The 115,343-nt window shown below is 45.0% G+C and carries 102 protein-coding genes, 2 pseudogenes and 1 other annotated feature (1 of these 105 running past the window's edge); of the genes and pseudogenes, 24 read left to right on the top strand and 80 right to left on the bottom strand.

The window, feature by feature from the left end:
• The 11 genes from IGK14_RS00520 to flgB all read right to left on the bottom strand — a co-directional run.
• Positions 1 to 336, bottom strand: partial view of a flagellar operon protein gene (locus IGK14_RS00520; protein ID WP_010748536.1) — the 5' portion only. Its footprint begins 27 nt before the window's first position; only the first 336 of its 363 coding nucleotides appear in the window; the start codon lies at positions 334 to 336; its stop codon lies beyond the left edge, outside the window.
• A complete protein-coding gene (locus IGK14_RS00515) occupies positions 333 to 764 on the bottom strand; it encodes a flagellar hook capping FlgD N-terminal domain-containing protein (RefSeq protein ID WP_003129052.1) in 432 nt (143 codons plus the stop codon). The genes IGK14_RS00520 and IGK14_RS00515 overlap by 4 nt, the downstream gene beginning before the upstream one ends.
• A 12-nt stretch (positions 765 to 776) precedes the next feature.
• On the bottom strand, positions 777 to 2,150 hold the full coding sequence (locus IGK14_RS00510) for a flagellar hook-length control protein FliK (protein ID WP_010748535.1): 1,374 nt from the start codon (positions 2,148 to 2,150) through the stop codon (positions 777 to 779).
• A 65-nt stretch (positions 2,151 to 2,215) separates the two neighbouring features.
• Positions 2,216 to 2,635: a flagellar export protein FliJ gene (fliJ, locus tag IGK14_RS00505; protein ID WP_010748534.1), complete on the bottom strand. Its 420-nt coding sequence runs from the start codon at positions 2,633 to 2,635 to the stop codon at positions 2,216 to 2,218.
• 22 nt (positions 2,636 to 2,657) lie between these two features.
• Entirely contained in the window at positions 2,658 to 4,010 is a 1,353-nt protein-coding gene (fliI, locus tag IGK14_RS00500) for a flagellar protein export ATPase FliI (protein ID WP_005226590.1), read from the bottom strand.
• Positions 4,007 to 4,765 carry a FliH/SctL family protein gene (locus IGK14_RS00495; RefSeq protein ID WP_010748533.1) on the bottom strand — a complete coding sequence of 253 codons (759 nt, stop codon included), beginning with the start codon at positions 4,763 to 4,765 and terminating at the stop codon, positions 4,007 to 4,009. The genes fliI and IGK14_RS00495 overlap by 4 nt, the downstream gene beginning before the upstream one ends.
• A complete protein-coding gene (gene fliG, locus IGK14_RS00490; RefSeq protein ID WP_005226586.1) occupies positions 4,749 to 5,753 on the bottom strand; it encodes a flagellar motor switch protein FliG in 1,005 nt (334 codons plus the stop codon). Before fliG ends, IGK14_RS00495 begins: the two co-directional genes overlap by 17 nt.
• Positions 5,754 to 5,763: 10 nt before the next feature.
• The gene (gene fliF / locus IGK14_RS00485) at positions 5,764 to 7,386 is read right to left on the bottom strand and encodes a flagellar basal-body MS-ring/collar protein FliF (RefSeq protein ID WP_010748532.1); all 1,623 of its coding nucleotides are present in this window, start codon (positions 7,384 to 7,386) and stop codon (positions 5,764 to 5,766) included.
• Between the two features lie 27 nt (positions 7,387 to 7,413).
• Positions 7,414 to 7,737 carry a flagellar hook-basal body complex protein FliE gene (gene fliE, locus IGK14_RS00480; RefSeq protein ID WP_005226583.1) on the bottom strand — a complete coding sequence of 108 codons (324 nt, stop codon included), beginning with the start codon at positions 7,735 to 7,737 and terminating at the stop codon, positions 7,414 to 7,416.
• Between the two features lie 7 nt (positions 7,738 to 7,744).
• Entirely contained in the window at positions 7,745 to 8,161 is a 417-nt protein-coding gene (gene flgC / locus IGK14_RS00475; RefSeq protein WP_010748531.1) for a flagellar basal body rod protein FlgC, read from the bottom strand.
• A gap of 21 nt (positions 8,162 to 8,182) precedes the next feature.
• The gene (flgB, locus tag IGK14_RS00470; RefSeq protein WP_017144455.1) at positions 8,183 to 8,542 is read right to left on the bottom strand and encodes a flagellar basal body rod protein FlgB; all 360 of its coding nucleotides are present in this window, start codon (positions 8,540 to 8,542) and stop codon (positions 8,183 to 8,185) included.
• Positions 8,543 to 9,162: 620 nt separating this feature from the next.
• Here flgB and motA point away from each other — a divergent pair.
• The gene (gene motA / locus IGK14_RS00465; protein WP_005232810.1) at positions 9,163 to 9,927 is read left to right on the top strand and encodes a flagellar motor stator protein MotA; all 765 of its coding nucleotides are present in this window, start codon (positions 9,163 to 9,165) and stop codon (positions 9,925 to 9,927) included.
• Between the two features lie 13 nt (positions 9,928 to 9,940).
• Entirely contained in the window at positions 9,941 to 10,705 is a 765-nt protein-coding gene (locus IGK14_RS00460; RefSeq protein ID WP_010748530.1) for an OmpA/MotB family protein, read from the top strand.
• Positions 10,706 to 10,851: 146 nt separating this feature from the next.
• Here the strand turns inward: IGK14_RS00460 and IGK14_RS00455 are convergent, their stop codons facing one another.
• Together IGK14_RS00455 and IGK14_RS00450 are read right to left on the bottom strand one after the other, a co-directional pair.
• Positions 10,852 to 12,897, bottom strand: coding sequence for a methyl-accepting chemotaxis protein (locus IGK14_RS00455; RefSeq protein WP_005226571.1), 2,046 nt, complete (start codon positions 12,895 to 12,897; stop codon positions 10,852 to 10,854).
• A 285-nt stretch (positions 12,898 to 13,182) separates the two neighbouring features.
• Positions 13,183 to 13,992 (bottom strand): aldo/keto reductase family protein, encoded by an 810-nt coding sequence (locus tag IGK14_RS00450; RefSeq protein WP_005226570.1) that lies wholly within the window; start codon positions 13,990 to 13,992, stop codon positions 13,183 to 13,185.
• Positions 13,993 to 14,164: 172 nt separating this feature from the next.
• On the opposite strand from IGK14_RS00450, the gene IGK14_RS00445 reads away from it, so the two are divergent.
• Positions 14,165 to 14,557, top strand: coding sequence for a YbaN family protein (locus tag IGK14_RS00445; RefSeq protein ID WP_005226569.1), 393 nt, complete (start codon positions 14,165 to 14,167; stop codon positions 14,555 to 14,557).
• A gap of 81 nt (positions 14,558 to 14,638) precedes the next feature.
• Here the strand turns inward: IGK14_RS00445 and ppdK are convergent, their stop codons facing one another.
• On the bottom strand, positions 14,639 to 17,272 hold the full coding sequence (ppdK, locus tag IGK14_RS00440) for a pyruvate, phosphate dikinase (protein ID WP_010748529.1): 2,634 nt from the start codon (positions 17,270 to 17,272) through the stop codon (positions 14,639 to 14,641).
• A gap of 190 nt (positions 17,273 to 17,462) precedes the next feature.
• On the opposite strand from ppdK, the gene IGK14_RS00435 reads away from it, so the two are divergent.
• From IGK14_RS00435 to IGK14_RS00425, 3 genes are read left to right on the top strand one after another with little or no spacing between them, the layout of a single operon-like run.
• Positions 17,463 to 18,098 (top strand): helix-turn-helix transcriptional regulator, encoded by a 636-nt coding sequence (locus IGK14_RS00435; RefSeq protein ID WP_005232817.1) that lies wholly within the window; start codon positions 17,463 to 17,465, stop codon positions 18,096 to 18,098.
• A 12-nt stretch (positions 18,099 to 18,110) separates the two neighbouring features.
• Positions 18,111 to 18,929, top strand: a complete 819-nt coding sequence (locus IGK14_RS00430) for a pyruvate, water dikinase regulatory protein (protein ID WP_005226564.1) — start codon at positions 18,111 to 18,113, stop codon at positions 18,927 to 18,929.
• Entirely contained in the window at positions 18,919 to 20,790 is a 1,872-nt protein-coding gene (locus tag IGK14_RS00425; protein ID WP_010748528.1) for a fructose-1,6-bisphosphatase, read from the top strand. Before IGK14_RS00430 ends, IGK14_RS00425 begins: the two co-directional genes overlap by 11 nt.
• A 33-nt stretch (positions 20,791 to 20,823) precedes the next feature.
• Here IGK14_RS00425 and IGK14_RS00420 read toward each other — a convergent pair whose 3' ends face one another.
• From IGK14_RS00420 to IGK14_RS00390, 7 genes are all read right to left on the bottom strand, one after another.
• Entirely contained in the window at positions 20,824 to 21,237 is a 414-nt protein-coding gene (locus tag IGK14_RS00420) for a phosphate-starvation-inducible PsiE family protein (RefSeq protein WP_010748527.1), read from the bottom strand.
• Positions 21,238 to 21,527: 290 nt separating this feature from the next.
• Positions 21,528 to 22,094, bottom strand: coding sequence for a hypothetical protein (locus IGK14_RS00415; protein ID WP_010748526.1), 567 nt, complete (start codon positions 22,092 to 22,094; stop codon positions 21,528 to 21,530).
• Positions 22,095 to 22,363: 269 nt separating this feature from the next.
• Positions 22,364 to 22,867, bottom strand: coding sequence for a general stress protein (locus tag IGK14_RS00410; RefSeq protein ID WP_010748525.1), 504 nt, complete (start codon positions 22,865 to 22,867; stop codon positions 22,364 to 22,366).
• Positions 22,868 to 23,108: 241 nt separating this feature from the next.
• The gene (locus tag IGK14_RS00405) at positions 23,109 to 25,211 is read right to left on the bottom strand and encodes an SH3 domain-containing protein (protein ID WP_010748524.1); all 2,103 of its coding nucleotides are present in this window, start codon (positions 25,209 to 25,211) and stop codon (positions 23,109 to 23,111) included.
• Between the two features lie 221 nt (positions 25,212 to 25,432).
• The gene (locus IGK14_RS00400; protein ID WP_010748523.1) at positions 25,433 to 26,662 is read right to left on the bottom strand and encodes an L-lactate MFS transporter; all 1,230 of its coding nucleotides are present in this window, start codon (positions 26,660 to 26,662) and stop codon (positions 25,433 to 25,435) included.
• A gap of 90 nt (positions 26,663 to 26,752) precedes the next feature.
• A complete protein-coding gene (locus tag IGK14_RS00395) occupies positions 26,753 to 29,179 on the bottom strand; it encodes a flavocytochrome c (protein ID WP_010748522.1) in 2,427 nt (808 codons plus the stop codon).
• An 18-nt stretch (positions 29,180 to 29,197) separates the two neighbouring features.
• The gene (locus IGK14_RS00390; protein WP_005226550.1) at positions 29,198 to 29,803 is read right to left on the bottom strand and encodes an NADPH-dependent FMN reductase; all 606 of its coding nucleotides are present in this window, start codon (positions 29,801 to 29,803) and stop codon (positions 29,198 to 29,200) included.
• 263 nt (positions 29,804 to 30,066) lie between these two features.
• On the opposite strand from IGK14_RS00390, the gene IGK14_RS00385 reads away from it, so the two are divergent.
• Positions 30,067 to 30,981: a LysR family transcriptional regulator gene (locus IGK14_RS00385; RefSeq protein ID WP_010748521.1), complete on the top strand. Its 915-nt coding sequence runs from the start codon at positions 30,067 to 30,069 to the stop codon at positions 30,979 to 30,981.
• Positions 30,982 to 31,043: 62 nt separating this feature from the next.
• Here IGK14_RS00385 and IGK14_RS00380 read toward each other — a convergent pair whose 3' ends face one another.
• The 3 genes from IGK14_RS00380 to IGK14_RS00370 form a co-directional block, all read right to left on the bottom strand.
• Positions 31,044 to 31,985, bottom strand: a complete 942-nt coding sequence (locus IGK14_RS00380; RefSeq protein ID WP_010748520.1) for an FAD:protein FMN transferase — start codon at positions 31,983 to 31,985, stop codon at positions 31,044 to 31,046.
• Positions 31,986 to 32,121: 136 nt separating this feature from the next.
• A complete protein-coding gene (locus IGK14_RS00375; protein ID WP_010748519.1) occupies positions 32,122 to 33,330 on the bottom strand; it encodes an NAD(P)/FAD-dependent oxidoreductase in 1,209 nt (402 codons plus the stop codon).
• Positions 33,331 to 33,361: 31 nt separating this feature from the next.
• Positions 33,362 to 34,264 carry a prenyltransferase gene (locus IGK14_RS00370; protein WP_005226546.1) on the bottom strand — a complete coding sequence of 301 codons (903 nt, stop codon included), beginning with the start codon at positions 34,262 to 34,264 and terminating at the stop codon, positions 33,362 to 33,364.
• A gap of 93 nt (positions 34,265 to 34,357) precedes the next feature.
• Between IGK14_RS00370 and IGK14_RS00365 the strand changes: the two genes are divergently transcribed.
• A complete protein-coding gene (locus IGK14_RS00365) occupies positions 34,358 to 35,338 on the top strand; it encodes a polyprenyl synthetase family protein (protein WP_005226544.1) in 981 nt (326 codons plus the stop codon).
• 55 nt (positions 35,339 to 35,393) lie between these two features.
• Here IGK14_RS00365 and cydC read toward each other — a convergent pair whose 3' ends face one another.
• The 5 genes from cydC to IGK14_RS00340 form a co-directional block, all read right to left on the bottom strand.
• A complete protein-coding gene (gene cydC / locus IGK14_RS00360) occupies positions 35,394 to 37,151 on the bottom strand; it encodes a thiol reductant ABC exporter subunit CydC (RefSeq protein ID WP_010748518.1) in 1,758 nt (585 codons plus the stop codon).
• Positions 37,144 to 38,865: a thiol reductant ABC exporter subunit CydD gene (gene cydD, locus IGK14_RS00355; RefSeq protein ID WP_015508716.1), complete on the bottom strand. Its 1,722-nt coding sequence runs from the start codon at positions 38,863 to 38,865 to the stop codon at positions 37,144 to 37,146. The genes cydC and cydD overlap by 8 nt, the downstream gene beginning before the upstream one ends.
• On the bottom strand, positions 38,862 to 39,881 hold the full coding sequence (cydB, locus tag IGK14_RS00350; protein ID WP_005226530.1) for a cytochrome d ubiquinol oxidase subunit II: 1,020 nt from the start codon (positions 39,879 to 39,881) through the stop codon (positions 38,862 to 38,864). Before cydB ends, cydD begins: the two co-directional genes overlap by 4 nt.
• The gene (locus tag IGK14_RS00345) at positions 39,878 to 41,308 is read right to left on the bottom strand and encodes a cytochrome ubiquinol oxidase subunit I (RefSeq protein WP_010748516.1); all 1,431 of its coding nucleotides are present in this window, start codon (positions 41,306 to 41,308) and stop codon (positions 39,878 to 39,880) included. Before IGK14_RS00345 ends, cydB begins: the two co-directional genes overlap by 4 nt.
• 187 nt (positions 41,309 to 41,495) lie before the next feature.
• On the bottom strand, positions 41,496 to 42,455 hold the full coding sequence (locus tag IGK14_RS00340; protein ID WP_438711423.1) for a helix-turn-helix domain-containing protein: 960 nt from the start codon (positions 42,453 to 42,455) through the stop codon (positions 41,496 to 41,498).
• Positions 42,456 to 42,550: 95 nt separating this feature from the next.
• Between IGK14_RS00340 and IGK14_RS00335 the strand changes: the two are divergent.
• The 3 genes and pseudogenes from IGK14_RS00335 (at position 42,551) to IGK14_RS00325 (ending at position 44,658) form a co-directional block, all read left to right on the top strand.
• Positions 42,551 to 43,492: pseudogene (locus tag IGK14_RS00335) on the top strand (ATP-binding cassette domain-containing protein).
• Complete coding sequence (locus IGK14_RS00330; RefSeq protein ID WP_005226521.1) at positions 43,489 to 44,241, top strand: ABC transporter permease; 753 nt, start codon at positions 43,489 to 43,491, stop codon at positions 44,239 to 44,241. Before IGK14_RS00335 ends, IGK14_RS00330 begins: the two are co-directional and overlap by 4 nt.
• Before the next feature lie 60 nt (positions 44,242 to 44,301).
• The gene (locus IGK14_RS00325) at positions 44,302 to 44,658 is read left to right on the top strand and encodes an MmcQ/YjbR family DNA-binding protein (protein WP_010748512.1); all 357 of its coding nucleotides are present in this window, start codon (positions 44,302 to 44,304) and stop codon (positions 44,656 to 44,658) included.
• Positions 44,659 to 44,766: 108 nt separating this feature from the next.
• On the opposite strand, the gene IGK14_RS00320 is transcribed toward IGK14_RS00325, so the two are convergent.
• The 4 genes from IGK14_RS00320 to IGK14_RS00305 form a co-directional block, all read right to left on the bottom strand.
• Complete coding sequence (locus IGK14_RS00320; RefSeq protein WP_005226517.1) at positions 44,767 to 46,209, bottom strand: glycoside hydrolase family 1 protein; 1,443 nt, start codon at positions 46,207 to 46,209, stop codon at positions 44,767 to 44,769.
• Between the two features lie 381 nt (positions 46,210 to 46,590).
• Positions 46,591 to 47,898, bottom strand: coding sequence for a PTS sugar transporter subunit IIC (locus IGK14_RS00315; RefSeq protein ID WP_438711421.1), 1,308 nt, complete (start codon positions 47,896 to 47,898; stop codon positions 46,591 to 46,593).
• 326 nt (positions 47,899 to 48,224) lie between these two features.
• Positions 48,225 to 49,538: a PTS sugar transporter subunit IIC gene (locus tag IGK14_RS00310; RefSeq protein ID WP_010748510.1), complete on the bottom strand. Its 1,314-nt coding sequence runs from the start codon at positions 49,536 to 49,538 to the stop codon at positions 48,225 to 48,227.
• A 7-nt stretch (positions 49,539 to 49,545) separates the two neighbouring features.
• Positions 49,546 to 50,826: an apiosidase-like domain-containing protein gene (locus IGK14_RS00305; RefSeq protein WP_010748509.1), complete on the bottom strand. Its 1,281-nt coding sequence runs from the start codon at positions 50,824 to 50,826 to the stop codon at positions 49,546 to 49,548.
• A gap of 321 nt (positions 50,827 to 51,147) precedes the next feature.
• Between IGK14_RS00305 and IGK14_RS00300 the strand changes: the two genes are divergently transcribed.
• A complete protein-coding gene (locus tag IGK14_RS00300; RefSeq protein WP_010748508.1) occupies positions 51,148 to 52,335 on the top strand; it encodes an IS110 family transposase in 1,188 nt (395 codons plus the stop codon).
• A gap of 157 nt (positions 52,336 to 52,492) precedes the next feature.
• Here the strand turns inward: IGK14_RS00300 and IGK14_RS00295 are convergent, their stop codons facing one another.
• The 9 genes and pseudogenes from IGK14_RS00295 to IGK14_RS00255 form a co-directional block, all read right to left on the bottom strand.
• On the bottom strand, positions 52,493 to 53,350 hold the full coding sequence (locus IGK14_RS00295) for an alpha/beta hydrolase (RefSeq protein WP_010748507.1): 858 nt from the start codon (positions 53,348 to 53,350) through the stop codon (positions 52,493 to 52,495).
• A gap of 12 nt (positions 53,351 to 53,362) precedes the next feature.
• The gene (locus IGK14_RS00290) at positions 53,363 to 54,811 is read right to left on the bottom strand and encodes an FGGY-family carbohydrate kinase (RefSeq protein ID WP_010748506.1); all 1,449 of its coding nucleotides are present in this window, start codon (positions 54,809 to 54,811) and stop codon (positions 53,363 to 53,365) included.
• Between the two features lies 1 nt (position 54,812).
• Positions 54,813 to 55,754, bottom strand: coding sequence for a transketolase family protein (locus IGK14_RS00285; protein ID WP_010748505.1), 942 nt, complete (start codon positions 55,752 to 55,754; stop codon positions 54,813 to 54,815).
• Positions 55,741 to 56,577: pseudogene (locus IGK14_RS00280) on the bottom strand (transketolase). Before IGK14_RS00280 ends, IGK14_RS00285 begins: the two are co-directional and overlap by 14 nt.
• Positions 56,568 to 57,986, bottom strand: a complete 1,419-nt coding sequence (locus tag IGK14_RS00275; RefSeq protein ID WP_010748503.1) for an L-fucose/L-arabinose isomerase family protein — start codon at positions 57,984 to 57,986, stop codon at positions 56,568 to 56,570. The pseudogene IGK14_RS00280 and the gene IGK14_RS00275 overlap by 10 nt, the downstream one beginning before the upstream one ends.
• Before the next feature lie 31 nt (positions 57,987 to 58,017).
• The gene (locus IGK14_RS00270) at positions 58,018 to 58,305 is read right to left on the bottom strand and encodes a hypothetical protein (protein ID WP_010748502.1); all 288 of its coding nucleotides are present in this window, start codon (positions 58,303 to 58,305) and stop codon (positions 58,018 to 58,020) included.
• A 170-nt stretch (positions 58,306 to 58,475) separates the two neighbouring features.
• A complete protein-coding gene (locus IGK14_RS00265) occupies positions 58,476 to 59,483 on the bottom strand; it encodes a LacI family DNA-binding transcriptional regulator (RefSeq protein ID WP_010748501.1) in 1,008 nt (335 codons plus the stop codon).
• A 117-nt stretch (positions 59,484 to 59,600) separates the two neighbouring features.
• The gene (pulA, locus tag IGK14_RS00260) at positions 59,601 to 61,622 is read right to left on the bottom strand and encodes a type I pullulanase (protein ID WP_010748500.1); all 2,022 of its coding nucleotides are present in this window, start codon (positions 61,620 to 61,622) and stop codon (positions 59,601 to 59,603) included.
• Between the two features lie 345 nt (positions 61,623 to 61,967).
• Positions 61,968 to 62,582 (bottom strand): TetR/AcrR family transcriptional regulator, encoded by a 615-nt coding sequence (locus IGK14_RS00255; RefSeq protein ID WP_010748499.1) that lies wholly within the window; start codon positions 62,580 to 62,582, stop codon positions 61,968 to 61,970.
• Positions 62,583 to 62,901: 319 nt separating this feature from the next.
• Here IGK14_RS00255 and IGK14_RS00250 point away from each other — a divergent pair, with 319 nt between their 5' ends.
• From IGK14_RS00250 to IGK14_RS00240, 3 genes are read left to right on the top strand one after another with little or no spacing between them, the layout of a single operon-like run.
• Positions 62,902 to 63,228, top strand: coding sequence for a PadR family transcriptional regulator (locus IGK14_RS00250; RefSeq protein WP_005226473.1), 327 nt, complete (start codon positions 62,902 to 62,904; stop codon positions 63,226 to 63,228).
• Complete coding sequence (locus IGK14_RS00245) at positions 63,215 to 63,805, top strand: DUF1700 domain-containing protein (protein WP_010748498.1); 591 nt, start codon at positions 63,215 to 63,217, stop codon at positions 63,803 to 63,805. Before IGK14_RS00250 ends, IGK14_RS00245 begins: the two co-directional genes overlap by 14 nt.
• Positions 63,802 to 63,966 carry a hypothetical protein gene (locus IGK14_RS00240; RefSeq protein ID WP_005226470.1) on the top strand — a complete coding sequence of 55 codons (165 nt, stop codon included), beginning with the start codon at positions 63,802 to 63,804 and terminating at the stop codon, positions 63,964 to 63,966. Before IGK14_RS00245 ends, IGK14_RS00240 begins: the two co-directional genes overlap by 4 nt.
• A gap of 292 nt (positions 63,967 to 64,258) precedes the next feature.
• Here IGK14_RS00240 and IGK14_RS00235 read toward each other — a convergent pair whose 3' ends face one another.
• Complete coding sequence (locus tag IGK14_RS00235) at positions 64,259 to 64,744, bottom strand: hypothetical protein (RefSeq protein ID WP_005226468.1); 486 nt, start codon at positions 64,742 to 64,744, stop codon at positions 64,259 to 64,261.
• A 258-nt stretch (positions 64,745 to 65,002) separates the two neighbouring features.
• Between IGK14_RS00235 and IGK14_RS00230 the strand changes: the two genes are divergently transcribed.
• Positions 65,003 to 66,376: an MFS transporter gene (locus IGK14_RS00230; RefSeq protein WP_438711414.1), complete on the top strand. Its 1,374-nt coding sequence runs from the start codon at positions 65,003 to 65,005 to the stop codon at positions 66,374 to 66,376.
• A gap of 121 nt (positions 66,377 to 66,497) precedes the next feature.
• Here the strand turns inward: IGK14_RS00230 and treP are convergent, their stop codons facing one another.
• Complete coding sequence (gene treP / locus IGK14_RS00225) at positions 66,498 to 68,477, bottom strand: PTS system trehalose-specific EIIBC component (protein ID WP_010748496.1); 1,980 nt, start codon at positions 68,475 to 68,477, stop codon at positions 66,498 to 66,500.
• A 336-nt stretch (positions 68,478 to 68,813) separates the two neighbouring features.
• Here treP and IGK14_RS00220 point away from each other — a divergent pair, with 336 nt between their 5' ends.
• From IGK14_RS00220 to treR, 3 genes are read left to right on the top strand one after another with little or no spacing between them, the layout of a single operon-like run.
• Positions 68,814 to 71,441: a glycoside hydrolase family 65 protein gene (locus tag IGK14_RS00220; RefSeq protein ID WP_438711412.1), complete on the top strand. Its 2,628-nt coding sequence runs from the start codon at positions 68,814 to 68,816 to the stop codon at positions 71,439 to 71,441.
• 14 nt (positions 71,442 to 71,455) lie between these two features.
• The gene (pgmB, locus tag IGK14_RS00215) at positions 71,456 to 72,106 is read left to right on the top strand and encodes a beta-phosphoglucomutase (RefSeq protein WP_010748494.1); all 651 of its coding nucleotides are present in this window, start codon (positions 71,456 to 71,458) and stop codon (positions 72,104 to 72,106) included.
• Between the two features lie 54 nt (positions 72,107 to 72,160).
• Positions 72,161 to 72,877, top strand: coding sequence for a trehalose operon repressor (gene treR / locus IGK14_RS00210; protein ID WP_005226457.1), 717 nt, complete (start codon positions 72,161 to 72,163; stop codon positions 72,875 to 72,877).
• Between the two features lie 298 nt (positions 72,878 to 73,175).
• Here treR and rny read toward each other — a convergent pair whose 3' ends face one another.
• The 7 genes from rny to yfmF form a co-directional block, all read right to left on the bottom strand.
• The gene (rny, locus tag IGK14_RS00205; RefSeq protein WP_005232891.1) at positions 73,176 to 74,750 is read right to left on the bottom strand and encodes a ribonuclease Y; all 1,575 of its coding nucleotides are present in this window, start codon (positions 74,748 to 74,750) and stop codon (positions 73,176 to 73,178) included.
• 243 nt (positions 74,751 to 74,993) lie between these two features.
• Entirely contained in the window at positions 74,994 to 76,037 is a 1,044-nt protein-coding gene (gene recA, locus IGK14_RS00200) for a recombinase RecA (RefSeq protein WP_005226448.1), read from the bottom strand.
• Positions 76,038 to 76,139: 102 nt separating this feature from the next.
• Positions 76,140 to 77,378 (bottom strand): competence/damage-inducible protein A, encoded by a 1,239-nt coding sequence (locus IGK14_RS00195; RefSeq protein ID WP_010748493.1) that lies wholly within the window; start codon positions 77,376 to 77,378, stop codon positions 76,140 to 76,142.
• A gap of 127 nt (positions 77,379 to 77,505) precedes the next feature.
• Entirely contained in the window at positions 77,506 to 78,087 is a 582-nt protein-coding gene (pgsA, locus tag IGK14_RS00190) for a CDP-diacylglycerol--glycerol-3-phosphate 3-phosphatidyltransferase (RefSeq protein ID WP_005226440.1), read from the bottom strand.
• Between the two features lie 132 nt (positions 78,088 to 78,219).
• Positions 78,220 to 79,122 carry a helix-turn-helix domain-containing protein gene (locus IGK14_RS00185; protein WP_159161176.1) on the bottom strand — a complete coding sequence of 301 codons (903 nt, stop codon included), beginning with the start codon at positions 79,120 to 79,122 and terminating at the stop codon, positions 78,220 to 78,222.
• A gap of 464 nt (positions 79,123 to 79,586) precedes the next feature.
• On the bottom strand, positions 79,587 to 80,885 hold the full coding sequence (gene yfmH, locus IGK14_RS00180; RefSeq protein ID WP_438711409.1) for an EF-P 5-aminopentanol modification-associated protein YfmH: 1,299 nt from the start codon (positions 80,883 to 80,885) through the stop codon (positions 79,587 to 79,589).
• Positions 80,878 to 82,146 (bottom strand): EF-P 5-aminopentanol modification-associated protein YfmF, encoded by a 1,269-nt coding sequence (gene yfmF, locus IGK14_RS00175; RefSeq protein WP_010748490.1) that lies wholly within the window; start codon positions 82,144 to 82,146, stop codon positions 80,878 to 80,880. Before yfmF ends, yfmH begins: the two co-directional genes overlap by 8 nt.
• Before the next feature lie 161 nt (positions 82,147 to 82,307).
• Between yfmF and mscL the strand changes: the two genes are divergently transcribed.
• A complete protein-coding gene (mscL, locus tag IGK14_RS00170; RefSeq protein ID WP_005226421.1) occupies positions 82,308 to 82,754 on the top strand; it encodes a large conductance mechanosensitive channel protein MscL in 447 nt (148 codons plus the stop codon).
• Positions 82,755 to 82,849: 95 nt separating this feature from the next.
• Here the strand turns inward: mscL and IGK14_RS00165 are convergent, their stop codons facing one another.
• The 13 genes from IGK14_RS00165 to IGK14_RS00105 all read right to left on the bottom strand — a co-directional run bounded on the left by IGK14_RS00165 (position 82,850) and on the right by IGK14_RS00105 (position 93,156).
• Complete coding sequence (locus tag IGK14_RS00165) at positions 82,850 to 83,302, bottom strand: GNAT family N-acetyltransferase (protein WP_010748489.1); 453 nt, start codon at positions 83,300 to 83,302, stop codon at positions 82,850 to 82,852.
• A gap of 61 nt (positions 83,303 to 83,363) precedes the next feature.
• A complete protein-coding gene (locus IGK14_RS00160) occupies positions 83,364 to 83,609 on the bottom strand; it encodes a Veg family protein (RefSeq protein WP_005226417.1) in 246 nt (81 codons plus the stop codon).
• 87 nt (positions 83,610 to 83,696) lie between these two features.
• On the bottom strand, positions 83,697 to 84,260 hold the full coding sequence (locus tag IGK14_RS00155) for a sigma-70 family RNA polymerase sigma factor (protein ID WP_010748487.1): 564 nt from the start codon (positions 84,258 to 84,260) through the stop codon (positions 83,697 to 83,699).
• Positions 84,261 to 84,355: 95 nt separating this feature from the next.
• Positions 84,356 to 84,874 (bottom strand): NYN domain-containing protein, encoded by a 519-nt coding sequence (locus IGK14_RS00150; RefSeq protein ID WP_010748486.1) that lies wholly within the window; start codon positions 84,872 to 84,874, stop codon positions 84,356 to 84,358.
• Positions 84,871 to 85,710, bottom strand: coding sequence for a 23S rRNA (guanosine(2251)-2'-O)-methyltransferase RlmB (rlmB, locus tag IGK14_RS00145; protein WP_010748485.1), 840 nt, complete (start codon positions 85,708 to 85,710; stop codon positions 84,871 to 84,873). The genes IGK14_RS00150 and rlmB overlap by 4 nt, the downstream gene beginning before the upstream one ends.
• Positions 85,676 to 86,098 (bottom strand): Mini-ribonuclease 3, encoded by a 423-nt coding sequence (locus tag IGK14_RS00140; RefSeq protein ID WP_010748484.1) that lies wholly within the window; start codon positions 86,096 to 86,098, stop codon positions 85,676 to 85,678. Before IGK14_RS00140 ends, rlmB begins: the two co-directional genes overlap by 35 nt.
• Positions 86,095 to 87,507, bottom strand: a complete 1,413-nt coding sequence (cysS, locus tag IGK14_RS00135) for a cysteine--tRNA ligase (RefSeq protein ID WP_010748483.1) — start codon at positions 87,505 to 87,507, stop codon at positions 86,095 to 86,097. Before cysS ends, IGK14_RS00140 begins: the two co-directional genes overlap by 4 nt.
• Positions 87,500 to 88,036: a serine O-acetyltransferase EpsC gene (epsC, locus tag IGK14_RS00130; protein WP_034695645.1), complete on the bottom strand. Its 537-nt coding sequence runs from the start codon at positions 88,034 to 88,036 to the stop codon at positions 87,500 to 87,502. The genes cysS and epsC overlap by 8 nt, the downstream gene beginning before the upstream one ends.
• A 65-nt stretch (positions 88,037 to 88,101) precedes the next feature.
• Positions 88,102 to 88,300 (bottom strand) — a binding site (T-box leader).
• A complete protein-coding gene (gltX, locus tag IGK14_RS00125) occupies positions 88,297 to 89,754 on the bottom strand; it encodes a glutamate--tRNA ligase (RefSeq protein ID WP_010748481.1) in 1,458 nt (485 codons plus the stop codon). Its footprint overlaps the feature before it by 4 nt.
• 169 nt (positions 89,755 to 89,923) lie before the next feature.
• On the bottom strand, positions 89,924 to 91,063 hold the full coding sequence (locus IGK14_RS00120; RefSeq protein WP_005226396.1) for a PIN/TRAM domain-containing protein: 1,140 nt from the start codon (positions 91,061 to 91,063) through the stop codon (positions 89,924 to 89,926).
• Between the two features lie 35 nt (positions 91,064 to 91,098).
• Entirely contained in the window at positions 91,099 to 91,230 is a 132-nt protein-coding gene (locus IGK14_RS00115) for a hypothetical protein (protein ID WP_254907872.1), read from the bottom strand.
• Position 91,231: 1 nt separating this feature from the next.
• Positions 91,232 to 92,602, bottom strand: coding sequence for a DNA repair protein RadA (gene radA / locus IGK14_RS00110; protein WP_005226394.1), 1,371 nt, complete (start codon positions 92,600 to 92,602; stop codon positions 91,232 to 91,234).
• A gap of 44 nt (positions 92,603 to 92,646) precedes the next feature.
• Positions 92,647 to 93,156, bottom strand: a complete 510-nt coding sequence (locus IGK14_RS00105; protein WP_010748479.1) for a hypothetical protein — start codon at positions 93,154 to 93,156, stop codon at positions 92,647 to 92,649.
• Between the two features lie 189 nt (positions 93,157 to 93,345).
• On the opposite strand from IGK14_RS00105, the gene proB reads away from it, so the two are divergent.
• Both proB and IGK14_RS00095 read left to right on the top strand, forming a co-directional pair.
• Entirely contained in the window at positions 93,346 to 94,161 is an 816-nt protein-coding gene (gene proB / locus IGK14_RS00100; RefSeq protein WP_005226390.1) for a glutamate 5-kinase, read from the top strand.
• Positions 94,158 to 95,402 (top strand): glutamate-5-semialdehyde dehydrogenase, encoded by a 1,245-nt coding sequence (locus tag IGK14_RS00095; RefSeq protein ID WP_010748478.1) that lies wholly within the window; start codon positions 94,158 to 94,160, stop codon positions 95,400 to 95,402. Before proB ends, IGK14_RS00095 begins: the two co-directional genes overlap by 4 nt.
• 103 nt (positions 95,403 to 95,505) lie before the next feature.
• Here the strand turns inward: IGK14_RS00095 and IGK14_RS00090 are convergent, their stop codons facing one another.
• The gene (locus IGK14_RS00090) at positions 95,506 to 95,907 is read right to left on the bottom strand and encodes a DUF4809 family protein (protein ID WP_010748477.1); all 402 of its coding nucleotides are present in this window, start codon (positions 95,905 to 95,907) and stop codon (positions 95,506 to 95,508) included.
• A 150-nt stretch (positions 95,908 to 96,057) separates the two neighbouring features.
• Here IGK14_RS00090 and IGK14_RS00085 point away from each other — a divergent pair, with 150 nt between their 5' ends.
• Positions 96,058 to 96,261, top strand: coding sequence for a hypothetical protein (locus IGK14_RS00085; protein WP_010748476.1), 204 nt, complete (start codon positions 96,058 to 96,060; stop codon positions 96,259 to 96,261).
• A gap of 55 nt (positions 96,262 to 96,316) precedes the next feature.
• On the opposite strand, the gene IGK14_RS00080 is transcribed toward IGK14_RS00085, so the two are convergent.
• Positions 96,317 to 97,135, bottom strand: a complete 819-nt coding sequence (locus IGK14_RS00080) for a ZIP family metal transporter (RefSeq protein ID WP_438711402.1) — start codon at positions 97,133 to 97,135, stop codon at positions 96,317 to 96,319.
• Positions 97,136 to 97,343: 208 nt separating this feature from the next.
• On the opposite strand from IGK14_RS00080, the gene IGK14_RS00075 reads away from it, so the two are divergent.
• Positions 97,344 to 98,966 carry an ABC-F family ATP-binding cassette domain-containing protein gene (locus IGK14_RS00075; RefSeq protein ID WP_005226380.1) on the top strand — a complete coding sequence of 541 codons (1,623 nt, stop codon included), beginning with the start codon at positions 97,344 to 97,346 and terminating at the stop codon, positions 98,964 to 98,966.
• A gap of 101 nt (positions 98,967 to 99,067) precedes the next feature.
• On the opposite strand, the gene IGK14_RS00070 is transcribed toward IGK14_RS00075, so the two are convergent.
• The 14 genes from IGK14_RS00070 to dnaA form a co-directional block, all read right to left on the bottom strand.
• On the bottom strand, positions 99,068 to 99,943 hold the full coding sequence (locus tag IGK14_RS00070) for a DegV family protein (RefSeq protein ID WP_010748474.1): 876 nt from the start codon (positions 99,941 to 99,943) through the stop codon (positions 99,068 to 99,070).
• 140 nt (positions 99,944 to 100,083) lie between these two features.
• Entirely contained in the window at positions 100,084 to 101,376 is a 1,293-nt protein-coding gene (locus IGK14_RS00065) for an adenylosuccinate synthase (protein WP_005232916.1), read from the bottom strand.
• Between the two features lie 247 nt (positions 101,377 to 101,623).
• A complete protein-coding gene (dnaB, locus tag IGK14_RS00060; RefSeq protein WP_005226374.1) occupies positions 101,624 to 102,994 on the bottom strand; it encodes a replicative DNA helicase in 1,371 nt (456 codons plus the stop codon).
• A gap of 108 nt (positions 102,995 to 103,102) precedes the next feature.
• Complete coding sequence (rplI, locus tag IGK14_RS00055; RefSeq protein WP_005226371.1) at positions 103,103 to 103,555, bottom strand: 50S ribosomal protein L9; 453 nt, start codon at positions 103,553 to 103,555, stop codon at positions 103,103 to 103,105.
• Between the two features lie 15 nt (positions 103,556 to 103,570).
• Entirely contained in the window at positions 103,571 to 105,019 is a 1,449-nt protein-coding gene (locus IGK14_RS00050) for a DHH family phosphoesterase (protein ID WP_010748473.1), read from the bottom strand.
• A 240-nt stretch (positions 105,020 to 105,259) separates the two neighbouring features.
• Positions 105,260 to 105,496: a 30S ribosomal protein S18 gene (gene rpsR, locus IGK14_RS00045; protein ID WP_005226367.1), complete on the bottom strand. Its 237-nt coding sequence runs from the start codon at positions 105,494 to 105,496 to the stop codon at positions 105,260 to 105,262.
• Between the two features lie 23 nt (positions 105,497 to 105,519).
• Positions 105,520 to 106,044: a single-stranded DNA-binding protein gene (gene ssb, locus IGK14_RS00040; protein ID WP_005226365.1), complete on the bottom strand. Its 525-nt coding sequence runs from the start codon at positions 106,042 to 106,044 to the stop codon at positions 105,520 to 105,522.
• A 43-nt stretch (positions 106,045 to 106,087) separates the two neighbouring features.
• Entirely contained in the window at positions 106,088 to 106,387 is a 300-nt protein-coding gene (rpsF, locus tag IGK14_RS00035; RefSeq protein ID WP_005226363.1) for a 30S ribosomal protein S6, read from the bottom strand.
• 263 nt (positions 106,388 to 106,650) lie between these two features.
• The gene (gyrA, locus tag IGK14_RS00030) at positions 106,651 to 109,176 is read right to left on the bottom strand and encodes a DNA gyrase subunit A (RefSeq protein WP_010748472.1); all 2,526 of its coding nucleotides are present in this window, start codon (positions 109,174 to 109,176) and stop codon (positions 106,651 to 106,653) included.
• A gap of 23 nt (positions 109,177 to 109,199) precedes the next feature.
• Positions 109,200 to 111,149, bottom strand: a complete 1,950-nt coding sequence (gene gyrB, locus IGK14_RS00025) for a DNA topoisomerase (ATP-hydrolyzing) subunit B (protein WP_005226359.1) — start codon at positions 111,147 to 111,149, stop codon at positions 109,200 to 109,202.
• Positions 111,150 to 111,154: 5 nt separating this feature from the next.
• Entirely contained in the window at positions 111,155 to 112,267 is a 1,113-nt protein-coding gene (recF, locus tag IGK14_RS00020) for a DNA replication/repair protein RecF (RefSeq protein ID WP_010748471.1), read from the bottom strand.
• The gene (gene yaaA, locus IGK14_RS00015) at positions 112,254 to 112,493 is read right to left on the bottom strand and encodes a S4 domain-containing protein YaaA (protein WP_008376781.1); all 240 of its coding nucleotides are present in this window, start codon (positions 112,491 to 112,493) and stop codon (positions 112,254 to 112,256) included. Before yaaA ends, recF begins: the two co-directional genes overlap by 14 nt.
• A 222-nt stretch (positions 112,494 to 112,715) precedes the next feature.
• Positions 112,716 to 113,846: a DNA polymerase III subunit beta gene (gene dnaN / locus IGK14_RS00010; RefSeq protein ID WP_005226354.1), complete on the bottom strand. Its 1,131-nt coding sequence runs from the start codon at positions 113,844 to 113,846 to the stop codon at positions 112,716 to 112,718.
• Positions 113,847 to 114,005: 159 nt separating this feature from the next.
• Positions 114,006 to 115,343 (bottom strand): chromosomal replication initiator protein DnaA, encoded by a 1,338-nt coding sequence (gene dnaA / locus IGK14_RS00005; RefSeq protein ID WP_010748470.1) that lies wholly within the window; start codon positions 115,341 to 115,343, stop codon positions 114,006 to 114,008.

The following is a 115,343-nucleotide window of genomic DNA, read 5'->3' as shown; positions in this document are numbered from 1 at the left end:
ATTGGTGACGGTGTGAAGCTCATTCATCCCCATCGCCGTAATGATGGTTCGTGAATGGACATCGGCGATCAAGCCCATATCTTTGTACACGAGCAGTGATTCTTTGCTGCCTTTTTCCGCGAGCTCACTAAGCGCCGTTGAAAGGGATTGATAATCATCGTCTTGTAAGGTCAATTCTCTTGCGGTCAAACGCTTTTGCGCATGATGGGAGACTTTGATGTCGCTTTGTTTTTGTTCAAGCATTGCAGAAAAGGCTTGTTTGTCCACGCCTTTGCAGGGATGTTGATAAGGCTCCCCGGCAACTTTTTGCAGCCCCTGTTGAATCGTCAAACTCATTTTGCTTCGCCACCAATCTCTTGGATCGCACTCATACTGTATTCTTTGCCATTTACGACGATCGTGGCGTAGCCATTGGCAAAGCGGACCTTTTCGATGGTTCCTGACAATGTTTCTGTGCCGTCCATCAGAGTGACTTGTTTATTGATCAAGCTAAAGGCTTGCTGCTGTTGCTGTAAAATCACCGAGGTCGTCAACGTTTCGCTCAATTCATTCAAGCTCTCTAAGGTCGTAAATTGAACCAGTTGCGAGATATAGTCGGTGCTACCACCACCAGAAGAATCGCTGCCTCCCATCGATGGGTTGCTCATAGATGCGGCTAAGATCTTCAAAAAATCATCCATGGAGATATCTGAAGATTTTTTTGTTTGCGTTAATGCCGATGTATTGGCAATACCGGCCGCAGCTGCTGTAATTTCATCTGCCATAGGTCTCCTCCTTTACACTAAAATACTGATCGCATGATCGATCGGTGCTAATTGCGGCTCTTCCTCAGCCGTATTGCTTTGATGAAATGGCTTTTTGTTTTGTCCTTTTTGAGCCTGTAAAAACCGCTGTTGGCTTAACTGACTGTCACTTGCCATCATACTGCCGGCAAAGGATTGATTTGCCAGCGGACTAGCCTGCTGGACAGAAGCTAACGTAGGTTCTTTGATCGCTAGGATCGGCTGCTCTTGCTTTTGCAAAACTTGCTCTAGCTCATGCTTGATGGACAGCAATAATTCTTTGGCTTGTGGCTGCTGAACGGTCAGTTCTAAGCGGCTGCCTTGGGCATTCGTTTCTAGGGAAAGCTGGATCGTGCCTAATTTTTCGGGAACGAATTGCAGCGTGATTTTTTTCTCGCTTGCCGTGCTGCTCGTTTGGACAAGTTGGGCAGTCGCTTTTGCTAAGGGCAGGACCGCTTGTTCCATATTCGCTTTTGTTGGCGTTGGTCCTTGCTTGGTCAAAAGGGGAGAAACATCAAGCAGCTGCAGTGCTGGTGCCGCCATTTCATTGTCAGTTACTGCTGAAGAAGCAATGGCTTGTGCAGAAACAGCTTCCGCTTTTTTGGCGACTGTTTCATTCGTGCGTTGCAAGGTGCTAGTCGTATCCGTCGCTTGGTTGGTCACTGGCGACACTTGATTTAATGGTCCCGTTTGGCCCAATTGCGCGGTCCCTTCGGTGGACTGTTTCAGCTGTGCTTCTGTCGTTTGCGCAATCGCGGCTTGTGTTACTGAATCGACTTCCTTGATTTCCTTGAAAGGAGCGATTCCTTTTGCCGTGGTCTGCTCCTCGCCTACTAAGTCTTCTGGCAAAGGTGTTTCAAGCGTTGTTGCTGCGGCTTCACTTCTGTCATTTGTCATCAAAGCTAGACCTTCAAGCGCAGGCTCGGAGGGGTTGATGACTGTGGTGGCTACGTCTATTGGTGCTGGAAAAGCTGCTGAAACACTGTCGAGAGAAGCTGCTGTGGTGCTCGTTTGGTTCTGCTCCGTCGTTGCCATTGATGCCTGTGGCGCTTCTTGAACCAAGCCTGCAAAAGGTGCCTGGCTGATCTGGCTCATTCCTGGCGCTTGTGTCGTTGCAGGTTGTTCGACTGCTGGAGTGATTTCTGGCTCCTGCGGCAGATGTTCCATACTGCTGGCAATCCCCATTTCTGGTGCGGTGGCGGTTTGCTCCGTCATACCTGATGGTTCGAAGGATGCTGCCAGATTGCTTGCTGTCTGTTCTGTCAGCTGTTGCATCAGCAAACTGAAGACTTCTGGTGACGCCTCCGTCTTTTTTGATTTGCTACCGATAGGTACAGCGGTTGCGGCACTTGTTGTGATCTCTTTCATTGTTCACCTCCTCTCAGCTGATGCTTTGAAACCAAGGTCGTCTCATCACTAAAACCATTAGTGCTTTAAGAAAATAAGGCGCGATTGCCGAACTCATCCAATTGTTTTTGCTCTTCCAATTGCTGTTCATAGGTGTATTCAGCAAATTGTTTTTCTCGCAGCTTTTCCACGACCTTGCGTTCCTGCTGCGCTTCTACCACCACCGATAAAGACTCTGCCAATTCTTGCTTCACGTGAAACATTTTGTTCTGAACCTCATCGATGGTGGCATTCAACGCAATCAAATAGCGTTGCTGCACTTGCATCCGCCCAATGGTCATCTCATTGACATCAAAAAGCTGGGCTTTTTCCTGTGTCAGCGTATTCAGGTGCTGTTCTTGCTGAATCAACAATTGTTGTTTTTGGGCGTAAGCGCGTTTGGCTTCTTGCTCAATGGTTTTTCGGTGATCCAATACTTTTTCTAAGGAAAAGTGAAATGCTTGCATAGCTGCTCCTTTATGATCTGTTTTACATGGTCGAACGCTGGCGCTCGATCAGCGCTTCTTCACTGAACAAATGCGCCAGTTCAAAAATCGTTTGTTCAAATGGGATCCGCTCATCCACTTTTTGCTGTAAAAACCGCAGGATGGGGTGATGCAGCGCGATCGCTTGGTCGGTCAACGCATTACTGCCGCTTTTGTAAGCACCGATATCGATCAAATCCTTGGCCTCTGCATAAACGGCCATGTTTTCTTTTAGTTCCCCCGCATGTTTATGCTGTTCCTCAGAAACAAGGGTCTTCATCAAGCGGCTGAGGCTGTTTTGAATATCGATGGCAGGATAATGATTTTGAGCGGCGATTTTTCGGGACAACAGAATATGTCCATCAAGAATTCCCCGCACCGCATCAGCGATCGGTTCATTCATGTCATCCCCTTCTACCAAGACAGTATAAAAGGCCGTGATCGAGCCTTTGTCCGACATCCCACTGCGTTCTAACAACTTCGGTAAAGCTGTAAACACAGAAGGGGTATAGCCTTTGGTCGTCGGCGGCTCGCCTGTCGATAGACCGATCTCCCGCTGTGCCATCGCAAAACGGGTCACCGAATCCATCATCAATACGACTTTCTTCCCTTGATCGCGGTAATACTCAGCGATCGCTGTTGCCACATGAGCCCCTTTTAATCGTACGAGAGGCGGCATATCGGAGGTGGCACAGACAACGACCGACTTGCGGTAACCTTCTGGGCCTAGATCATTTTCAATAAATTCTTTGACTTCTCGTCCCCGCTCGCCGATCAAGCCGATCACGATGACATCGGCTTCGCAATAACGAGCCAACATCCCCAATAAAGTACTCTTACCGACCCCGCTGCCGGCAAAAATGCCGATCCGTTGGCCAAGGCCGACGGTCAAAAGACCATCGATCGCCCGGACACCTGTCGGCATGATCTCAGCGATTTTTTGACGGCGAAAGGGGTCAGGAGAATCTTGACTAACTGGATATTCTGGCGCACTTTCCAGCTCCAGCGCCATATCTAACGGTCGCCCTAGTCCATCTAAGGTGTGCCCTAGCAGTGTATCATCGATTTTTACCGTCAACGATTTGCCAGTTGGCCGCACCAAACAGCCCGGTCCGATGCCTTCTAGCTGATCAAGGGGCATCAGGAGCACGGTTTTTTTTACAAAGCCTACGACTTCAGCTAAGGCTGTATGTGTCTTGTTTTGCAATGCGACTTCACAGATTTCCCCTATGAAAACCGCCAGCCCTTCGACTTTGATCAGCAGACCTACGACTTCGCTGACTTTGCCGTAGGTGGTAAAAAACGGCTGTGCTTGCGCCGTTTTGCGCAGCGCTGTGATTGGTAATTCAAACGTCATTCCTTCACACTGCTTTCTAGAAATTGGCTCAAAAAGCGAGCGATTTCTTTCCTCAGTTCAAAAACCACCAAGGTATTTTCAGATTCGATACAAAAATCGTGTTCCGCCAAGGTGTCATCTGCCATGAGTAAATAGCGAAACCCGCTGATCGTCTGCTTTTTGGTTTCCAACAATTCTCGCACCCCTGCAAGATGCTGCTCTTGGCTGCGAACAGTCACAAATTGATCGGGTTGTTCAAATTGCCATAGCACAGACTCCACAAAAGGCAGGAAGCCTGCTTGCTCATCTGTAAAACGTTGATTAATCAAGGCTTCAGCGATTGCCGTGCCGTAAGCGATCATTTCTTGCTTTTTCTCTGAGCGAAAGGTGTTGATCTCAGAAACGGCTTCAGCGACATTGGCTTGGGCTTGGGCCATCAATGCTTGCGCGGCTTCTTTGCTGGCATTGAGTCCTTCTTGATAGCCTTGTTGAAAGCCGTCTGCTTGTCCTGCTTGAAAGCCTTCCGTTCTCGCTTCTGCTAGAATTTGCGCCGCTTGTTCTTGTGCATCGGTCAAAATCTGCTGCTTCAAGGCTTCCATTTGCTGCAGATGCCGTTCCTGCTCCAACTGGCGTGCACGTCTAGCCGCTTGCAGTTCTGGGTCTAAGCTTGGTTTCTCAATCGGCGCTTTGATGGTCGTATCCGTCAAAATACTGCGCGCAGCTTCGGTCGTTTTGACCGCCTGCTGCTTCAATAAACTGCTATTTGACCACTGCATCTTGGTCGCCCCTTCCGATGTAGATCTCACCGGTTTCATCTAGCCGTCGAATCACAGCCACCACACTTTGTTGGGCTTCTTCTACAGCAGACAAGCGGGTAGGACCCATAAATTGAATTTCTTCTTGCAGATTTTCCACCGCCCGTGATGAGAGGTTGGAGAAAATAAAGTTCTTGATGTCATCGGTCGTGCCTTTAAGCGCTAAGACTAAGACATCGTTTTGAACATCTCGCAAGACTTTTTGAACATCCAAGCGATCGAGGGTCACGATATCCTCGAAAGTAAACAAGCTGGATTTCACTTCGTTGGATAGTTCCGGTTGCCGCTTTTCTAAGTCGTTCAAAATGTTCTTTTCGGTGCTGCGGCTGACTGAGTTCAAGATTTCTACCAGTGTATGCACACCACCGACATTTTCCGTATCGTTCTCAATGTAATTCGAGAATTTGTTCTCGATCACTTTTTCGATCCGTTCGATCACCAAAGGCGACGTACTGGAGATCGTCCCGATCCGTTCAGCGATCTCCACTTGCAAATGATCGGGAAACTGTGACAAGACGCTGGCCGCTTTGTCCGGCTGCATGTAGCACAAAATCAACGCTACCGTTTGTGGATGTTCGCCGATCAACAGATTGGTCAACTGTTGAACATCGGCTTTGCGAGCGATATTAAAGGGCCGTTCCCGCAGCTGGATCTGAGTCAATACGTCAATGACTTCTTTGGCTTTTTGAGGGCCTAATGCTTGGTTCAGCAAATTTTTGGCATAATCGATCCCGCCGTCTAAGACATATTTGCGAGCCGTTGCGGTATGAGAAAATTCCTCCAACACTTGATCCCGCTCTTCGGGACTGACAAAGTCGATGTTGGCGATCTCATAGCTCACCTTTTGTATAAATGATTCTGGCAGCAGCTTCATGATCTTTGCAGAGGTATCTGATCCTAGAGAGATCAGAAGAATCGCTGCTTTTTTTACCCCGTCTATTGTATCCATGGCTGCCCCCTTATTTTTCTTTCATCCAAGCTTTGATCAATTCCGCCGCTACTTCAGGATTGCTTTCGGCATAATTTCTAGCCGTTTGATCCAATGTTGGTTCTCCTGAATGTTCTGCTGCGGCTTCTTGTGTGGATGCTTCTGGCACCGCTGGTTTCGTTTCAGCAGACCGATTGCCGACACCGCCAAAAACGACTTCTTGTGCAACTGACGGACTTGTACCAGTGCTAACTGCTGACGGTTGTGCAAAAGTGACCATTTCCTCCGTCACATCGACTTCCAGCTCGTCTTCTTTACGACGACGTCGGATCACGCCAACGATCATTAAAATCACTAAGAACAAGGTCAACACGATGCCGCCGATGATGGCATACTTGAGATAACCTTTGGCAGCTGCAATCGGTTCATTCCCTTGCGGATCAACGGCTGGATCAACCTCTGCTTGGGCAAAGTCAAATCCTTGGATCGCGATTTGATCACCACGGTCATTGTCATAGCCGACGGCACTAGCAATCAACTGCTGCAATTCTGCTTGATCCGCTTGCGAAAGGTTCGCATTGATCACGATCGAGCTGGTCATTCGTTCGATCATGCCAGGGGCCGTAATGGTCGTGGTGGTCTCGGTATCCAATTCGTTTTCCACCGAACGGCTATAGGAATTGTTTCCCTCTCCATCCGTACCCGTCACATTGGAGACATTGTCATCCACCGTCCCTGTTTGGGCTTCTTGGACGGTGCCTTGCGAACCAGCAGCCTGCACTGTCTCACTCTTGATCTCTGGGTCATCATAAGTGACTTTCTTCCGCTCGATCGAGTCAAAATTCAAGTCTAAATTGATCGACACTTGGAATTTGTCTGCACCATAGATCGGTGTCAGCAGCTTCGCTACTTTTTCTTCTAGCGTTTTTTCGTAGGAATCTTTGATGGCAATGTATTTATTGTTCAGGCCACTTAATTGACTGGCTTCATCTTCGGTTCTCGTCAAGGTATTGCCCGCACTATCAACGACTTTTACATTTTCTGGCTTCAGCTTTTCCACTGCCCCTGAAGTCAAGGTAACGATCCCTTGCACGGACTCGTCTGAGATCTGCTGATTTTTCAAGGTCAACACGATAGAAGCAGTTGGCGCACTTTCCTCAGAAGAAAAGACACTTTCTTCTGGCATCACGAGTAAAACTTTGGCGGATTTGACCGCATCGATCGACTCGATCGCCCGTTGCAGTTCGCCCGTTACTGCCCGCTGATACATGATCTTGCGGTCTTCGTCGGTTGTCATCATGTTGGCATCATCAAATAATTCAAAGCCTGTACTGGTATTTGGTAATTTATTGTCCACGGCAAGATTGATGCGGTATTCATCGACTTGGTCTTTATCGATCAAAATCGTCGTCCCATTGTCGGCTAATTTGTAGGTGATCTGCTGTTCCTCCAAATCCTTGCTGATCGTTCCCGCATCGGCATCGCTTAGATCCGTAAACAAGATACCGTATTCAATTCGCGTATTTAAATAATACACAGCTGCTGTGATTCCGAGAACGCTGATAACGGAAAGAACAACGATCATTTTCTTTAAAGAGCTTTGCATTTGCCAACGGTCTTTGAGTTGTTCTGTCCATTCTTTCACTTTATCCATCATTTATCCTTATTCCCTCACCCACTGCTAAAACTGCATATTTTTCACGTCATTGTAAGCTTCTAAACACTTGTTTCGTACTTGAACGGCTGTTTGTAGCGCCAATTGCGCCTCCGTCATGCGAATCATCACATTCCCTAGATCGCTTTCATCGCCGGTGATCAAATTTACAGTATCTTGATCCATGACCGCCGTTTTTTGATTCAACTGATCGACCGCATTGGTCAAGTAAGAAGAAAACTGATTTTCCTTGGCGCCTGCAGCACTGGTCTCGTTTGAAGCAGCCCCCGTGCCTAGTGTCCGCAAAACGTTTTGGTAGTCCGTTAATCCTGTCGTTAAAAGTCCATCCATTTTCTCGTTACCCCTTTGATATTTCTAATGCTTTTTTCAAGATCGTTTTATTCATTTCTGAAGCAGAAACATTGGCTTCGTACGTTCGAACCGCTTGCAACATTGCCACCATTTCATCGGCAATATCCACATTTGATTGACCGACATATCCCTCATCGTTGGCAGCGGGATTGGTAGGATCATAGGTCAGTTTTTCCGTTTCATCGGCAGCGATCCCCGTCACTTTGACACCGTATGTAGCCGGTATTCCTTCGCGACTATTTTTTAAATTTTCTGAAAAAAGAATACTCTTTTTTTGATAAGCCGCGGTTGTTTGTGTTTGATTCGTATTTACATTTGCGATATTGCTGGAGATCGTATCGAGTTTTAACCGTTCCAATGCTAGACCGCTCGCGTTGATCGTTAGTCCATTAAACATACCCATTTGTTTTTCCTGCGCTTTCTATCAATTACTCAATACAAGGTTCATCATTTGCAAGCGACCGTTGACTTGTGCGGTCAATGCACTGTAATATAACCCATTGGCTGCTTGATCCAACATCTCCACTTCAAGATCCACGTTATTGCCGTTGTCTTTGATGCTGGTAGTTGCATTTTCAGTGATTTTCGGTTTTACTTGAGAAACTGACGCTTCGGTTGCAGCGTCGGTCCCTGATGAAGCGAGTGCCTGCTTTAATTCGCTTTCAAACACGATGCGTTTTGCTTTGTACCCATCCGTGTTGACATTGGCGATATTAGACGAAATCAATTCTGCGCGTTGGGCAGAAACATTCATGGCTGTTTTTAATAAATCATAGGTATCCAACAATAATTGCTCCTTCCACCTTCTGTACCAAACGTTTTTTTCAGCGATGGAACAGAAACAAATATATTTATTTATTTTTTTGTTATAGATTAAAAAAACAAGAAGACGTGATGTCATTATAGTAGAATTATTTTTATTTTACAATTTGATTTTTACAACTTTACGGATATGACATTTAAGTTACAACCATGTTATGTTATTTGTTAAACACTGTTTCATCGCAATTTCGTCCCCAGTTATAAAAAGTAAACGATCGATATAAAGCGTTTTACAAGCATATCTATGCTTTTTGATCAAAAGATGATTTTTGATAAAAAAACAAGCATTATTCGAAAAATTGATTAAAACATTTTCATTTGTGCTGAATGACATGACAAACCCTGAGAAACGCTTCACGAAAAAAAACGGTACCATCTATAAATATTCACAAAAATTGCAAGCTGTACCATTTCAAAAATTTGCCGCCACTTGCCCAAAAAACAACAAAAAAAGAAGAAGCTGAAAATTTATTTTAGTTATTTTTAGGATTATTTTTTTTTGCTATTAAGAATGATTTTAATTCACCGATAAAATAAATGAGGGTTTAAAACCTGGAAATAGAATTTAGGAGGACGCAACAAATGGATTTTTTCTTGCTGATCGGTATTATTTTAGGATTGATATCTGTGGTGGTTGGGATGATTGTAAAAGGTGCCAATGTGGCCGTTTTGATCAATCCGGCAGCCGCGATCATCATTTTCGTTGGTGTGATCGCAGCCGTTATCAATTCATTTCCCAGCAGTGATATCAAAAAAATCCCGAAGATCTTCGGCGTTCTGCTGAAAAATAAAGAATACGACTTAAAAACAACCATCAATACCATCGTTGAATTAGCCAACCAAGCCCGGCGCGATGGTTTGTTATCTCTTGAAGGTGCCATCCAAAACTTAGAAGATCCTTTTTTAAAAAAGGGCTTGGAAATGGTGGTTGATGGCATCGCTGCCGAACAGATCCAAGAAATCATGGAGAATGAGATCTATGGGATCGAAGAACGGCATCGCATCGGCTCGGCTATTTTTAAAACCGCCGGCACGAGTTCCCCGACCTTAGGGGTGTTAGGAGCCGTGATCGGGCTGATTGGGGCGCTAGGTAATTTAGAGGATGTAGAGGCACTGGGGCACATGATCTCGGCGGCCTTCGTGGCGACCCTTTATGGTATTTTCTTCGGCTATGTCCTGTTCATTCCCTTTAGCTCACGCCTGACCTTGAAATCGGAGCAAGAGGTCCAAATGATGTCGATCATCGTGGAAGGGGTCTTAGCGATCCAAGCCGGACAATCGCCGAAAAGCATTGAGAAAAAATTATACAGCTTGATCGATCCGAAAAAACGGCAAGAACAATTATAAAGGGTGAAGCGACATGAAGCGAAAAAAGAAACATGAAGAACATGTAGACGAAGCGTGGCTTTTGCCTTACTCGGATATGTTGACCTTGCTGCTGGCTTTGTTCATCGTCATGTTTGCCATGGCGAAAGTTGATGATGAGAAGTTCCAAGAAATCAAAAGCGAATTTGGCACCATCCTTTCCAGCCACCACAGCAATTCATCTGTGATTGGGTCGGTGATCGATATGGGCGAGACCACGCCGCGAAAAAAAGCCGCCACTTCTGCCGAAGCACAAGCGCAAGAAGCAGCGGTTCGGACCCAACTGGAAAATCAGCAACTAGAAAAAATCAGCGACCAGCTGGCACAAGAGCTGGCAGCTTCTGGCTTAAAAGAGCAGACAGAAGTCCGCTTGGAATCCGATGGCTTGCATATCACGCTTGCCAGCAGCATCTTGTTTGCCTCTGGCAGCGCCGAGATCACGGACACCACTCGTCAGTCACTGGATCTGCTATCGGACTCACTGAAAAAATTAAAAACCAACAAAATCGTGATCGCTGGGCATACCGATAACGTACCTGAAAAAGGCAATGGCCGCTACCAATCTAACTGGGATCTTAGTTCCGCTCGGGCCATTACCGTTATGGAGTACTTCATCAGCAAAGGCGCCGTTTTAGAAAAAAATGCTGCCATCCAAGCCTTTGCCGATACCGAACCGAAGGCCGATAACAACACCCCCCAAGGCCGCTCGGAAAACCGCCGCGTGGAGATGATCATTCAGCGGACTGAAACGGCACAATAGCCCATAATACGGTTTTATAAATATCATTATGAAAAGCCAAGACGACCAATATCCGTCTTGGCTTTATTGCAGTCTCCTATTCACTAAACAAAAATCACCCACGAGCCATTCTTGCGAATAGCTGATGAGTGATTTTTTTGCTTGGTTTATTTTTCCACTTCAAACCGATTGGTCAATCGCTTCAACTCTTCTGCAATGTCTCTGAGATCGGCCACATGGTTGGTAAATTCATCCATGGTTGCCAAGACTTCTTCTGCATTTGCGGAAACTTCTTGTGTACCAGCGGCATTTTCTTCCGTTGATGCGGAAATGTTTTCTAAGTTTTCCAGTACACTGTTTTGAATGTTTTCGATACGGGCACTGGCTGCTTCAATATGATGGATGCCTTCAATCATATAGCTACTGCGTTGGAAGACTTCTTTTGAAGATGAGATCGCTTCTTTTATCAAGTTGGTCTGGCGAACGCCGCCTTTGACAGACGCCGACGTTTGTTTGACCATTTGACTAGACTGCTCACGAATTTCTTCAATGATCGCTTCGATCTCTTTGGTAGAGGCTTTGCTTTGTTCCGCCAATTTACGGATCTCAGCAGCCACGACGGCAAAGCCTTTGCCCGACTCACCTGCACTTGCGGCCTCGATCGATGCATTCAAGGCTAGCAAGTTGGTTTGGTAAGAAATATCATTGATGACCCCAATGATCGAGTTGATGTTTTGGATACTATCATTCATTCCCGTCATGTTCGACATCAAGCGCTCCATCTGTGCCAACTCTTGTCGCCAGCTGTCATCGACTTGATCCATGATCGTTAAGTTTTCTTGATTTATCTTCGTAGATTCTTGCGACTTGCTGCTCATGCCGCCAACATTTTCTCGTAATTCTTTCACGACCTGCGACAGATTTTGCATTTGGGACACGCTGTATTCTGTTTCTTGGGCTTGCGCACCGGTCACTTCAGCTATCCCTGTAATGGTTTGAGAGACTTCTTCTGTCGCAATATTGGTTTGTTTTGACAATTCTAATAAAGAATCCGACATTCCTGCGACACTGTTGCTTTCTTTTTGTACTTTTTGGATCAATGCACCCGTGCCTTCGATCATCACATTGTAATTGTCCGCCATTTGCTGGATCTCATTGCCTGCTTTGTCTGGATATACAACTCGGCGTGCCAATTGATCCCATGTCCATTTTTCGCCTTTGGCTCTTTTGGTTTTGCTCATCTTCTCTAGTTTGCCTTCACCGACTTTTCTAAAGTAACGATTGAAGCAATCGATGATTGCTGCGACTACTTTGATCGCGGCATAAGAAACCAGTCCTACAAAGAGCAGCATCAAGATCGTAACGATAATGGTGGTACGGACTAACGCCCCTAACTCTTTGTCTAGATCACTAGCTTTGACTTCGGAGTACGCCCAAACATTGGAATCAGCAGACTTGTCATACAACACATCGTTGACTTTATTCGAGTCGCCTAAACCAACCATGCCTGTCGGGTTTTTAGCTTCTTTGATTTTTTGGAATACTTCTTCTTCTTTGATATTCTTACCGATTTGTTTGGTGTTTTTTGAGGTCACGATGACCCCAGATTCTGAAACTAAGGTGACATTCCCAGTCCGCCCTACGGTAAAAGAAGACAAGATGTTTTGAATGCTTTCATAGGAAACATCGACGCTTAAAACCCCCACTTGATTATGGGAATTTTTGACCCTGATCGAAGCCGACGTCACAAATTGATTCGACACTGTATCTAAATAAGGTGCTGTCCAATACACTTCTCCTTCGGCTTTTACGGCCCCTTTGTACCATGGCCGAATCGTAGGCTTATAATCATCTGGTAAGGGATTGAAGGTTACATATTCATCATCTTCTGTTCCAAAAGTCACCGCTAAGAAGCTGTTGCTTCCAGCAATCGCTAAAGAAAGATCTGAACGGATGCGTCCCATGCTGAATTCTGTTTTCATCGCTGGCAGTTCAGCCATTGATTTCAATTTGCTTTCCGTCGATCGGCGCAAACTCTTTTCTTCCGCCAAGATCAAATTGACGGCACTTTCTTTGTTCAAATCATTTCGTTCAATCAATAAGTTCTTGGTGGTTAAATAGGAACTTGTCAGCATGACAATGATCGGGATCCCCGCAACCAGCATCAAGGTGATCATCACATAAATTCCTATCGTCTTTTTTCTTTTTTTCACAACTGTGCCACTCCTTCATTTCCAATTTCACACGATCCAATGAAGACTCGTCCGTAGACGACCCTTAGTAAGGATAATCGGTTATTTCTTTGAATGATTAAGAGGGTTCATTGGCAGAAACGGCTGCAAGCGCATTTTCTTTTTTGCTAAGGCTTACGGTTGCTGATCTAACGAATAGAAAAGCTCCTCAGTCATGAAGGAGCGTTGCGACTGCATAAAAATAGCCAGCACGGAAGTTTCCGCACTGGCTGTAGGGGCCCCTTTAATGGGACTGCTTTTTATTGCCTATAATTCTTTGATGACGGCTTTTTCTTCCGCAGTCAAAGCGAAATCAAAGAGCGCTAAATTTTCGGCTTGATGTTTTTCTGAATGGGATTTCGGAATCACGATCACCCCACGCTCGATTTGGTAGCGCAAGACCACTTGGCTCCAGGTTTTTTGATACGCTTCACCGATTTGGGTCAAGGTTTCCCGAGCCGCTTCTGAAATCCGTGAAAGTGGCCCCCAGGCTTCTGGAACTACCTGATTGGCTAAGGAATAGGCGATGATCGCATCGTTCCACTTGCCTGGATGCGATTCGATTTGATTGACCGCTGGTTTGATCCGACTGTTTGCCAATAAATAGCTAAGTTCTTCTTCTTGGAAATTGGACACCCCGATCGCTTTTAAGACTCCTTTATCGACATAAGCCTCAAGAACCGCCCAGACAGCGGCGATCTCTGCCAAGTTGTCCCACGGATGATGGATCAAATAAAGATCGATCGATTCCGTCTGCAAGGCTGCTAAACTCGCTTCGACAGACGCTTTCACGGCAGCTGCATCTTGCGTATGCTCTGGTTTGCCAGGAATCTTAGAAGTCAGGAAAAATTCGCTGCGGTCGATCCCGCTTTCTTTGATGGCTTTGCCTACTACGGCTTCGTTGCGGTAAGAAATCGCCGTATCAAAATGCCGATACCCAAGCTTGATGGCAGTCAACAGCTCTGTCGTATCATCATTGATCGCACCTTGGTATTCTCGGTTTTCTTTCCCAAATGTATTCGTCCCACTGCCGATCACTGGAATCTGAATGCCGGTATTCAATTCAATCGTTTCCATGCTGCTTCCCCCTTTGTGTTGTTTCTAGTCTATCAAAAAAGCAGGAGTATGGGGAAGAAAAACTCTTATTGCCGCTAAAAAACGGGGAAAAACACAAAACGCATGTTCAAGCTGCCCCTCCTCCGTTATACTGAGGGTAAGACACGAAACACCCAAATAAGGAGGGTTACTTTTGAAAAAAACACTATTTTTTCTTTGTGGATCACTGACATTCGGTCTAGGTACTTTAGGAATCTTCTTGCCTTTCTTACCCACAACGGTCTTTTACTTGCTGACGGCTTATTTCTGGCTGCGGAGTTCCGATACCTATTATCAACGCTTGGTTCAATCAGAAAATTATCAAAAATACATTGAAAAACCACTCGTACAAAAACAGCTGAGTACCAAGGGAATGGTTCGGATGTTTGCCATGATGCTGGTAGTCTTTGCAATTCCTGCACTATTGATCCCTAATCTGCTGGTACGTTTCGTCCTCGCTGCCATCTACCTCGCCCATGTTATTGGGATCACTTGGTATTTAAAAGGACGCAAACCCGCGATTCAAAAAACGGATCAGCCCCTGTAAGGTGAAGCTGCACGAACACACCGTAATCCACCAAGCAGGCGAGCCTTGCTAGTGGACTGCGGTGTATTTTTTTCTCCTATTTTAGCGGGAGCCCACTGACGCCTCTTCGATGATGGGGGCTGATTGGGCGATCGCTAACCAGGCAGCAGGGATTCGGTATGGGGAGCAAGAAACATAGTCGATGCCGATCTCTCGCAAAAATGCAATGGAATAGGGATCGCTGCCGACTTCGCCACAAACACCGATCGAGTGCTCTGGCTGACGATCTCTTACGCCAGTGATCGCTTGGCGCATCAACGTGCCAACACCCGCCTGATCTAAGTGCTGGTAAGGATCTTCTTGTAAGATCCCCGACTGCAAATAGGCTTGAATAAAGCTGCCTGCATCATCCCGCGAAAAGCCAAACGTCATTTGGGTCAAGTCATTGGTACCAAAACTAAAGAACGCAGCATCTTCAGCACACTCCCCAGCGATCAAGCACGCTCTAGGTGTCTCGATCATCATGCCGATCTCGATGTGCAATGGTTGCTGCAGGGTTGCTTCTGCTTGAGCGATCACCTGTGTCAACGTCTCTTTCAACACCTGCAGCTCTGCGGGCAAACTGATCAGGGGCAATAAGATCGCCGCCTCTACCTCGACTCCTTGCTGCCGCAATTCCACAGCCGCTTCACAAATCGCCGCTGTTTGCATTTCATAAATTTCTGGATAGCTCAGTCCTAAACGGCTGCCGCGATGCCCCATCATGGGATTGACCTCTTGCAGCTCGTCAATTCGCCGCTCGATCACTGCCAATGATTTTTGACTACGGCGAGCCATTTCAAGGCGTTCATGCTCATGGGGCAAAAATTCATGAAGTGGTGGATCTAATAAACGAATCGTGCACTTCTTTCCTTGCGCGGCCTGCAGCATTTCTTGGAAATCGGCTTTTTGATAAGCCTTGATCTCAGCCAACGCCTTCAATCGTTCCGCCTTCGTTTCCGCCAAAATGACTTCCCGCATTTTCCACAAACGCTCTTCCCCAAAAAACATATGCTCCGTCCGTGCCAGACCGATGCCCGCTGCCCCAAAGGCCAGCGCAGCCTCAATGTCATTTTTCGTTTCCGCATTTGCGTAAACCTTTAGATCTGCCTGGGCTTGTGCCCACGTCAAAAGCTGATCCAGCAAGACACGCTCCTGGACACTGGTCATAGGCAGCTGCCCTTGATACAGTTTGCCAGTGCTGCCGTCTACCGAAAGCACGTCACCTTCTTCAATCAGCAGCTCGCCGCAGCGAGCCTGCTTCAAAAATACATCGACACTTAATGCCTCGCACCCTACCACACAGCAGACCCCCAGACCACGGGCGACCACCGCCGCATGCGAAGTCATCCCCCCACGAGCGGTAATGATCGCTTCACTCACCACCATGCCTTCAATATCTTCAGGTGAGGTTTCCTGCCGCAGCAGCAGGACTTTTTCTCCTGCGCGGCTGGCTTTTTCCGCCGCCTCTGCAGTGAAATAGACATGTCCTGAAGCTGCTCCTGGACTAGCCGGCAAGCCCTGCGCAAAGGCTTTGGCTTGCTGTAAGGCTTCGGGGGCAAATAACGGGTGCAGCAATTGATCGATCATTTCTGGTGTGATGCGATCTAGTGCTTGCCTGATAGTGATCCGACCTTCTGCGACCATATCCGTTGCGATTTGCGCTGCGGCAGCGGCGGTTCGTTTGCCGTTTCTTGTTTGCAAGACAAACAGCTGGCCGTCATCGATGGTAAACTCAATGTCTTGCATGTCTTGATAGTGATCCTCCAAACGCTCAGCCAGTTGCTTTAATTCCTGATAGATCATGGGATGCTGCTGTGCCAACGCTTGGATCGGTTGCGGTGTACGAATCCCTGCAACCACATCTTCCCCTTGGGCACACACTAAAAATTCGCCGAAAAGTCCCGGTTCCCCAGTTGCTGGATTGCGGGTGAAGGCGACACCCGTCCCGCTATTTATCCCGCTGTTACCAAAAACCATTTCTTGAATCGTTACGGCAGTCCCTAGATCGTCAGGGATGCGATGGAGAGATCGGTAGGTCTTTGCCCGTGGGTTGTTCCATGAGCGAAAAACCGCCGTGATGGCTGCCAACAATTGCTGAAACGGGTCTTGCGGAAACGCTTCTTGAGTATGTTCCATATAAATACTTTGAAACACGCGGCAGATCATTTGCCAATCATTGCCGGTCATCATTTGGTCTGACGCATAATTCTGCTGTTTCTTATAATCTGTCAAGTAGGCTTCAAAGTGCTCTTTTGCTACACCTTTCACCACATCCCCATACATCTGGATCAAGCGGCGGTAACAATCATAAGCAAAAACGGGGTCCCCCGTCTGCTGAGCCAAGCCTTGGACGGTTTCATCATTCAACCCAAGGTTTAAGATCGTATCCATCATCCCTGGCATGGAAAACTTAGCCCCACTGCGGACAGAAACCAACAACGGCGACTGCAGTCCGCCAAATGTTTTGTTCCTGCGGACTGCCAATTCTTCGATGGCAGCTTTGACTTGCTTGATGATCGCCTCAGGAAGAACCTGTTCTTCTAAATAGGTCAGGCAAATAGTCGCAGGGACGATAAATCCCTGGGGAACAGGCAAACCCAAATTGGTCATCTCCGCAAGATTTGCCCCTTTCCCGCCTAATAGTGCTTTTTGCTCTTTTGTGCCTTCTGAAAACCATACGACTGCTTTTTCCATCATGTTCCTCCTTTTAAATGTTATATACTATTTCGATTAATTAGCAGTATATAGTATGACACATTTAATCGTCAAGCTGAAAAAAGAAAACTTTTAAGGGATTTATCCTTTTTAAAAGAGAAGGATTGCCTTTTTATTCGGAAAATCATATAATCAATAGCATAGCACATAAAAGAAAGAAGGTGACACATTGGAATTAAGCCAAAGACAAATGAAAATCATTGAGATCGTCAAAGAGCATCAGCCGATCAGTGGGGAGACCATTGCGAAGCAGTTGGGCTTGAGCCGCGCAACCTTGCGGAATGACTTATCGATTTTGACCATGACCGGTTTATTAGACGCCCGACCGAAAGTCGGCTATTTCTATACAGGACAAACCGTTGAGCCTTTGCTTTTCGAAAAACTCTATCATACCAAAGTTGCAGAAGTCATGATCCCGCCGTTGCTGATCTCACAAACGGTCTCCGTTTATGAAGCGGTCACGACTTTGTTTATGTACGATGTCGGTTCCCTCTATGTCAAAAATGACCAAGACGAGCTGATTGGGGTCCTCTCCCGCAAAGACCTACTGCGCTTTGCTATCAGCAATGCCGCACCAGAAAAAACACCTGTAGCGATGATCATGACTCGCATGCCAAACATCGTGACCATCACACCCGAAGAAACGATTTTGACGGCTGGTACGTTGTTAGGGCGACATGAAGTCGATACCTTGCCTGTGGTCGATCCGCAGGAACCAAAAAAAGTCATCGGCAAAATCACGAAGACACGGCTGATGAATTACTTTATTCAAGCAGGCAATGACAGTGACAACACACACTTTTAGGGGGCAAAAACAATGAAGAACGTTCGAATATATTTGATTTCAGATTCCGTAGGCGAAACGGCACAAAAGCTGATCGCAGCCGTTTCCGCGCAGTTTCCCACGATCGACCTTTCAGACATCCAGCTCTTTCCCTTTACTAATGATGAAGAGAGCTTAGGCGAGATCCTCAAAGATGCCTTGCTAGACAAATCGATCGTCGTTACCACCTTAGTCAATAAAGAGTTAGTCGCCTTTGTTGATGCCTTTGCCAAGCGGACTGGTTTGCAGTATGTCGACTTTATGTCGCCCTTGACCACGATGCTGGAAAAAACATTCGGTGTAGAAGCCGTCCAAGAGCCTGGTGCCTTGCATCGCTTGAACCAAGCATATTTCAGCCGGGTGGCAGCGATGGAATTTGCGGTGAAATACGACGACGGCAAAGACCCACGGGGATTTCTCGATGCTGACTTTGTCCTCTTAGGGGTTTCGCGAACCTCGAAAACACCATTGAGTTTATACATGGCAAACCGCGGCTACAAAGTGGCAAATCTGCCTTTGATTCCTGAAGTTGCTTTGCCAGCCGAAGTGCACCAAGTCGACCCGCGAAAAATGGTCGGTTTGACCACGAATCCAGAATCTCTGACCGAGATTCGGCGATCCCGAATGCATTCATTGGGCTTAAAAGAAGAGACCCATTACACCAATTGTGAACGAATCGAAGCAGAATTAGCTTACGCGAATGAATGGTTCAAAAAGCTGAACATTCCGGTGATCGATGTCAGCAAACGTTCCATTGAAGAAAGCGCGATGCTGATTGAAGAACAAGCCAAAGAACAGGCCCATGTTCAATAAAGACACCTTGGCAAACCTGACCGAGATCATCAACTTGGAAGCCATCCAGCAGCTGCCGAAAGCCACCGAGCATTTTGTCAGCGATCTGCATGGCGAATACGATGCCTTTGACCATATTTTGCGGAATGGTTCTGGCAGTATCCGAGAAAAAGTCGAGATTTTGTTTACTGGCGTCTTGACGAAAGAAGAACAGACCGAACTTTGTTTTGTCATTTATTATCCAGAGGAGCTATTACAAGAACAGGCATGGACCCCTGCCGATTGGCGCTTAAAGATGGCACAGCTAGTGAAAGTTGCCCGCTTTACTTCCAGTAAATACACACGCTCCAAGGTACGCAAAGCACTGCCGTCTTCTTTTGCTTATATCTTAGAAGAACTGTTGTACCAATATGATGCTGACTTCAATAAAGAAGCTTACTATCGGGCGATTTTTGATAAGATCATTGAATTAGAGGCAGCCCCGCTTTTTTGCCAAGAACTGGCGTACTTGATTCAGCGCTTCGTAGTGGATCATCTCCACGTCTTAGGCGATATTTATGATCGCGGACCAGCGCCAGACAAAATCGTCGATCGTTTGATGACTTTGCCCTCACTGGATATTCAGCTAGGCAACCATGATATTTTGTGGATCGGCAGCTTTTGCGGCTCGCTGCCCTGTTTGGCCAATACGATCCGCATCGCTGCTCGCTACGGCAATCTGGCATTATTACAAGATGGTTATGGGATCGATCTATCAAAAGCACTGGCTTTTAGCCAAAAATATTACACAGAAAATGAAGGCTTTTATCCGCAAAAAACAGTGGACCCTTTATCAAGCCAGCAAAAAAAAGCAGCCATGCTTTTGCAACAGGCGTTTGCCATCATCCAATTCAAAGTCGAAGCAGCCGTGATCCAGCGGCGACCAGCATTTGCGATGGCAGAGCGCTGCTTGTTGCATCGCTTGTCTCAAGATCGGCAACAAATCCAGCTAGACCAGACCTATCCTTTGATCAACGGCTGTTTTCAACTAGTAGATCCCGATGATCCTTACCGTTTGACAGCAGAAGAACATGAGGTACTGCAAGATTTGCTGAGCCAATTTCAACGCTCGCCCCGCTTAGCTGCGCATATGCGCTTTTTAGTTGAGCATGGCACATTGTACCAGCGCTTCAACGACAACCTGCTGTATCACGGCTGCCTGCCTTGTCAGGAAAACGGCGATTTCCTGGCCTTTACTTTCCAGCAGCAGCCCTTAGCAGGCAAAGCGTTGATGGACTTTTTTCAGCAATGTTTGCAGGAAAGCTTTGCCCAACCAGAAAAGCAAACAGACCTTGCCACCGATATGATCTGGTATCTTTGGTGCGGCGAAGGCTCTTCCCTCTTCGGCAAAAAAGCCATGAAAACCTTTGAGCGCTACTTTATAGCAGATCGCAACACCCATACGGAACAAAAAAATGCCTATTATTCTTTAAGGGAAAACGAAGACTTCTGCTGCCGTGTCCTAGCTGCCTTCGGTCTGCCGCCGACAGGCCACATCATCAATGGCCACACCCCTGTCAAAGTGCGTAAAGGTGAGACGCCCATCAAGGCAAATGGTCGTTTATTGGTAATCGATGGGGGACTCTCTCGCTCCTATCAATCCGTCACAGGCATTGCTGGTTACACGCTGTTGTCAAATTCCTTCGGCATGACCTTAGCAGCCCATCAACCCTTTACAGATCGCCAGCAAGCCATCCAGCAGCGACGTGACATCGTCACTCAGAAAAAAATCGTCGTGCGGCAAACGGAAAGAACAACGGTAGGGCAAACAGATATCGGCAAGCGGCTGCAGCAAGAAAGCCGAGTGCTTTTTGAAGAATTAAAAAATCATCAGATCCCTTGACGAGTCATTCGTCAACCAATCGGATGATTTTTTTTACAGTCCTTTAGAACTATGAAAGGCTTTGAGTTTTTCCAACGCCTGCAGCACAATGATCAAGACCAAGATCGCTAAGGCCAAAAAGAGCGTTTCTAACCCTTTTCCTTGTGCCAAAAGCAGCTCTCTTAAAATTGCTGTAATACTGATCAAAATCAAGTAACGCACCGGAATATGGTGACCTTCTTTTACGTAACGCAATAACATCAAAATAATTTCCAGTAAAATAAACAATGTCGCGATCTCTTCGATCAATAAGGAAAGATCACTGACTTCATGCAGCGGGATCACATGGACAACGATTTTGTAGATCGCTTCCGCCATCACCACCAAAACCAACAGAACCAACAGTCCTAACATAATATCAACAATCACACTAATCATTTTTTCGAAGTGCTTAAAATACTTTCCCATAACACCCCTCCTCGCACTTATTATAGCGAAACTGTTCAAAATCACTTTACGATATGCTTGCAAGTGCAGCTTTTTTTAGGAAGGAAGGAAATAAACACGCAGGACTGAGGGTAGTCGCTTTTTTCACTAGTCAAAAGGGATAGCTGCTTTATGGGGACGCAGCCACGAAAAAGCCTGTTTATGGCAATGGCCGGGCGTGACTCCTTCACACAAGCAAATAAAAAAGCTAGGCATAAAGCCTAGCTGAAATGGTGCCTTTGGATTGGACTGGTTTTCCTTATAAACTGGGATCAGTTGACCCCTTCGACTGTTAGATCAACGTTTTCACTCGTATCTTCCGCAGCTTCGTCATCGCTATTGGAGGTTTCCGAAGACGGTTCAGTCGTTTCACTGCTGGAGCTGCTTGTTGTAGTACTGGTCGAACTCGTAGACGAAGAGCTTGAAGAACTGCTGCTAGCGCTACTGCTGGAGGTATCGTTGGTGGTCGTTGAGCCGCCACTCGGCGCGGTACTCGAACTGCTTTCGCTACTTGCAGAAGTACTGACGCTAGGCTCTGTCTCTACTTCGCTTACAGAAACAGACGTGCCTTCATTTGTCGACGCTTCGATCGAGCGACTAGTCGTTGAAGACGGTGTATACGAACTAACACTGGCTTCATAAAAAATCTGACTGGAATCAGAGGTTTCTTCGATACTGCTGCTTGCGGTCTGGTAAGGTGGCTCGGAGGAACTACTGGAAGAATCTCGAACAAAGGGCGCGGCAACAAAGGCATTGGCATCTTGATTGATCGCCACACTCAAAAAAACCGCAACAAAACAACTGACTAATGCCGACTGCATATTGAACTTGAATTTCATCGCACTCCCCATCCTTTCCCAAAAATATGGTTGGACCTTCCGTCAATGATCTATCTCACTCTTATATTATACAAAAAAAAGCAATCGTCAACAAATTAAGTTTTATTTTCAAAGATGACAAAGACATGAATGCCCGTTGCGCAACAAAAAAAGCCCGAGGGCGACGGTCGATCACCTGCGGGCCCATCCCCTTCACTAAGGGTTGGCAGGTGCGACGGATGCTCGTTCCTCTGGCTTTAATAGTTCCTTTACTTAAGAAATTCTTTTACTTATAAGTTTCGCAGATGATTCGGGTCATGGATCGGTGCTTCAATATCACTGTCTCCCATGCGCGGTGTTGGATGAACGGACTCATCGGGCATCGCTGTTTCACCTGGTAACGGTTGATCGATGATTGGCTCAGTATCTGCAGCACGATCCGTTATTTTGTCCATCGGCTGATAATCGTAGACGCCGACAACGAGTTTGTCTCGTTCGATGTCATCTCGGTAGCCGTATAATGGATCATGTTCATCGTCTCTGTGATCTGAATCGCCAAAAGAAAACGCATCTTTGATTTTTTCCCAAAGCGAACGATCTTCGTCTTCACTAGCAGCATGCTCCACTTCCACATCATCGATGGATTCTAACCCAAATTGATCGATGACTGTTTGATTCGCATACAGCACGATATCGTCTTTGCCATAGCCTTCGTTTGTCAATTGCTCAATAACCGGTAATACTTCTGTTCGAGTGTCGTAACTGCCAATAATCGTTAGGTTTCTGTTGTGCATGTGAAATCCTCCTTATTTTGTGTACGCTTCGATTGTTCTGGTTCTGAAGCAATTCTTTTAAAACTAGCAATTTCTATTGCTTCTTTCATTCTAACGCAGGGTTCCCTGATTGACCAAATAGTTTGATTGCGCTTACGAAAAACAAGTAGTTTCTTGATAAACCGCTAGCAGCTTAGTGAACGCTTGATCCAGCATAAAAAACCGCGTGAGCCAATGGCATACACGCGGTTGCTTTTGCTTATTATTTAGAAACGATCAACTTTTGCCCGACATAGATCGTATAGCTGCTGTTGATCTTGTTCCATGATGCGATTTGGCTGATGCTGGTGTTGTATTTTTGTGCCAGTGACCATAGGCTGTCACCTGATTTCACCGTGTGCGTCTTCGTTGAACTACTGCTGGTATTCGTATTAGAAGACCCACTGCTAGCAGCTGTCAAGTAGGCACCGCTGACCCAGCCTTTGCCAGAAACATAATACCATTTGTTCGTGCCATTGACGGTCGTCCCGGTTTTTGTTGCGGTAACCGTGACGGTTGCCCCTTTACTTAAAGAACCAGTAATACTGCTGCTGGTAGAAGCATCGGAACGAACATTTAAAATCTCGGTGGTTTTCATTTTCTGATTTGTCGTCGTTGAACCGCTGTTATTGGAAGAGCTGCTGGTTGTTGTCAAGTAGGCACCACTGACCCAACCTTTGCCAGAAACGTAGTACCACGTTTTATTGCCTTCCACTGAAGTGCCGTTCTTTTTCGCTGTCACGGTAACGGTCACCCCTTGACCAAGCGTCGTCACGACACGGCTGCTGGTAGAAGCATCCGAGCGGACATTCAATGCGGCCGTCGTCTTCATTTTTTGATTGATGCTTGAACTGTTGTCTTCTTTTTCTGCTTCAGAAGCATTATTGTTGGTCACTTCAGTAAGGTAGGCACCGCTGACCCAACCTTTGCCAGAGACATAGTACCAATTTTTGTTGCCGTTGACTGATGTGCCGGTTTTCATAGAAGTGGCTGTAAAGGTCGTGCCTTTGCTAAGTGATCCTACCACTGATCCGCTAGTAGAAGCGCTGGAACGAATATTCATCGCTTCCGTCGTCTTCATTTTTTTGTTGATCGTCGTGCCAGAATTGCTATTGTCAGAACCGGTGTTGCCTGATCCGCTATTGTTATTTGAAGAATCGGTCGAAACCTTCGTCAAATATGCACCGCTGACCCAGCCTTTGCCAGAAATTTTATACCACGTGGTGTTGCCGTTGACGCTGGTGCCCGTTTTGGTCGCCGTTGCCGTAAACGTCGTATTGGCTGCTAACGAACCAGTAATAGAGGCACTGGTGGAGGCATCCGAACGAATATTCATGGACGACGTGGTTTTCATTTGCTGATTGATCGCTGTTTCATCACTGACGATCGTTTCATTGCTATTGCCGCCGCCTGCATTTGAGCTGCCAGTGTCATATTGCGTTAAATTATACGTACTGATCAAATTGTTTAATTTGCTGGCATAAGAAGTATCGGTTGCATACCGCCCTTGCAGCCAAGCGGTCGCTTGCGTGTAAGAGGTCGTATTGCTTTTCCACGCACCGCTGTAATAGTAGTTGCCGCTAGAAAAACTCGTGTTGCGCAACACATACGCATTGTCTTCAAAAGACTCTTTTAATGATGGGTATTTCCGAAACTTGGCGCTGATCAAATAATAATTGCCTGAACCATCATCTTCATACGTATCCATTGTCACGTATTGGCCATTATAGCTACCTTTGATCCCAAACATATTGTTTGCCGTGGTCGTCAAAGTTGATGCGCCCCAGCCAGATTCCAAAATCGCTTGTGCCATCATAACAGAGGCATACAGATCGTTTGCTGCCGCTACTTCCGTTGCATAGCCGCAAATCTGACTGATAAAGGCAGCCGGATCGATCGTTGCCCGTGAAAATAATGCCCGACTGGTCAAATCCGAAAGGGCTGATGGTACTTCATCTGCTTCTAAGACTTCATCACTAGCGACTGTTGTGCTTTCTGTCGTGGCTGTTTCTGATCCCTCAGTGACTGCTTTAGTCCCTGACTCCTCCGTCGTTTCCGAAGTTTCTTCGGTCATAACAGGTACTGTCGTCGATGCTGTCGTTTCCTCAACCGGTGTGCTGTCGGTTTCTGGTGTAGTGTTTGTTGTTTGTTCAACGACCTTGAGGTCATTGCTAGTTTCTGTCGTTGCCGTTTCAGCCGCATGCCCTAAGGTCGGGATAAACGTTGATCCCGCTACTAAAGTAGTAGCCATCGTAATACTTTTTTGGGTATATTGTGTGCGCTTCAAGCGCTTTTCTAAGCGGCGTCGTTCTTTACGAATTGTCATTTAATCCCTCCGTCGTATTAGCCTTTTTTTATTGTAACACGATTTATTAAAAAATGGGGGGTTAAGATGAAAAAACAGTGAAATCAACGAGATAATTTCTTGCTATGAAACAGTTTTCTCTTTTGCTTCATCCGCCAATCCTCTGTTTTAAAAAAAGAAAAAAGAGTGGTTTTGGCACCAAAAAAGCAGCCTTTATCAAAAAGACTGCTTTGGTTGAATTGTTATTTAATAACAGGTGCGGGCTTCTTGGCTTTTTTCAGCATCGCATAGCCAATATTGAGAACGAGCCCAAAAACCGCCAAGAAAATTGCCGTATAAAAGGCTTTTGTATAATTTCCTTGGTTACTTTCAGCGATTGCTGCTGCCACTCTAGGCCCAAAGAATGCCGCCGTAGAATAACCAATAAAGACGATTCCATAGTTGACTCCTTGATTGATCGGTCCGTAATTTTCCATAACGATCGATGGGAAAACCCCCATCACTCCCCCGAAGCACAGTCCTAAACCGATGATCCCGACAGTGAAGATCACGGTTGTTTGACCAAGCGTTAATAAGAATAAGGACAATGCCACCACGCCATAGATGATCATCAACGTATTCGTCCGACCAATTTTATCAGAAACGGTGCCCCAAAGGACACGACCAAAACAGTTGCTCAATGAGTACAAGCTGACATAAAAAGCAGCGGCGGCTGCCGTCAAACCGAACATACTTTGCCCGATCACTGATGCGTTAGAAGCAATCATCAAACCTGAGAAAGCCCCTGCCCCTAACATAACGATAATCAAGTAGAAGGTTGGTGTCTTTAGCATGTCCAACCAATTCAGATTGATTTGTGGGCCATTTTTCCCTTGCGCCGCTGGTTGCCAACCTGCTGGGCGATAATCTTCTGGTGCCTTGCGAATAAACAGACTAGCCACTAAGACGATCACGATATAGGCGATCCCTAAAATCCGAAACGCTGCTAGTACATCTTGTGATTCGATCAAACGATTTGCAATCGGTGCGGCAATAATCGCTGCCCCACCCATACCTGCTGTGATCAAGCCAGAAGCCAGTCCCCGTTTATCTGGGAATAGCCGAATCGTATTGCTTAAACAAGCCGAATAGGCAAAGCCTTGCCCTAAACCAGCAAAGACTCCATAAGTCAGGTAAAGCATGGCGGGTGAGTTGACCAATCCCGTCAGGAAGAAGCCCGCTCCGAACAACACGCCTCCACCAGCGATGACCCATCTAGCGGCTCCTCGGTCTGTCAGCAAACCACCCAAAATCATGGTAATCGGGCCAACTGCGGCATTGATGGTAAAGGCTAACATGATCTCTTCCATGGACCAGCCTTTTAATTGACTAAGAGGTCCTGCAAAAACACTAAAGGCGTAAACGGCGCCCGTACACAGCAATACCGCGGTCGAAGCGATCAGAATCAGCCAGCGATTGATTTTTGTTTCCATTTTTTCTCTCCTTTGCTTTAAGCATGTTACTTTATTCACATGTTTTTTCAAAAGCTAGCGCGCGTGTCGAGACACAACGCGCAAGGCTTTTTATTCGAGATGTTCTGCGACTGCTGTTTTTCCAGCAATTCGGCCAAAAGTAAAGATGTCTGTCAACGAGTTGCCGCCTAAGCGATTGCCAGCATGGATCCCCCCAGCAACTTCCCCTGCTGCATACAGCCCTTCAATGATTTGATCTTCCTTCGTCAACACATGGGTTTGCGGATCGATCTTCAATCCCCCCATCGTGTGGTGAACCGCTGGTTTTCTTGGTGTGGCATAGAAAGGCGCTTTTTCCACTTTCAAGTCGAAGACATCTTTGCCAAACTCTGGGTCCTTCCCAGCATCCACATAGCTGTTGTATTTCGCAACGGTCGCCTCTAAGACGGCTGGATCAACATTGATCTGCTCTGCCAGGCCAGCCAAGGTCTCACTGCGGAACAGCGTACCAGCAGCTACTTGCTTATCGATTTTTTCTTGGCTCGTGTTATAAGCGGTTTTCTTGATCTCTTCATCCGCGATCAAATAGAACAATCCGCCATTATCGATCGCCGCTTGGGTCAATACATCGCGACTTTCGTATTCATTGACAAAGCGTTCACCCTTTTGATTGACCATCACAAAGTTAGCAGGTGGCACTTGCAGGCCACTGAACAAAGCCCCTGTGTTTGGATCAGATACGGGCATCATTTGCGAAAAGCCCATGCCAACAAGGTCCGCGCCAGCACTTTCCCCTAGTTTGATCCCGTCACCAGTGATCGCTGGTGAATTTGACGTTTTGATATCGTCTTCGATCTCTGTCCAATAGGTATTGTATTGTTTCAACATTTTCGTATTCGCTCCGAACCCACCAGAAGCTAAAATCACTGCTTTGGCATGGATCGTGACTTTTTGACCGTTACGGCCTTCCCCGATGATTCCAGTAACCTTGCCATCTTCGATCAATAATTCTTTGACAGGCGTATCGGTTAAGATCGTTCCCCCATGTTCTTTCACGAATTGATGCAAAGCAGAGACAAAGGCATACCCTTCGTTTTTGACTGGTTTATGTCCTCGGCGCCATTTCGCTCCTACTGGCATATCGACATTGTTCATATCAAATTCAACGCCGATTTCTTCTAGCCATTTCACTGAGTCCAATGCTTGATCCGTCAAGATCTTCACTAGCTCGTATTTCCCATAGATCGGTTGACCATTCAAATCTTTGCGTTTTCCGCCTAAATAGGTTTGAATTCGATGCCACAAAGCAGAATCAAACAAGTATTCTTTTTCTGGCGTCGTTTCTGAAAGATATGCAGTGATTTGTGCCTTCAAAGCTTTGAAGTCTGGCAAGTATTCTGCATCGATCTCTTGCTCATCGATCGTCAGCACTTCTTCTAAAGCACTGCGTTCGCCAGGCAATGCGGAAAAGCCGTTTTGCCATTTTGGATCCGCGGCATTCATCGGTCCGCCAGTACGTACGGTATTGCCGCCGATCGCTGGGAATTTTTCTACTAAGATCACATCTTTATTGGCTTGCAGCACACTGGCAGCCGCACTCAGACCCGCGCCGCCGCCACCTACGACAACGACATCGGTGGTATACGTTTCATCTTCTGTTTGCAAAGCACTGGCGGCTTTTGGACGTTTGCGCAAGACATCTGGGTTCGCACCAGCCATTTTCACGGCTTTTGCTACGCCATCAACGACACCGTTACTAGTAACCGAAGCACCAGAGATCGCATCGACATTTAAGGTTTGCCCTTCAATGATCTCTTGAGGAATCCGTACGAAAACGACATCAGCGATCCCTTCGGATTCACCAGAAGTATCGATATCGATGGCTTCGATCCGTTCTTCGCTCAATTTGACGACCATTGGTAGATCCCCGTTATGTCCTGGTGCTGTGACGGTGTATTCGCCAGGCTCATAAACGACTTCTTCTGGTACGTTCAACAAATTAGCGACTTCCGTAAACCGAACGAACTTGCGGAAACAGCTATCCAAAAAATCGACCGTTCGTTGATCTTTTAAATTGCCTTGTTCATCAAAAGCTTGATGTGCACGTCCCAACAAGAACTCATTTCCTGGCATGACTGTCGCATTGACACCCGGTGCATCAAGGATTTGGCGCAAATGAAGCTGTGCTCGCGAAGAGCCTTGTACATCGTAGGATGCACCGACGATCATCACTGGTTTGCCATCAAAGGGATGGAGATTGAAGGAGAGCCATTCCAAGACGCTTTTCAATGCGGAAGGAATCGAATGGTTATGCTCTGGTGTCGCAATGATCACCCCATCGGCTGCTAAAATCTTGCTATTTAACCGTTGGATCACTTCACTATTGGTTTGATCTTGTGTTTCATTGAACATTGGGACATCCTTGATTTCCAGTAGTTCAATTTCTGCTAGGGCAGCAAATTCTCGCTGCATAAACGCCACTAATTGGCGATTGGTGGATTTTTTGGCGTTCGTTCCGATTAGGCCAACAAATTTCATGACTGGTTCCTCTCTTTCTTATGCTTGTTCCCACGAAAATTTCTTTGCTCGTTCTTTAGCCGTTGAATATTCACTGACCAGACGGTTCGTGATTTCGACAAACAAGACAAATTCATTGAAACAATCTTCTAGTTCGGCAACTTTTTCGCTATCGATCAAGTTTCCTTGTTCATCGAAGGCTTGCATGGAGTGCCCTAATAAAAATTCCGCACTCGGCATGATTCGAGCTTTTACTTCTGGTGCATCTAAGATCTGACGCAAGTGGGCTTGGGCTCTCGATGAACCTAATGCACCAAGAGAAGCACCCGTGATCATCACTGGTTTATCGATCAAAGGCCGCGTCGTATAAGAAAGCCATTCAATCATGCTTTTTAGCACCGCTGGGATCGAGTGATCGTATTCTGGTGTACTGATGATCACCCCATCGGCTGCTTCGATCTTCTCTGACAAGGCTTGAACTGCCGCTGGTGCCGTCCGATCTTCTGGTTCATTAAATGCTGGCAGATCACTGATTTCGCAAAGTTCGATCTCCGCTTGGTCACTAAAATGGCTTTGAATAAATTGCAGTAAGCGACGGTTGGTCGAACGCGTCGAGTTGGTTCCTACGATTCCAATCAATTTCATTATCATCTCTCCTAATTGTGAATAATTTAACATTTAACAATAAATAAAAAGTTTTTGACCATTGGCTTTGATTTCTTTTTTCAATCGTTTCTCAAGTTGGTTTTTAAGACCTACTGAGATGAAAGGCTTCTTCCTAAACAAAAAAATCTTCCCCAAGTACCCATTTAGTGTACGACTGAATTCTTTATTTGTGAAATATTTATTTAACTATCTATCGATAACAAATTTGTTATAATGAAAAAAATGACTAGGAGGACCACGCAATGGCACTTAAAGATTCCCATCTGATGCTGCAATACCTCGATACCTTGTTAAAGCATAGCAACTATACCAAAGCCGCCAAAGACCTCTACATCTCACAGCCTTACTTGACACAAACCGTGAAACGTGCCGAACAAGAGCTAGGGACCCCCATCATCAATCGGCAGCCGGGTCATTTTCAACTGACGGAAGCTGGTAAAATCTATTATCAATATCTGGAAACCTTGGAAACAGAGTCTGCCAAATTGAAAAGTCGACTGTCTTGGTATACCGCGACCGAGAAGCGTTCTTTGCGCTTAGGCATCTTGCCCAGCCTTGGTTCCTATCTGCTGCCACTCTTTTTGCCTGCATATTATGAACACTATCCCAACGTGCACTTTTTCTTACGGGAAGACCTGCCGAAGCACAATGAAAAACGACTGTTGAATGGGCAGCTGGACTTTTTTATCGGACAAAATCCTGAGACGATCGCACCGAATCTAACAGTCCACAGTACCAATCAAGAACGGTATCTAGCGATCATTCCGCCTTGTTCTCCCCTGTATCAACCAGAGAAGCGGTATTTAGCACCTGATTCATTGGCCGTCAAAGACTTGCTGCAAAGTCCGTTGATTTTGACCGCTAGCGGCTCGGCGATTCGGCGTCAAATCGATCAATTGCTACAAAAATACAAAGTAGAGGCGACCGTTCTCATAGAAAGCAGCAATATTTATACAGCAGCAGCATTGGCAGAAAACAACCTCGGGATTGCGATCGTACCCGAAAGCGTGCTGCAAGCAGCGACTGCGACCCCTTTTAATCTTTATCCGATGCCAGAGGAACTCTTGTCCCTCACCTATTTTATTGCCCATCAAGCCGAACGGGCATTGTCAAACAGCGAAGCCGACTTGATCGAGACCTTTTTGCAACACGTCTAGCTTTCTTTTTACAAAAAAATAAGCAGCCACCACCTATATTCCTAGGTGATCGCTGCTTGTTTTCATTCTGCTGTTGGCGTTTCGATCAAACGGGCTAATTCTTGTGGATAGATCAACTCTCCATGTTTGGTAATGACTAACCCAGTGATTCCTTCTAACGGCGCCAGCTCCTGCAAGATGGCTTGTGGCTCTTTGCCGAACAAGCGGGTCGTCCAAATCTCTCCATCAACCGATTGGTCGGAGAGAATCGTGACACTGGCAATGGCTGACTCTAACGGATAGCCCGTATCTCGATCAAAAATATGATGATAGGTCTTGCCCGCTACCTGATAGGTTCGTTCATAGATCCCTGATGTAACGACTGATTGATTACGAACCTTCAACGCTGCGACAAAATTCCCTCTTGGTAAGAAAGGGTTTTGGATCCCGATCCGCCAATAGCCATCTTGATGGCTTGGGGCATCGCCGTAAGTCACCACATTGCCTCCAAGATCGATCAAAGCGGCTGTGACACCAACCTGTTTGAAATAGGTCATCAACAAATCAGCAAAATATCCTTTTGCCACAGCCCCTAGATCAAGCTTCATGCCAGCAGCTAACCCGACGGTCTGCAGCGTTTCATCCAAAATGATCTTGGCAGGATCAGTCTTTGGCAGCAGCTCCGCGATTTTCTCAGGCGTTGGTAGATGAGCATCTTGGAACCCGATCCGCCATTCCTGCACCAAAGGACCGATGGCAATATTTAAGTAGCTATCTTTGGGTACGCTATGGGCTTTCCCTAGTGCGATCAATTCAAACAATTCCTGTGTGGCAGCGATCGCTCCTTGTCCTGCCTGCTGATTGATCTGCATCAACTCAGACGTCGGGTCATTGGCACTAAAACGCTGTTCAAAGGCCGCAGCTCTTTTGGCTGCTTCCTCTAAGATCACTTCTGGGGTTTCATGCTGCACCCAAATCGTGATCACCGTTCCCATTCCCTGTAACACTCGTTGGCCTTCTGGCATTGTCCTTGCTCCTTTGTTCTGTTCTTTTGGCTATCATAGCAGTTTCTGGGAGAAAAAAGTAGTCTGCGGGATACCCTTGCTGCTTTTTTTGAAAAAAAACTGCGAGGTCACCCTCGCAGTCTGCTGTTTCTATTGCTCAATGATAAAAGTCGAAGCGGCCTTTCGCCAATACTTCTTTGACCCCACCGGTTTGGTACAAGGAACGGTCCATAATGGCTTTTTTCACCACGGAAGCGGGATAGCCTTTGATGCCCATTTTCCCTACTAAGCCAAAGGCATGGGTATTGCCGATCGATGCCACTGAACCTAATGATTCAAAGTGGAAATCTGCTGGTTTTTCCCCGTTCATTTGACGTAAGATGTTTTTACCCGCATGCTGCCCCATCTTCAAAGCGATTTGAGCCGTTGTTGGATACGGGCGATTGGTCGCTGGGTCCATGACTGCTGAAACATCACCGACAACATAGACGTTACTATGATCAGGGTCTGTTAGGTCTTGATTGACCATCACGCGACCACGACGAGCAGAAAAGTCTGATTCAGCCATCACATGGCTGCCGCTGACGCCTGTGGTCCAAACGATGGTTTTGGCTGATAATTCTGCTGTTGCTCCTGTATCGGCATCATTTTGATAGACAACGACACCTGGTTTGATTGCTTTGATGGGTTTACCAGTCAGGAAGTTTACGCCCCATTTAACGAGATTTTTGATCCCGTAATCCGATAGTTTTTCATCAAACATCGGTAATAAACGAGTCACTGCTTCGACACAGTACAGTTTGATCTCTTCTGGTTTGACGCCTGCTGCTTTCGCAAAGGTTTTACGGTTTTCCACCAATGAACCTAGCAATTCGATTCCCGTGAAACCAGCACCGCAGACAACGATTTTTAGGTAGTCAGGATTTTGTGTTTCTTTGTATGCCTTCATTTGTTTCAACAAATGATGATAGATGTTTTCTGCGGAGTCGACATCCGCCATTTCCAACGCATGCTCCTCGACACCAGGGATCCCAAATGATTCTGATTCAAAGCCTAATGCCACGATCAAATAATCATACGTGCACGTGGATTGATCTTTAAAAACGATCACTTGCTGGTTACGATCGATCGACGCCACTTCCTTTTGAACAAAGCTCGTCTTTTGGGGACGAACGACATCATTGATGGGATAGCAAATGCGGTCTCTTGGTTGCGTACCGGCCGCAACTTCATGAAGATCGGTTGCCTCATAATGATAATCGTTTTTGTCGATCAATGTGATGTGAAACGCTTCTTTTGCTCCTTGCAATACGTGCAATGCTCGCAATCCAGCATACCCTGCTCCTAAAATGACAACTTCCTTCATGTTTCCTTACTTCCTTTCTTTGCTGTAAAAATTATAAAATCAAACCAATCGCAAAACTCAGCACTTGTACGCATGCTCCGACCGCAAGGATCCGAACGGCACAAATGAAGGTCTCTCTTTTGATTTGTTTTTGCATAAATCGTTTTGTCTGTTGCCAGACAAAGGGCGCCGCGAAAAAGGTCAGAACCAGTGACCAAGGCGCAATGTTGAGGGCAACTGAGGCAATGATCGCAACAAACGCCAAGACGTTCATCGTGATAAATAATTTCAACGCACGGGCTTTACCAAGGTAATGCACCAGCGTATAGCGCTCATTTTTTTCATCCTCTTCCAGATCACAAATGTTGTTTGCCAGCATCAAGTTGGCGATCCATAATGTGTTGGGTAATGAGATCAAGAAAATACTGCCAATCGTGGCAATGTTCCATTCAAAGGTTTGATAGGCATTAAGGTAGACACAGATCAATGAGATCATAAAGCCCATCGTAAAGCCAGAAAAGAACTCGCCTAAAGGCAAACTAGAAAGCGGCCGTGGACCAGAGGAATAAAAGATCCCGACTAGGTAACAATACAGTCCCATCCAAAAGAGCGGCCAACCAACCACCATTGCCAAGGCGATTCCCATGGCGGCGGAAACGATGATCATGGAGACCATCAACCAAAAAACCAATTTGACAGACAACTGTTCCCGACCAATGATATTGGTCTTTTCTTTGTAATCATGCCCTTCTGTGGCATGATGGTAATCGTTGTAGTTATCTAAAATATCCACCGCCATATTGAAGATCAGCATGGCAATGAAATACAATAGGACATAGCCAAGATGAATCGTTTGATAATTGTACCAGCTGTAGCAGACACCAATGAAAAATGGCAAAATACTGGCGGTTTTTGCTTTAAATTCGACAAGTTCTAAAAATACAGGTAGCGTCACAACTTCACCTCCTTTAGTGAGTGCATTAAACTAGTCAATCACGCCCCTTTACGCTAGAATAAGGGCTGAATGACTGTTAGAAAGGGTTATACTATGTTTGACTTTTGGATCGATTATCCGACGATCGAACAACGATTGAAAACCGTATGTTCCATCATTGAAGAACACGTTACTGTTCGTAACAAAGAGATACAAGATGTTTTGATCGACTTTACTTATTCAGGTGGAAAAATGCTGCGGCCAGCGCTCTTTTTTTTGTTTGCTGACTTAGGCGATCCCCATTATAAAAAAACCGACCAATTAACAAAAATTGCTGCTTCTCTAGAAATTTTACACATGGCCACTTTGATCCACGACGACATCATTGACGATTCGCCGCTGCGGCGCAGTCAAGTCACTGTTCAAGCCAAATACGGCAAGGATATCGCGGTCTACACGGGTGATCTTTTGTTCACCCAATTTTTTGAGCTTTTGATCGAAAGTATGAATGGCTCCCCGTTTTTAAAAACCAACGCACAAGCCATGAAACGACTCCTTTTAGGTGAACTTGATCAAATGCACACTCGCTACAACATCCATGAATCGATTGACGACTATCTGCAAAGCATCAACGGCAAAACCGCTGAACTGTTTTGGCTCGCTTGTCTCGAAGGCGCTCATTTTGGCGGCCTCGACACAGAAAACCAAGAGCGGGCGGGTGAGATCGGTCGCAACATCGGGATCGCCTTTCAAGTATTCGACGATATTCTCGACTACACCTCTGATAGCGGCACTTTGAAAAAACCGATTCTAGAAGATTTGGCACAAGGAGTCTATACCTTACCGCTGCTATTTGCCAAAGAACAGGCACCTGCAGCATTCGCTCCTTATTTGAATAAAAAAGCAGCACTCTCCTTGGCAGAAGCCCAAGAAGTTGCGGATCTTGTCGTCCGTTACGGCGGTGTTGAAAAAGCGCGCGCTTTCGCGGTCACCTACACGCAAAAAGCCTTAGACGACATCGATCTGCTGCCCGAAGCACCTAGCAAAGCCAAAATTCGTTCATTAACTGAACTGCTCTTGCAGCGCAATTACTGAGCCATAGAGCAATGAGAAGAAAAGCGTCCATCACTGATTGATGGACGCTCTTTTTTTATCGTCGTCCTTGGTCAATGGCCAATAAGTGTTGAAAATGTTTGTTTTCTGCTGCCAATTCGGCAGGTGTTCCGCTCATGGTCAACTGACCATCTTCAATAAAGAGCACACGGTCCATCATCGAAATTCCTTGCAAGTGGTGGGTGATCCAAATGATCGTTTTGTTCTCCAGCACTTGGAAAAAGGTTTCGAGCACGCCTTGCTCCGTGATCGGGTCTAAGCCGACGGTTGGCTCATCCAATAAGATGATCGGAGTATCTTTTAGCAAGATCCGCGCCAAGGCCAAACGATGGCGTTCTCCACCAGAAAAACGCAAGCCGGCTTCATCCACCATCGTCGCCAAGCCGTTAGGCAAAGCTGCCACCATTTCTTTCAACCCGACTTGCTCCAGTACGCGCCAGACTTCTTCTTCCGAAGCCGACTCATTGCCTAGCCGAATATTATTCAAGACGGTCGTATGGAAAAGATAGGGACTTTGATTGATGACACCGATCAAGTCACTGATCGACTCACTCAATGCCGTCACAGGCACGTCGTTTAAGGTGATCGACCCTTGCGTCGGTTGCAGATCGCCTCGCAACAAGGAGGCAAATGTACTTTTCCCAGAACCGCTGCGACCAAGGATCGCTAGTTTTTGATGCGCAGGAATCGTTAGATCCAACCCATGAAGCACTTCTTTGCCTTCAGGATACTGAAAATGCAAGTCCTTGACTGTGATCGACACGAGGCCCGTCACTTCAGGTACTGACGGTTGCTCCATGGAGACTTGGCGATTTTCTTCTGGCAATGCATTGAAGCGATCGATGGAGTCTTTGTAGCGATTGGTTTCTTGAGCAGCAGACGGTAATGGCGCAAATGCATCAACTAAAGGAAAGACACACAGGACAAAGGCAGCGATCCAGTTGGCTGCTCCTCCGTGGTTACCTGGAAAGCGAATGCTGGTCCAAAGCAGCAATGCGACAGCGATCACTCCAAAGATGCTTTGTAAAAGAAAATCACGCCGGCGATCAAAGGACAGCATCTGTTCATCCACCGCCCGCAACTGTGTTTCCAGTTCCTTATGGGCAGCCACGTACTCGCTGCCTCTTTGAGAGAAGACCCAATCAGAAACCCCTAATACATTATCCGTCAGTGTCGTATACAAGTTGTTTTTCATGTGTTTTTGCTTTTCTTGCCGCGCGCCGTTGATGATCACCGACCAAAGCGGCAAGACAAAGACAATGATTCCTAATAGCAGCAGCATCACCAAAGCAAACCACCAAGAAAAATAGCCGAGTCCAATGATCAAGAACGCATACAAGATCCAAGCGATCACGGTAGGAAAGATCGTCCGCAAATACAGGTTTTGAATATGGTTGATATCTTCTGCCAATAAGCCCAAGATATCCCCCGTGCGATGCGCTTGCTTAAAGAAGATCGCATCTTTTTCTACTACGTTGTACAATTTCAATCGCAAATTAGAGGTCATGCGCAAGACCCAGCTATGACTGGTCAACCGTTCCAAATAGCGAAAGACTGGACGGCCGATCCCAAACGCTCGGGTCAGTACGATGGGGATGTAAACCAATAGAATGTTTTCTGGGATCGATGCCGAGCGGCTGATCAGGTACCCAGAATTAAACATCAGTGCCCCACCACAGAAAAAGGTCAAGAAGCCTAGGAATAAGGCCAGCGCCAAAACGTTTTTGTATTTTGACAAGAAAGGCTTGACCCACGTATCAGTTTTCAATGAGCGCAATAAGCCGATTTTATTCAAGCTGTTCCCTCCTCATTCCATTGACTAGTTCTGTAAAAGCACCTTGCTTTTGCTGCAGTTGTGCCAAGGTTCCTTGTTCCACGATTCTTCCTTGATCCATCACGATGATTTCATCCATTTCTTCCATCCAGTGCAAGCGATGGGTTGCAAAAAAGACTAAACGGTTTTCCATCAGCGGTAGCATCCGTTCCTTTAAAGCAACTTCGGTTTCAATATCCAAATGAGCCGTTGGTTCATCAAACAAAAGAATCTTTCGTTGCTGGTCTAAAAAGGCACGGGCTAGAGCGATCCGTTGGGCTTGTCCGCCACTTAGATGCCGTTCCCCTTCTCCTAACATCGTGTCCAACCCTTGCGGCAGCTCTGCTAAAAGCTCAGTCAAGCCTGCCACTTCAATGGCTTTCAGTACGGCTTCTTTGGTAGCTGTCGGCTGATAAAACGCGACATTTTCCTGCAAGGTCAACCGATAGATATAAGGATTTTGCGGAATATAGATCAGCTGTTCTTGCCAGCTTGCTTGGCGAAAGGCCGTGGTCTTGGCCCCTCCGAGACTGATCTCGCCACTGTCTGGCACGAGAAAGCCACTCAAAGTATTGATCAAGGTAGACTTGCCAGAACCGCTCAAACCGATGATCCCGATCTTTTTGAAGCCAGTCACGTTCAAGTTGATATCCGTCAAAGCCGCTTTTTCCTCGTAGGAAAACGCCAGCTGATCGATCGTTAACTGGGCGTCTTCCTGCCAACGAGGCACCGTTACTGCCGGTACTTGGGCTTCGGGCTGATGCAAGATCTCCGTCACCGCAGTCATCGCATTTTTTCCGTCTAAGGTTGCATGGTAATCACTGGAAAAGTCGCGGATCGGCAAGAAGTATTCTGGTGCTAAAATCAAGATGGTTAACGCTGGAAACAGCAAGATTCCTTCATTGATCAGCCGCAAGCCTAGCAAGACTGCCACGACGGCAATCGATAAGGTCGTGAAAAAGTCTAAGGCGAAGGTCGATAAAATACCGACTTTTAATGAAGCCATCGTCGCTTTCCGAAACCGTTCGCTGGAAGCAAAGATACTCTTGCCATATTTTTTACTGACCCCAAACAATTTCAGCGTGTCGATCCCTCGAAGGGAGTCGATGAAATGATTGGACAGTAATTGAAACGTTCGGTATTGTTTTTCCGCTTTGCTTTGCGCGGCATAGCCCAAGATGATCATAAAAATGATGATCAAGGGGAACACCAACAGCAAGACCAAGCCCGACTCCCAATCCAGATAAAAAACGAGTGCCAAAATGACCCAAGGAATGATCGACATATTCATGATTTTGGCAAGAATCAATTTCAAGTAGTTTTCGACTTGGTTGATCCCTTCCAAGACCATCGTTGTTACATTCCCCGTCCCTTGCTGTTGTGCGATCTGAGGACCGACCCGAAACAATTTCTCCAACAACTGATCCCGCAGATCGGCGGCTTGCTGGTAACTGTAATCATCAAGTCTTTTGGAACGGAAATAGATAACGGCTTGTCGGGCGATAAACGAACAAAAGAACAGCAGAATCCAGCCCCACTGTTCCTCTAATGGTCGTCCTTCCCATAAGCCAGTGATGGCACGTGCCAATCCATACGCCTGCCCAATAATGAAGAGCGCCTGCAGGAACGAAAGTCCCGCAAGCAGCCCTAAAAGTTGTTTCATTCCTGGGAGCTTCATGATTTGTTTATCAATCATTTATACCCCTCCAACGCCTCCGTATGACTGATCCGTTTACGGAAGATATAGTAACTCCAAGCCGTATAGGCCAAGACGAAAGGCAAGATCGTCAGTGAAAGATAACTCATGATCTTCAATGTGTAGCGGCTTGAAGACGCATCAGCGATCAACAGGTCATAGCTTGAATCGATCGAACTAATCAAGACTCTTGGGAATAACCCTGTGAAGATCAATGCCACCAAAGCGATCAACGTCAAGCCGCTCGCAATGAAAGCCATCATTTCCTTGCCTTTAAAGACGCCGATATTTGCAATCAGTGTCAGTACAACGATCACGAGCAACAAACCAAGCGTTGTCGCAAAATGATTCTCGAAGAAATCCGTTTGGAAGTAAAGCATCACAGCAAAGACGACTAAGCCTGCATATAAGATGCCATAAAAAATACTTGCATAGTTGCGTGCCCGTGCCCGAATCGGACCTTCCGTTTTCAAAGCGATATAGTTTAATCCGTGCAAGTAGCACAACAAGGTCAACGCGATCCCGCCAACGATTGAAAAGGGATTGACGTAATCCGTAAAGGTTGCCGTCATGTTGCCATCTTCACCCAAAGGCATTCCTTGGATCATGCTGACAAACATCAGACCGAAGAAAAACGGTACGATCGTACTGCCGATCGTCAACGTCCAGTTCCAAATGTTTTTGTGTTCTTTCGGGAAGTTTGCTCGAAACTCAAAGGAAACACCGCGAATGATCAACCCGACTAAGATCAATAACAAAATCAAATAAAAACCGCTGAACAAAGAAGCATACCAGTATGGAAACGAGGCGAACATTGCTCCGCCAGCGGTCAATAGCCACACTTCATTGCCATCCCAGACAGGCCCGATCGTTTTAACGATCTGGTCTTTTTCCTCTTCATTGTGGGCCAATGTCTGCACAGACATCCCCACACCAAAGTCAAACCCTTCTAAGAAGAAGAAGCCAGAAAATAAAAGCCCAATCAACGTGAACCATAGTAATTGCAGACCGGTCATCCTTCAAACGCCTCCTTATCAAATGGGTCTTCGTACCCTTCTTGGTTGTCTCCTTGGCTGATTTCGCCGAAGGCTTCTTTTTCAGGTCCATGATCCATTTCCCGTTTCACCAGATAGACCATCGTTCCGCCTAAGCCAGAGAACAAGAGGAAGTAAACGATGTTTGAGATCAAGAGTGAGGTCACGGAAACGTTTGGTGACACACTATCTTCGATCGTAAACAAGCCGTAAACCGTCCATGGGTAACGTCCTAACTCCGTGATCAGCCAACCAGCTGTATTGGCAATAAATGGGGTGAACAAAGTGATCGCCACTACCCAAAGCAGCCAGCGTTTTTCAAAGAGCCACGGTTTCTTCTTACGCGTAAAATACAACCCCAGACCAGAAACCAACAACATCAACGCACCAAAACCAGCCATGATCCGGAAGCTCCAAAAGAGTGTGTTGACCGGCGGGTAGTAATTACGGTCGCCGTAGGTTTCAATCAATTGCTGATTGACCGTATCCATCCCATCGATGGAGCCGAAGGGTTCATTGAAGGCTAAGATACTCAACATATATGGAATCGAAATACCGAAGACTTGGTGATGTTCCGCTTCATTCGCCCAAGCAACGACAGTCCAAGCCGCAGGACTCCCGGTATCTTCATAAGTTCCTTCCATTGCGGCAAATTTCATTGGTTGTTCTTCAACCAAGTATTTCATTTGTTCATCCCCAGCTAGCAAGACGGTGAATGAACCGAACAATGCCACCGCAAAACCGATCCGCATTGATTTTTTGAAGAAATCACGTTCAATGTCTTTGTCTTTCTTCAATAGACGAAAGGCAGATAAACCAGCAACAATGATCCCACCCATCGTGATGGCAGCGGTGATCACGTGTAAAAACTCATACCACACCTGTGGATTTGCCAATAATGCACCGAAGTCAGTCATTTCTGCCCGGCCATTGTTCAAGGTATACCCCACTGGATGCTGCATAAAACTATTGGCAGCTAAGATCCAAAACGCCGATAGCATCGAACCCAGCGTCACCAACCAGAAAAAGGTGGCGTGCAGCTTGGGACTGACCCGATCCCATGTAAAGATCCACAGTCCTAAGAACGTCGATTCTAAGAAGAACGCCAACAAAGCTTCTAAAGCCAAGGGCGCACCAAAAATATCCCCGACAAAACGAGAATAGTCTGACCAGTTCATCCCAAATTGAAATTCTTGAATGATCCCTGTCACGACCCCGACAGCAAAACTCAATAGAAAAATATTTCCCCAAAACTTCGTCATCCGGCGATATTTTTCATCTTTTTTGATCACATAAAGTGTCTCCATAATTGCAACGACGACACCAGTTCCGATCGAAAACGGTACAAAGAAAAAGTGAAAAATCGTCGTCATCGCAAACTGGATTCGCGCTAGTGTCACAATATCCATCCTACATCCTCCTATTTCATAAAAAGTACATTAAAATAATTCTAAATAAAGAAAAATTCCAACTTCGAATATACTCCTCTAATCAGTAAAAAAGAAGCAAATTGCTTGCATTTACTGATTTTTAATCACTTCCTCTCCGATTCTTAAACATAAGGCGCTTTCATCGGCGGAATACAGCTTATTCTAGCTAGTCCCAGCCAAAACGGGTTCCTTCAGAAAGCAATGGATCACTCAATAAAATCCCTGGAAACTCTTCTTTCAATACAGATGTGCTTAATAATTGATACATAGCAAACGTGTTCTTCATCCCTAATCTTTCCAGCTGATCTAACGTTTGCTGCATCAAGTCCGCTGCTTGTGCCTTATTTTGTTTTAATAGATGCGTCCAGCCTTCAAAAAACGGCATAAAGATCGCTTGTTCAATGTGCTCTTTTTCATAAACATGATCTCGCCATAAATGAAAGGTCTTTTCCGCATAATTCGCCTCGTCGAAAACAGCAAAGACAGAAAATACCGTCTCAAACGTGTTGTACAAAATATCTTCATTGCCAGGAATTTTTGCAAAGCGCTGACTCTTTTTGATGGCGATCGTCAAGCAGCGCCAAAGCAAAGCCGGCTCCATCGAAATTGCTACGCGGGCAAACAGCCGCAGCTCATAAACACCCCATGTATCGGTATTCAGCAAGTAATGCTTGGCAGAGTCCAAACAGTAATTGTGTTTCAGGTAAGCCTCCTCGATGGGCACCCCTTTAAAAAGCTCCTCTTTCATCAAGTAGTCAAAACGGATCAGTTGTAAGAAGTGGTCCAGCTCCAAGGAGTAATGCTGTTGAAAGTACGTGGTCAGCTTTTGATATTTCTTTTTTAATTTAGGTACTTCATCAATGGATTCGATCCCCATCAAACGGACATAGTCGACCATTAGCTTTTGAGCCTCCGAATGATGCTCCCCCGTATGCAGCAGCTGAAATTCGGCAAAACTCACTTCCAATTTATCTAGCAAGCGATAAAATCGTTCGCAGGAAATCGTCGTTTTGCCATTTTCAAATTGCGATAACAAAGACATCGACAATTGTTCATCCACTAATTCCTTCAACAGCAAGCCTTTACTTTTGCGAAGCTCTTTCACTGTCGCACCATAATTGTTCATTTTTTCACCTTCTTTTTCAATATATTGAAATAAGCAGTTGTTTTTCCCGAAGAGCCTTTATAGTTGAATTATCTTATAGAAACGAGGGAAAAGCTATGGATACCCATATAAAAAAGAAAATGCTTCACGTGAAACATTTACAAAAAAGCTTCAAAGACAAAACCGTTTTGAAAGAGGTCACTTTTGACGTCACTCCTGGCGAAGTATTTGTCTTACTAGGATCAAACGGCGCTGGAAAAACCACTTTAGTCAAAATTTTGTCCACTATCCTACCTTTTGACCAAGGAACCGCGCGGATCGATGGGATCGACTTGACCAAAGATCCAGCAGCGATTCGCGAAAAAATCAGTCTGACAGGGCAATTTTCCGCCGTCGATCAAGAACTGACCGGACGAGAAAACTTGCTGATGATTGCTGCCTTGCGCCATGTCAAAAACAAACAGTTTATCGTCCAACATTTGTTAGAGCGTTTTGATTTGGTGGATGCCAGCAACCGACTAGTCAAAAATTATTCTGGTGGCATGCGACGACGCTTAGACATCGCCATGAGTTTTATCGGCGAACCTGACCTGCTCTTTTTGGATGAACCAACGACCGGGTTAGACCCGCAAAACCGCTTAGCCACATGGCACATGATCAAAGAGATCGCCGCTCAAGGACGAACGATTTTCCTGACGACCCAATACCTCGAATAAGCTGAATTTTTAGCAGATCAAGTCGCCATCTTGCATGAAGGGAAAATCATCTTGCAAGGAACACCAACGGAAGTCAAAGCACTGCATCCTTCACAAACGATGGAAATCAGCGTATTGACGAAAGAACACTTGCAGACCGTGCGACAGCATCTGTCTGACTTTCCGCTGCAAGTCAATGAGTCCAGTCTCTCTCTGGCATTTCCCGTCAGTCAAGACTTCCAGCATTCCTTCACGCTGTTACAGGAACTCAATCAACTACCGATCACTATCACCAGTTTTAATCAAAAGAATGCTTCGTTAGAAGATATTTTTCTAACACTTGTCCAAGGAGGAAACCAATGAAAGCAATTATAGAAACCAACACCTTATTCAAACGCAACCTCTTGCTATCGATTCGCAGTATGGAGACTTTGCTAAGTGGGATTTTGACCCCAGCGATTTTAATGATCCTCTTCGTCTATGTTTTTGGGGGAGCCATGAACGTCGGCGATACCTCTTATGTCGATTTTGTCGTTCCTGGTGTTCTCGTCCAATGTATCGCCCAAAGCGCCTCCTCCGTTGGGGTAACGGTGACGGAAGATTTGAAATCCGGCATGGTGGAACGGCTGATGACCTTGAACATCTCTAACTCAGCCTTTTTAAACGGGCATGTCTTTGCCGCGACCCTTCGGAGCTTGATCAGCACCTTGGTCGTGTTGATCGTCGCCATGGTCATCGGTTTTCGCCCTCAAGCCACAGTTGCTGGCTGGGGACTCGCCTTCCTATTGATCTTTTGCTTCACCTTCGCTTTTACTTGGGTCTCCGTTCTGGTTGGTCTCATCGCCAAAAGCCCCGAGACAGCGACCTTGTTTACTGTCTTGATCACCCTTTTGCCCTACTTAAGCTCTGGTTTCGTCCCTACGGAAACCATGCCGCGTCCGTTAGCCGTTTTTGCTGAATACCAACCAATGTCGCCGATCATCCATTCTTTGCGCGGGCTTTTGTTAAACTTAAAAGATACCACCTTGATCAGTGCCTTTAGCTGGTGCGGCGGTATCGTAGTGGTGAGCTGGTTCTTGGCACGAATGCTTTATCAGAAACGGTTACGCTAGGTAAAAGGAATCAGTGGTATAATATAAGTAGTTTTCTATTATAAAAAGGCAGGGATACCCATGGATCTTAAAAACCGGCTGATCGCCTTCGCTCAGACCTTCAATGATGTTCAGATCGACCATCCATTTGCAAAGTTTCCCGAGTACCAAGTCTTGCGGCATCGTAAAAGCGGCAAATGGTTTGGCTTGCTGATGACTGTAGAAAAGCAAAAATTAGGCTTGGAAGGAACGGAAATGATCGAAATTTTAGATGTCAAAGCAGCGCCCGAAATGGTTTCGATCATCAATCAAAGCCGCGGCTATTTACCCGCTTATCACATGAATAAAAACCATTGGCTCACCGCATTATTAGATGGCTCTGTATCAGAAAAACAACTCCAATCTTTGTTACGAGACAGCTATGAACGTACCCGTTAAAACCAAATATCAAAAAAAAACCGATCAACGATGCGCCTGTATAGGAGCACCGTTGATCGGTTTTCTTTTATAACGGATCCTGTGTCATCCGTGAGTCTAACGAAACACTTAGGCCAACTCTTCTCCGTTTGTTGCAATGACTTGTTTGTACCAATCGAAGGATTTTTTCTTGGAACGATCCATCGTGCCGTTGCCTTCGTCATCAAAGTCAACATAAATAAAGCCATAGCGTTTGCTCATTTCGCCTGTTGAAGCACTGACAAGGTCGATACAGCCCCATGGCGTGTAACCGATCAAGTCTACGCCATCAGCGATCGCTTCCCCCATTGCTTCAATGTGGCGGCGCAAGTAATCGATACGATAGTCATCTTCGATCTTACCTTCTTCGTTAAAGGTATCAATGGCTCCTAAGCCGTTTTCCACGATAAACAATGGTTTTTGATAACGATCATACAATTCATTCAACGCGATGCGCAGCCCTTCTGGATCGATTTGCCAGCCCCATTCACTTGCTTCTAAGAATGGATTGCGGACGCCGCCTAACAAGTTTCCTTGCACTTCATCGGCTTCTTCTGTGGTGATATCCACGGCAGAAGACATGTAGTAGCTGAAGCCAACATAGTCAACAGTATGTTCAGCAATCAAGGCTAAGTCTTCTTCGGTAATCTCAAGATCCTCTTTATTGACGCCGTGTTCTTTGTACAAACGATCCGTAAAGGATGGGTATTTTCCACGTACCTGCACGTCGGCACAGTAGTAGTTGAAGGCTTGATTATGGATCATCGTCGCCACTTGGTTGACTGGGTTCGCATCAATGCTGTAAGTCGTTGCATAAATGATCATACAACCGATCTGTAACTCTGGGTTTAATTCATGGCCGATTTTGACTGCTTTACTGCTGGCAACAAATTGGTTGTGCCACGCTTGGATCACGTTTGTAAAGTCGCTGGCACCCGTGCTGTTGACCATTCCTTGACTCAATGCGGAGAAATGGAAAGCAGAGTTGATCTCATTGAAGGTCATCCAGTATTTGACTTTGCTGTGGAACCGTTCCAAGACAACTTTTGCAAAACGTTCATAGAAATCGATCAATGCTCGGTTTTTCCAGCCACCGTATTCTTTGGCTAAATGCAAAGGCATTTCATAGTGAGAGATCGTAACCACTGGCTCGATCCCGTATTTCAAACATTCATCGATCAGCGCATCGTAAAATGCTAGCCCAGCTTCGTTTGGTGTCGTTTCATCGCCTTTTGGAAAAATACGTGTCCATGCGATGGAAAAACGATAGCTCTTGAAGCCCATTTCTGCAAACAACGCAATGTCTTCTTTGAAACGGTCATAATGGTCGATCCCGCGATGATTTGGGTAGGTGTATTTGTCCTCATCGATCGTCCAATCAAACGTATCACTGCCTAAAATCGCTAAACGCTGTTTGCCGCCAGGCATTGCATCCGCCACTGACAAGCCTTTGCCATCGCGATCGAACGCCCCTTCTAATTGATTCGCTGCGGTCGCGCCGCCCCATAAGAAATTTTCTGGAAATTTTGCCATTTGCTCGTTCTCCTTTTGTTTTCTTTTGATAAACCTACCTAGCTGATTACTGAAAAATCCCCGATAAAAAACAAAAGACCTAAATAAGAGCCGCTGCTAAAACGAGAAGAGCGCTTTCTTATTTAGGTCTTGCCTGATCGAGTCAGTAACAATCCACGTGGGTTTTCTTTCTTTAACTATAGCACTAACTCGTTGGCTTGTCATCATAAAATCGGTTTCTTTTAACCAGCGATCTTTTGAAAAAAGGGGAAATTTAACCAGTAAACCCTGTCAAATTAGCTTCTTTTAAAGAGTTTTTTATGAGTAGCCATTAAACAATTTCCTAACAATTACTGTTGACCCTTTCTATACGTTTAAGCAACTCCCTTTGATCTTCAACCATCAAGAAATCACTCGATCCATGCTTTGTTCTGCTGCTTTTTCTTGCGTTTCTTGCGCCAATTCTTGTTCGGCATTTTTCTTATCCAAAATGCGGACAAATGGGTAATAGATCAAGGCACACAAAGGAATCATCAGTAATTGAGCCGCCGCAAGTTTCCAACTTCCTTGTAAAACTCCCGAAAGAACAACTGGAGCTCCAAAAGGCACTTGCATCCCGATAGGAATTGGTAAAATATTCGTGATGGTTAAGATATAGCCTAAAATAACACACACAACTGGGCTTAAAATGTAGGGGATCGCCAGAATCGGGTTCATCACGATAGGCAATCCGAAAATTAGTGGCTCATGAATCCCAAAAACTGCCCCTGGCGCTCCCAATTTACCAATCGTTTTAAATTGTTTGCTTTTTGATAAAAACAACAGGACAACAATTAAACCAAGCATCGCTGAAAAGTTGGCATAGATGCTCCAAAATGCACCAGTTACTATATTGGGCATAGGCTCTCCCGCTTCATAAGCAGCTAAATTTTCTAGACTAAGTACCGTCATTATTGGCTGAATAATACCAAAAACGACTGCTGCGCCATGAATGCCAAACACCCAAAGTAGTTGCATCAGCAATAATGCAATACAAAGAGACCAGATCGAACCTCCGAGACTTTGCAGTGGAATTTGTAGAATCGTGTATACAAATTGATGGAAACTACCGAATTCCGTCATCTTCCACAAACCGGCTGTTATCGTAAATAAGACTGCTACTAACACTGCTGGAACCAGTCCCGAAAATGTTTTGGCAATTGTTGGTGGTACACCCTCCGGCATCGTGATAACCAAGTTTTTATCGACAAAAAACACATACAAACGGGCAGTTAAGACACCCACGATCATCGCCGCAAACAACCCTCTAGCCCCCAGCCAGTCAAAGGTCAAGGCATTGATTACAAGCTCTCCATCTTCAAAAACACTGATTGGTGTTAAGACTAAAAAGGAGAACAAGGAAACAAAACCAGGGATCAAGCCTTCTTTTCCATACAAGCCTGCCAATTTGTAAGCGATGGAAAAAGCGGCATAAATAGCCAATGCATTTGTCGTAAATTGAGCCGGTAAGGCGATAATATCGCGAAACGGGGCAATCATTGATTGATAAACCCCGATTTGCATAGAAGACAACAGTGTACTGAATGCGCCGATGATCATGATTGGCAGTAGGGTCATCAATCCAATTGAGATTGCTTGCATATACTTATTTTGCTGAATCTTACTTTCGTAGTACTGGCCTTTTTCGGTGAACTTCTCTGCGAAAGTCATATAATACACTCCTTTTTGATCTGTGTCCGAGAAACAAAACGTCTTGATAGCAATTGTGGGGGAGCAGCTGGTATCTTTTTTAAAAAGACCCACACTGAGTAAAATCAAAAATCAGAAAATCTATTTGTGTCACATTTGCATTAGGATCATCGGCGTTTCCCCGAACCATTCGATTACTAAGTAGATCAATCAGAGCCTATCTGCTTTCGGGAATGGCCGATCATTGACTGGATTCACCGTCTTAAGAAATCAAGTGTGCAAAAATTCACCTTGTCCCTTGTTGAAGAAGAACAAGGTCCTGCCTTTTACGCATTGTTCCCCTGAAGTCAGACGGTTTCTCCAGCTGGATCGATACTTTCAGTTTGAACCTCTGCTTGCGCTGCTTCTGCTTCTGTTTTTAATTTTCCTTTATCTAATATTTTGACAAAAGGAATGTACAGCAAGCAGCCTGCCAAAACGCAAACGACTTGTAGAACTGCGACCTGCCAGCCTCCAGCTAGAAACCCATTTAGAAAAATCGGTGTGTCAAAGGGAACTTGTACGCCACTAAGTCGTGGGACGATCCCACTCCAGATCGCTAGGTACGCCACAAGCACTTGAACCAATGGTGTTAATATGAACGGAATCGCCATGATTGGATTCAAAATCAGCGGTAAGCCAAAAATCACCGGCTCATTAATGGTGAACAATCCAGGAACGGCACTCAGGTTAGCGACTGTCCGTGATTGTTTTGATTTCGCCAACAGCAAAATAACGATAATCAATGACAATGTTCCCCCAGCCCCACCAATACCAGCAAACAAATCATAAAACGACTTACTCAAAATATTCGGCAACTCGGAACGAGCAACGCCGCTAGCCAAAGCATCCATATTTTCCACATCCATTGGTAAGTACAAAGCGGTGACAAAGCTACCCACCACCAACGAACCATGGATACCGAAGAACCATAGCACCATTTGGATCAGTACAATAAATAACAACGAACCTACACTAGAAGACAAGCTTTGCAGCGGCATTGCCAAGATTTGATAGATGAAATCTGAGAATGAGCCATAAGAAGTAAAACTGAATGCCCAGCTAATGACGATCGCGGTAAACCCAGAAATAATTGCTGGAATCAAACCGGCGAAGGTATCCGTCACAAATTGCGGCACGCCTGCTGGCATTTTGATGGCGATATTTTTTTCTAAAATAAAGCAGTACAAACGAGCAAAGACTAAGCCACAGATCATAGCGGTAAACAAGCCTTGAGCACCGAGTTTGCTCATGTCGAGGGTCGTTGTTTCCTCTAAGGTAACCATTGGCGTCATCATCAAAAAGGCAAACAGTGAAACGATGCCGGCAGGAACCGCCGATTGCTTAAATTCTGTCGCTAAACGGTGACCGACCAGAAAGGAAGCGTACACTGAGATAACCCCGACGGTCATACTGTAACCGACGGAAAAATAGCCGCCAATATTGATCGAATTGATAAAGTCTGTCCATCCTTGAATCGGCAAAACTGCTAACAATAAGGCGATCGAACCAATAATGTTGATCGGCAGCGTCGCCATCAACCCGTTTGAAATTGCCTTTAAATACCGATTGTTGGAGATTTTATCTGCAAATACTAACACCTTATCCATATACTTATCCATTTTCTTTTCACTCCTTTATTTGGATGACAAACAATACATCTTCATGACAATTGTGGGGATGGAAAACAGTGATACCATCGGTAACTGTCAGTTTTGGTTTCAAGAAACGATTGGTATTCAAATCGATCAATGTGACGGTCGCTGTAGAAAGATCTCCTTGCAGACGAACTGTTGTATTGCTTGGCAAGTAAAGCAACGCATCCTTCGATCCTGCGATGGCTGCCATACGAATCTGTTCATCTGCATCGATCAAGCGCTCTTGGCAAGGCACAAGCTCCTGAATATTTAATAATTCGAATAATTGCTTGATAAAGCCATAGTCATCTGCCCCAGGAAAAGATAAAGCTTCTGGCCAAATCATCGGACGATCAAACGCTTCCCCGATTTCTTCCGCAAAAGTCGCCGTCGGGGTTTGCCAACTCCAGATGCCGTGGGCACCGTACGTGATCCCAGCCGCGCCGCCGGCTAACAGTGATTGCCATGCCGCTTTGCGGACATCCTTTTGACCAAATCGGCCGTATACGTGACGGGCATAGCCCATTTGTTCATAGCAAGGTTCTGAGTTGATGATCGGCAGCTGCGGTTGTCTTTGATAAAAACGCTCTGCCAAATAATAAGGCATATTCAAAAAGGCGCTGTTATGACCTGATTGGTATAAAAATAAGTCCAAATGTTCGACGATCGTTGCGGGAATCTCTTCAAAACGTCCCTTTATATGAATCGTTTTCAGAGTATTGGGCGAATGCTTTTCAAAGAAAGCAAAGGCTTCTAGATACGTATCGATGGTTGGCTGTGTTGGGAAATCCGTATCGCCACCAATAAAGTAGATCGGATGGAAGGCATCAAAAGTCGCAATCACTTTTTGATAGTAGGCCTGGCGGCAATCCTCCGGCAACACGTTGCGTTCTTTGTCCAACTGGCTAGCCCACGTTCCTGCGACATAGTTTGACCACAAGACGACCAACGCTAAAGTAAAGCCTTTCTCGTCGGCAATTTTACAAAGACGCTGAGCCCGTTCGAAATAGGCATCCTCCCAAACAGTAAAATCAAAGACGCCCGCATCAAGAGGAAACGGCAAGCAGTCAAATTGACCACGGCTGCGATCCCATTGCGGTAACACATTGATTTGAAGGGTATTGAAGCCCTGCTCTTTGCGTTTGTCTAAGTAAGTGATCCAGTCATTTTCTTGAATACTAGTAAAGGCACTCCAACAAGTGTCAGCTAAATAAAAGAAATGCTGTCCGTCTCGCAATAAGGTGCGTTTGTTTTGGCTTACGGTGATTTTCACAGTGGTGCTCTCCTTGTATATTAGAGTTAGGGTTTTAACCTTCCGGTTTTGATTGGATAACCCTATGAACCATCGTTATTTTAATTTGGTATTAACTCATTCATTTTGAGATAATATATTTATTGGATTGAGAGGCTATGCCGTTGCCTCCTTGAGTTTTGAAGCTCGTAATCGAAAGACTGGCACCTCTCTCTGATAAGTGGATTACGTATGAGTTAGATGTTGAAAGTTTTTGCTTTACTCCGTATCTCGTACAAGGTAGTGACGCTTTTCAGTTGAGCGGGTTTCAATCCAAAATATTTTTTTAGAAAGGTCAAATGTATGTACTTCTTAGGAATTGATATCGGCAAGCGAACTCACGTGGCTTCTTTAATGAGTGAAGAAGGTAAAGTGATCCTAAAAGGTTTTTCTTTCCCTAACACTACTGAAGGAGCTGATTCCCTGATTGAGCGGCTTTCAAAATATTCAGAGACTCCCGCTGACTTTATTGTCGGAATGGAAGCTACGGGTCATTATTGGCTCTCCATCTTTTCATACCTCCACGAATCAGACTTTTTGATTCACGTTGTGAATCCTCTTCAAACCGATGGCTGGCGCAAAGGAACAGAAATCAGAAAACGAAAAAATGATATTATTGATTCTGTTTTGATTGCTGACTTGATGCGTTATGGTTCCTTTGTAGAAACAGTATTGTCTGATGAAAATGTTTTTTCGTTAAAACAACTTTCACGTTACCGAACCTATTTAGTAGGTACCGCAAGCGACTTCAAACGAAAAATCATAGCTGTACTAGATCAAGTGTTTCCTGAATATGCATCAATTTTTTCTAAACAAGGTATTTTCGGAAAAGCGTCTAAAGAGTTATTGCTTGAGTTTAGTTCTCCTATAGAGCTAGAAGAAATTTCGGCAGAAACGTTGGCTCAATACTTAGCTGAGTTAAGCAGGAACCGAATAAAGCCAGAGAAAGCAGATCAATTGAAGCAAGCAGCTTCTAACTCCTTTGGAGTGAAATTTGCTCAAGAAGCTTTTACATTTCAATTACGCTCCATGATTGAACAATTGAAATTCATCGAAAGCCAAGTAAAAGAAACTGAAAAAGAAATTAAGCGCATAATGAGTAATTTAGACTCTGTTATTCTCACAATCCCTGGAATCGGCCCTATAAATGGCGCGACAATTCTTGGTGAAATTGGAGACATTCGCAAATTTTCTAATCCGAAAAAACTGGTTGCTTATGCTGGCATAGACGCGTCTGTGTCCCAATCTGGGCAATACGAAGCAACACATAATGTTATGAGCAAGCGTGGATCTCCATACTTACGAAAAGCCTTGTTTTCAGCTGCTCTAGTTGCTTCTCAATGTGATCCTGTTTTTCGCGCGTTTTATCAGAAAAAAATTTCTGAGGGAAAGCATCATCTGACGGCCTTAGGTGCTGTTTCTCGTAAGCTTTGTTATGTGATTCATGCTATTTTAACTAAAAATGAACCTTATAAGATTGTTTCCGATTAGCTATTGAACAATCAAAAAAATCTAATAGTGAAAGGTCTATTTGTTGTACTCATTTTTTGGACTTAACTGTTATAAAATATTTTTTTGATTTAGCTAATTTTCACTTGACTCTATATAGTTAGTCTTTCATCGGCACAAGTTGTGCACCGACGGTTTTTTAATCAATATAACTACTGAGCCAGCCTTCGCACAGCTCAAACCATTTAGCGACATGGGCATTGTGGTGACTTGGCTTGCGTGCCGTTGTTCGATCCGCTAATGCCAGTCCGTGTTCGCCTTTTTCAAAAATATGCAGTTCGAATGGAATCTCGGCTTCTCTTAATTTGACCGCCAGCTTCAACGAGTGCGCCACATCGACTAAGACGTCTTCCGTCGTATGCCAGAGAAACATCGGAGGTGTCCACTGATCGACATGATGCAAAATGTTCATGGATTGAATGGCTTCTTCCGTCGGTTGTTTACTCCCAAAAAAGCGTTCGTTGGCAGTTAAAGGTTTTTCGATCAGACTAGCAGCAAAGCCTAGCTCATCGATTGGGAAGGCATGCTCTTGATAAACCAATGGGTAGCCGGCGATCGCCAAATTCACTTTCAGTAAGTCACTGCTAACGCCCAACGCTTCTGCCAGCTCAGCATCGTGCCAGCGCGTCGCTAACTGCAACGCTAGATGTCCGCCTGCTGAAAAACCGCAAACGATGATTTGCTCCTCATCCACCAACCATTCTTGAGCATGCGCACGAATGGTTTTGACGGTTTGGGCGGCTTCCATCAAGGCATTGTGGGGAACGTTTTTCACTTGGTCACCGGTGGTGTACCATAAAACAACACTATTTAGCCCGATACTATTGAATTTCAAGGCAATGACTTCCGCTTCTCGATCACTGGTAAATGCGTAGCCGCCGCCTGGACAGACGATCACTAGCGGTCGTTTCTTGCCGACATTGTACTCTTTGGATTGGTGCAATAAATAGGTATCCACGTAAGCCGTTTGATTCAATTGGATTCGTTGGGTCTCCATATAGTTCCTCCTTTATCCTTCACTGAAAGCAGCTGATTTCTCAATGAACCGTTTCCATTTTTCATATTTCAAACGGATCACGGCCTGTTCGGCTTGCGGAACGATCGTGGTTTGCTGAATAGCTGGTTCATTCATGATTGGATTGGCAACAAGCATCGTGCCGATGGCTGAAAATTCTTCGACTTCGCTGACGATGACGGGTTTATTGATCAAAGTCGCTAATAAGCTCATCAAGGCGCGGTTTTTCGAAACACCGCCATCGATCATTACCTGATTGATCAGTCGTTCAGCGACTTCTTCCATCAAATCGATCACTGCTTTGATTTGAAAAATGATGCTTTCTAAAACGGCTTTCAACAGCTCATGAGTCGTCGTCGTGCGTTTCATGCCGACAAAGCTGGCAGTCATCGTATTATCCCAAAAAGGGGCACCCATTCCTTGCAATGCTGGGATAAAATAGATGTCTTCTTGACTGTCATTGGTCAGCACTTCTTGACAGATCTCAGCTACATCTGGCAGCGGAGCCACTTGCTCACTGAACCAGTTGATGGCGTCACCACAGGAACGGATGATGCCTTCTAGCGCAAACGCTGTTTCCTGGCTAGTTTGCCAGCCGACCGTCGTCAAAATGTGGCGATCTCGCAACGTCTGCTCCTGCTGCACTTGCATCATGATCGAACAACCGGTACCCATCGTGATTTTTACATCCCCAAGGCTTTGACAACCTTCCCCGAATAATGCCGCTTGTGAATCGGCTAAGATTCCTTTGATAGGGATTCCGTGATAGTTACCGAAAACCGTATCAGCAGGTTTGATCGCTGGCAAGTCTGCTAGATGGATGCCAAAAAGTTTGACGAGTTCTGCATCCCAACGGCCCTCTTCAATATTGTAAAACAATGTTCGGCAAGCGTTGCTGGCTTCTGTCGCAAATACCTTCCCTTGCGTTAAATTCCACAACAGCCAGCTGTCCATCGTACCGATCGCCAACTCGCCAGTTCCCGACTTTTCCTTGATAGCCGATAATTCTTGTGCCAGCCATTTCACTTTGGTGCCAGAAAAATACGGGTCTAAGCGTAAACCGGTCTTTTGATTGATCGTCCTTTCCCAGCCTTGTGCCGTCAATTCTTCACAAATCGCGGCGCTGCGGTTGCATTGCCACACGATCGCATTGTACAGGGGATTACCAGTCAATCGGTCCCAAGCAACGATCGTTTCTCGCTGATTGGTCAATGACAAGGAAACGATTTGATCTGCAGTGATCGCTTGTTCTTGAAACACTTGTGCCAGCAATTCTTGGACATTTTGCCAAATCTCAAGGGGATCATGTTCGACCCACCCGACTTTTGGATAAATTTGGCGGTGTTTTTTATCGTAACGCTGCAGGATTTTCCCTTCTTGAAACAGTAAGAGCTTGGTACCGGATGTACTCTGATCTAAAACCAGCTGATAGGTCTTGTCCATCTTAAGCTCCTAGAAACGCAACCGCTGTTTTCGCTATGGAGGCACCGTCTAAGCCATAATGGGCAAACAGTTCTGACGAAGAACCAGTAATCAAGGCTTCATCCGGAAAAGCAATGATTTTTTGTCGAATGTCCGTTTCTTCTGTCAGTGTTTCCGCCACGGCAGCTCCTAAGCCGTTGTATTGGCTGTGTTCTTCCACAGTGATCACGGTGCCTGTTTCTTTCGCCACTCGTTTGACCGTTTCTGAATCAAAGGGCTTCAAGGAATGAACATTTAAAACGGTAGCAGTGATACCTTGTTTTTCCAATAGCTCAGCAGCATCCAACGCTTGGCGCACGGTTTCGCCGGTGGCGATCAATGCGACATCTTGGCCGCTTCTCAGCTTAATGGCTTTGCCGATCTCAAAAGGATAATCTGCAGAATCATAACAATCTTCAACAGGATTGCGACCGAGACGGATATAGGCTGGTTCATTTGATGCCGCTAAGGCTTTAAACATTTGGATCGTTTCAAAGCGATCTGCTGGCAACAGCACTTGCAAATTAGGGATCGCTCGTGCCACTGCGATGTCTTGCAAGGAATGATGACTCATGCCTAATGCCCCATAACTGACACCGCCGCTGATACCTACGAGTTTGACATTCTTATTCGAATACGCGACATCGACTTTGATCTGCTCGATACTGCGCATGCTGAGAAAACAAGCTGGAGAGGCAACGAAAGGGCGTTTGCCCATATGGGCTAAGCCAGCCGCAATACTGACGATGTTTTGCTCTGCGATCCCTACTTCCACCAATTGTGTCGGTAATTCCTTGGCAAAAGGTGCTAACGAAGCGGAACCACGAGAATCACTGGTCAACACCGTGATCGCAGGATTCTTTTTTCCTTCTTCAATCAATACGTCGCACATCGCTTGGCGATTGGCAATATTATTTTTTCCCATGAGTCAAAACCTCCATTTGCTGATCAAGTTCGGCAATGGCTTGTGCAAGCTCTTCTGCCGTGGGCACTTTATGATGCCATTGCGCTTAATTTTCGGCTGCAGAATAGCCTTTGCCTTTGATGGTTTTAGCAATGATCAGCTTCGGTTGATTGGGCTGATGCGGTTTTTCTAATGCAGCCACCAAGGCAGCCATATCATTGCCATCAACGATATGCACATCCCAACCAAAGGCACGCCATTTTTCATCTAGCGGCTCCACTGCCATCACATCTTCCGAGGAGCCCGTGATCTGCAAGCCGTTGCGATCAATGATGGCGGTCAAATTGTCCAGCTGGTAGTTGGCAGCCGCCATGGCTCCTTCCCATACCGATCCTTCTGCTAATTCGCCATCTCCCAACAACGTATAGGTTTGATACGTGCGGTGATCCAGTTTGCCTGCCAAGGCGATCCCTACTGCGACAGGTAAGCCGTGGCCTAGCGAACCAGTATTCATCTCAACACCAGCTACTTTATTGTTTGGATGACCGATCAGTCGTGAACCAAATTGCGAAAAGGTGGCTAATTCTTCTTTCGGCAAAAAACCTTTGTCCGCTAAAACGGCCCATAGTACTTCTGCCGCATGTCCTTTACTTTGGATATACTGGTCACGATCTTGCTTTTGGGGCTCTTTCGCATCGACATTCATTATCCGATAATACAAGGCCACTAAAATATCGGTACAAGAAAGATCCGAACCAGTATGACCCGTTTTTGCTTGATAGATCAGCTCTAACACGGATTTTCGAATCGTTAAAGCCTTCATCTCCAGCTCGTTTATTTCCATGATTGATCCCCTCTCAAGTATGCTTTGACGTCTTCTTCGATTGGATCATAAAAATCTGGCTGCACGCCGATGTATTTGCACGCTTCATACAAGATCGGCACCACATTTTTTCTGACCGCCGCAACATGATGAATATAAGGGCCTTCAACGAGTTTGAATTCCAAGCGATTCAAATTTGCAAATTCCAGATAGAGATAGGTCCCTTGATTGTATGGGCCATCGATCCCTTTACCAGTACCCATCAGCAGTGAGTACTCGCCGTTGTCCCCATCAAAGCGACACAGCGTATACTCGTCTTTGATTGCCCGAAAAGCGACTGATCCTGGATAGTCAAAAACAAAATGTCGTTGCGGCAAGATCGGTTTGGTCTCTGCGGTGGAATAAGCAAAAACTCCTAAGTGCTGCAGCAATTCGCCATTCTCATTTTCTGGATGGCGGCAGTTGACATCCGCAAAGATTGCTCGGTGTTCCCCCAACGAAGCGGCTTCGACCAACAGTTCCGAGATCGCCCCATGGACATCCGTCTCACAGACAAAAGGCAAACCTTCTTCTTGTAACAGCGACAAGGAGGCATACGGTAAAATACCGATTTCGTCTTGTAAGGCCGTCCAACACTGGATGACTCCTGCATTGCAGCCGTAGCTTTCACATAAGTTTTGCAAAGCCACTTTAAGGGCTGCCACCATCTCCAAATCTTTCGCCGAAATTTGGACTTCCGTATTGGTTTCGAAATAATCAATGACTGCTTGCACTTTATCTGGCTGCTGTTCTTTGACTTTCTTGATTTCTTGCACCACTTCTTGGATCGGTACTGGTGATAGCGAAATATTGAAACGCTCCAATAGTTCGCCTTCGTTGCAGATCACAGTCCAAAAATCAAAGGGGCGTGGGCCAACTTGCAAGATTCGTGTTTGTTTGAAGGTCTTGACGACATTGCAGACTTTGATAAAGTCTTGCAAGCCGCGGGCAAATTCTGGTGAATCAATATCAGAATTTTTGACATAGGTGAAAGGTACCTTGAAACGGCGCAAGACTTTCCCAATAGCGAAAAGACCGCATTGCGTATCCCGCAAACGTGAACCGTCGGCGGCTGGCGTCTCATCTTTAGGTCCCCACAGTAAGACGGGGACATCTAGTTTTTTGGCTAGACGAGCACAGGCATATTCCGTACCAAAGTTTTCATTGGCTAGAAAAAGACCGTCGATCTTCGCTGCTTTGAATTTTTCGGCGATTTTTTCAACCCCTTCATCATCGTATAGTAAGCCGTCTTCGTTGATATCTAAAATATCTACATAATCAATGGCAAGTTCGTCCATTTTTTGTCGTGTCAGATTGGCGTACTCAATGGCTGCTTCTGCACTAAACAAATTTCTTCTAGTCGGGGCGAACCCGATGGTTACTTTATCCATAAAACCACCCTTTGCGTTTTAGTATATTTAGCTAAATTTTTATTTCTTCGACGATTCGTGCTACATTTTTGCTCAGAAATTCCTCATCCGTCAGTAAAACGATTTTTTTATCAGGAAAGGCTGCGGCGACTTTCGCTTGATTGAAGCGGGTTTGAGGAGCTAAAATCAAAAAATCATAGTCATTCCCCACCATAAATATTTCTGAAAAAGGCGCGGAATTGACTTGGTAATGCTGTTCATCCGCTAGTTGCTCTTTGAGCGCTTTGACGAGCAGTGCACTGGAGAGCCCAGTGGCACAAAAGAGACCGATCTGTGTCATCTATTCACTTCCTCAAAATGTAATCCCTTACTTTTTACACCTTAAATATAACACAAGCTAAATATTTTGCAATAGTTTTAGATAAATATTTTTGTTTAATAACTAAAAAAGGACAAAACGCTTGCTAAACGTTTTGTCCTTCTTCTTATTTTTCATATTATTTTTTATTCTTAATTGATGCTTTCGCGTTCGACGATCGTCGTGGCGACCAGCATTTTCAGATGGTTTTCATCTTCACTCGTGATTTTCTCGATCAAGCGTCGCACGGCTTGGCGACCAAGGTACACTTTATCTACTTTGACGGTGGTCAGTGGTGGGTTGCAAAATTCCGCCAAAGGAATATCATCGAACCCAACAATGGTCAACGGATGATCGGGAAACACTTCGCGAATGGCTTTCATGGCACCGATGGCGATATTGTCATTGACCGCAAAAAAAGCGCTTGGCAACGGTCGCTGATCGGCACGCAAGGATTCCAAATAGACCTTCATGTCTTGATAGGAGCCTTCCAAGGTGGGTTCTACTAAGGCTTCCGTCTCTTCATAATGGATCAGATCATGCTCTTGGATCGCTTGGATGAACCCTTGCTTGCGTTCCCGAAAGTTGTTGATTTGAAAGGTTGAATTGATGATGCCGATGTCACGGTGGCCTTTTTCGATCATCTTTTCAACGATCTCATAGGCACTGTCACGATTATTGATGGCGACAAAATCAAAGTCCTGCGAATTAAACACCGTATCTAAAATCACTAACGGTACTTCCAAATGGCGAAAGACTGCTAAATCTTGTTTTTCCAATTCCGTTCCTAACAATAGCAAACCATCTGCTAATTCTGGACGGATCTTTTCAATCGGGTCTTCTTCTGGTGCCAGTGTGATATGGGAAATGACCAGTTCATAGCCTAACGCACTGCACTCCATTTCGATTCCTCGGATCAATTCAGAAAAGAAAGGCGTATCCCCTACGACATTTCCTTGTTTGTTCATTACGACAAATTTGATTTTTTGGCTTTCCGTTTTTTTAATTTCTCGCTGATCAAAATACCCCATATCACGAGCGATCTTCAAGATCGCTTGCCGTTTTTGTTCACTGATCCCCTTACGATTGTTGATCGCATTAGAGACTGTTCCGCTGGAAACGCCAGCTTTTCGGGCAATATCAGAGATCACAACTTTCATTTGCTCACCGCTTTCTGCTTCTCATTCTGTTAAAAGTATAGCAAAAGAATTGTTTTTTTACTACCAAAAAAGCTAAAACAAACTAAAATTTTTAGTTTGTTTTAGCTTCTACTTTGATTAGTTACTTTGTTCCGCCAAAATGCAGAAGGACAATGGGTCGATGGTTATCCTTGGCGCTGCTACGCCGCGAGAAGCGATCCCAGCTCCTTTGGGGTCAGCAACGAGGTGCCAAGAAGTATTTTCTGTTGTCGTCGGTAAGTCAAAGGACCAGCTTTCTTCCGTGCTGTTGAGTAAAACGAACAAGGAACGCCATGGATGCTGTTTGTCACGATTGGGTACTTGATACGCCAAGCGATTTTCATCCTTTGTCTCATAAAAGACCATGCTTTCAGTCGTTTGGGTCGTGGCATCTCTCAATGGTGCATAGGACTGCCGCAATGCCCACAAGCCCCGATACAGCTCGCGCAATTCTTTGAAGGTTTTGGCACGTGCCCAATCCAGCTGATTGACTACCAGTGGCGAACGGAAGGAGTTTTCATCGCCTTCTTTGGTACGGCCAAATTCTTCCCCAGCTTGGGTCAGCACGGCTCCTTGGCTAGTAAACAAAATGGCTGCTGCTAGTTTGTTACGGGCTAAAAGCTCACGATCAAAATCATAATTTCTTTCCTTCGCTGAAGCTTGCATGGTTGCCACCAGTTTGTCCCATAAGGTCAAATTATCATGGACTGACGCATAGGCGATCACTTGGCGGGGCGATTTTGCCCAACGCTCGGCGCCTTCTTGCCCAGCAACTTTCGTATTTCCTTGAATCGCCGTTGCCAAATTTGCTGCATAAAAGGTTTGCTTGACTTGCGGTTGACCATTCATTCCTTGAATAAACGCGCCGTCTGTTTCTTCAAAGACATCGCCTTTGATACTGTCTCTTAAATCATTGCTAAAAACCGCAACGCCTTCTGACAGTGCCCAAACATTGCTTTTGTTCGCTGGGATATTCGGCTGAATAATTTGATTGCTGCCGGCATCCCATGGCTCGCCGTATAAAATCACATGGCTGAAGCCGGCATCATCTAGGCGTTGCCGCAACTGGTTCATGGTTTCCACATCGATCAAGCCCATCAAATCAAAACGAAAGCCGTCGATTTTGTATTCTTGCGCCCAATATAAAACTGAATCAATGATAAATTTGCGCATCATTTTCCGTTCAGAAGCCACTTCATTGCCGCAAGCAGAACCGTCCGCAAAATTCCCCGCATCATCTTGGCGGTAGTAATAATCAGGCACCGTCAAATTAAACCATGATTCTTCTGTGATCGCAGTGTGATTGAAGACCACATCCATTACAACGCCGATGGCTTCTTCATGCAGCGATTGGATCATTTGCTTGCATTCACGAATCCGCGCCTTGGGATCACTAGGATCAGAAGCGTATCGTCCTTCAGGGACATTGTAATTTTTCGGATCATAGCCCCAGTTGTAGGCAGACGAAGTTTCATCATTGTCAAAATCGAAGATCGGCAGCAGATGAACATAATTGATCCCCAGCTCTTTTAAATAAGCCATGCCAGTTGGTTGACTTTCATCCCCCACCAGATGGGTCTTTTTTTCAGTAAAGGCTAAATATTTCCCGCGATTTTCTGGTGAAATCCCGCTGTTTTCGGCGCCACTGAAATCTTCGACATGCAATTCCCAAATATAGGCATCTGTGATCGATTGCTGACCGACGCCGTGAGTCTCCTGCCAGCCTTCAGGATCTGTTTCCTTTAAATCAATGATGGCCCCACGGTTCCCGTTGATCCCTACTGCCTTGGCATAAAGATCCACCGCTTCGACTTTTTGACCGTCTCGTTGAAATTCAAACGTATAAAACAGCTCTTTGACGGTTTCTTCCGTCGTGACTTGCCAACAGTTGTCTTCTTGGACCATTGGCAGTGTCAGCAGGCGATCGTCAGTCCCAGCGACACCGCTTTGATAAATCAATACTGAAACAGCCTCTGCCTCTGGTGACCAGCATTTGAACGTGGTTTGCTGTCCTTGAAAAGTCACACCAAGATCATTCCCGTGATACGTATGTTCTTCTAAAAAACCGATCCTGCGATCGATCGCAATCTTTTTTTCTCCATACTGCGTGTTTTGTCCCATCAAAATTCCTCCATTCAACGTTGCTAACTATAAAACCCAGTTACTTTTCTGCTATTTCTACCTTCTCATATTTCTTGAAAATTGCCAACAATAAGCCGCCTTTTCTTTGACCTAAAAATAAGCCTTAACACTACAGACAAGCCCTTTTCTTATTTTGCTAAACGACTCCGCACCTCTTTTTATCAAAAGAAAAACCCCCACTCGTTGAACGGCTCTTAAAGAATAGCTATTGCTTCTAATCTTTAAGATCACTGCTCCGATGGGGATTGTTGAAAAAGAAGAAATCAATAATGGCAATGATAGCTGTCACAATATTCTGAAATCTCTTCCTCTCTTTCTCGCTATCTATTGATCACTTACAGCTAGACCTGATTCGAGTAAGGTTTTAGGTAAATCACCTTGATAAAAATCGACTGGTTCATGAAGGACTCGCTGCCAATAATTTTGTGTCTCTTTCAAAAAATTAGCATTATCTTGCGTATTTCCTTCACGAATAAACAGCAATACCAACCCACTAAAAAAGATCAAGGCTTTTTCATGATATTTTCTCAGATCGCTTTTATGCGCACATTGAAAAACAGCTGATTCAGCAATTGCTTCTTGAAAATAAGCAAAAGAACGCTCTTTTATGTAAGGACCACAGCCAATATCATTTAAAAAAAGTGCGAAAAAGAGGTTACGATTGCGGCTGGCAAATACGTAATAGTCCTGCCAAAAGCTGTATAAGGAATCGAGTGTCTCTTCTGACTCTTTTTTTGTTTCGTGAATGTCGCGAAATACATCATCAACCATCGCCTGTTTATAATTTTGCATGTTTGAAAAATTTAAATAGATCGGTTGGGTCGATGTTCGTGCATATTTAGCAATGTCGCGGACAGTGATTGGTCGATAAAGATATTCCACCAGATATTTTTTTAAGCAATTGATCAAATATTTTTTCGTAATCGTTGCTTTTCTCATAATACCCCTTCCTTTCTGGACGTCACCAATTCTTGCTGATGTTCGTCTCATTCACTTTGACTACTTGCAGCTTTTAGAAGCACAACCAACGCCCATTTTCTTACTGAAAGTAATCTTTATACTTCTACTTTAACAAAAAAGAGCACGTTAACCTATACTTTCCGCTGATTTTCTTAATTTTATTTTTTATTTTTGACCATTTTATTAAAGAAACTCTTGTTGTCTTATGGTGCTCAGACTTAAGGCTGATTTTGACTGGTGCTGCTTGTGGAATGATACTATGTAATGTATAGTATGAGTATGAACAGGAGGAGAGCCTTTGGATGCCCAATTAAAAAAAGGATTATTGGAAATTTGTGTTTTGGCTTATTTGCAGCATGGTGACTCTTATGGCTATGAATTAGTCAAAAACATATCTCCTTTACTGCCAATCTCAGAATCAACGCTCTATCCTATCTTGAAGCGCTTAGAAGCCAGCCGAGCGGTTGAGACTTATAATAAAAGCCATCAAGGACGGACCCGAAAATATTACCGCTTGACCAAAATCGGAAAACAGCGGATCGACGATTTTTTAACCAACGACTGGCCCCAATTGACATTGATCCAGCGATTTATTAAAGGAGGAACATTAGATGAACAGAGTTGATTTTATCAAGGCATTGGCTGCGGAATTATCTGAAAAAGTCAGACCTAGCGAGATTCATCAGCTGATCAACTATTATGACGAGATGATCGAAGATTTGATGGAAGAAGGATACACCGAAGAAGAAGCCGTGGCACGCCTTGGCTCCCCAAAAGAACTGATCCAAGCAGTTACCGAAACGGAAGAGGTCGTAGTAGAGATTCCCCGCCGCTTTCATCCCTTTTTGCTCTTGATTTTAGTACTGGGCTTCCCATTGTGGGGCAGCCTCTTGTTAAGTGCCGCTTTGCTGATCCTAAGCTTTTTAATAATCATCTGGTGTGTGCCTTTCACCACTGGCATGATTGGTGTCACTACGTTTATCGGTGGGATCGCCAGCGTTGTCTTAAGTCCCATGCTGATGGCGGATGGTTTCTATCTCTTTTTAAGTCAATTAGGCATGGGGATTTTCTTATTTGGTTTAGGGCTGCTTTGCCTGATCGCCACTTATAGTATGAGCCGACCTTTTTCCCGTCTTACCCACTCCCTTGTCGTTTGGCCGAAATCATTTGTTCAAAACTATCGAAAGAAGGCAGTCCTATGATCAAAATCAATAAGCGCTTTTTCGTTTTTCTCAGTCTGTTGTTTATTATTCTCGGACTGGTCATCACCTTTATCGGTTTTTCAATGTCAGGCTACTCACCTGATGCCTACCATATTGAGCATCGTCGCTGGTATCAACTCGTTGGTTTCTATACGGAATAACAGACGGAAAATAATTATAAGTTGATTTTTTCGTCAGAAAAACTAGCAATTTTCATTAATTTCATGTATCGGTGAAAAAATTGAACTTCTCTTTTTGACGGAACCATATTACTATATAGGTACATCCTGTATCCTATTTCATAGGGTAACCAGAAAAACCCATACCATCCTATGGGTTTTTTTGCTGTCTATAAAAGCAAAAAAACGTGCCGCAAGTCCAGGTATCGCCAAGCCAGCTGTTTTAGCTAACCTTGGCAGAACCTGTCTGCAGTACGTTTTTTCTAATGATCGATTATTCCCCTAGTACTGGCTGTTCTTGCACAGTGCCAATAGGAAACAAGGCGCGAAACACCCGGCGAACGATTGGACCTGCAATGAACAATTGCAACGGCAATGCGACGATCACATTTTTCCCAATGTTGCTTAGCCAATTGACGAACACCGAGTGATCAGGGTTTGGGTGCATCAACGCACCAAAGAGTGACATACAGATCACCATGCCGGCGATCATCAATGAAGAAATCAAACCGATTTTTTTCCAAGTAGCTGATTGATGGTCCAAAAATCGAAACGCCAAACCTTTTGCCGGACCAGAAACAATGAACCAATCCAAAATAAAGGCGACACAAAGGGCTAATGGCAATTCATTCCACGCCAATTGGAATGCCAATGCCGAAACACCGACTTGAAACATGAGGTTATAAACACTCATAAAATACACCATGAAAATACACATAAGTGTCGTATAGATCAAACTTTCTTTTTTATTGATGGGCATGTAACAACTTCCTTTCTCTTTTTCGTACTCGACTATTCTAGCAGAAGAAAATTTTTCGTGTAAGTAAAAGTTTGAAAAATTTCAAAAAAGTTTTTTGCTATTTTTTTATCCACTTCTCTTGACACTTTCTTATGAAGTCAGTAGAATAGCGATAGATTAAATCGTACAGATAACAAGCGGGTTCGCTTGTCGAGAGAGAGGCGGTTTCTATGAGAATAGAAACGGTCTCTTTTTTTGCGAATTTTTAGAGGTGAGAATATGGAAAACAACAAAAAACTCGTGGGGGCGATCCTCGCAACCGGATTGATGTCATTTGCAGGTGTGCTGATTGAAACAGCCATGAATGTAACGTTTCCGACATTGATCGATCAATTTACGCTTTCAACATCCGATGTTCAATGGGTGACGACCATCTACTTACTGGTCATCTCCATCATTGTCCCAATATCGACCTACCTTTTGAAACGCTTCTCATTGAGAACCTTGTTTCTAGCTGCCAACGCCTTTTTCCTTGTTGGCTTGGTGATCGACTTTTTATCGCCGACGTTTGCCATTTTGCTGATTGGCCGCTTTTTCCAAGGTGCCAGCACAGGGATCGCACTGCCTTTGATGTTCCACATCATTTTGACTTACTCCCCCTTTGAAAAACGGGGAGCGGCAATCGGCTTAGGGAATTTGACCACTTCCATCGCTCCAGCGATCGGACCGACATATGGGGGCTTATTGACCGCCCATTGGTCTTGGAATGCGATCTTTCTTTTCTTGATCCCAGTCTTGCTGATCTCCCTAGTACTCGGCCTTTACTCGATCCCTAAAACGGCTGGGGCAAAAGACACTTCCCTGGATTTACTGAGTGTATTAGGAATCGCCTTGATGTTCAGCGGCTTCTTATTGTTCTTGAATCAAGTAGGCACCTTAGCGAGTCTACTGCCGCTGCTTTTCGGTTTCATTGGTGCTGGCTTGTTTTATCAACGCTCAAAAGGCCCGAACCCTTTGATTCGTTTGGCTGTTTTGAAAAACCGTAGCTTCAGTTTGTTTCTGTTTGGCTTTCTTGTTTGTCAGTTCCTTTTACTGGGCATTTCCTTTGTCTTGCCGAACTTTGTCCAACTCGTCTTGGGAAAAGATGCCTTTACTGCAGGATTAGTTATGCTTCCTGGGGCGGCGATCGGGGCGATCCTTGCGCCGATCTCTGGTCGGTTGCTGGATAAAGTTGGACCGAAAAAACCGATCCTGTCTGGTTTGACGTTGATTGCCATCGGTTGGCTCGCCTTAGCCCTCGTTTTGCGTTCGCCTTTCATTTGGAGCCTAGTTGCTGGACATGTCTTTTACATGATCGGGATCGGCTTAGCCTACAGCAATATGATGACCACCGGCTTAAACAAGCTGACTCCTGCGTTGTACGCGGACGGTAATGCGATCTTTAATACGCTGCAGCAATTTTCTGGTGCAGTGGCGACGGCTGTGGTGGCGACCATTATCAATTTGGCACAAAATGCGGCGACCGATTACACCCAAGGGACGGTCATCGGCTCTCAAATCGCCTTATTCTTTTTGTGGGCCTTAGTCTTACTGACTTTCCTATTAACGATCAACTACTTCCGCAAAAGCACCGACAAAAAAGCCGTCAGCTAACTGCGGCTTTACCCATTGAAAACCAAGAAAAAAGCCGCTCTCCCTTGAGGGCGGCCATAAAAAAATCCGCTTCCGATCCCCCTTCTTAGTCAAAGGGCGCTCTCGGAAACGGATTATTTTTTTAGTTTAATTCAGCGGAACCAACCGCTGTTTTGGCTGTCACTGTGCCTGTGGTCGTCAATGAAAGCTGACGCACTTTTTCGGCATTCGTGATGACTGTTAAAACATCTGTCTGTTTGCCAGCTGCGGTCACTGCATCTAGATCCATCACTGCAATCTTCGTTTCTGGTGTGACCGTGTCACCTTCAGAAACAAGGACCTCAAATGGCGCACCTTTTAATTCCACAGTATCTAAGCCCATATGAACAAGAACTTCCGCGCCACCAGGCGTTAAAATCCCAATTGCATGCTTTGTTTCAAAAATGCTAGAGATCGTACCTGCAACAGGAGCATAAATCGTTCCATTCGTTGGCTGAACAGCAAAGCCGTCACCCATCATTTTTTGAGAAAAGACAGGATCAGAAACTTCAGTGATGGCAACTACTTTCCCATCAGCTGGAGCATAAAGGGTTTCTTCTGAAACTTGTGCTGCTTCTGGGGCTGCAGTTGTCGGTGCAGCCGTCGTTGGTGCAACAACCGCTGCTGCAGCTGTATCAGCAGCCAATTGCGGTTCTAATTTATTTAAGAAGGTAACTTTTCTAAAGATGATGGTGCAAACAAACGTGATGGCAATCGTCACCGCCATTGAGATGAAGACCATTGGATAGTTTTCAATTTTAAATGATAAGAAGCCAGGCAGTCCCCCTACACCAATACCTAATGCACGGGTATTCGTTGCAGTGATCAGCATTCCACCAAAGGCAGAACCTACCATTGCTGCGACAAATGGGTAAACATATTTCAAATTGATCCCGAACATCGCTGGTTCAGTAACCCCCATGTAAGCAGAAATCGTTGCTGGAACAGAGACTTGTTCTTCTTTTTTATTGCCACGGTGAAGGAACCAAATCGCCAATACTGCCGTACCTTGCGCAATATTTGACAGCATGATCATTGGCCAAAGGTTGGTTGTCCCAAAATCCGCTACTAATTGAGAGTCGATCGCTAGCGTTGTATGATGCAATCCGGTAATAACCAAAGGCGCATACAAGCCACCGAAAATGAAACCAAATAACCAGTTTAATGGTGAGGTCAAGCCAGCATTTACGACCCAAGAAATGCCTGATCCGATTTGCCAACCGATTGGACCTAACACCATGTGGGCTGCTAAAATAGTTGGCAGCAATGAGAACAATGGAACGAAGATCATTGAAACCGCTTCTGGAATCCATTTCCGGAAGAATCTTTCAAGATAAACCAATAAGAAACCTGCCAGCATTGCTGGGATCACTTGTGCTTGATACCCAATTTTATCAATAGTGAAGAACCCGAAGTCCCACGTATAATTTTGAGCAATTTCTGCAGCAGAAGTTGAACTTACTGAATAAGCATTTAATAATTGCGGTGAAACCAATGTAATCCCTAAAACAATCCCTAATATTTGCGTGGTTCCCATCTTACGTGTAATACTCCAAGTAATCCCTACTGGTAGAAAGTGAAAGATGGCTTCACAGGGCAGCCATAAAAAGCCGTTGACACCGTTCCAAAAAGTAGAAGCTTGTGTAATGGTTTGTCCACCTAGAGCTTCTAGCGGTACACCTTCTAAGAAATTTCTCAGCCCTAGCATCAAACCACCGACAATAATCGCTGGTAATAACGGGGTAAAGATCTCAGCTAACGTAGCGATCGCTCGTTGCACGATATTTTGATTGTTTTTTGCAATCGCTTTACTTTGTTCTTTAGAAACACCTTCTATTCCTGATACATCGGTAAAATCATTGTAAAACGTTGAGACATCATTGCCGATAATGACTTGGAATTGTCCCGCATTGGTAAACATTCCTTTGACACTTGGAATTTCTTCAATTGCCTTTTCGTTTGCTTTTGACTGATCGTTCAAAACAAAACGCATCCGTGTCGCGCAATGTGTTACTGCGGCGATATTTTCTTTGCCGCCAACATATTCCAGCAGCTTCTCAGCATCATCACGATACTTTCCCATAATTAATAAACCCCTTTCATCTCCACTTGTATATATATGTTTTGATTACGCACTAATCATAACTTGATAATTTTGATATTGCAAGCGTTTCAAACCAATTTTTTTTACTTTTTCTATAAACAATACAAGCAAATAGCAAAGGTACCATATAAAAACCTTGATAAATAAACGTTTTTTAAAATGTTTCATTAATATAAAATAATATTGCCAACAACTTTATTTACTGTTTATTTGACAAAAAAGAATAAAAAAACAGGCTAGATAAATTGAAATAGCTTACAATTTACGTTATAATCATTTTGCATGTATAGACAAGTTTAAAGGAGGACAACTACTGTGAATACGATTATATTATCTAAGGAACAATGGCTGTTAACGGATCAAACTGGTACGACCTATCCGTTTTCTGGGACTGACAGTGAACGCGTTGCCGCACTGACCGCGCAGCTGCAGCAAATGGAAGGTGGCGGGATCGTCTCTGAATCGCTGGTGTTTACAAATGAAGAAGGGACTTTTTCACTGGACCAATGGTTGACAGAAAAATTGAATCGTCCCTTTGTTTGCACTACGAAAGAACAGTATGAAGAAAAAACTGCTGAAATTCCTTGGCGCCTCGAATACTATGGCTACACCCCTGGTAAAGATGAATACTCGGTGGAGTCACTTTTAACCGTCGGTAACGGCTATTTAGGGCTGCGAGGCACAACGCCTGAGATGACCATTTGTGAAGCGAACTATCCAGGACTGTATTTAGCAAGTCTTTACAATACGGTGGAATCGGATGTTTCTGGTCATACCATCAGCAATGAAGACTTCATCAATGCACCGAATCTGCAAAAAATGTACGTAAAGATCGATGATGAAGTGATCGATATCGCCAACAATCAGCTCCTTTCCTTTAAACGGACATTGGATCTGAAGACCGGCTTGTTCCAATCAGTGGCAGAAATTGAAACCAAAAAACAAAAGCGTCTGCGAATCGAAACGAAGAAGATCGCCAATATGCAAGACGTTCACCAATACAGCTTGGTCTATCAGTTTACCCCGCTGAACTTTTCTGGCACCGTTACCTTCGTCAGTGAAGCCGACGGATCGGTCTATAACTATAACGTCGCTCGTTACCGTAGTTTAACCAACCAGCATTTGACCGTGAAAGAGGCAGCAGCTGAACAAAGCAAAGCGCATTTAGTGGTCACCACTAACCAATCACAGATTACCGTTGTCCAATCCTCTGAACTGTTTTCACAGGACCTGCCATTGGCTGAGCTGCAAGCTGAAACAAATGACCAGCTCATCCGTCAGCAAGTAACCCTTGAGGTGACGGAAGGACAAACTTATCGGGTCGAAAAATCAGTCACTGTTGCCGCTTATCGCCAAGAAGAGCCGCAACCGGCATTTACGTTTTCTTCCTTAGCATTACCTGATTTTGCGACGATGTATACCGCCTCAAAACAAGCCTGGGCTGAATTATGGGCAAAAGCGGCCATCGAAGTCACTGGTGACTTGATGTCGCAAAAAATGCTGAATCTGCATACGTATCATCTGCTGGTCTCCGCAGCACCGAATGCTTATCAGGAGTCCTTAGATGCCAGTATCACTGCCCGTGGCCTACATGGTGAAGCCTATCGCGGTCATATTTTCTGGGATGAACTGTTTATCTTACCGTTTTACATTCTACATTTTCCTGACACCGCCAAAGAAATTCTGCTGTATCGCTACCGCCGCTTAGCTGCTGCCAAAAAAGATGCCCAAAAAGCTGGCTACCAAGGCGCCATGTTCCCATGGCAATCAGGATTGGATGGCAGTGAGCAATCCCAAGAACTGCATTTGAACCCTATCAGCGGCGAATGGAAAGAAGATCACAGTCGCTTGCAACGCCATGTCTCCTTAGCGATCGCTTATAACATTTGGCAATACTGGCACAACACGCAAGATCGAGTCTTCATGGAACAATATGGGTTAGAATTGATGTTAGAAGTCGCTCATTTCTGGCAAAGTGCTGCCACCTGGGATGATGCTGCTCAACGTTACTTTATCGATAAAGTCATGGGACCAGATGAATTTCATGAAAGCTACCCAAATAGTGAACAAGGCGGCTTGAAAAACAACGCCTATACCAATATGATGGTAGTATGGTTGTTTGAAGAGATCGAGAACCTTCAACAACAACTTTCAGCAGAGAGCTTCCAAGCGGTATTAGAGAAAACGGCTTTAACCCCTGCAGATATTGCTGCTATGGCAGATATTCGTACCAAGCTGGGCTTAGAGATCGATCCAGAAGGCATCATTGCACAATTTGAAGGGTACTTCCAGCTGGAAGATCTGGATTGGGCTCACTACAAAGAGAAATATGGCAACATCTATCGGATGGACCGCATCTTGAACGCTGAAGGCAAGAGTGCTGACAGCTACAAAGTCGCGAAACAAGCGGATAGTTTGATGATTTTCTACAATTTCTCAAAAGAGCAAGTCAATCAGATTTTGGCAGATCTTTCTTACCAGCTGCCAACAGACTATATTGAAAAAAATCTCCATTATTACTTGGCTCGTACCTCCCACGGCTCGACGTTGTCACGCATCGTTCATGCCCAGTTGGCGGCAATGGTAGATGATCAGGAGTTGGCTTGGTCATTATACCAAGAAGCCCTCTCTTCTGATTACCGTGATATCCAAGGCGGGACTACAGCAGAAGGCATTCACGCCGGTGTCATGGCTGCTACGTTGTTTATTCCATTAACCACTTTTGCTGGGATCGATATTCGAGAGGAGCAGCTGCAGATCACGCCAAACTTGCCGAAAGCTTGGGACAGCTTAGCCTTTCAGCTAGAAGTTCGCGGCACCCGCTTTGCGATGAATGTTACACATGAAACATTGACGATTACCGCTGATCAGCCAGTCATGATCTTAGTGAATGGGCAACAAGTTTCTCTAGAAGCAAAGAAAGAAGCAACGATTACTTACTAAAAGGAGTGTTACACATGAAAAAAGGATTTATTTTTGATTTAGACGGCGTTATCACGGATACGGCCAAATACCACTACATTGCATGGAAAGAATTAGCTGCGGAGATCGGGATCGAGATCGATTTGAAGTTCAACGAGCAGTTAAAAGGCATCAGCCGCATGGACTCTTTAGAGCGAATCTTAACCCTAGGCAACAAAAATGATGCCTACACAGAAGTCGAAAAAGAAGCGTTAGCGACGAAGAAAAATACCCACTATGTACAATTGTTACAAAGCTTGACTCCTGATGATCTATTGCCAGGGGTGAAGACATTCCTTGATGAAGCCAAAGCAAAAAACATTCCTTGTGCGATCGCTTCGGCATCCAAAAATGCGCCGTTTATTTTGGACAAACTTGGGGTCATGCAAGACTTTGATACGATCGTTGACCCAGCAACCTTGAAAAAAGGCAAACCAGATCCAGAGATCTTTATCCAAGCAGCGCTGGCACTAGGCATTGAACCGGCAGAAGCAGTTGGCTTTGAAGATGCTCAAGCTGGGATCGACGGCATCAAAGCTGCTGGTATGTATGCGGTAGGCGTTTATTCAGGAGAAGAATTACACGGTGCAGATGTGATCGTTGAAAAATTAACGGACCTAAACATTGACGAACTTTTGGCGAAATAGTCGATTGCATTTCCAAATTGGCCTCGCTATAATAGCCAAAGAGGGGGCAATCCGATGAACAAGTTCAAAGAAATATTTTTAGATTTAGAACAAAAAATTCTAGCAAACGAATACCCTCCGCATTCTTTGCTGCCTAGCGAAAACCAATTGATCAAAACTTATGGTGTCTCCCGCGAGACTGTCCGTAAGGCATTGAATTTATTGCGGGATGCTGGTTATATCCAAAAGAAACAAGGGAAAGGTTCGATCGTTTTAGACTTGAATCGCTTTGATTTCCCGATTTCTGGCTTGACGAGTTTTCGAGAGCTGCAAGATACCCAACGCATTCCTAGTGAAACAAAGGTTGTCGAGATCCGCAAGATCGCCGTTTCGCCAAAGCTGCACGAGACCACTGGTTGGCCTGTTGCTTCTGAGGCATGGAAACTGATCCGTCAGCGGAGAATTGATGGAGAAGTGGTGATTTTGGATAAAGATTACCTTGATGCTTCTATCATCGAAGAGTTGCCAGAAAACCGAGCGAAAGTATCGATTTTTGATTACTTTGAAAATGATCTTGGCCTTGAGATCGCTTATGCACAAAAAGAAATCACTGTTGACCCCGTCAACAAAGAATTGCGGGATCTAATGGATCTGCGTCCTGAAGATCAGCATGTCGTTACGGTTCGCAGCCTCGTGTATCTAGAAGACACGCGCTGTTTTGAATACACCGAATCGATCCACCGACTGGATAAATTCCGCTTTGTGGACTTTGCCCGCCGACGCAAGATTTGATGGACGTATAGACGTGAAACACATGAAACAGACCTGGACTTCCCCGAGAAGTCTGGGTCTGTTTTGTTTTTCAATAGCCCCCGACTCGATAATACTGGATCGATCCTCCCATTTTTCGCCTCTGTCGCTATCGAGCCATCCTTTTGCTTGTTCGTTGTTCTGTTGCCGACGAATAAAAAAGGCACGATCATTTATGGGACTGATGAAATAGAGTCGATTTTGCACAACTCAGCCGTCCTTATTGACAATCAGCTACACAAAAAAGCAGTATCCTCTCAGAGGATACTGCTTTTGCTTGCTATTTGGCGTAATCCGTTGCGCGGGTCTCGCGAATAACGGTTACTTTGATATGACCTGGGTAATCCAAATCGTCTTCGATCTTCTTGCGGATGTCGCGAACCAATCGTACAGCATCCAAATCAGAAATCTCTTCTGGTTTGACCATTACACGGACTTCACGTCCGGCTTGGACTGCAAAACTGGAATCGACCCCTTTGAAGCCGTTGGCGATATTTTCTAGGTTTTGCAAGCGGCGAATATAATTTTCCAATGATTCGCTGCGGGCACCTGGACGGGCTGCTGACAAGGCATCTGCGGCTGCAACTAAAACAGAGATAACCGATGTTGCTTCAACATCTCCATGGTGAGAAGCAATCGCATTGATCACCACACCATTTTCTTTGTATTTGGCAGCTAACTCAGCCCCGATCTCAACGTGAGAGCCTTCAATTTCATGGTCAAGGGCTTTCCCGATATCATGCAAGAGTCCGGCACGTTTGGCTAACTGGATATCTTCGCCTAATTCTGCGGCAAGAACACCGGTTAGTTTTGCGACTTCGATCGAGTGGTTCAAGACGTTTTGTCCGTAGCTGGTACGGAAACGCAAACGACCTAAAATCTTGATCAAGTCTGGATGAAGGGTGTGGGCGCCGACTTCAAAGGCTGCTTGTTCCCCATATTCACGAATATGCTCATCCATTTCTTTCCGAGATTTTTCGACCATTTCTTCAATTCGAGCTGGATGGATCCGGCCGTCTTGAATCAGTTTTTCAAGGGTCATACGAGCAATTTCACGGCGAATCGGATCAAATCCTGATAAGACGACTGCTTCTGGCGTGTCATCAATGATCAAATCGATCCCTGTCAATGTTTCAAGGGTGCGAATGTTCCGACCTTCTCTTCCGATGATTCGACCTTTCATCTCATCGTTTGGTAATGATACGACCGATACCGTGGTTTCAGACACTTGGTCTGCGGCACAACGTTGGATTGCTAAGGACAAGAGATTTTTTGCTTTTCGATCTGCTTCTTCCTTCGCACGCTGTTCAGATTCTTTGACCATGATCGTTAATTCATGGTTCAATTCCTCTTCCGTTGATTTCATGATCAACTCTTTTGCTTCATCTCTAGACAGCGCAGCGATGCGCTCTAATTCTTTCTGTTGTCCATCGATTAAGTTTTCTACTTCTTTTTCTCGCTCGTCAATTAATTGTTGTTTCTCACTAAGTCTGCCTTCTTTATCTTCAAGTGAGCGTTCTCGTTTTTCCAAAGAATCGTCCTTACGATCAAGAACTTGTTCTCTTTGGAGTAAACGATTTTCTTGTGATTTTAAATCAAGTTTGCTTTCTTTCAACTCACTTTCAATCTCTGACCGATACTTCTGATTTTCTTCCTTAGCTTCTAACAATGCTTCTTTTTTAAGAGTTTCTGCTTCTTTCTTAGCGCTTTCGATAATTCCAGCTGCAGAATTTTGGGCGCCGTTGATTTCTTTCTCATGACGAGATTTCGTCACATAAACTCCTAATCCAAGACCGACAATTAAACCGATGATAGCGAGGAGAATGTAAAGTAGTTCCAATGAATCCACCTCCATACTATCTTTTTAAATATTTTGTAATTTTGATTAACAAAGGATAACAAAATTATCAATTCGCTACTTCTTATGTGGAAATCCACATACGTTTATTCTAATGTTTGAACCCAAGAGTGTCAACTTTAAATAATAAAGTAAACTTTCGCAACCCTTCCTTTTTACGGATGTTTTTTCAACAATGGACGAATCTAGCAAAAAGCCACAAAAAAGCCAAACAACGAGGTTGTTTGGCTTTTTCAAGACTTAGTCGTCTAATGGTAATTCTTCTTGCGCTTCCTCAAGGGTTACGGTCTCTCCTGTTCCAATCCCGTAAGCATCGCGGACGCGAGCAGAAACTTCTAACATCATTTCTTGGTGTTCACGCATGTAGTTTTTGGCGTTTTCACGACCTTGACCGATACGATCCCCTTTATAGGCATACCACGCACCGCTTTTATCGACGATGTCTTGTTCCACAGCCATATCCAGCAATTCGCCTTCTTGGGAAATCCCTTGACCATACATCATGTCGACTTCTGCTACTTTAAATGGTGGCGCTACTTTGTTTTTGACTACTTTGATCTTCGTGCGGTTCCCGATGATATCTGTACCGGATTTCAATTGCTCAGCACGACGTACTTCCAAACGGATGGTTGAATAGAATTTCAACGCACGGCCACCAGGCGTCGTTTCTGGATTCCCGAACATGATCCCAACTTTTTCCCGAATTTGGTTGATAAAGATCGCGATCGTTTTCGTTTTGTTGATGGAACCAGAAAGTTTCCGTAATGCTTGTGACATCAAACGTGCTTGCAAACCAACGTGGGTATCACCCATTTCACCGTCGATCTCCGCCCGTGGGACTAAAGCTGCTACCGAGTCAATGACCACGATATCAACCGCACCACTTGAAACTAAGGCGTCAGCGATCTCTAATCCTTGTTCCCCTGTATCTGGTTGTGATAACAAAAGATCATCGATATTTACACCTAATTTTTGCGCATATTGAGGATCTAACGCATGTTCGGCATCGATAAATGCTGCTGTTCCGCCATTTTTTTGGACTTCCGCAATGGCATGTAAAGCAACTGTCGTTTTACCAGAACTTTCTGGGCCGTAAACTTCTACGATCCGTCCTCGTGGGTAACCACCTACACCTAATGCAACATCCAAGGCCAATGAACCACTTGGGATCGTTGAAATTTGTTGATCAACTTTTTCGCCAAGCTTCATGATGGCACCTTTACCATAGTTCTTTTCAATCTTCTTTAGTGCAGCATCTAAGGCTGCTTTACGATCATCTGCCAAACGGATAATCCTCCTTATATTCATCACTTTCGTGTGTCGTTCATAAGATAATAATAGTCCTTCTGACGGGAAATTGCAAGAAAAAACGAACAAACATTCGCATTAATTTAATAATTCCTTACGTATTTGATTTAAGCCCGCCATGACAGCACTATGCCGAATATAGGCGCGGTCGCGGTTGAAGTGATACAGCTGGCTCGAGACGCCTTTGTCAGAAGCTAAGGCGATCCAAACGGTACCTTTAGGCTGACCTTCTAACTCGTCTGGACCAGCAACACCCGTAAACGCCACCGCATAATCGGTCTCGGCTTGTTTGCGGGCATAGACGGCCATTGCTTCCGCACACTCCTGACTAACAGTCCCATAGCTTTCCAAAAGCCCTGGATCGATGCCTAAGAGCTTGCTTTTTGTTGCAGCAGAATATGTCACGAACCCACCGGGAAACACCTCAGAGACGCCAGGAATCCCTCCTAGGGTCGCTTGGAACAAACCAGCGGTCAAACTTTCCGCTGCGGTGACGGTTTTCTTTTTCTCGATCAGTCGCTCGACGACTGTTTCTGCCAGCGAATTTTGTTCCCCATACCCATAGAAATACGCACCGACCCGTGCTTGGACGGTTTCTTCTAACGCATCCAATTGTTTGATCCCTTGCGCCTCGTCTGCGGTTTTGACCGTCAGACGCAGCGTGACCTCATTGGGTTTGGCATAAGGAGCGATGGTGGGATTGACTTGATTCTCGATCAAATCGGCCAATTCTGTGACCAACGCCGATTCCCCGATCCCGTAATAGCGCAAAACGCGAGAAAGCAAGACTTCTTCTTGGGGAAACTGCTCTAATAGAAGTGGTTTTGCGTGGGTAAGAAACATCGCCTGCAGTTCACTTGGTGGTCCCGGCAGCAGCAAATAACTGGTAGCGGTTGTCTGATAAAAGATCCCGATCGCTAGTCCATTGGGATTTGGCAAAGACACACAGTCTTTAAAAACGAGGGTCTGCCGCAAATTGTTTTCCGTCATTCTCCGTTGACTGTTTTCAAAGAAGGCTTTCAATTGGTGATAACCTGGTTCATCTCTGACTAACTCTTGTCCCACATGACGGGCAGTGACTTGTTTCGTCAAGTCATCGTCGGTGGGCCCTAAACCGCCACATAATACGATCAAGTCGCTGCGTTTGTCGGCGATCGTCAGCAATTCCTCTAAGCGATTGGGGTTGTCCCCGACAACACTATGATAAAAAACATCGATCCCAAGACTTGCCAGTTCTTCTGACAAGAAGGTCGCGTTCGTATTCACCACCTGTCCTAAAAGTAATTCGGTCCCGACTGCAATAATTTCTGCTTTCATTCGTTTACTCCTTCATTTATCAGATACGTAAAAGTCTTTCATATTGACAAAAAAAGTCCAGAAAACTTCTGAACTTTCGTGACTTGTATCCTTGTTTTTATCGCTTCTTTATCTAGATCTAGAAATTTTACATAGAATCTTTAAAAACATTCGTATTTTTTATGAAATAATCGACCCCGGAATAGATCGTGAAGATCAAACATAGATACAACATGATTTGATCGATAGGCAAACCGATCATTGAAAAGGGAATGTTGTTCAAGAACAAGAAAATGATCGCAACCATTTGTGTCGCGGTTTTGATTTTCCCTGGCCACGCAGCAGCCATGACTTCCCCGCTTTGTTCCACTAACAACAAGCGTAAACCCGTCACTGCCAACTCGCGGCAAACGATGATCGAAACTACCCAGCCTGGGGCTTTGTCTAATTCAACCAGCATGATAAAAGCCGTCATGACGAGCATTTTATCTGCTAACGGGTCAGCAAACTTCCCGAAGTTGGTAACAAGGCCTCTGGAACGAGCGATCTTGCCATCTAGCCAGTCTGTAATGCTGGCTGCCGCAAAAAGGATCGCTGCAATAAGGTGCGTGTTTTCTAATTGTGTCGTACCAACGGTCAGCGTGCCAAGATCGATTGGCAAAACCAAGACCAAAATAAAGATGGGGATCATAATGATCCGTAATACAGTTAATTGATTGGGTAAATTCACGAAATAGACTCCTCTCTGCCGACTATTGTACGAAATAACGGCAAATCATGCCACTACTTCTGCTTTTCAATGGTCGGATGCAACAGATAACTTTTTAGCTAATGATACCTCAATAAGGCGCATTTGTCAGATTTATGCCGCATCGTCTTGGTATTCAATCACGAGGCGGACTGTCTTTTGTAACAATTCAAATTGCGGGTCAGAAAAGTCCACTTCCTGACCATTGGCAGTGATGGAGATATTTTGACTTGCGCCCAGGGTCAAGGTCGCATTCGTGGCGCCTTCTGGCAGCGTCATCGATTGCGTTTCTCCCGCTTGAACAGTGTATTGGTACACATAAGCGTTGTCGACTTGTACACCGACCCAACAAGAAGCATCTAGCCCAGTAAATGCTAATTCAATAGGATTTTCCGCATCTTTCATCGTGATCGTGATCGACGATTGCGTCGAATCACTGGCAGTCATCGTCATTTTCGCTTCGCTGGATTCCGTCGTACTTGAAGACTCCGTCACTTCACTCGAAGTACTGGTTTCTTCCGTACTTGACGTGGTGGAAGCGGTAGACGCTGAATTTTCTACCACAAGAGAAGAGCTTCCTTGGATCATCGGCGTTGTATTCCGGTCTTGCCAAGCCATGTAGCCCACGATACTCACGATCGTAATGGCCACCAAGCCTAATAGAATCATCGGCAAATAGCGGACGACAAATGAGCCGCTTTTTTCTTCTACGTGCTGTGCTTTTCGTGAGCCGCTGACGGTTTCAGGCTGCGGTCTTTTTGGTAAGGGGGCGTCTAACGTATCTTTGCCATCAAAAACGGCTACCAATTTGTCGCCGTCTTCTCCAACCGCTGCTGCATATTGGCGAATAAACGCACGGACATAAAAAGTGCCTGGCAATTGATCAAAACGCTCTGCTTCAATTGCTTCTAAATAGCGTTTTTGGATCTTTGTCATTTGTTGTAATTCAATCAATGAAATGTTTTTATCTAAACGGGCTTGCCGTAATTTTGCTCCAATCGTTGTTTCGTTGGCCACTCGATCATCTACTCCAGTCTTTTATTCATCTTTAAAAAAAGCCCTAAAATCGCTTCGCTGCTTGTCGTAAGGTCAGCAAAGCTGCTCTATCATTTTAAAACAGGGGTTCCCTGTATACGTCAATAAAAAAAACTCCGTCACGCAGATTGCCATCTGGGCGCGCCGTCTACTAAATATAACATTTTTTCCGTGATTTTTTGTAAAAAAACAAAAAAAGATTTTGCTTCAATAATTAAAGAATACCATAAAAGAAAAAGTCTGAGGATAGCCTAACCACAACTCGCAAACAAATTTTAATACTTTTCGCCAAATTGGCATCAAATTGCAAGAAAAAACCACCTTTTGACGCAAAAAGAAAACACTGAATGACTCAGGAGTTGGCCAGCCCTTGTTCTGTTGGGCGTTCCTCCTTGAATCAGTCAGTGTCGCTTAGATGACAGCTGTTTGACAAAACCAGCCTTCGCTTAGGCTTTTTCTGTTGGATACATGTAAAAACGACTAAACGCTTTGGAGTCGATAAAGGAACGAGCCGCTTGCTGGACATCTTCCAAAGTGATCGATTGGATCACTTCTGGCAGATCAAAGAGCGTCGTTTCACCAAATAAACTTTGGGTAAACTGGTTTGCGATAAACTCCAGTGAGTTCAGTGATTGGAAATATTTCCCTAGCATTTTCTTCTTCAATAACGTCAAGTTTTCTTCATTGATCTCTGGATCTTGCGGGAAATTCATTACGATCGCTTCGATCTCTGCCAACATTTTTTCTGGCTCTTCAGAATCCCCCGAGAAGTCGGCAAAGTAAAAGCCGCGATCCAAGTTCACTTCAAACCCAAATGTGTCGTCGATGATGCCTTGATCATACAAACGCAAATAATTGGCGGAAGTATTGCCTAACACCAATTGGCAGAAAAGATTCAACGCATTTTTGAAGCGCAAGAGCTCTCTTCCTGATTTCGGCAGTTTGTTCAAGTCTCCTTTGATCCCTAATACACCTTTGGCACGTGTCACTGGCATGGTAAGACTTGATTCTGCTTGAATATCGGCAAAGGTTTCTTCAGGAAACTGGCGAATGATCGCCTGCGTTTCTGGAAAGGTCTTGGCCGCTTGATTGGTCCGAATCCACGCCATCGTTTCTTCAGGATCGATATTGCCTACCACAAAAAGCGTCATGTTGCTTGGGTGATAGAAGGTATTGTAGCAAAGATACAAGTCTTCTGCGGTGATCTGCGCAATGCTTTCCACCGTACCAGCGATATCGATATGCAAGGGGTGCTTCGGATACAGATTTTTGATGATGCCGAAAAACTGCTGCCAGTTTGGATCGTCATCATACATTTGGATTTCTTGACCAATGATCCCTTTTTCTTTTTCGACGGTTTCTTCTGTGAAATACGGGGCTTGAACGAAATCGATCAACGTTTCAAGGTTCAGCTTGATTTGATCGGTTGCCGAAAAAAGGTAGCTGGTTTTCGTGAAACTGGTAAAGGCATTGGCAGAAGCCCCCTGCTGACCAAAGGTATGAAAGACATCGCCGTCTTCTTTTTCAAACAGTTTGTGCTCTAGAAAATGGGCAATGCCATCAGGGACTCGATGCAATGCTTCGGGTGAAAACCCGAAATGATTGTCGACAGAGCCATAGTTCGTACTGAAAAGTCCGTAAGTTTTATGGAAATCGGCTTTTGGCAGCAAATAAACTTTCAAACCGTTTGGCAATACTTCTTCATAAAGGGTCTCATTGATTTGCTGATAGACTTTTTTATTCATGGGTCGTCTCCTTATCCAGGAAGAATACAGCTTGCAAGGACACGTTTTGAGCCAATGCTTGGACATCTGCCACGGTCACTTGTGCCAATTTCTGCATAAATTCATCTTCCGTCATTTTCGTATTCGGTACCCACTGATTCAGATAGGCTGTTTCGATCAGTGCTTGTGGGTTATCCAATGAAAGCAAGTACTGGTTTTTCAACATCGCTTTTGTTTGCGCCAGTTCTTCCGCGGTGACTTCGCCACGCTGCAAGCTTTGCAGCTGCTGTTCGATCAATTTGAAGACCTTATCGCGGTTTTTGCCATCGATCCCCGTTTGGACCGACAAATACCCACGAAACGTATCGATACTGCTAGAAGCATAATACGCCAAACTTTCTTTCTCTCGGACATTCATAAACAGTTTTGAATGAGGGAATCCGCCAAACAACCCGTTGAAGACCATAAAGGCGATCCGCTCGGTTTGGTCATAATACACGCCAGTATGATAGCCTAAGTTCAATTTGGCTTGGATGATTGGTTCTCGCAAGATTTTCTCGCGAATGATGTTTTCCGCCGCTTGCTGATAAAAGACCGGCATTGCTTGGTCTGGCCGATCGGTAAAGGCCATGTTTTGGAAGAGCGCCGCAACTTCTGCTTCAACCACATCGCCGATCACGAAAATATCGATTTGATCATTGTCCATCATTGAGCGATAGGTTTGGTAAAGCTCTTTTGCGGTCACAGCTTCTAAGTCTTGGGGACGGCCAAAGCTCGGATACTTCTGATTCTGATCGTTTTCGAAATACAACTCTTGCAGCCCTAAAGAAGCCAATGCTTGCTTATCTTCTGCCACGCTGTTCATATAGGCGATCAAGTTGTGCTTTTCGATGGTGAAGTTCTTTTCTTCAAACTGTTCCTCGTGGGCATTCGGATGGAACAAAACTTCTGCTAAAAAAGCGGCTGCTTGCGGCAATACTGCTTCATCTGACACGTACTTCCCGTTGACAAAGGACATCGCTGCATTGATTTGATGCAGATTGCCCCGTTTGTTAACATTCATACCAAAGCTGGCACCGTAAAGCTCTGCCAGCTGACTGCTAAATGCGGTCTGTGTCGGATAAGCCAAACTAGTCGTTTCTAATAAACTGGTCAATAAGGTCCGTTTGGCGGTCATTTCAGCCTGCAATGGTGCAGTAAACCGAACGAAAAAACGGATCGTTTTATACTTTTTGGTCGGTAGCACCGTTAACCGAACACCTTTTTTTAATTCAATAGACATGTGACACCCCTTCTAGAAGCAAAATTATCTCTTCAATTATAGCATAGCTGACAAACTTTCTCCTCGGCTCACTGATCAAACCTGTTGCAGCGAGCGTTTTTTTTTATAAATCCCGCGTTTTTCGCTATACTGTCAGTAAGATTTAGAAGGGAGGATACAGGATGATTAAAGAATTTAAAGAATTTATTTTACGAGGAAACGTCATTGACTTGGCGATCGGGGTCGTGATCGGGAGTGCCTTCACCGCAATCGTCACTAGTTTAGTTGAAGGATTGCTGACACCATTGGTTTCATGGATCTTATCACTCTTTGGTAACGCAGATGCCTTTTCTGGCTTGGTCTTTGAACCAGCCAAAAATGTGGTCTTTGATTTCGGCCGCGTAATTACTGCCATTATTACGTTCTTGATTACCGCATTTGTCTTGTTCTTGATTGTCAAAGCAGTCAACAAACTACGCAATCTGAAACAACAACCTGAGGAAGAAGAAGTACCAGAAGTCACTGCAGAGGATTATTTAGAAGAGATTCGTGACCTTCTAAAAGCGCAAACGCCTCCTGCCAACACTGTGGATCCACGTCCAACATCATTGGATGATACGATCCGATAAAAAAACGGCTCTTAGTCAATAAGGTCGAAAGAAGCGATTCGGATTCATCCGATCCATCAATCATAGCGCTAAAAGAAGCAAGCACGCGAACCTCGCTAGAGAGTCGCTGTGCTTGCTTCTTTTTTCATCCCGACATGCAGGATCCCGTCTTCATAAAAAGGCGGTGTAATGGTTTTAAAGCCATACTGGCCGTAGAATTTTTCTAAGTGGGCTTGTGCTTCGATCTCAATAGGCAAAGCTGGATAACACTGCTCAATGCGATGCAAAACTTCTTTGATCAGACGATGGCCTTCTTTTTGCCCCCGGTATGCTGGTGCCACAATGACCCGACCAAAATGCACCGTTTGTTCCTGCTGGAAAATACGGGCGTACGAAACGATCTGCCCTTCCTCATCAAGGGCCCATAAATGTTTGGCTTGTGCATCGATCGCATCGATCTCTTGATACGCACACGCTTGTTCCACCACAAAAACCGCTGTACGCAAACGGGCAAGCTGATAAAACTCCACCCCAGTCATTTCCCCTAACTCTTTTAGAAAAAACGCCATCCCATCACTCCTTATCTTATTGAACCAAAAAAGAGTCAACAAAGTGTCAACTCTTCTTGTTTCAAACAGCTTCTGATAAAAATTCAATCTCAACAGTTCTAGTTAAAATATCTGAATAACTATAAGAAACCCGCTCGAATGAATTCTCATTTGGATCCAAATCTACAACAAAAACTGAAGGATAAGTTTCTGTCAAAACGCCGCGACGTTCAGTTTGACGCTTACGTCCAGTCTGAGCAACTAGCATAATCTCACTACCGATACGGCCTTCTAAATCTTTCTTGATCGTAGCTAAAGTTGTTGGCATCGCATTCACCTCGAGCATCATCATACCACGAAAAGCAGAAAATTTCAAGTTTACCATAAAATAATTCTACTTTCAATAAGATTTTTGTTAAACACCCTTGATAAGCGCTATCAACTTTGTCCGACCGCGAATGAAAGCGTTTTTTATTTTTTCATAAGGCAGCTTTTCTTGAGCGGCAATCTGATCAAGTTCTAATCCTTTTAAATAATTCATTATAACCATTCGTTCTAAAGACGATAAACTTTTCGGATACTCTGCCAACGATTCATTAACGAACAAGTAGGTCTCTGCAGTTTCCGCACAGCGATTATGATCGGTCAAAAACCGATTGCCTTCTTGTAAAAGCTTTTCTTCCAGCGAGCAGGCATCGACTTGGGCTTTGCGTTTTTGGGCATGTTGCGCCCGCAACAGGCTGCAGATACGGTTCTCAAAGGAACGCTTAAACAAGATACCGATGGTCGTTCCTTTGTCCTTATCGTAAGTCTTTAGACACTTATTAAAAACGATCCTGCCTTCTTGCAGCCAATCGTCTAAGTCATAATCCCGCAGATAATATTTTTTATGCAAAATCTCAACGATCGGTCGATATTTTCTGAACAACTCTTCAAATCTATCTGAACGGTGCGATACTTGTCTTTCCTTTGTGCGCATCGAGATCACTCCTTTTGTTTTTGTTTCATTTGCTACAAAAGGAGCGTATCATAAATGGCTGGGACATCTTCTAATTTACCAGACCAACTTTGTCCCTAACTAAGGTCTTGCAATTTCTTTTCAAGTTCGGCTAATTGTTCAGGTGACCAAGGGGAATTGCGTCGAAAATTTTCAAATCGCAAGTCGGTTTGATGCTCGTGGATGTCTTTTTCCGTTTTTTCCACGCTTTTGTACAATTCCCGTGCCGAAGTTCGCAAAGCACCTTGAGAGAAGATCACCCACTGTTCGGCTAAATCGCTGGTAGCGACGGTGACTTGCGTCAATCGATTGTTTAATTCACCAGCGATTCGTTCGATGTAGCTGTCGGCGGTCTCTCCTTCTTCGGTAAAAATAACTTCCAGCTGATATTTGGTGTAACTTTGGGTCACACCAGGCACCAGTTGGGCATCAAAAACAACGATGATTTTCAACCCTTCATATTTTGCATAATTCGACAGCCGATTCAGTAAGGCTTCTCGGGCATCTTCTAAACGGTCCTGATTTTTCAAAAGAACCAGCTCCGGCCAAGCGCCAATCATATTGTAGCCATCCACGATCAGCAAAGGGGTTTTCATTGGGACGCCCCATTTCGGCTAGTAAAGGCCTGATACATCAACAAGCCTGCCGCCACACTGGCATTTAAGCTCTGCACGTGCCCAGTCATTGGGATCGTCAGCATTTGATCCACTTCTTTTTTCAAACCTTCCCCCATGCCGCGTCCTTCGTTGCCGATGATCAAACCGACCGCCCCTTGGGCATTCCATGTGCGGTAATCACTGCCACTCATATCCGTACCGAAGATCCAAAAACCAGCTTTTTTCAGCTGCTGGACTGCTTGGGTCAAGTTGGTCACGCGGGCCACAGGGATATGTTCCACTGCGCCGGTCGACGTTTTCACCACGATTGGCGTGATCCCCACCGCACGGTGTTTTGGAATGATGATCCCGTCTACGCCGCTGGCATCAGCGGTTCGCATGATGGAGCCGAAATTATGGGGATCTTCTAGATTATCTAAAATCAGATACAGCGGCTGTTCTTTCGTTTGGGCCAACAATTCATCCAAGGTCAAATACTGATAAGGGGTGATCGCCAAGATCATGCCTTGATGGACCCCTTGGTCACTCATCGTATCCAGCTTTTGTTTTGGCACCCATTTGACTGGAACTGCCTGTTCCCGCGCCATTTCTTTCAAACGATCGATTTTTTCTCCCCGTGCTTCTTCGGAAAGAAACAGCTTGTTGCCTCGCCCTTCTTTCAAGGCTTCAGCAACCGCATGATAGCCGAAGACAAAATTATCTTCGATGGCTTCTCCAGCGGCTTCTTTGCGGCGATCCGGTCTATTTTCTTGTCTGGCTTCTGATCGGCCAGCTGTTTTTTTATTTGGACGCTTTCTTTGCGGTTTTTCTCGCATCTTCTTCTCCTACTTTCTTTATACACCAGTCTATTAGCTCGTCTAAGCGTTCTTTTTGCTGCGTGAGGTGCAAATACCCGATCAGCGATTCAAAGCCAGTAGCGATACGATACGTCGTGACATCGGCATTTTTGGCACCCGTATGGCTTTTACTATTACGGCCGCGGCGGTAAAAATCATATTCTTCTTCGGTCAGGATCTCTTCATCCAACATCTTTTGGATCAATGCCGCTTGGGCTTTGGCCGACACATAGTGGGTCGCCATATGGTGCAGTTGGTTCGGGCGGGTTTGGCCTTGGGCGACTAAATAATCGCGAATATAGACTTCATAGACCGCATCCCCCACATAGGCCAATGCCAAACCATTCAATTGTTTATAATCTCTCATGCTTCTCGTCTCCATCGGGTTCCTTGCGGGGTATCTTCTAAGATGATCCCTTGTTCTTTCAACTCATCACGGATTTGGTCGCTGCGGGCAAAATCTTTGGCTTTGCGTGCGGCGATCCGTTCATTGATCAGCTGTTCGATTTCTTCATCCAGCAATTCTTCGGATACAAAATAAATCCCGAAAATCGTCAGCCATTCGCTGAATTTGGCTAATCCAGCGGCTAATAAAGCCAAATCTGTTTCTGGGTCTTCGCTAGCTAAGTTCAGCCACTTCGCCAATTCATAGACCACAGTGATCCCGTTAGCCGCATTGAAATCGTCGTCCATTTCTTTGACGAAACGTTCTTCAAATTCTTCCAGAACCGCTGCATTGACTTCCTCATCGCTGGCTTGATAATGACTGCTATTCAAGCGGAATTTGGCATTTTCATAGGTCGTCCGCAATTTTTGCAGGTTGGTTTGTGCTTCATGCAAGGTAGTCTCACTGTATTTGATTGGTCGGCGGTACTGGGTCGTTGCCAAAAAGAAACGCAGCACCTGCGGATCAACTTTTTTGACCATCTCATGCACCGTGACGAAGTTGCCCAGTGACTTACTCATTTTTTCTTCGTCTTCACCGATCGTCACATAGCCGTTATGCATCCAATAGTTGGCAAAGGTCTTGCCAGTTTTCGCCTCGCTTTGGGCGATCTCATTTTCATGATGCGGGAAGGTCAAGTCTTGTCCGCCTCCATGAATATCGATGGTCTCGCCTAGGTGTTTGGTCGCCATCACCGAGCATTCGATATGCCAGCCAGGACGACCGACTCCCCAAGGAGATTCCCAAGCGATCTCATCGCCTTTTGCCGCTTTCCACAAAGCAAAATCCAACGGATCTTCCTTGATTTTTTGTTCTTCACCGGTCCGCTGACTTGCGCCGACTTCCAGCTCATCGATGGATTGGTCGCTTAATTGCCCATAGTGAGCAAATTTGCGGGTACGGTAATAAACATCGCCATTGACTGGATAGGCATAGCCTTTTTCTACAAGAGCAGCAATAAAGGCAATGATGTCTTCGATATGATCCATCACACGAGGATTCATCGTAGCAGGTTTGACGTTCAGCGCTGCGGTATCTTCATTGAAGGCGTTGATAAAACGCTCTGCCACTTCTGGGGCCGTCGTGCCTAATTCTTTTGCCGCACGAATGATTTTATCATCGACATCGGTAAAATTCATCAAATAGTCCACTGTATAGCCGCGGTATTCAAAATAACGGCGCACGGTATCAAACGACACAGTACTGCGGCCATTCCCGATATGGATGTAGTTATAGACGGTGGGTCCGCAAACATACATTTTTACTTTCTTTTCTTCTAATGGCTGAAACACTTCTTTTTCCCGTGTCAGCGTATTATAGATTTTAATCATCGTGGATAACCTTCTTTCCTTTGATTCGAACGATCTTTGCTGGGATTCCGACAGCAGTTGCTTCTGCAGGGATATCCTTCAAAACCACTGCATTGGCGCCGATCTTTGCACGCTCACCGATCGTGACAGGGCCTAAGATCTGCGCATGGGCTGAGAGAAACGCACCGGTTTTAACCGTGGGATGACGCTTGCCCCGCTCTTTACCGGTTCCCCCTAAGGTGACACCGTGAAACAAGACGACATCATCTTCAATGATCGCCGTTTCCCCGATCACGACGCCCATCCCATGATCGATAAAGACCCCTTGGCCGATCTGCGCACCAGGATGAATCTCGATCCCAGTCAAGAAACGCCAAAACTGGGCCGTCAGTTTTGCCAAAAAATACCAGCGATGCTGAAACAAAAAATGCGACCAACGATGCCAAAACAAGGCATGAAATCCTGGGTATGTGATGATGATCTCCAACGTTGATCGTACCGATGGATCATGTTTTTTTGTTGCCGCAATTGCTTTTTTGAACCAAGTCATCTTCTCACCTACTTTATCCAAACTTCTTGATACGAAAAAAGCGTCTTTCAAATAAGTTTCCTTATTCAAAAGACGCTTTTTTGCGTGGTCCCACTTTTGTTCGCAGTTCGGCACTGCCTTCAAGCGGGTAACGTCCGCTGCTTCGTCTTTGACTTGCGCCAAAGCCACTCCTAGGTGCATTTCCTAGCCTTTTTTGACCACTCTCACCTTCCGTGGTCTCTCTGAAAAAAATCGGCTAGTACTTCGTCTATTCGCTGTGTTTATAACACGTTATTCAAATGATCAAGGGCTTTTTCTTTCCCTAATAATTCAACGGTATCTGGTAGTTCTGGTCCGTGGGTTTGGCCTGAGACCGCCACGCGGATCGGCATGAATAAATTCTTGCCTTTGATGCCTGTTTCTTTTTGGATCTCTTTGATGGCTGCTTTGACTGCCGCAGCCTCAACGACTGGCATCGCCTGTAATTTTTCTTTAAAGGCTGTCAAAACCGTCGGTACAGTTTCTCCTGCTAAGACTTCTTTGGCTGCATCATCTAATTCAGGGTGTTCTTCGAAGAACAATTCCGAAAGGTCGACGATTTGTGCCGCAAAACTCATTTGCGGTTGATACAAGGAAACGATTTTTTTCAACCAAGCAGCTTTTTCTTCGGTCAATGTTTCTTCGATGCGACCGGCTTTTGCCAAGTAAGGGACGCACATTGCCGTCAATTCATCCAGATCCATTTGTTTCATGTACTGGTTATTGACCCATTCCAACTTCTTGGCATCGAAGGCAGCTGGTGATTTGCTCAACCGTTCAGGATCAAAGATTTTGATCAATTCTTCTTGAGAGAAGATTTCTTCTTCCCCTACTGGTGACCAGCCTAAAAGTGCAATGAAGTTGAACATAGCGTCTGGTAGATAACCCAACTCACGGTATTGCTCGATGAATTGGAGAATCGATTCGTCCCGTTTGCTTAATTTTTTCCCGGTTTCGCTATTGATGATCAACGTCATATGCCCGAATTCTGGTGCTTGCCAGCCAAATGCTTCATAGATCATCAACTGTTTTGGTGTGTTGGCGATGTGGTCATCTCCACGCAGCACATGGGTGATTTTCATATGATGGTCATCGACTGCTACTGCAAAGTTGTAAGTCGGCATACCGTCACGTTTTTGAATGACAAAATCGCCACCGACATTATCTGATTCAAAAACGATCTCGCCTTTGACCATGTCGTGGAATTTGTATTCAGTATTGCGAGAGACACGGAAACGAATCACTGGTTTCAAGCCTTGTGCTTCTTTGTCGGCTTGCTCTTCTGGTGTTAAGTTGGCACATTTCCCTGCATAATGGGGCATTTCGCCACGAGCTCTTTGGCCTTCACGTTCGGCTTCCAATTCTTCTTCCGTACAATAACACTTATACGCACGATTGCTTGCAAGCAATTGATCGATCAGTGGTTGGTAGATATCGCCGCGTTCTGATTGACGATACGGACCGTATTCTCCTGGATTTTCAGGTGATTCGTCCCAATCCATTCCTAACCATTGCAAGTTTTCAAGCTGGCTTTTTTCACCATCTTCAATGTTTCTTTTTTGATCGGTGTCTTCGATTCGGATAATAAATTCACCGTCATTATGACGAGCAAACAAATAATTGAATAAAGCCGTCCGAGCATTCCCGATGTGTAAATGTCCTGTTGGACTTGGCGCGTAACGTACACGTACTTTTGTCATTGTTTTCCTCTTCCTTCATCTGATTTCCAAGCCAGCCAAGCTGCTTGGGGCTTATTGTTCAGTTTAGTGGGAAAGACCCGCGTAAAAAACAGAACCCTCAAGTTGAATTGTACAATCAATAACCCAATTAGTAAAGGCAGCTGGCATATTTTACGCCAGCTGCCTAGGATTATTTCTCTGATTTCGATCCTTCTTTGTTGTCGATGCCGCGACCAGAATGGGCTGGTTTGGCAAAAATCATCCGACCAGCTGCCGTTTGCAAGGCGCTGGTGACGATCACTTCGATGTGTTCATTCATGTAATGCTGGCCATCTTCCACCACGACCATCGTCCCGTCATCTAGATAAGCGACCCCTTGCTGGCGCTCCGTGCCAGCTTTCACCACTAAGACGTGCATGCTTTCTCCTGGAATCACCACTGGTTTGACCGCATTGGCTAACGCATTGATATTCAAGACAGGCACATTTTGAAATTCAGAAACTTTGTTTAGATTGTAATCATTGGTCACGACGACACCATCCAGCATCTTCGCTAACTTGATCAGCTTGCTATCGACTTCGGAGATGTCTTCAAAATCGCCTTCATACATCTCAACTGCGATGCCTTCTTCTTTTTGCAAAGCATTCAAAATATCCAAGCCGCGGCGGCCCCGAACCCGTTTCAAACTATCGCCAGAATCTGCGATGTATTGCAATTCATACAAGACAAAATTCGGGATCAGCAAGACGCCTTCTAAAAAGCCCGTTTTAGCAATGTCATAGATCCGACCATCAATGATCACGCTGGTATCCAAAATTTTGTATTTGTGGAAATGGTCCGCGATCTTTCTTTCCAGCATCTGCTGTTCATCTTGCTCTTGGGGCTCTGCCTTTTTGTTTTTCGGGGCAAAGACTTTTTTCCATTCATCAATCCGTGTCGTCCCGATCTGAAAACCGAGATACCCTAACAGGACCATCACTAAGATTGGGGCGATCCCGTTGATAAAAGGAATATCCCAATTGTAAAAAGGAATCGACACGATCACACCGATCATCAGACCGATGATCGAACCAATTGCGCCAAACAAGAGATACGTTAAGCTCAATTCACTTAGTTTTTCTTCAATTTTTCGAATACCAGCTGCAATATATTTCGCTAATAGTAAAGATAATAAAAAGAAAATAAGGGCTCCAAGCAAACTATTAGTGATGTTATTATTCAGCCATTCATTTTGGGTTTGCCCAATGGCTTGCCATGCGATAGGCATCAGTGAGATCCCCAGACTTGCTCCGGCAAGTACCATTAGTGCGGTAATGACTCGTTTCTGCATACATGTTCCTCCATACTCCAGTAGGTTTCTTTTGTTCAAAAATCCGTGCTGCCAGACAGGCTCCTTCCGCCAGTCAGCGGCTGTCGGTCGGTTGGTTCAAACGAATGAATCAGCAGCGTCAGGGCAAGAGGAGAGGCGATTGCCCCTTGCTCTTGCATTGACTCCACTTTAACGGAAGACTTTCCGCAAGGTTTCGGCTAAGGTAGACACGCCTTCGACTTCGATGCCTTTGGGCGGCTGCCAGCCAGTCAGATTATTTTTCGGCAAATAAACTTTCGTAAAACCTAGTTTTTGCACCTCTTTGACCCGTTGCTCGATCGCGTTGACTCGGCGAATCTCACCCGTCAAGCCAATTTCACCGATAAAACACTCCGTCGGGCTGGTGCCTTTTTCTTTGTAGCTAGACGCGATACTAACAGCGATCGCTAGATCGATCGCAGGTTCATTTAATTTGACCCCGCCGGCTGCTTTTAAATAGGCATCTTGATTTTGCAGCAGCAAGCCTGCCCGTTTTTCTAAAACCGCCATGATCAGCGAGACGCGGTTGAAGTCTAGCCCCGTCGTCGTGCGTTTGGCATTGCCGAACATCGTTGGCGTGACCAGTGCTTGGATTTCCACCAAGATTGGCCGACTGCCTTCCATTGCCACTACGATCGCCGATCCAGTTGCGCCTTCTAAGCGTTCTTCCAAAAAGACTTGTGACGGATTGGCGACTTCTTTCAACCCGCCTTCTTCCATTTCAAAAATCCCGATCTCATTGGTGGACCCAAAGCGGTTTTTTACGGCCCGCAAAATTCGAAAACTGTGGTGCTTTTCGCCTTCGAAATACAAGACGGTATCCACCATATGCTCCAGCATCCGCGGTCCTGCGATCGAGCCTTCCTTCGTCACGTGGCCAACGATAAAGATGGCGATGCCATTGGTTTTGGCGATTTTCAGCAATTCTGCGGTCGTTTCTCGCACTTGGCTGACACTGCCTGCCACGCTGGTGATATCCGGTTGGGTCATGGTTTGGATCGAATCGATGATCACATAATCTGGGCGGATGTTTTCGATCGCTTTACTGATCTCTGACATGTCCGTTTCCCCATAGAGATAAAATTCTGTGTCGATGGCGCCTAAGCGCTGCGCCCGCATTTTGATTTGTTCGGCACTTTCTTCTCCTGACACATACAAGACCGTCCCGCCGATCGCTGCTAATTGCTGGGAAACTTGCAAGAGCAGCGTCGATTTTCCGATCCCTGGATCCCCACCGATCAAAATCAAGGAGCCTGGGACCACGCCGCCGCCTAAGACGCGATTCAACTCAGCAAGTTTCGTTTGGACTCGCGGTTCTTTTTTCGGTACGACATCGGCGATTTTCGTCGGCTGCATCTTTTGCCCCGTCAATGTCGTACGTACTCGACGATCGGCGGTTTCTTGGATCACTTCTTCCACCATTGAATTCCAGCTGCCGCAATTGGGGCATTTCCCTAAATATTTAGGGGAACTGTACCCACAATTTTGACAGACAAATTGACTTTTTGCTTTTTTTGCCATTGATCTCCTCCACTACTTCTATCAAACAGACCCCCAGGCAGGATTTACTGATTCGAGGAGCCAAAGCCGCCGGTTCGGCTGGCAGTGGTTGTATCTTGATCAGCTTTTAAGAACGGCAAGAAAATTCCTTGGCCGATCCGTTCGCCTTTTTTAATGACGACATCTGTGGGGCCGAAATTGGTAAACTGAAACATGATATGCCCTTCATTATCTGGATTGTCATAGTAATCGCTGTCGATGACGCCGACACCATTCGTCAAGACTAAGAAACGTTTCAAAGGATTGCTGGAACGATTTGTCAGCTGCAAATACTCGTCTTCCCCCATATAGGCTTTGATCCCCGTGGGAATCAAGGTTGGCTTCAACTGTTTTGCGGTCTCTTTCGCAAAAAGCGCTTTGACCCCGTCGATCACGCCCGCTTTCCAAATGCTTGGCACCACGATTTCTTCCGCTGCTTCAAAGTCGTAACCAGCCGCATGATGGGTGGCACGTTGAGGCAAGGTGATGCTTTTTTCTTTATATGCTGTAATAATTTCAAATCCTCGTAATTTCATGGGTTCCTCCAATAATAAAACATATAGCTATTTTAGCATAGGAAGAACTATTTTCTTCATGGAAAACACAATTATCGAAAAGTCTTTACAATTTCTTCGTTTAAAAATAGCCCAAAAAGAAAAAAGGACATGACGAAACGCCCGTTTGCGAGTACAATAGAAAAAATATCAAAAAATAGGCGGTGGCATATGCGCGCAGATCTTTCAAACAAAAACCGAATCGTTGTAAAAATCGGCACCAGCTCGTTGATTTATCCCAATGGTGCCATCAATCTAGCTGGCATCGATGAATTAGCCTTTGTCTTAGCAGCTTTGCAAAACCAAGGCAAAGAAATCATCTTAGTTTCTTCTGGTGCGATCGGTGTTGGCATGAACAAGTTGAATTTGAAAGAACGACCCGTGGAGATCCCGCAGCAGCAAGCCGTGGCCGCCGTTGGCCAATCGGAACTGATGACGATCTACAACCAGCGTTTTCAAAGCTATAGCCAGCAGACTGCACAAATCCTGCTGACCAGAGACATCATCGAATTTCCCCAAAGCCGTCAAAACGTTAGCAACACCTTAGAGCAATTACTTACGATGGGGATCATCCCGATCATTAATGAAAACGACACGGTAGCAGTGGATGAATTGGATCATCTCACCAAATTCGGCGACAATGACCAGCTGTCAGCGATCGTCGCTCAGTTGACGAAAGCCGAGCTTTTGATCATGCTTTCTGATATCGACGGCTTTTATTCCGCCAATCCGCTGAATGATCCTGAGGCCGTCTTGTATTCCGAGATCAATGAAATCACCCCAGAACTTTTAGAACAAGCTACGGGAAAAGGCAGTCCTTATGGAACCGGCGGTATGACCAGTAAACTAAAAGCCGCCCAACGTATCTTAGACTTGAACAGTCACATGCTGCTGGCTAACGGCAAGCAGCCGAAAATTATTTTTGACTTGCTCGCAGGGGAACCTGTCGGCACCCACTTTTATCAACGAACGGAGGATGAGCAATGAGCAACTTGCAAACGATCGGTCAACAAGCTCAAGCAAGCGCCCAGACATTAAGCTTACTGAGTGCCAGTGAAAAAAACCACCTACTGGCAGCGATGGCCGATGCTTTAGAAAAAGCTGCCGAGACGATTTTAGCTGCTAATCAACAAGATCTAGCCGCCGCAAAAGCCAAAGGAACCAGCCAGACGATGCTGGATCGACTGTTGCTGACAGAACAACGGATCACCGAGATGGCTAACGGCATCCGAGAAGTCGCCCAATTGCCCGACCCAATCGGTGCCGTGGATAAAATGTGGCGCAATGCTGACGATCTTTTGATTGGTCAACAACGAGTGCCTTTAGGGGTCATCGGCATCATCTACGAAGCCCGCCCTAATGTCACCACTGACGCAGCTAGTCTGTGTTTCAAATCAGGAAATGCCGTGATTTTGCGTGGTGGAAAGGAAGCCTTCCACTCCAATCAAGTCCTCGTGACTATTTTACAAGAGGCTTTAGCTGCCAATGGACACTCCCGCCATGCGATCCAGTTTATCGAAGATACGAGCCACGAAACAGCGGCTGAGCTGATGCGGCTGACAGATTACTTGGATGTTTTGATCCCTCGGGGAGGCGCCGGCTTGATTCGTCGTGTCAAAGAGACCGCCACGGTGCCAGTGATCGAAACCGGCACCGGCAACAATCATATCTACATCGATCAAGCAGCCCAGCTGCCGATGGCACTGGCGATCGTCACGAATGCAAAAACGCAACGCCCTTCTGTCTGCAATGCCATCGAAACGATCCTCGTCCATGAAGCAGTGGCAGCGGACTTTTTGCCAATGGTAGAACAGCAATTTGCCGATCAAGTCGAATTGCGAGGAGATCAAAAAGCGTTGGCGTTTTTAAACAATGCACAGCTTGCCACTGAAGACGACTGGGCAACCGAGTTTTTAGACTATATCTTAGCGATCAAAGTGGTGGCTTCGCTAGAAGAAGCCATTGCTCACATCAATCGCTACAATACGAAGCACTCCGAAGCGATCATCACCGATGATTATTTCGCTTCCCAACGCTTCTTGAAAGAAGTTGATGCGGCGGCGGTTTACGTCAATGCCTCGACCCGTTTCACCGATGGCTTTATGTTTGGCTTTGGTGCCGAGATCGGCATCTCGACGCAAAAACTCCATGCCCGTGGGCCAATGGGGTTAGAAGCACTGACTTCTACCAAATATATTATTTATGGCGAAGGCCAGATCCGTAAGTAACGATACGAAAAAACAGCCACTTGCTGTCATGACTTCCAATAGTTAGACTAAAAAGCTAACTTTAAAAGGTCGGTACATGCGCAAGCGGCTTTTTTTCGTCCTCTTATGCTTGTGCAGCCCGCAGAACGAAAGAAATCGGTTCGATGCCAAACAATTCTGTCAGCACTCGATTGGTTGTGGCAAAGACGTCAGCTTCGCAACTCTTTTTCGGACAAGAAATCGTCTGTCCTTTGCTGGAAAACGTATCCTGACGGCTGCCCTCTACGAAAATTACTTCTTGCGTTCCTTTTTGATAGATCAATCCTTCGTCTTCTTCTAATAATAAGCGAGTCTGCCACTGATTGATCTGGGCAATTGGCATCACCAATGCAGCAGCATCCAAGTTTTCTAACGAAAAACTACGACCATCCGGCAGCTGCAGCGTGAAGGTATTGAGTTCATAAGGCAAACAGGCATTGCACCCTCCTTCTGTGATGACTTGGCTCGTGAGAATTTCTGCATTCATTCTTTTTGACTCCTTTCATGATTCATCCATGTTTAGTTTATCACAAACCTATGGCGCACGGCGGAGCAATTATTCCGTCTTAAGTTGGATGTGTTTCTTTTTCTTTCTTGCTATGCTAGGGATAAGAAAAAAAGTCTAGGAGGAGTCACAATGAATACAGAAAGTTTATTAGGAAGAATCGTTACTGTCGTGGCAGTTTTAATCGCAGCATCTCTTGTTTTATCCGTTGTATTAGGCATTATTGGTGGGTTGATCGGATTGGTCTTCCGTTTCGGGATTCCTTTGCTGCTAGCCGTTTTGATCGTTCGCTGGTTAACATCGATTCGCCAAAAGCCAAGAAAATATTATCGTTAATTACAAGTAAATCAAAAACACCTGACTTTTGGAAAGTCAGGTGTTTTTTTATCGATCAGCCTAATGCTACATCTAAAATCATCATTAAGATAAAGCCTAGCATGACGCCAAAGACCGCAAAATGGCGGCGACTAGACAAGGTTTGCTGCGCTTCTGGAATCAATTCTTCCACCACTACATAGATCATAGCACCCGCTGCAAAAGCCAACGCATACGGCAAGACAGCGGACATACTCGTTACCAGCAAAGCTCCGATCACACCGGCGATCGGTTCTACGATCCCTGACGCTTGCCCGTATATAAAGGCTTTGGTTCGGCTTAACCCTTCTTGGCGCAAGGGGATCGAAACGGCTGCGCCTTCTGGAAAATTTTGGATCCCGATCCCGATCGCTACCGAAAGCGCCGCTAAGATCGCTGCTCGCGGATCATCGGCACTTGCCGCCGCCCCAAACGCTACCCCTACCGCCAAGCCTTCTGGGATATTATGCAGCGTGATGGAAAAGACCAGCAAGATCGTTCGCTTCAAATGACTGGGCAAACCTTCTGTTTCATGATTCGGACCAAAATGCATATGCGGGAGCGTCTTATCTGCTGCATATAGGAACAAACCACCCAAACCAAACCCGATGCTGACCACAAGCCACGGAATGTCGCCATTTTCTTCGGCTCGTGCGATCGCAGGATCTAATAACGACCAGAAACTAGCAGCGATCATCACGCCAGAGGCAAACCCCAGCATCGTATTCAGGACATTTTTATTGATTTCTTTGAAGAAAAAGACTAGCGCTGCCCCAAGCGCCGTCATAGCATACGTAAAGATCGTCCCCGCCAACGCTTGCTGCCATGGCGACAATCCAACCAACCAATCCACCATTCGTCTGCTCCTTTGTCTAACTATTCTACCAATACTCTAGCATAGGAAGCCGTCAGGTTCTACTAGGAAGGCAGCAGCAGCCAAAATTTTTCTTTCACCAGCCCTAAGCCTTTCCTGATGAAATCCTCGGCTTTACTTGAAAGTTTCAACATTCATCGCTATAATGCTAGGAGACTCCATGTCAATTTATATAAAGTGAGGAAAAGAATTGATTACAGTAAGTGATGTAAGTTTGCATTTTTCAGACCGCAAACTGTTTGATGATGTTAATATTAAGTTTACGCCTGGTAATTGTTATGGTTTGATTGGTGCAAATGGTGCTGGTAAATCAACTTTTTTAAAAATTTTATCTGGTGAGATCCAACCTTCGACTGGAAATGTGTCTTTAGGTCCTGATGAACGGATGGCTGTCTTGAAGCAGAACCACTATGATTACGAAGAGTTTCCAGTGATCGAAACGGTCATCATGGGCCATAAACGTCTCTACGAAGTGATGAAAGAAAAAGACGCGATCTACATGAAGGAAGACTTTTCTGATGAAGATGGGATTCGTGCCGCCGAACTAGAAGGCGAATTTGCGGAACTTGATGGCTGGGAAGCAGAGCCCGAAGCAGCTGTTCTTTTGCAAGGCTTGAACATTCCCGATGAATTGCATCATGTCTTGATGAAAGATCTAACTGCTGGTCAACGGGTGAAAGTCTTACTGGCACAAGCCCTTTTCGGTAAGCCAGACGTCTTGCTCCTAGATGAGCCTACCAACGGATTGGATATCCAATCTATCAACTGGTTAGAAGAGTTTCTGATCAACTTTGACAACACCGTCATTGTTGTTTCCCATGACCGCCACTTCTTAAATAAAGTTTGTACCCATATGGCCGATCTAGACTTCGGCAAAATCAAATTGTTTGTCGGCAACTATGATTTCTGGTTGGAATCAAGCCAATTAGCTGCGAAATTACAATCCCAATCAAATGCCAAAAAAGAAGAGCAGATCAAAGAACTGCAAGACTTTATCGCACGCTTTAGTGCCAATGCGTCAAAATCCAAACAAGCAACATCTCGGAAAAAAATGTTGGATAAAATCACCCTTGATGATATTCAACCTTCGTCTCGCCGCTACCCGTTTGTCGGTTTTAAACCAGAACGTGAAATCGGGAATGACTTGCTGCAAGTCGACAATGTCAGTGTGACGATCGACGGCAAAAAGATTTTAGACAATATCTCTTTCACCTTGAACAAAGACGACAAAGTCGCTTTTGTTGCCAATAGCGATATCACCACCACAACGCTATTCAAAGTCATCATGGGGGAAATCACTCCTGATACAGGTAGTGTTCGTTGGGGCGTGACCACGCAGCATGCGTACTTGCCAAAAGATACGACCAGCGAATTTGATACGGATACCCCGATCGTTGATTGGTTGCGTCAATACGCAAGCAAAGAAGAAGACGACAATACCTTCTTGCGCAGCTTCCTAGGTCGCATGTTGTTCTCTGGTGACGAAGTATTAAAACCCGTCAACGTTCTTTCCGGGGGCGAAAAAGTTCGCTGCATGTTGTCGAAAATGATGCTTTCAAAAGCCAACGTATTGGTATTGGATGATCCAACCAATCACTTGGACTTAGAATCGATCACCGCATTAAACGATGGCTTGATGGCCTTCACCGGCTCATTGTTGTTTGCTTCTCATGACCACCAATTTATTCAAACCCTTGCGAACCGTATCATTGCGGTCTCTAGCAAAGGCGTGGTGGATCGTGCCGAAACGACCTACGATGAATTCTTAGAAAACAAAGATGTCCAAAAACGCGTAGCAGAAATGAATCAATAAGCTGCTTTTGAAAAAAAGAACGCTCCAGTTGCCCGCCACCAAGGCTGCAACTGGAGCGTTTCTTTTATTTTATCTAGGTGCTTCGGGCGCTTTTTGGCAGGTTACGCTTGTTCTAAACGGGCTTTGCCGAATGAAAACAGCGCCAAGCAGCCGTAGCCGGTATGACTGGAGATCGTTGGACCTAATGGATAATGATGAATAATAATGTCAGGAACTTTTTCGGTCAAACGTTTGATGACTTTCTCCGCTGCTTCGGCAGCGCCAGCATTGGCAAAATAAACCGTATTGGTTTTTGATTCGTGAAGATTGGCGATGGTTTGATCCACGATTTTTTGGATCGCTTTGTTGCGTCCCCGCACTCGATCAACGCTGCGTAATTTTCCCGCAGTATCGACGGTAATAATTGGTTTCACGTTCAGCAATCCGCCGATCGCTGCCGCCGTTTTAGAGATTCTGCCGCCGCGTTCCAATTGTTTTAAATCGTCGACGGTGACCCATGAATCTAAACGCAGTTTGTTTTCTTCTACCCATTGGCTGACTTCTAGCAACGAACGTCCTTGGGCTTTTTGTTGGGCTGCTTCAGCCACTAAGAAGCCTTCGCCTAAACTCGCAGAGCGCGTATCGATCAAGGTGATCGCAACTTCTTTGTATTCTTCTTTTAGTAAGGCTACGGCTTGGACGGCACTTTGGAATGAGCCGCTCATTCCTGAAGAAAAACCTAAATAAAGGACCGGTGTGCCCGCTTCGACATATGGCCGAAAATACTCCATATAACGTCCGACATTGATTTGAGAAGTTGTCGGCTGCGCATGCTCTTTTAGTTTTCCTAAAAACCATTCCGTATCAAATTCTTTGCTCATATCATCGATATATTCTTTGCCGTCTAATTCGATCAGCATCGGAATATACACAACATCTAGCTCCGCTAATCTTGCTGCTGGTAAATCACAGCAGGAATCTGTCATGATTTGAAACATGGTTTCACCCCTCTCGTTACCCCCTATTATAGCAAAAAAAGAACAAGACAGAAGAAATTCTCATCAAAAGCAGCCAAACTTATCGTTGACTGCTTTTGACACAGGAGTTCTTCGTCTTGTTCTGAAGCTTTTGCGTCAGTTTAGATTTGCGCCCAAACACTTTCTAAGATGTTGGTTTGGCTGCGGTCTGGTCCTACCGAGAAGGTCGAAATGCGGACACCGACTAATTCAGAGATGCGGTGAACGTAATTGCGTGCATTTTCTGGCAGATCTGCTAATGTTTTGCAGCCAGTAATGTCTTCAGACCAGCCAGGAAGTTCTTCGTAGACTGGTTTGCAGCGGTTCAACTCTTTCAAGCTTGCTGGGTAATGATAGATCAATTCGCCGTCTAGTTCATAAGCCGTACAGATCTTCACGGTTTCTAAGCCGCTCAAGACATCGATCGAGTTAAGGGATAGGTTTGTAATCCCTGAAACACGTTTTGAATGGCGCATCACGACGGTATCAAACCAGCCCACACGGCGAGGACGTCCTGTCGTTGTTCCGTATTCACGACCGATCTTACGGATTTGTTCACCTGTTTCATCAAACAGTTCCGTTGGGAAAGGACCATCTCCTACCCGAGAGGTGTAAGCTTTGCAGACACCAACGACTTTGTTGATTTTTGAAGGACCCACACCACTACCAATAGTGACTCCCCCAGCAACGGGGTTGGATGATGTCACGAAAGGATAGGTTCCTTGGTCGATATCCAGCATCACGCCTTGTGCCCCTTCAAATAAAACCCGTTTGCCTTCATCTAAGGCATCGTTAAGGATCACCGAAGTATCCGTCACATATTTTTTGATTTGTTGGCCATATTCGTAATACTCTTCAAAAATGTCTTCAAAGGCGATTGGCTCTGCGTCAAACATTTTCACGAATTGACGATTTTTTTCTTCTAAGTTGATACGCAGACGTTCTTCAAAAATTTCTTTGTCTAAAAGATCAGCGATCCGAATGCCGACTCTGGCAGCTTTATCCATATAGGCTGGTCCAATCCCTTTGATCGTGGTACCGATCTTGTTGTCACCTTTGGCATCTTCTTGCAGCTGATCCAAATGGATATGGTAAGGTAAAATAACATGAGCACGATCAGAGATCTTTAAGTTTTCTGTTATTATATTGTTTTCTTTCAAGTATGCTAATTCTTTAACTAATGATTTCGGGTTCACAACGACCCCGTTTCCAATGACACTGATTTTATCTGCATAAAAGATCCCAGAAGGAATCAAATGCAGTTTATAGGTCACACCGTCAAATTTAATCGTATGGCCGGCATTGTCTCCACCTTGATAACGTGCAATGACTTCCGCGTTTTCACTCAAAAAGTCCGTAATCTTTCCTTTACCTTCATCGCCCCATTGTGTACCTACTACTACTACAGATGACATATAATGACCTCTTTCTTTAATTAGTGCATTCCTTAAGTATTGTAACAAGATTCGCAAGCTCTTTCAATCTAAAATCGAATAATCGTTTTAAATTCTCATTTTTCAGGGGTAAAAAACGAACTATTTTCTTCTCAATAATTATTTATACACGTAAAAACGAATAAAGTCAGCACATAAAAAAAGCCCTGCTGCCATCAGCGCAATGCAGACGGCAGCAGGAGCCTTGGTTTCTCACATCGTTGGTGTCTTACCCGAACTCTTCTCGCGGCGAGACCGAGGAGAACTTATTGTATTCTTTGATAAATAGAAGTTCGACGGTCCCCCGGGCACCACTCCGGTTTTTCTCGATAATGACTTCGATCACATTGTTGTTTTGTTGTTCTTCTGGTTCATCGTCATCGTCGCCTTCGCTTCGGTAGTAGTCATCTCGGTACAAGAAAGCAACGATATCGGCATCCTGCTCAATCGATCCTGATTCCCGAATATCACTTAAAACAGGACGCTTGTCTTGTCGTTGTTCCACACCCCGAGAAAGCTGAGACAGTGCGATCACTGGCACTTTTAATTCCTTCGCCAGTTTCTTTAATTGGCGAGAGATCTCAGAGACTTCTTGTTGGCGGTTTTCGCGACCCGTTCCTTCAATCAGCTGCAAGTAGTCGATCAAAATCAAGCCGAGATTACCTTTTTCTTGCGCCAGTTTCCGACAACGTGCCCGAATCTCAGAGATCTTGATCCCAGGGGTATCATCGATATAGATATTTGCGTTAGAAAGACTGCCCATGGCAACGATCAAATTCCGCCACTCTTCTTCTGAGAGCTGCCCCGTCCGCAAGTGACTGGCCTCAATCGAGCCTTCCGCACACAGCATCCGATTGACCAATGATTCAGCCCCCATTTCCAGACTAAAGATCGCTACGGAACGATCGGTTTTCGTTCCGACATTTTGCGCGATATTCAAGGCAAACGCGGTTTTCCCTACCGCGGGGCGGGCAGCGAGAATAATCAGCTCTTCTTTTTGCAGCCCCGCCGTCATTTTGTCTAAAGCCGCATAACCCGTAGGTAATCCGGTGATTTCTTCATTGTTTTGCGCCAACTGATCGATCGTTTCGATCGTCCGATTCAAGACTTCCGCTATCGATTGGAAGCCATTGCTATTGCGCTTTTCGGATACTTCTAAAATACTTTTTTCTGCTTGATCAATGATCGACTGCACATCTTCATCTTGTTCAAAGCCTTTGGTTACGATGCGGCTCGCTGTTTGGATCAGATTGCGTAACGTGGCTTTGTCGTCAACGATCTTCGCATAATAAGCAATACTTGCTGCTGATGGTGAAGCTTGACTCAGTTCAGTCAGATACGTCAGGCCGCCAACATCTTCAAGACTGTTGCTTTTTTCAATTTCTGCTTTCAACGTAATCAAGTCGATCGATTCACTACGGTCGTTCAACTGGATCATTGCTTGAAAAATTATTTGATGGCTGCGGCGATAAAAATCTTCTGGGGCGATTACTTCCATTGCATCGATGATCGCATCGGCATCTAAAAAGACTGCCCCTAGGACCGCTTGTTCCGCTTCAATATCTTGTGGGGGAACTTGATTTTGCCAAACTTCATTCATGCCATTCGCTCCTTCGTCCATTCATTCTACAAGATTCCCATCCAAAGTACAAGATTGCTTGGACGTTTGCCGAAAAAAACCCCAACATGTGACTGTTGGGAGTAATGCTTATTCTTGGATGGTATGAACATTGATCGTTGCTGTTACTTGTGGGTGCAATTTTACAGGTACTTGCGTAAAGCCTAATGCACGGATCGGCTGATCCAATTCGATTTTGCGTTTGTCGATTTTGATTTTGTATTGCTTGTTCAAGGCATCTGCGATTTGTTTTGATGGGATCGAACCGAACAAGCGGCCATCTTCCCCTGCTTTGGCATTGATCTTCACAACGGTTTCTTCTTTTTCAAGAAGTGCTTTTAACTCTTTCGCTTCTGCTAAGACTTCTGCGTCTTGTTTTTCTTTGGCTTTTTGTTTGCCTTTTAATTCTGCCATGCTTTCATTGTTGGCAGGTTTGGCTAAGTTGTTTTTGATCAGAAAGTTTTGTGCGTAGCCATTAGGGACTTCCTTGATATCGCCTTTTTTGCCTTTGCCTTTGACATCTTGTAAGAAAATAACTTTCATCTTGGTCACTCCTTGTTATTGTTCATTTTTCGTTAATTCCGCTCGCAGCTGTTTTTCTACATCACCAATGCTGCTGTTCTTTATTTGCGTGGCTGCGTTGGTAAAATGTCCGCCGCCGCCTAATGCCTCCATCAAGGTTTGTACATTGACTTTACCAGTGCTTCTAGCACTGATACCGATCAAATCTCCTGGTTGTTTCGTAATGACAAATGCGGCATGGATCCCGTTGATCGATAGCAGAGTATCGGCCGCTTTCGCAACGGTGACACTATCGTACACCCGATCTTCATCCGCTGCAGCAATCACGATATCTTCTCGGAAATGCTGGCTGCGAGAAACCAGTTCACTGATCATCAAATAGGAATCGAGATCCGTACTCAACATGTATTGAACCAATGACGTATCTGCGCCTTGGTTTTTCAAATAACCAGCAATATCAAAGGTCCGACCAGTGGTTCGCACCGTGAAGTTCTTCGTATCCACGTAGATGCCCGCTAATAAAGAAGTCGTAATAAATTTCGGGACTTGCGATCTGCGAGAAGCACGATACTGGATTAATTCTGCTACCAGTTCCGATGCCGAAGACGCGGAAGATTCAATATACGTCAAGAGTGGCTTATCGGGAAACTCATCCCCGCGACGATGGTGATCGATCACTGCGATTTTGTCAAATTCATCATAGACCGCTTGCGAGATCGACATCGACGGCTTATGGTAATCTACCATCACTAGCACACTTTCTTCATTTGATAAATTAACTGCTTCTTCCCCAGTGATCACAAATCGTTCCAGCTCGGGGTATTTTTTCAATTCTTCCAATGCCCGTTGAATGTCTGCGGTGATCTCTTTTGGATTTAAAATGATGTAGCATTCTTTATCGCTCATCATCGCCATGTAAGCCACCCCAAAAGCCGAACCTAAGGCATCCATGTCTGGGTAACGATGACCCATGATAAAGATCCGTTGGTTTTCAGCAAAAATCTTTCTCAACGCCGTACTCATGGCACGAGAACGAACACGCGTTCTCTTGGGTGTGCCGTCTGTATTGCCACCAAAGAATTGCGGTTTTGCTTCTTCTTTGGCTTCTTTTAAAACGACTTGATCACCGCCGCGAACTAACGCAATGTCGAGATTGTTTTGTGCCACTTCCCCGATCTCTTCAAAAGACTCTTCCCCATAGGAGATCCCCATACTGATCGTTAATGGCAGATCATTTTTTTCCGCAACTTGCCGTACTCTAGTCAAAAATTGGAATTTTTCTTCCTTCATCCGCTCAATATCTGAATACTTCGCGACGAAAAGAAACCGCTCGGAATTGATTCGTTTGTAAAAAACATGATTCTCACTTGCCCAATCAGAAATCAATGTCGTGATCAGCGAGTTCAAATAAGAAACTTGTTTGTCGTCTTTTTTCTCAATCAAATCATCGTAATTATCAATTGAAATCAACCCAATTACTGCCATCTTTTTTACCCCTCAATGTTTCATCCCATTTTTTTGAAGCTTTGTTCCTTATTTTACCACAAAACAATCAAATAGGCGATTGATGCAAAAAAGTTCCACGTGAAACTTTTTTGGTGAACCAACCAGGAAAAAATTTCTATCATTCGTTATTCTATCTATATATAAAATAACAAGTTACTCTTCGATGGATAAAAAAATTGACAAGCTTCAAAAGAAACTTGTCAATGAAAATCATTCGATTTATTCTTCGCCTACGAATGGAAGTAATCCCATGATACGCGCACGTTTGATTGCAATGGTAAGTTTGCGTTGGTTTTTCGCACCAGTACCAGTTACACGACGTGGTAAGATTTTACCGCGTTCTGAAATGAAACGTTTTAGTAATTCAATATCTTTATAATCGATATGTTCAATATGGTTTGCAGCAATGTAGTCTACTTTACGACGTTTGCGTCCGCCTCTTCTTTGTTGTGCCATCCTATTTCCCTCCTATCAATTTCTTAGAATGGTAAATCATCGTCTGAAATGTCGATTGATGAGTTTCCGAATGGATCGGAGTTGTCTCGATCAAAATTAGGCATTCCTGATGGTTGAGAGGATTGAGTTTGATTTGAGTTATTGTTACCAAATCCAGAAGAACTGTTTGAGTTATACGTATTGTTACTGCCAGATCCGCTATCAGTTGTGCGTCTTTGCTCGGAAGCATTCCGCGACTCTAATAATTGGAAGTTGTCAGCAACGACTTCTGTTACATAAACACGTTGGCCTTGTTGGTTGTCGTATGAACGGGTTTGAATACGTCCAGTAACCCCTAATAAAGTTCCTTTGCGTGCATAGTTTGCTAATGTTTCCGCTGGTTTTCTCCAAATAACACAGTTGATGAAATCAGCTTCGCGCTCTCCACTTTGGTTGGTAAAATTGCGGTTTACCGCCAAGGTAAAGGTTGCGACACCAGTGCCATTAGAAGTGTAACGTAAATCAGGATCTTTGGTTAGTCTTCCTACTAGTACAACATTATTAATCAAAGTTCATCATCTCCTCATCGCTTTTGTTTCATGTGAAACAATATTATGCTTCTTCTTTGACAATCATGTGACGGATAATGTCATCATTGATTTTCGCAAGACGGTCAAACTCGTTGATTGCACTTGCAGTTGTTGAAGAAGAAACTTTTACGATGTGATAGATACCCTCACGGAATCCATCCATTTCATACGCTAGACGGCGTTTTTGCCAATCTTTTGATTCGATAACTTCAGCGCCGTTATCAGTTAAGATTGAGTCAAAACGAGCGATCAATGCGGCTTTTGCTTCTTCATCAATGTTTGGACGAATGATATATAAAATCTCATATTTCGTGTTTTCCATTGATTTTTCACCTCCCTGTGGACTTTGGCCCCTAGTTTTCTAGGAGCAGAGAGAGTGGTCTAATTAGACTACTCACAAATAATTATTATACACTTTTTTCGTCCCTACTGCAAGCTGTTTTTTTGCGTCCCTGCATCTATCCATCACCGCAAACAATCGCTTACACTGATAAATACGTCAGCTGCTGCCGATTTTTTGAAAAAGAGTAAGAAGACAGCAAGCTGCAGGTTCGCAGCTTGCTGTCTTCCTAGAAAACGTATTGCTTATTCTTGTGTATCCGTGGTGTCTTCCGTTGCTTCTTCCACAACTGGTACGTCTTGTACCGCTGTTTCTTCAGCAGTCGCTAGTTCTTCTTCGACTTCTGGTTCAACCGTTGCCATCGTCACTACTTTGGCATTGTTTTCCATCTTCATCAAACGAACCCCTAAGGTTGCCCGACCAGTTTGGGAAACAGTCGCTACATTGAAACGAATCAAGACGCCTTTATCGGTGATCACCATGATGTCTTCCTCACCGCTGACCGTCGTCAAGCCGGCTAATGGACCATTTTTCGCCGTAATGTTGGCTGTTTTGATCCCTTTTCCGCCACGACCTTTGATTGGGTATTCAGAGCCTTTGGTACGCTTGCCATAGCCGTTCTCAGTGATGACCAAGACTTCACTGTCTTCTGTGATCACTGCAGCGCCTACCACGTAGTCTCCGTCTCTTAGACGAATGCCTCGCACACCAGCAGCTGTCCTACCCATATCCCGCACAAGGGCTTCTTTGAAGGTCACAGAGTAGCCATCGTGGGTTCCGATGATCACGACATCTTCGCCGTGGGTTTCAATTACGTTGACCAACTCATCATTTTCCCGAAGACCGATCGCAATCAGACCATTGGCACGGATATTTGAAAAGGCCGTCACTGAGGTCCGTTTGACCACACCTAGACGCGTCGTGAAGAACAAGTAGCGTCCTTCTTGAGGCCCACCAGAAGCCGAAATGATCGCTTCGATCCGTTCACTAGAATCGATCCCTAGGAGATTGATCACAGGGATCCCTTTGGCTGCCCGACCATACTCAGGAATTTCATAGCCTTTGGCTTTGTAAACTTTCCCTTTATTGGTGAAGAACAGTAATGTGTCATGAGTCGAACAAGAAACCAACGTCTTCACGAAGTCTTCATCGTGGATCCCCATTCCTTGAACGCCACGTCCGCCGCGGCGTTGTGCACGGAATTCAGACTTAGCTACTCGTTTGATGTACCCATTGTTCGTCAAGGTAATGACGATTTCTTCTTCTTCGATCAAATCTTCATCTTCAAGACTTAAGACTTCCCCAACCAATAATTCAGTCCGGCGATCATCACCAAAGCGTTGGCCTAATTCTTGCAACTCCGTTTGGATGATTTCTAGGACCCGTTGTGGATTTGCTAAAATGTCTGTCAAATCAGCGATAAATTCTAACAAGCCTTGGTACTCGTTTTCGATCTTGTCGCGTTCCAAGCCAGTCAAGCGACGCAAACGCATATCTAAAATTGCTTGTGCTTGGCGATCGGACAATTTGAAGCGCTCCATCATGCTATTTTTTGCTTCATCATCAGAATTTGATGCCCGGATCAAAGCAATGATCTCATCGATATGATCCAATGCGATCCGTAATCCTTCCAAGATGTGGGCACGAGCTTCTGCTTTGTTTTTATCAAACTGTGTCCGACGAGTTACCACTTCTTGTTGGTGCTCGATGTAGTTTTCTAAAATTCGTTTCAAGCTCAAAATCTTCGGCACGCCTTTTTCAATGGCTAACATATTAAAGCCAAAAGAAGATTGCAGTGCAGTCATTTTGTAGAGATTGTTTAAGATCACCGACGCACTGACGTCGCGACGAACGTCGATCACGATCCGCATGCCTTCACGAGACGATTCATCCCGCAGATCGGTGATTCCTTCGATCCGTTTGTCACGGTGCAGCTCAGAGATCCGTTCGATCAACTTCGCTTTATTGACCATATATGGCAATTCAGTCACTAAGATCCGTTCTTTGCCGTTGGGCATTTCAGTCACTTCGACTTTTCCGCGAACAGTGATCGACCCTTTCCCTGTTTCATAGGCACGGCGAATACCGGATTTTCCCATCACGATCCCGCCAGTTGGGAAGTCTGGTCCTGGTAGGACTTCCATCAATTCACTCGTTGTGACTTCTGGATTTTCCATCAATAGATCGATGGCTGCAATGACTTCATTCAAGTTATGAGGCGGGATATTGGTCGCCATCCCAACAGCGATCCCAGTCGTCCCGTTGACCAAAAGGTTCGGGAAGCGGGCAGGTAATACCGCTGGTTCTCGTTCTGTATCATCATAGTTGCTTTGGAAATCAACGGTATCTTTGTTGATGTCCCGCAGCATCTCCATCGCCAGTTTACTCATGCGGGCTTCGGTATACCGCATCGCAGCGGCACCGTCACCATCGACTGAACCAAAGTTTCCGTGGCCATCGACTAGCATGTAGCGATAGCTAAAGGGCTGTGCCATCCGCACCATTGATTCATAGATCGCACTGTCCCCATGGGGATGGTATTTCCCCATGACATCGCCGACGATCCGGGCTGATTTTTTATGGGGCTTGTCTGGTGTGACCCCTAATTCATTCATTCCATATAAAATTCGGCGGTGAACCGGCTTTAAGCCATCCCGCACATCTGGTAAAGCCCTAGCAACAATTACACTCATTGCATAATCGATAAAGGACTCACGCATTTCACTGGTCAGATTGACGTCATGAATATTTTGTTTTGCTTCTTCACTCAAGCTGTTTCCTCCTCTACGATTGGCTAGATGTCAAGATTTTTCACGTAGTGCGCGTTTTCTTCGATAAAGGCCCGTCTTGGTTCGACGCGATCCCCCATCAGCATTTCAAAAATTTGATCGGCTTCTATGGCATCATCTACGCTGACCCGCAGCATCATCCGGTTTTCAGGGTCCATCGTGGTTTCCCATAACTGGTGGTCATCCATTTCCCCTAGACCTTTGTAGCGTTGAACCGTTGGTTTTGGTGTCGCAGGCAGTGATTCAATCGTATTTTTCAAATCTTGTTCGGCATTCTTGCCGGGTTGGATATAGTGGATATTTTTCCCTTGTTTGACACCGTACAATGGCGGTTGTGCGATATAGACATAACCAGCTTCAACGATTGGACGCATATAACGATAGAACAGCGTCAAAAGCAGGGTCCGGATATGGGCACCATCGACATCGGCATCGGTCATGATAACTAGCTTGTGGTAACGGGCTTTTGCTACATCAAAATCAGCACCAAACCCAGTTCCCATTGCCGTAAACAGCGAACGGATCTCTTCGTTTGCTAAGATTTTGTCCATGCTGGCTTTTTCGACATTTAAAATCTTCCCACGGATCGGTAAGATCGCTTGGAATTCGCGACTGCGGCCTTGTTTTGCTGAACCGCCGGCAGAATCTCCTTCGACGATAAACAATTCGCATTTTTCTGGATCATTACTGGAACAGTCGGCCAATTTCCCAGGTAAGTTACTGATTTCTAACGCACCTTTTCGGCGAGTCATTTCCCGGGCACGTTTGGCTGCTTGACGGGCTTTTGATGCCAAAAGTCCTTTTTCCACGACTTGACGACCCACATTCGGGTTTTCCATCAAGAATTTCGTGAAATGTTCCGAAAAGAGACGATCAGTGACTGTCCGCACTTCCGAATTTCCTAATTTGGTTTTCGTTTGTCCCTCAAACTGAGGATCTGGATGCTTGATAGAGATAACTGCCGTCAATCCTTCCCGAACATCTTCTCCGGTCAGGTTTTCGTCGTTTTCTTTCATCAATTTTGACTTGCGGGCGTAATCATTGATCACCCGTGTCAAAGCAGTCTTAAACCCGAATTCATGGGTTCCGCCTTCATAGGTATGGATGTTGTTGGCAAAACTCAACAGGTTGCTGTGGTAGCTATCGGTATATTGCATGGAAACTTCAACCGTGATTCCTTGTTGTTCTCCTTCTAAGTAGATCGGATCTGGGAAAATCACTGTTTTACTCGCATTCAAATGCTCCACATAGCTCTTGATCCCGCCATCGTAATGATATTCTTTCAAGACGGGTTTTTCTTCCCGTTTGTCTTCGATCGAGATTTTTAAGCCACGGTTCAAGAAGGCTAATTCCCGAACCCGTGTCGCTAATTTATCAAAATTGAATACGGTTGTTTCCGTAAAGATCTCTGGATCTGGAACAAAGTGGACGGTCGTTCCGTGGCGGTCGGTTTCATCGATCACTTTCAAGTCATCAACGACTGCCCCACGATGGTATTCTTGATAATACACTTTGCCTTCTTTATAGACTTTTACGTCTAAAGTCGTGGATAACGCATTAACGACGGAGGAACCTACCCCGTGCAGTCCACCAGATACTTTGTAGCCGCCACCGCCGAATTTCCCGCCGGCATGCAGGATCGTAAAGACGGTTTCTACCGCTGGACGGCCTGTCTTGGCTTGGATATCAACGGGGATCCCCCGACCGTCATCGACGACCGTAATGCTATTATCTGGTTCAATGATCACTTGAATACTTGAGGCAAAGCCTGCTAGTGCTTCATCGATCGAGTTATCGACGATTTCCCATACTAAGTGGTGCAAACCTTCTGAACTGGTAGAACCAATGTACATCCCAGGTCGTTTGCGGACGGCTTCTAGTCCTTCCAGCACTTGGATCTGACTGGCATCATAGGCTTTCGCACGTTCAACTAAGCTTTTTTCTTCTTCTGTCATTCAGTCTATTCTCCTTTAATATGTCCTTGCTCTACATAAAAAATCTCTGCTTCCACAGACATTTTGTCTTTCACATGTTCTAATGTCGTCGTTGTCAGAAAGGTCTGAACTTTTCCTTCAATGGTCTCCAATAAATGCAGTTGTCGGGAATCATCCAGCTCACTCATGACGTCATCTAATAAAAGGACGGGATATTCCCCCGTTTCTTCTTTCATCAAATCGATTTCTGCCAATTTAACACTTAAGGCGGTCGTTCGCTGCTGGCCTTGCGAACCAAAGGTCTGAACATTTTTCTCATTGATCAAAAAATCCAGATCGTCTCGATGGGGACCTGCCAACGTGACTTGCCGAAATCGTTCACGGTCTTTGACTAGTGCCAAGGCTTTGACAAATTGCTGTTGGATCTCCTCCAGCGTACTCGCCTCACCAGGCACATTCGATAAGTAATCGATCTGCAAGGTTTCTTTTCCTTGGCTGATCTTTTGGTGCAGCTGATTTGCCCAATACGCCAAGCGCTGAACAAACCGTTGTCTGGCTAAAATGATTTTACTGCCGAAAGCCACCAGCTGTTCCGTCAAAACATCTAAATAGATCTCATCGGTCTGTTTTTTTTCATTCAGCTGTTTTAAGTATTGATTGCGCTGTTTCAAAACGGATTGGTATTGAACGAGATCATAGAGATAGATTGGATCGATCTGCCCAATTTCCATATCGAGAAATTTGCGGCGGACTTGGGGACTTCCTTTTACAAGGGAGAGGTCTTCTGGAGCAAATAAAATGACATTCAACTGCCCTATGTAACTACTGAGCTTTTTTTGCTCAATGTGGTTTACTTTCGTTTTTCGTCCTTTTTTTGACAAAAACAGTTCTAACGGGATCGTTGAGCGTCCCCGACTGACACTGCCAGAGATCCGCGCCCCTTCTGTGTCCCAGCGGATAAGCTCTTGCTCACTGGAGGTGCGGTGGCTTTTGGTCATCGCCAATACATAGATGCTTTCTAAAATATTGGTTTTTCCTTGCGCGTTTTCGCCTAAAAAAATGACCAGACCTTTCTCAAAAGTCAGTGTCAGCGAATCATAGTTCCGATAATTGCTTAAATGCAACTCATTCAGCCGCATCGGCGTCTTCCTTCTTCACCATAAAAAAAGTACCTTCATCAGGTAGCTCAACACGCATTCCCGCATACAATTTGCGCCCTCGTCGATTTTCCGGCTCGCCGTCGACAAAAACGGTGTGCTCTGCAAGGTACCATTTCGCTTGGCCGCCGCTGCTGATCACACTGACTTCTTTGAGCATTTGTCCAAGTGTCATATATTCCGTTTCTAACGGTATTTGCATTTTCATAATTCCCCTCAATTCTATCAAAGAGCGTTTAGCTCTATTATACTCTTTTTTTGCCAAGAAAACAAATTCATCGGCATATTTTTCATTCTCAGAAGACTTACTGCTTTTAGACAAAAAAGAAGCCAAAATAGAAAAAAGGGCTTAAAAACGATTTTAAGCCCTTTTAACTCATTTATTCATTTTCAGATGATTGTTTCAACTTTTTTCAAAAGACATGAAAAATTAGTTGGTTCGCACCGGTGTGATCAGCTGGATAAAGCTGCCTTTGCTCTCTGTCGGCTCCAACGTAAATGGACGGATCGCTGAGATAAAGCGGATCACGATGCTGGTGTCACCAAATGCTCGTAGTGCTGCTTTCATATAGTCAGGGTTGAAAGAGATCTCTAATGGGTCGCCGGTCACTTTTTCAAAAGAAAGATCTTCTTCCACTTTTCCGATTTCTGGTGAGTTTCCATATAAGACAACGGCTTCTTCGGAGATCGCCAAACGAACGATGTTGTTACGGCCTTCATGAGAAAGCAATGACGCCCGTTCGATGGCTTGTAACAATTCTGGCACAGAAAATTCAATCTCAGTATTGAAGCTTGAAGGAATCAGACGATTGGTATCTGGGTAAGTTCCTTCCAATAAACGAGAATAGAATTTCATGGTTTTCGTTTGGAACAACACTTGGTTATCCATAATGCTGATTTGGATCGCTTCTTCTTCATCTGTTAAGGAACGAGAAAGTTCCGTTAAGCTTTTGCCAGGAATCACGATGTTGAAGGCTGTTTCTCCGCTTTCCAATGGAATCACCCGTTGGCTCAAACGGTGTGAGTCCGTCGCAACAGCTAATAATTTTTGATTTTCTAAGACAAAGTGGACCCCAGTCAAGATCGGACGGCTTTCGTGTTGCGAAACCGCAAAGACTGTTTCACTAACGACCTTATTCAATACGTGGGCTGGAATCTCGATCGAATCTTGACTTTCGACAACTGGTAAATGTGGATAACTATCGGCATCCAATCCGTTGACGGTAAAGTTGGCTTTTCCAGAAGTGATCGCTACTTGATTATTGTCTAAAACTTCTAACGTTAAGGTACTTTCAGGCAAACGACGAACAATTTCGCTGAAGAAACGTGCTTGTAAAACGATCGCTCCTGTTTTTTCGATTTGCATTTGCGCTTTTTCGTTTTCCACACTTAAAAAAGTTTCAATGGAAATATCGGCGTTGCTCCCAGTCATGGTCAATCCTTTTTCTGAAAGGGATAATTTTACTCCAGTTAAGATCGGGATGGTGGTTTTGGTTGAAATCGCCCGTTGGACAGTTTGTAATTCTTGCATGAACTCTGTTCGGTTTAAAGTTAGCTTCATAGCGATACTCCTTTAATTTATAGTTATTAAATAAAAGTAATAGTAGTAATAGGCTTGTTAGTAATGTGGATAACTCGAGAAAAGAGTGAGTAGACTAACGAAAATGCCTGTGAATAACTTGTGGACAACTTTTTTGGTTCTTCTTTTCTTATCCACAGATCAGCTGAAGAGGATTTGTTTGATTTCAACGATCTCATTTTTGATCGTGGGATCTGTTTCGACTAAATGCTGAATTTTTTCATGGGCATGAATGACCGTTGTATGGTCTTTGCCGCCAAATTCGCCGCCGATTTTTGGTAAAGAACTATCGGTCAGTTCTCGAGAGAGATACATCGCGATCTGGCGTGGGACAACGATGCCTTTGACCCGTTTTTTCCCTTTTAGATCATTGACATGAATGTGATAGTATTTTGCGACTTCTTCTTGGATCTGCAAAATCGAAACTTGGGTCGAGCCATGGCTTGATTTCAAGGCTTTGATGGCTTCAGCTGCCAAGCTCGTTGTAATGTCTGAGTTTTGCATCGTAGCAAAAGCTTGCACCCGCACGAGTGCTCCTTCAAGTTCTCGGATATTCGAATCGATCTGCCCAGCGATATAACTTAACGTATCGTCGGGGATCTCCAAGCGTTCGGCTTCGGCTTTTTTCCGCAAAATCGCAGTCCGCGTCTCTAGATCCGGCGGGGTGATATCAACGGATAAGCCCCAAGCAAAACGGGAAACCAAACGTTCCGGCAAAGTCGGGATCTCATTTGGCAAACGATCACTTGTCAGGACGATCTGTTTATTATTGCGATACAGTTCTTCGAAGGTATTAAAGAATTCTTCTTGGGTTCCTTCTTTATTGACTAAGAATTGAATATCATCCACCAGCAAAAGATCAACATTGCGGTATTCGTTTCGAAAATCTTCCATTTTGTTCTTTTGAATAGAAGTAATGAAATCATTGGTGAAATTTTCACTACTAACGTACTTGATTTTGGCATTGGGACGTTTCAGCAACATTTGATGACCGATCGCGTGCATCAAGTGGGTTTTCCCTAAACCAACGCCACCATAGAAGAACAGCGGATTATAAATAGACCCAGGATCTTCTGCAACAACTAAAGCAGCAGCGTGGGCCATCTGATTGCCTTTCCCGATGACAAAGGTATCAAATGTGTATTTTTCATTTAAGATCGATTTCGGCGGCCGCTCGTTTTCTTCTGCAGCTGTTTGAATAGTAGAAGGGGCTGTTTTTAAAGCTTCTGCTTCTTCGACAGTCACAAAACTAGGAATCAATTCTTCACCAGTTTTCATAAATCCCATTTCAACAATTTTGGCAGCTAGATTTTTTTCCCAATAAGATTTATGAAGATCGCTGGGTACTTCGATCAGCAGCTGATTTTTTTCAAACGACAAGACATTGGCAGTCTCGATCCAAGCACTATAACTGGCCGGATTCAGCTCTTCTTTAAAGGAACGTTGAAGATCTTGCCAAATAGAATCAGCAGATGGCAT

It is taken from the genome of Enterococcus sp. DIV0970a (genome assembly GCF_051711265.1).
GTDB lineage: Bacteria > Bacillota > Bacilli > Lactobacillales > Enterococcaceae > Enterococcus_D > Enterococcus_D casseliflavus.
This window is presented reverse-complemented; position numbering and strand designations above follow the sequence as displayed.

What these genes read in the sequence shown, in the direction of transcription:
- IGK14_RS00515 (WP_003129052.1), bottom strand. Translation starts at nt 764, where the DNA reads ATGGCAGATGAAATTACAGCAGCTGCGGCCGGTATTGCCAATACATCG.
- IGK14_RS00510 (WP_010748535.1), bottom strand. Translation starts at nt 2,150, where the DNA reads ATGAAAGAGATCACAACAAGTGCCGCAACCGCTGTACCTATCGGTAGC.
- fliJ (WP_010748534.1), bottom strand. Translation starts at nt 2,635, where the DNA reads ATGCAAGCATTTCACTTTTCCTTAGAAAAAGTATTGGATCACCGAAAA.
- fliI (WP_005226590.1), bottom strand. Translation starts at nt 4,010, where the DNA reads ATGACGTTTGAATTACCAATCACAGCGCTGCGCAAAACGGCGCAAGCA.
- IGK14_RS00495 (WP_010748533.1), bottom strand. Translation starts at nt 4,765, where the DNA reads ATGCAGTGGTCAAATAGCAGTTTATTGAAGCAGCAGGCGGTCAAAACG.
- fliG (WP_005226586.1), bottom strand. Translation starts at nt 5,753, where the DNA reads ATGGATACAATAGACGGGGTAAAAAAAGCAGCGATTCTTCTGATCTCT.
- fliF (WP_010748532.1), bottom strand. Translation starts at nt 7,386, where the DNA reads ATGGATAAAGTGAAAGAATGGACAGAACAACTCAAAGACCGTTGGCAA.
- fliE (WP_005226583.1), bottom strand. Translation starts at nt 7,737, where the DNA reads ATGGATGGACTTTTAACGACAGGATTAACGGACTACCAAAACGTTTTG.
- flgC (WP_010748531.1), bottom strand. Translation starts at nt 8,161, where the DNA reads ATGGGTATGTTTAATGGACTAACGATCAACGCGAGCGGTCTAGCATTG.
- motA (WP_005232810.1), top strand. Translation starts at nt 9,163, where the DNA reads ATGGATTTTTTCTTGCTGATCGGTATTATTTTAGGATTGATATCTGTG.
- IGK14_RS00460 (WP_010748530.1), top strand. Translation starts at nt 9,941, where the DNA reads ATGAAGCGAAAAAAGAAACATGAAGAACATGTAGACGAAGCGTGGCTT.
- IGK14_RS00450 (WP_005226570.1), bottom strand. Translation starts at nt 13,992, where the DNA reads ATGGAAACGATTGAATTGAATACCGGCATTCAGATTCCAGTGATCGGC.
- ppdK (WP_010748529.1), bottom strand. Translation starts at nt 17,272, where the DNA reads ATGGAAAAAGCAGTCGTATGGTTTTCAGAAGGCACAAAAGAGCAAAAA.
- IGK14_RS00430 (WP_005226564.1), top strand. Translation starts at nt 18,111, where the DNA reads ATGAAGAACGTTCGAATATATTTGATTTCAGATTCCGTAGGCGAAACG.
- IGK14_RS00425 (WP_010748528.1), top strand. Translation starts at nt 18,919, where the DNA reads ATGTTCAATAAAGACACCTTGGCAAACCTGACCGAGATCATCAACTTG.
- IGK14_RS00420 (WP_010748527.1), bottom strand. Translation starts at nt 21,237, where the DNA reads ATGGGAAAGTATTTTAAGCACTTCGAAAAAATGATTAGTGTGATTGTT.
- IGK14_RS00415 (WP_010748526.1), bottom strand. Translation starts at nt 22,094, where the DNA reads ATGAAATTCAAGTTCAATATGCAGTCGGCATTAGTCAGTTGTTTTGTT.
- IGK14_RS00410 (WP_010748525.1), bottom strand. Translation starts at nt 22,867, where the DNA reads ATGCACAACAGAAACCTAACGATTATTGGCAGTTACGACACTCGAACA.
- IGK14_RS00405 (WP_010748524.1), bottom strand. Translation starts at nt 25,211, where the DNA reads ATGACAATTCGTAAAGAACGACGCCGCTTAGAAAAGCGCTTGAAGCGC.
- IGK14_RS00400 (WP_010748523.1), bottom strand. Translation starts at nt 26,662, where the DNA reads ATGGAAACAAAAATCAATCGCTGGCTGATTCTGATCGCTTCGACCGCG.
- IGK14_RS00395 (WP_010748522.1), bottom strand. Translation starts at nt 29,179, where the DNA reads ATGAAATTTGTTGGCCTAATCGGAACGAACGCCAAAAAATCCACCAAT.
- IGK14_RS00390 (WP_005226550.1), bottom strand. Translation starts at nt 29,803, where the DNA reads ATGAAATTGATTGGAATCGTAGGAACCAACTCGACGCGTTCGACCAAC.
- IGK14_RS00385 (WP_010748521.1), top strand. Translation starts at nt 30,067, where the DNA reads ATGGCACTTAAAGATTCCCATCTGATGCTGCAATACCTCGATACCTTG.
- IGK14_RS00380 (WP_010748520.1), bottom strand. Translation starts at nt 31,985, where the DNA reads ATGCCAGAAGGCCAACGAGTGTTACAGGGAATGGGAACGGTGATCACG.
- IGK14_RS00375 (WP_010748519.1), bottom strand. Translation starts at nt 33,330, where the DNA reads ATGAAGGAAGTTGTCATTTTAGGAGCAGGGTATGCTGGATTGCGAGCA.
- IGK14_RS00365 (WP_005226544.1), top strand. Translation starts at nt 34,358, where the DNA reads ATGTTTGACTTTTGGATCGATTATCCGACGATCGAACAACGATTGAAA.
- cydD (WP_015508716.1), bottom strand. Translation starts at nt 38,865, where the DNA reads ATGATTGATAAACAAATCATGAAGCTCCCAGGAATGAAACAACTTTTA.
- cydB (WP_005226530.1), bottom strand. Translation starts at nt 39,881, where the DNA reads ATGACCGGTCTGCAATTACTATGGTTCACGTTGATTGGGCTTTTATTT.
- IGK14_RS00345 (WP_010748516.1), bottom strand. Translation starts at nt 41,308, where the DNA reads ATGGATATTGTGACACTAGCGCGAATCCAGTTTGCGATGACGACGATT.
- IGK14_RS00340 (WP_438711423.1), bottom strand. Translation starts at nt 42,455, where the DNA reads ATGAACAATTATGGTGCGACAGTGAAAGAGCTTCGCAAAAGTAAAGGC.
- IGK14_RS00330 (WP_005226521.1), top strand. Translation starts at nt 43,489, where the DNA reads ATGAAAGCAATTATAGAAACCAACACCTTATTCAAACGCAACCTCTTG.
- IGK14_RS00325 (WP_010748512.1), top strand. Translation starts at nt 44,302, where the DNA reads ATGGATCTTAAAAACCGGCTGATCGCCTTCGCTCAGACCTTCAATGAT.
- IGK14_RS00320 (WP_005226517.1), bottom strand. Translation starts at nt 46,209, where the DNA reads ATGGCAAAATTTCCAGAAAATTTCTTATGGGGCGGCGCGACCGCAGCG.
- IGK14_RS00315 (WP_438711421.1), bottom strand. Translation starts at nt 47,898, where the DNA reads ATGACTTTCGCAGAGAAGTTCACCGAAAAAGGCCAGTACTACGAAAGT.
- IGK14_RS00310 (WP_010748510.1), bottom strand. Translation starts at nt 49,538, where the DNA reads ATGGATAAGTATATGGATAAGGTGTTAGTATTTGCAGATAAAATCTCC.
- IGK14_RS00300 (WP_010748508.1), top strand. Translation starts at nt 51,148, where the DNA reads ATGTACTTCTTAGGAATTGATATCGGCAAGCGAACTCACGTGGCTTCT.
- IGK14_RS00295 (WP_010748507.1), bottom strand. Translation starts at nt 53,350, where the DNA reads ATGGAGACCCAACGAATCCAATTGAATCAAACGGCTTACGTGGATACC.
- IGK14_RS00290 (WP_010748506.1), bottom strand. Translation starts at nt 54,811, where the DNA reads ATGGACAAGACCTATCAGCTGGTTTTAGATCAGAGTACATCCGGTACC.
- IGK14_RS00285 (WP_010748505.1), bottom strand. Translation starts at nt 55,754, where the DNA reads ATGGGAAAAAATAATATTGCCAATCGCCAAGCGATGTGCGACGTATTG.
- IGK14_RS00275 (WP_010748503.1), bottom strand. Translation starts at nt 57,986, where the DNA reads ATGGATAAAGTAACCATCGGGTTCGCCCCGACTAGAAGAAATTTGTTT.
- IGK14_RS00270 (WP_010748502.1), bottom strand. Translation starts at nt 58,305, where the DNA reads ATGACACAGATCGGTCTCTTTTGTGCCACTGGGCTCTCCAGTGCACTG.
- IGK14_RS00265 (WP_010748501.1), bottom strand. Translation starts at nt 59,483, where the DNA reads ATGAAAGTTGTGATCTCTGATATTGCCCGAAAAGCTGGCGTTTCCAGC.
- pulA (WP_010748500.1), bottom strand. Translation starts at nt 61,622, where the DNA reads ATGGGACAAAACACGCAGTATGGAGAAAAAAAGATTGCGATCGATCGC.
- IGK14_RS00255 (WP_010748499.1), bottom strand. Translation starts at nt 62,582, where the DNA reads ATGAGAAAAGCAACGATTACGAAAAAATATTTGATCAATTGCTTAAAA.
- IGK14_RS00245 (WP_010748498.1), top strand. Translation starts at nt 63,215, where the DNA reads ATGAACAGAGTTGATTTTATCAAGGCATTGGCTGCGGAATTATCTGAA.
- IGK14_RS00240 (WP_005226470.1), top strand. Translation starts at nt 63,802, where the DNA reads ATGATCAAAATCAATAAGCGCTTTTTCGTTTTTCTCAGTCTGTTGTTT.
- IGK14_RS00235 (WP_005226468.1), bottom strand. Translation starts at nt 64,744, where the DNA reads ATGCCCATCAATAAAAAAGAAAGTTTGATCTATACGACACTTATGTGT.
- IGK14_RS00230 (WP_438711414.1), top strand. Translation starts at nt 65,003, where the DNA reads ATGGAAAACAACAAAAAACTCGTGGGGGCGATCCTCGCAACCGGATTG.
- treP (WP_010748496.1), bottom strand. Translation starts at nt 68,477, where the DNA reads ATGGGAAAGTATCGTGATGATGCTGAGAAGCTGCTGGAATATGTTGGC.
- pgmB (WP_010748494.1), top strand. Translation starts at nt 71,456, where the DNA reads ATGAAAAAAGGATTTATTTTTGATTTAGACGGCGTTATCACGGATACG.
- treR (WP_005226457.1), top strand. Translation starts at nt 72,161, where the DNA reads ATGAACAAGTTCAAAGAAATATTTTTAGATTTAGAACAAAAAATTCTA.
- rny (WP_005232891.1), bottom strand. Translation starts at nt 74,750, where the DNA reads ATGGAGGTGGATTCATTGGAACTACTTTACATTCTCCTCGCTATCATC.
- IGK14_RS00195 (WP_010748493.1), bottom strand. Translation starts at nt 77,378, where the DNA reads ATGAAAGCAGAAATTATTGCAGTCGGGACCGAATTACTTTTAGGACAG.
- yfmH (WP_438711409.1), bottom strand. Translation starts at nt 80,885, where the DNA reads ATGAATAAAAAAGTCTATCAGCAAATCAATGAGACCCTTTATGAAGAA.
- yfmF (WP_010748490.1), bottom strand. Translation starts at nt 82,146, where the DNA reads ATGTCTATTGAATTAAAAAAAGGTGTTCGGTTAACGGTGCTACCGACC.
- mscL (WP_005226421.1), top strand. Translation starts at nt 82,308, where the DNA reads ATGATTAAAGAATTTAAAGAATTTATTTTACGAGGAAACGTCATTGAC.
- IGK14_RS00165 (WP_010748489.1), bottom strand. Translation starts at nt 83,302, where the DNA reads ATGGCGTTTTTTCTAAAAGAGTTAGGGGAAATGACTGGGGTGGAGTTT.
- IGK14_RS00160 (WP_005226417.1), bottom strand. Translation starts at nt 83,609, where the DNA reads ATGCCAACAACTTTAGCTACGATCAAGAAAGATTTAGAAGGCCGTATC.
- IGK14_RS00155 (WP_010748487.1), bottom strand. Translation starts at nt 84,260, where the DNA reads ATGCGCACAAAGGAAAGACAAGTATCGCACCGTTCAGATAGATTTGAA.
- IGK14_RS00150 (WP_010748486.1), bottom strand. Translation starts at nt 84,874, where the DNA reads ATGAAAACCCCTTTGCTGATCGTGGATGGCTACAATATGATTGGCGCT.
- rlmB (WP_010748485.1), bottom strand. Translation starts at nt 85,710, where the DNA reads ATGCGAGAAAAACCGCAAAGAAAGCGTCCAAATAAAAAAACAGCTGGC.
- IGK14_RS00140 (WP_010748484.1), bottom strand. Translation starts at nt 86,098, where the DNA reads ATGAGAGATTATAAACAATTGAATGGTTTGGCATTGGCCTATGTGGGG.
- cysS (WP_010748483.1), bottom strand. Translation starts at nt 87,507, where the DNA reads ATGATTAAAATCTATAATACGCTGACACGGGAAAAAGAAGTGTTTCAG.
- epsC (WP_034695645.1), bottom strand. Translation starts at nt 88,036, where the DNA reads ATGACTTGGTTCAAAAAAGCAATTGCGGCAACAAAAAAACATGATCCA.
- gltX (WP_010748481.1), bottom strand. Translation starts at nt 89,754, where the DNA reads ATGACAAAAGTACGTGTACGTTACGCGCCAAGTCCAACAGGACATTTA.
- IGK14_RS00120 (WP_005226396.1), bottom strand. Translation starts at nt 91,063, where the DNA reads ATGCAGAAACGAGTCATTACCGCACTAATGGTACTTGCCGGAGCAAGT.
- radA (WP_005226394.1), bottom strand. Translation starts at nt 92,602, where the DNA reads ATGGCAAAAAAAGCAAAAAGTCAATTTGTCTGTCAAAATTGTGGGTAC.
- IGK14_RS00105 (WP_010748479.1), bottom strand. Translation starts at nt 93,156, where the DNA reads ATGAAATTACGAGGATTTGAAATTATTACAGCATATAAAGAAAAAAGC.
- proB (WP_005226390.1), top strand. Translation starts at nt 93,346, where the DNA reads ATGCGCGCAGATCTTTCAAACAAAAACCGAATCGTTGTAAAAATCGGC.
- IGK14_RS00095 (WP_010748478.1), top strand. Translation starts at nt 94,158, where the DNA reads ATGAGCAACTTGCAAACGATCGGTCAACAAGCTCAAGCAAGCGCCCAG.
- IGK14_RS00090 (WP_010748477.1), bottom strand. Translation starts at nt 95,907, where the DNA reads ATGAATGCAGAAATTCTCACGAGCCAAGTCATCACAGAAGGAGGGTGC.
- IGK14_RS00085 (WP_010748476.1), top strand. Translation starts at nt 96,058, where the DNA reads ATGAATACAGAAAGTTTATTAGGAAGAATCGTTACTGTCGTGGCAGTT.
- IGK14_RS00080 (WP_438711402.1), bottom strand. Translation starts at nt 97,135, where the DNA reads ATGGTGGATTGGTTGGTTGGATTGTCGCCATGGCAGCAAGCGTTGGCG.
- IGK14_RS00070 (WP_010748474.1), bottom strand. Translation starts at nt 99,943, where the DNA reads ATGTTTCAAATCATGACAGATTCCTGCTGTGATTTACCAGCAGCAAGA.
- IGK14_RS00065 (WP_005232916.1), bottom strand. Translation starts at nt 101,376, where the DNA reads ATGTCATCTGTAGTAGTAGTAGGTACACAATGGGGCGATGAAGGTAAA.
- dnaB (WP_005226374.1), bottom strand. Translation starts at nt 102,994, where the DNA reads ATGAATGAAGTTTGGCAAAATCAAGTTCCCCCACAAGATATTGAAGCG.
- rplI (WP_005226371.1), bottom strand. Translation starts at nt 103,555, where the DNA reads ATGAAAGTTATTTTCTTACAAGATGTCAAAGGCAAAGGCAAAAAAGGC.
- IGK14_RS00050 (WP_010748473.1), bottom strand. Translation starts at nt 105,019, where the DNA reads ATGGCAGTAATTGGGTTGATTTCAATTGATAATTACGATGATTTGATT.
- rpsR (WP_005226367.1), bottom strand. Translation starts at nt 105,496, where the DNA reads ATGGCACAACAAAGAAGAGGCGGACGCAAACGTCGTAAAGTAGACTAC.
- rpsF (WP_005226363.1), bottom strand. Translation starts at nt 106,387, where the DNA reads ATGGAAAACACGAAATATGAGATTTTATATATCATTCGTCCAAACATT.
- gyrB (WP_005226359.1), bottom strand. Translation starts at nt 111,149, where the DNA reads ATGACAGAAGAAGAAAAAAGCTTAGTTGAACGTGCGAAAGCCTATGAT.
- recF (WP_010748471.1), bottom strand. Translation starts at nt 112,267, where the DNA reads ATGCGGCTGAATGAGTTGCATTTAAGCAATTATCGGAACTATGATTCG.
- yaaA (WP_008376781.1), bottom strand. Translation starts at nt 112,493, where the DNA reads ATGAAAATGCAAATACCGTTAGAAACGGAATATATGACACTTGGACAA.
- dnaN (WP_005226354.1), bottom strand. Translation starts at nt 113,846, where the DNA reads ATGAAGCTAACTTTAAACCGAACAGAGTTCATGCAAGAATTACAAACT.
- dnaA (WP_010748470.1), bottom strand. Translation starts at nt 115,343, where the DNA reads ATGCCATCTGCTGATTCTATTTGGCAAGATCTTCAACGTTCCTTTAAA.